Origin of the sequence: Propionibacterium freudenreichii subsp. freudenreichii (assembly GCF_000940845.1) — a bacterium.
Taxonomy (GTDB): Bacteria; Actinomycetota; Actinomycetes; order Propionibacteriales; family Propionibacteriaceae; genus Propionibacterium; species Propionibacterium freudenreichii.
Map to the genome: position 1 here is coordinate 1,264,114 of NZ_CP010341.1, position 115,343 is coordinate 1,379,456.

The following is a 115,343-nucleotide window of genomic DNA, read 5'->3' on the forward strand; positions in this document are numbered from 1 at the left end:
CGCCTGATCACCAGCCAGGCCACCACGAGCGCCGCAATGACCGCAGCGGGAATGAGTTCCTTGGGACCGACGATATTGCGCGCCATCAACCAATTGACAAAACTGCGCCACGTTCGCGACAACTGCGTCATGTATCTGATCCATTCTCGTCGGTTGATCCACGCCGACCCCGGAAGTACTTGATGATCCGGCTGATTCGAACTGTCGGTTCCGTGGTCACATACGCGGTCGTCAGCGCACGACCGATCTTCGGAAGATCAGTGGGGTCCTGGTACACCAGGTAGAGCGGATGGAACTCCGGTCCGAATTTCGCCTTGAAATGGTGCAGCGAGGTGAATCCATAATATCTTTCAAGCAGCCCCGAGACACTTCCGAGTCCCTGGTACAGGGTCCCTGAGACGGCATCGGTGACCGGTGGCTGATCGCGTGGCTCCATCGCCAGCGGCGAGCCCGACAGGCTCACCACCTCGAATCCCTCATCCTGGAACTGCAGGATCGCCTTCGAGATGAGCAACTCGATGGTGGAGTGGAAGACCCCGGTGGCCCCCTCGCGGCGTCGCATCACGTCGAGGAGCCAGCCGATGACCTTTTCGTCACGGTAGAGCGGCAACCAGGAGGCAACCCCATGGACATGTCCGCTCTCGTCGACGGCCAGCTCACAGCGGACCTCCGGATCCTCCATCTCGGCGAACCCGCCCAGGGTGAACCCGAGGGGCGGGAGGGTCTGTTGGCGTTGCCAGCCCTCGACCACTTCACGGATCTCGCGGCGCCGTTCCGGGGAGCACTGCGCCAGCCTGGTCCACACGATGCTGATGTCCTCGCGCTTTGCGCGATTCATGGCGGTGCGCAGGTCCTGGAAGCGCTTCCCCTTGAAGGCCACCTCACCCAACTCGATGCGTGATTCCTCGGCGATCTGGAGTGCCCGCCATCCGAAGCCACGCGCCTGGCGGGCGAAGTCGGCACCGACCGAATAGAAGCAGTAGGTCAGCCCACCCTCGTCCGACCGTCGGGCGAAGCTCAGGGCGGTGGCCATCGGGTCCTGACCGATCGGCTCCCCCAGGGTCACTGCCACTCCGTGGGCAAGGCGGTAGCCCACCACGCCCTCGAGCGCGGGGTCATACCAGTGGCGCACTCCGGTCCACTGGGTCATCCAGGCGAAGATGCCACCTCCGTAGCGGGTGATCAGCCCCCGCAGCCGCTTCGCATCGGCCCCGGCCAGCTCCCGCGGGTCCACCTGCATGTTGCGCGCCATGAGCACCAGTGCCACGAACATCACCAGCGGCCCCGTCAGATAGGCCAGGCTCTGCGTGGCGGTGCTGGCGGGCGACAGCGTTGACCCCAGCGACAGGAGCACTTCCAATCCGAACACCCGGGTGACCACATCGTGCAGCAGGGCCACGACGGAGGCCTGCGGGGACCATTGCGCAGCCAGCAACATGCCAACGACCACATAGACGATCGTGGCGACGCCGAACAGCGCGACGTAGCGCACGAGCTGGCCCACTGCGACCCGCCGGGGCAGGCGCACCGGGAACAGCCGCACCGTGAGGAGCAACAGGACGACCACGCCGACGGGGATCGCAGCCGGTAGGAAGGCCATGACCATGCGGACGAAGAAGATGAAGCCCGTGCTCGCGTGGGTCTGGCGCCATGCCAGCTCCGCCTTGGCCCGGACCACCGTGGCCGTCACGGTCGTGGCCGCCATGGCCGCCTCCACCAGGAGCGCGCAGAACCAGGCGGACCGGCGGGCCCGTACGAGTCCCAGGCAGAGCACCAGCATGATGACGGCGGGCAACACGCTCATGAGCAGGACGGGCCAGCCGAGGTTCTGGTGAAGGTGGGCCAGGGTGCAGGCATGTGAGCTGGCCAGTCGGCAGATCGCATGTGCCTCGCGTGACTCGAATTGCCCGGTTCGGACGTAGCCGGCGATCTCCTCCAACGGGCCGGCAGCACGCGTCGACCATGCGGCCAGAAGGGGCCCCAGTGACGCACAGGCGATCACCAGGGACACCAGGACGCGGCGCTCACGAAAGCGCGGCCACAGGTCGAAGCGTTCTGCGCCGCGCCACCAGAAGGCGCCGATGACCAGGCCGGCGACCATCGATCCGAGGGTCATGGCAGCGAAGGTCGAGGCGTCGTAGAAGCCCAGGGTGAGGGTGATCGCCAGACCGATCCATCGCGTGCGGACACGCCACAGGTGGTTGAACCCCCCCGACGCCGCCATGGCAACGCCCAGGAGCGCGGGAATGGCCCCATTGGACCAGCCATTGACCAACGCGTCTGACCAGCGCGGCCACTGGGATGCGATCAGCGATGCGAAGCCCAGGGTGAGCCCGGTCGCGACGACATGGCAGCACACCAGGGCGGCCACGAACCGCCACGCACCGAGCCGGCGTTCGATATAGGGAAACACCGAGACCATCAGCACCAGCAGCGCAACGGTCGCACCGATCGAGCCGGGGTCCACCAGCATGACCAGCCCACGCGCCACATTCGAGGCTCCGCCGATGTGGGCGGTTCCCCCGCCGGTGCGCACCCAGTGCCTGAGCCACTCCCCTGCCGGGGACAACTGCCATGCGATGGTCGCCACGCCGAGCACGGCGAGCACCATGCACACGGGCGCATGGATCAGTCGCCTCCACAAGCCCCGTGCAATGCTCCGGACGCCGGTCTCAGCGTGCGGGGTTCGTTGGCTCACGACAACCGATAATAGTCAGGCCCTTCCCGCCCAACGGCGGCGGCACCGTCCGGGCGACGACGGTTCGCGCCGGTCACACTGTGATCGGCGGGGGCGTCACGGGCCGGGCGCCGACGCGCCGCTACTGGAGGGCCTTGAGGATCAGCTCCCGCACGCGGGCGGCGTCAGCCTGTCCGTGCATCTGCTTCATCACGGCACCGATGAGGGCTCCGGCGGCCTGGACCTTCCCGCCACGGATCTTGTCCGCCACGCCCGGGTTGGCCGCAATGGCCTCGTCCACGGCGCGCGAGAGCGTGTCGTCATCGGAGACGACCTCCAGTCCGCGGGCCTTGACGATCTCGGCGGGTTCGCCCTCCCCCGCGAGCACGGCCTCGATGACCTGTCGGGCCATCTTGTCGGTGAGCTTGCCCGAGTCCACCAGTTTCCCGACCTGCGCCACCTGGACGGGGCTGATGGGCAATTCGGCCAGTTCGACCTCGGTCTCATTGGCCCGTCGCGACAGCTCTCCCAGCCACCACTTGCGTGCCGCAGCCTGATCGGCCCCGGCCACCACGGTGGCCTCGATCAGTGCCAGGGCACCCTCGTTCCCCTCGATGTCGCGCATCTCGAGGTCGGTCAATCCCCATTCCTTCTGCAGCCGCGCGGCCTTCACCGCGGGAAGCTCCGGCAGGGTCTTGCGCAGTTCGTCCACCCATTGCGCACTTGCCTCGACGGGCACGAGGTCTGGATCCGGTAGATAGCGGTAGTCCTCGGCTTCCTCCTTCGAACGTCCCGCGGTGGTGAAGCCCCCGGACTCATTCCACATCCGGGTCTCCTGCTTGACGCGTCCTCCGTCGGCCAGCACGGCTCCCTGCCGACAGATCTCGTAGCGCAGGGCCGCCTCGACGCTGCGCAGGGAGTTCACGTTCTTGGTCTCGGTTCGGGTGCCCAGTTCGGTCGATCCCTTGGGCATGAGCGACACATTGGCGTCGCAGCGCAACTGGCCCTGTTCCATGCGTCCCGCACTCACGTCGAGGGCACGCACCATGTCGCGCAGATAGCTCATATATGCCCGCGCCACCTCCGGGCCACGAGTGCCCGTGCCGTAGACCGGCTTCGTGACGATCTCAATGAGCGGAACGCCCGCACGGTTGTAGTCCATCAGGGAGTAGTCCGATCCCTGGATGCGCCCGGTGGCGCCACCGACATGCAGGGACTTCCCGGCGTCCTCCTCCATGTGGGCGCGCTCGATCGGCACCGTGTACTGCGTGCCTTCGACGTCCAGTCGGACCTCGCCCTCATAGGCAATGGGCTCGTCGTACTGGCTGATCTGGTAGTTCTTCGGCATGTCCGGGTAGAAATAGTGCTTGCGGGCGAACCGGCACCAGCTTGCGATGGAACAGCCCAGCGACAGGCCGATCCTGATGGCCGACTCAACTGCCTTGCCATTGACCACCGGCAGCGCACCGGGCAGACCCAAGCACACCGGGCAGGTATGGGTATTCGGTTCGGCGCCGAACTTCGTGGAGCAGCCGCACCACATCTTCGATTCGGTGTTGAGCTCGACATGCACCTCGAGGCCCAGCACCACGTCGAAGCGCGCCATGACCTCGTCGTAGTCCATCAACCTGTCATCGCTGTATTGCACGCTCACTTCGCGTCCTTCCCCATGCTCACCAGTGAGCCGGGCAGCGCTGCCGCCCGGTCGGACAATGCCGCGTCGTATCCCGGACCGACAAGGCGCTCGAGCGCGGCACCCACCCGGTAGACCTGATCATCGCCCAGGGCCGGCGCCATCACTTGGAATCCCACCGGCAGACCGTCGTCGGGTGACGCGCCACAGGGGAAGGAGCCGGCAGCGATGCCTGCCAGGTTGCTGGGAATCGTGCACAGGTCACCCATGTACATGGCCAGCGGATCGTCAACCTTCTCGCCGAGCTTGAACGCCGTCGTGGGAGCGACCGGGGACACCAGCGCATCGACCCGGTCAAAGGCGGCCGCAAAATCGCGGGCAATGAGGGTACGCATCTTCTGGGCGGAGCCGTAGTAGGCGTCGTAGTACCCGGCGGACAGGGCATAGGTGCCCAGGATGATCCGACGCTTCACCTCCGCGCCGAATCCCTGACCGCGACTGAGCCGCATCACCTGCTCAACGGAGTGATGGCCGTCGTCGCCCACCCGCAGCCCGTAGCGCATTGCGTCGTAGCGGGCGAGGTTGCTGGACAGCTCACTGGGCATGATCAGGTAGTAGGTGGCCAGCGCTTGTTCGAACCTCGGGCAGCTGACCTCGATCACCTCGGCGCCGGCCGCCTCGAGCTGGGCCACCGCCTCACCGAAGCGCGCCTCGACGCCGGGCGCATAGCCCTCACCACCGAGCTCACGCACCACGCCGATGCGCATTCCGGTCACGTCGGCGCGTTCCGCGGCCTGGCGGACGGGCGGCACCGGACGATCAAGCGACGTTGAGTCCTGGGGGTCATAGCCGGCGATCACCTGGTGGAGGGCCGCCGCATCGGCGGCGTTGCGGGCACAGGGCCCACACTGATCAAGGCTCGAGGCCATGGCGATGATCCCGAATCTGCTGACACCGCCATAGGTGGGCTTGACACCCACCGTGCCGGTCATTGCTGCGGGCTGACGAATCGATCCGCCGGTGTCGGTGCCGATCGCCAGGGGCGCCTCGCATGCCGCCAGTGCGGCCGCCGAGCCACCACCGGAACCACCGGGTATCCGCTCGAGGTCCCACGGGTTGTGGGTGGGGCCATAACCGGAGGACTCGGTGGACGATCCGCTGGCGAATTCATCCAGGTTGGTCTTCCCAAGGATCACCAGTCCGCCTGCCTGCAGGCGACGCACGACGGTGGCGTCATAGGGCGACATCCACCCCTCCAGGATGCGTGATGCGGCCGTCGTGGGAAGGCCCTGGTAACACAGGAGGTCCTTCACGGCGACCGGCACGCCCGCCAGCGGCGAGAGGCGCTCGCCGGCAGCGATCTGTGCGTCGACCTCGCCGGCACGGCGCAGGGCCAGATCACGATCGACGGCCAGGAAGGCGTGGACCGCGGGCTCGACAGCATCGATCTGGTCAAGGAAGGCCCCGGTGACTTCGGTGCTGGACTGTTCGCGGGCGGCGATCCGCCGACCGAGTTCCAGCGCCGGGGTGGTCAGGATGTCGTTGGTCACTGTGGCCTCACTGCTCATCGGAGTCATCAAGGATGCGAGGCACCCGGAAGCGTTGGTCCTGCTCGGCGGGCGCGCTGCGCAACATCTCGCCGGCGGGCCACGAGAGCTTCATCGCATCGGACCGGAAGGCGTTGGTGATCGGTACGGCATGTGATGTCGGGGGGATGTCCTCGTCGGCCACTTCGGCGACGCCGGCCACGGCGTTCAGGATGACGTCCAGCTGGGGTGCGAGTTCGGCCAACTCGTCGTCGGTCAATTCGATGCGCGCCAGGTCGGCCAACCGGCTGACGTCATGCGGCGTGAGAGCCACGTTCGTTACTCCTTCATGTGTCGATGCCGCGGCGCTGGCCGCAGGGGTGAGCGTTACGACTCCCCCGCCGAGGGAGGATGACCACCTCGGTGACGTGGCCATCCTAACGACAACCGGGTGCTGGGCGACGGCGCCTCCAGCGCATGCGGCGGACGCCGGCGAAACAAGACATTAACGCGGACGGGGTTCCAACCGGAGGATGATTTGAGACAATTGGGTCGTGTTGTTGCTGCGCGTAGAACTGCCCGGTCGACCCGGCGCCCTGGGTCAGGTTGCCACCGCCATGGGCGGTGTCGGCGCTGACATCAGCGCCATCGAGATCGTGGAGCGCCGTTCGGATGGTCACGTGATCGACGATTTCATCCTGGCCATGCCTCCGGGATCGCTCGCCGAGACGATCATCAATGCCTGTGCCGAGATGCCCGACGTGAAGGTGCTCTGGTTGTCGCGCTATCCCGACCAATGGAACCTCGAAAGCGACATCGAGGTGATCAACCGGATGTCGAAGCAGCGGGCCCGCGCAGCGGAGATCCTGACCGAGGACGCACCCACGGTCTTCCGTTGCGAATGGGCGAGTCTGGTCGACCGCAAGGGACTCAAGGTGTTGCACGCCACCGAGCGGGCGCCCGAGTTCACAGCCGACCAATTGCGCGAGCTCGGTGACTTGGCAAAGGCGGGTCGCCACGCAATGGGCGAGGACTGGATGCCCGACTGGGGCGATGTGGCGGTCGCGGCGGCGCCGGTTGATGAGGATCGCACACTGCTGGTCGGCCGTCAGGGCGGGCCCGAGTTCCTGGATTCAGAGTTGTTCCGCCTCGAGCACTTGGCGTCGGTCGCCCGAGCCTGACGCCGTCAGCCGCCGAGAATTCAGTAGCCGAGAAGTTTGTAGAACACGTACATCAGGACCCCGATGGCGGTGGTGGCCGCCACCAGCGCGATACTCACCCATATCCGCAACCTCTTCTTCTGGGCCGTCGTGGGCACTTGGTCAGGTCCCCACTCGCCGATGCTTGGACGCGCCCGCACCGGGGCACCGCCGGTCAGGTCGAGATCAGAGGAGAACCTGCGCATAAAGGTGATCCTAACCACCGTCCCTGAGCGCGCGGCATCCGCGCCGTATGGCGCAAGCACGCCGTGGGTCAGCCGCGGGCAACAGCGGCCAGGTCGGCCAGCGCGCGGAAGGCATCGACCGGGTCGGCGGACGCCAGGCCGCACGCGGGTGTGATCGCCAGGCGCCTGTCCGCGGGACCGCCGGGGTCGGCCTCCAGCTTCCTACGGCACTCGTCGAGTGCTCCCCTGATCGCATCAACTCCGAACCCGGGGGTGGATGTGGACAACAGGCCGAGCCACAGCGCGTGGTCCATGCCGGGCCCCGGTTCTGCGGAGAACCATTGTGCCAACGCGTCCCATGAGCCAGCGTCCAGGCGTTGGGTGTCGATGCTCAGTGCGTCCGGAACCGCGGCCGCCAGTTCCGTCAGGGGTGGGCGGTCAGCGCAGCAGTGAATCACCACGATGTCCTCGGCCGCCCCACGCGTGGCGTCAACGCAGGCACCCAAGGATTCCTGTACCTCCTGGGCCTCAACCGCCGGCAGGCGGCGACGGCCCGACTCGTCAGGGATCGCCCCGGCCAGCACGGCCGGCAACGCCGGCTCATCGATCTGCACCGCCAGGGGACGATCCAGCTGACTGCGAGTATGGGCGATGCGGTCCACGGCCCCCGCCAGCCACGCCTGGGCCAGGTCCCGACGCGCGCCGGCGTCACCCACGGCACGTCCGCCACGGACGAGGTCGAGACTGGCCAGCAGCGTCCAGGGACCGGCCATCGTGAGCGTAAGGGTCCCCTGCCAGTCCTCGATCACCTCAGCGGTCATGGTCACGTCGTCGTTGAACAGGGCGGCGGCCCTTCTGCCAACAAGGGAAGGTCCCGGGGCGAGGCGCCACCCCGAGGGTCGCCGATCGAACGGCATATCGGGCAATATGGCGGCCGTGCGGGCAATCATCGAGGCCTGCGGGCCCCGGTCGGGCAGCTCGACGATGGGAGCCCTGTCGGGCAGTTCCCCGAGGACTGCGTGCGCGGTGGCGCGCAGGTCCGTGCCGGCGAACGAGCCCAGGGCGGTGGCGATCATGGCTTGATCCTCGCATGTGAGGGGGAGGTCCCGTCCCCCGTGGCCCTATTCGTGCTCAGGGACCATGGATGGGCCGGGGGCATGACTGGCAACGATCTCGGCAGCGCCGCGCACCCGATCAGCGTCATAGAAGACGATGAACTGTCCGGGTGCAACCCCGGAGACGGGCTCAGCGAAGTGCACGCGCAGTTGCCCGTCCGCCTCCTCGAGGCGCGCCGGCACCGCCCGTCCATGTGCCCGGAACTGCACGAGTCCCCGCCAGTGCGGGCCGAGTGGCATGCCGGTGTCGGACAGGTCTTCGACATCCACCTGACCCACCAACAGCTCGCGACCCTGGCCGACGTGCACCGTGTTGGTCGCGGCGTCCAGGGCGGTGACATAGCGAGGCTTGCCATCGTCTGCGGGTCGACGCAGGCCGAGTCCCTTGCGCTGCCCCACGGTGAAGTGCTGGATTCCGTGGTGCGTGCCGAGCACCGTCCCCCGGGCGTCGACGATGTCTCCCTGCCGGTCCGCCAGCCGGTCAGCGAGGAACTCGGCAGCTCCTCCCTGGGTGACAAAGCAAATATCGGTGGAGTCCGGCTTGTGGGCCACGGGAAGGCCCCTGCGCTCGGCCTCCTCGCGCACCTCGTCTTTGGTGGTCACGGTTCCGAGCGGGAACAGGCAGTGGCGAAGGTCGTCCTGGCTGAGTACGCCCAGCACATAGGACTGATCCTTGCGGGTGTTCGCAGCCCGGTGCAGCCCGATGCTGCCGTCCGGGGCGGGCTCGAGACGGGCGTAGTGGCCAGTGGCGACCGCGTCGAAGCCCTCCGCGATCCCGCGACTCAGCAATCCCCTGAACTTGACCTCCCGGTTGCACCGCAGGCAGGGGTTGGGGGTGCGTCCGGCCGCATAGGAAGTCGTGAAATAGTCCAGGACACGGTCTTCGAAACGATCCCTCAGATCCCACACCACCAACCGGATACCCACGGCGTCAGCGACGGCCCGGGCATCGCGCGTCTCGGGGACCGAGCCGGCACCAAGCAGCAGGTGGACCCCCATGGCCTCATGCCCGGCCTCCACCACACGGGCCGCGGTGACTGCGGAATCCACTCCCCCCGACAGGGCAACTGCTACGCGCACGTACGCTCTCCTCTTCGCTTGGATGACGGCCCCGCAGGTGATGGGCTCCTTGACTCGTCGGTGCGAAGCACCTCCGCAGCCGGGCAACAAGCCGGACACTACGGAAGACGTCGCTCAGCCCATGGTCGCCGGGTAGTCGATAAACTGAATTCTAGGCGTGGGCCGCTCCCGTGGCACCACGCCGCGTTGCCGTGAAGACCGTGACGCACCTGAAGCACACGCCACCAACCGGGTGGCGCGTAGGAAGTACACCTGGATGACTGAGATCAACCGTTCCGATGCCGCACACGTGCTGGGAGCCCATCTGTCGGCAGATGGCTGCCATTTCGGGCTGTGGGCACCCCGAGCCGAGAGAGTTGAGCTCGCGCTGGTTGATGGCGATGGCTCCACCCAACGCAATGTCGACATGACCCCGGACGGAGGTGCCTGGTCGGTCTTCGTGCCCGATGTGGTGGCAGGCCAACGTTATGGCTTCCGCGTACATGCCCAGTGGGACCCGGATCAGGGGCTGCGAGCCAATCCCGCCAAGCTCCTCGTCGACCCCTATGCCCGTGCGATCACGGCGGGCGTCGACTACTCCGGGCCCATTTTCGATCACGTTCCCGGCTCGTACTTCGAACCCGATACCCGCGATTCGGCCGGCTCCGTTCCGTTGTCCGTGGTGGTCGCCGACAGTCCGGCCCCCGAGCCGATTGCCGAACGGCGTCCGCTTGAGGAGTGCGTGATCTACGAGACGCATGTCAAGGGACTCACCCAGCTGCATCCCACGGTTCCCGAGCACCTGCGGGGACGGTTCGCTGGCGTGGCCTATCCGGCCGTCACCGAGCATCTCAAGAGCCTGGGTGTCAACGCGGTGGAATTCCTGCCGGTGCACCACTTCATCTCCGAGCCATTCGTCATGGGCCGGGGATTGTCGAACTACTGGGGATACAACTCACTGGGATTCTTTGCCCCGCACGCCGCCTACTGTTCGGTCGGCACCGAGGGCGATCAGGTTGCCGAGTTCAAGGAAATGGTCACCGCGCTGCATCGTGCCGGTATCGAGGTCATCCTCGACGTCGTGTACAACCACACCTGCGAGGGCAACCATGAGGGTCCCACATTGAGCTTCCGGGGGATCGATCACCGCGGCTACTACCGCCTCACCGATGACCTGCGCAATGACTACGACATCACCGGCACCGGAAATTCGGTCAATACCGCGCACGCAGACGTCCTGGCGATGGTCGTCGATTCGATGCGCTATTGGGTGCAGGAGATGGGCGTTGACGGATTCCGCTTCGATCTGGCCACAGAGCTGATCCGCGACGGCGAACACCACGTTGACCAGAACCATGACTTCAAGAAGCTCATTGCCCAGGATCCGGCATTCAAGGGCGTGAAGATGATCGCCGAGCCGTGGGACCTGGGCCCCTATGGCTATCAGGTCGGGAACTGGGGACCGGGGTGGAGCGAGTGGAATGATCGCTTCCGCGGATATATGCGCGACTACTGGCGCGGTCAGGTTGATGGCGTTGACGAGCTCGCAACCCGCCTGAGCGGCTCCGCCGACCTGTTCGACCATGATGATCGACCGCCTTCCAGCTCGATCAACTTCTTTGATGCCCATGACGGCTTTCCGCTGCGCGACCTGGTCACGTACAACGAAAAGCACAATGAGGCCAACGGTGAGGACAACCGCGACGGCTCCGACGACAACCGCTCGTGGAACTGTGGCGTTGAGGGGGAAACCGCGGACGAGGTGATCAACGCCCTGCGCCATCGTCAGATCCGGAACATGGTCGCCACGCTGATGCTTTCTGACGGCGTTCCCATGTATTGCGCTGGCGACGAGATGGGGCGTACCCAACAGGGCAACAACAACGCATATTGCCAGGACGGCCCGATCAATTGGTTGCGGTGGGACCAGATGGAGGAATGGGGCGACGTGCTCGACACGGTGCGCACCTTCACCGATCTGCGCATGTCCACTCCCCTGCTCCACGCCAATGATTACCGTTACCGCACAGAGGTCACCGACCCCGCCGGTGCCGGTCTCGGTCGCTACGAGCTTGCCTGGATGAACGGCTCCAGTGGCGAGATGGGCGAGGCCGATTGGCATGACGGCTCCCGACGCCTGCTCGGGATGTACGTCTCGGACGCCTCCTCCGTGGCATATCTCAGCTGGTTCTACTCCGGCGATCAGCCCATCCAGGTGCAGATGCCACCCGCGCCCTGGGGAGAGAGCTTCCACATCGTGGCGTCGACCTGCGAAGACGGCGAGGTGCCCGATGCCGACCTGGCTCCCGGCGATTCGTTCACGATGCCGCCCCGAACCGTGGTGACGATGCGCGTCGCCGTGATGACCACGGCGCCGGTTCCCGACGATCAGCCAGTCACCGATCAGGAGATCGCTACCGGGGATCCGCATATCCCGGACACACCGGAGGCCGCGGCCCACACCAGCTAGTTTCCGCGGCCCAATCCCCCCGGGCCGACCCCGTGCAAGCACTTCGGACACGCCAACCACCGCGTTGTGGATAACTATTTTTCTCCGGTGGAAGTTTGGTGTGACTAGGCGGATTGCCCGCATGCCGAGTCGCGTGTTGCTTTGTGGTGGCGTTTTGGGGTGTTTTGCGTGCCATGATGTTCGCGAACTGCTCGTCGATCATGGGAGCTCGATGCGGATGTCCAGCCGATCAATGCGTGCCGGGGCCATTGCCCTGGCAGCGGTGATGATGTCGTCGATGGTGGCCTGTAGTGGCCCCTCGGCCTCGGAGAAGGCCTCCGCCTCGTTCCACAACTCGGTGAGTGCCGCACGGGACGCCCTGTTCGAAGAGGCCAAGGCCACCAACCAAGGATTCTTCGACCTCGAGGAGTCATTACTTCTCCAGGGTGGTACACAGACCCCGCCCCCCGATATGTCCAGGTTTGTGATGGGTGAATTCGCCGACGACGTATCTGAGCACAACGCGATCGTCCAACGGGAGGCGCTTGACCCCTGATCTTGGACACGCTGATTCCAGCACGGCGCTGGGGAAGCGAGAATTCAAGGGATGGCAAGGAAGAACTACACGGACGAGTTCCGGCAGCGGGCGGTGGACTTGTACGAGTCCACGCCCGGCGGGACGTTGAAGGGCATCGCAGCGGACCTGGGTATCTCCCGCGGCGCGCTGCGGGAGTGGGTCGAGAAGCATGGCTCGGGCACGACGACCGCCGACAGCATGTCGCCGCCCACGTCGGGTCGGTCAGAGTCCCAGGCAGCGCGGATCGCGCGGCTCGAGGCCGAGCTGGCCCAGTCGAGGGCGGAGAAGCTGAAGCTCGAGACGGAGCGGGACATCCTCCGTCAGGCGGCGAAGTATTTCGCCGGGGAGACGAACTGGTGAACCGCTTCCAGTTCGTCGAGGACCACAAGGACGCCTACGGCGTGAAGCGGTTGTGCGAGGTCATCGAGATCGCGAGGTCGTCGTTCTACGCCTGGCTCGCGGCGGCCCCGGGACGGGCGGCGAGAGCGGCCGAGGACGCGGCCCTCGCCGCGCGGATCCGGGTGCTGCAGGACCCCGCCCAGGGCGGCGACCGCGCCTACGGGGCACCGCGGATCACCGCCGACCTCAACGACGGCGTCACCGCTGCCGAGCGGGTGAACCACAAGCGGGTCGCCCGGGTGATGCGCGCGCATCAGCTCGCGGGGATCCGGCTACGCCGGCGGGTGAAGACCACGATCCCGGACCAGTCCGGACGCCGCTTCCCCGACCTGATCGGGAGGGATTTCTCCATCGGCGAGCCGAACCGCCGGTATGTCGGCGATATCACCTACCTTCCCATCGCCGACGGGTCGAACCTGTACCTCGCGACCTGCATCGACCTCGGCTCCCGGAAGCTCGCGGGTTGGCAGATCGCAGACCACATGCGCACCGAACTCGTCGAGGATGCACTCCGCGCCGCGGCCCGCGACCGCGGGACGCTGGCCGGCGCGATCTTCCACAGCGACCACGGCAGCGTCTACACCTCGAAGGCCTACGCAACCCTCTGCGAGCACCTGGGCGTGACCCAGTCCATGGGTGCGGTGGGCACGAGCGCCGACAACTCCCTTGCGGAGAGCGTCAACGCGACGCTCAAACGCGAGCTCCTCGAAGGCGCTTCAGCGTTCCCCGACCAGGCCACCGCCTACCGGGCCGTGTTCCGGTGGGCGAACCGCTACAACACCCGACGGCGCCACTCCGCGATCGGCCACATCAGCCCGAGCACCTACGAAGCCGCCTACGCGGCGACCGCGTCCGCTACCCTCACGGAAGCGGCATAACCCCGAACCGACACCGTGTCCACGATCGCGGGTCAAGGCCCGGAATCCCTGCGAACGCGACCCGGCACAAAGGCCGCTCTGATTGGACCCAGAATTTACACCGGGCCCGACAAGCCTGAGATGGCGGACGCACGAGAGCAGGCCTCAATCATCATCGAGAGCTGCACCGACAGCACTTCGAGTCCAATCGTTGATCGCAACAATCATGTCGTCGAGAACGGCGGCGGAATTGCGCATCATATCTTTTTCCTCAGGAAAGATGTTGACAACAACCTGAAGATATTTGTTTCCTGGACAGGAAAGGTCGAAACATGCCCAGTCACCGCATAGGAATTCGGACATTATTTGCCGCTCTTACCGCCGCGGGGCTTCTGATTCCCACAGCTGCTGCTGCGGATGGCAGGGGATTTGGCCGGACCACCGCATTTTCTGGTTCGGGGTCCACGATGCGCGTTGAGGCGTGGGCCGGTGGCACCACCGGAACCACCAACACCGCAGGCACCACCGCAACAGAATTCGACTCCACCGCATGGACCCGCTGGGCCCTGTCCCCCTGCAGCACCATCATGAACCCCGCCGCCAACACCGGAGCCCTGTTCACCCCCGAAACCAAGAAACAAGCCGCCACCCGCCAGGGCATCGACTGCACCACACCCAACACCACCACGATCGCCACCACCGCACACCACGCGATCGCCACCATGACCCTGCCCGACACCACCATCAAACTCGACCCCGACCCCACCACCAACCAATGGCACGCCGCCGCGGTGGGACAACAACTGTGGTTCACCCTCGACAACCCCGGCCCCCAACACACCACCACCACCAACACAGACATCACCATCACCCTGACCGCAACACCCGGCCCCGTCACCATCAACCCCGGCGGCCACACCACCCCCATCCACTGCACCACCGGACGCCCACGACCCGCCACCACCAACGGCAACCAACCCTCACCAGTCTGCGGCACCAGCTACCAACACCCCGGCCACTACACCATCACCGCCACCCGCACCTGGACCATCACCTGGACCGCCCAAGGACACACCGGCACCGAAACCATCACCCGCCCCGCCACCGCACCCACCCTCGACGTCATCGAACTCCACTCCCTCCTCGTCCCCAACAACTAACCCACACCCCCACCGCGCACCACCCCAACACCAGCGTTCGGGCAATTCCCCCCAACCCCCCACCCGAACCCACAACAAAGGCCGGGGACCGACCCCGCAATGCGGAACCGGCCCCCGGCCTTCGTTCAATCAATCAGTGAATCAGCGGTCCTGTTCGGCAACCGCAGCCGTGGCGACGGTGGCAAGACCGAGCTCAGCGGCATCGTGCAGCAAGGGGTGCTTGGGCACGACCCGCACGGTGTATCCGATCGAACCTGAGATGGCAGAGACCAGGTTGGCCCGGAAGAGCTGCCCCTGTTGGTCCACCTGATCGGTGGGCGCCAATTCGAAGATGCGCACATTGTGGATCTGGTCATCGGCGTCCACGTCGCCCGAAACAACCTGCACGCTGACGTCCGTGGGCTCCAGCGACCCGAGCTTCACCCATGCCGAGAACACATTGCGTGAACCCACGGCCACCGGGTTGGGAAGATCGCTTTCCACCCGGTCGATGGCCACGCCATCCCACGCCTGGCGCACCCGCTGCTTCCACGCGGCCAGATTGGCGGCCACATCGTTGTCCAGCAGCGCGCTGGCCGACTGGGCAGCCGGTGTGTACAGGTCGGTGACGTAGTCACGCACCATCCGGGTGGCGAGGATCTTGGGACCCAGTCCCTCCATCGTCTCGCGCATCATCGTGATCCACCCGGTCGGGAGTCCATTGGCGTCGCGGGCATAGAACTTCGGCACCACATCGCGCTCAATGATCTGGTAGAGCGACTCGGCCTCCATGCGGTCCCTCTCCTCCGGGGAGGCCGCATTGGTGGCCGAGGGAATGGCCCACCCGTACGCCGGGTCGTACCACTCGTCCCACCAGCCGTCGAGGATGGACAGGTTTGCGGCGCCGTTGAGCGCCGCCTTCATGCCGGAGGTGCCACACGCCTCCTGGGGGCGCAGTGGATTGTTCAGCCACACATCGCAGCCGGGGTACAGCGGGCGTGCCAACGAAATGTCGTAGTCAGGCAGGAACACCAGCTTTCCGCGGACCTCGGGGTCATCGGAGAACTGCACCATCTGCTGGATGAAGCCCTTGCCGATGTCATCGGCCGGATGTGCCTTGCCGGCGATGACGATCTGGACCGGGTGCTCCGGATCGTTGAGCAGCTTCTTGAGGCGCTCAGGCTGCTGGATCATCAGCGTCAAGCGCTTGTAGGAGGCGCCGCGGCGTGCAAAACCGATCGTCAGCACGTGGGGATTGAGTGCATTGCTGACCCACTCACTGCTCATGCCCCGGCTCTTGCAGCTGCGCACCAGGCGTTCCCTGGCCATCTTGATCATCTCGCCGCGCATCTGTCGCTTGAGTGACCACAAGGTGTTGTCGTCGACCCGGTCCAGGGCCGTGAGGTCCAGTCCGTCAACCACCGTCTCGGAGTCGCCGGTCTGTGCCTGCAGGAGCTCCAGCAGGTCGGGATGGATCCAGCTCTGGGCATGGACGCCGTTGGTGACCGACCCGATCGGCACCTCGCTGACATCGAAGTCGGGCCACAAGCCCTGGAACATCTCGCGGCTCACCTTGCCGTGCAGGCGCGACACGCCATTGGCGTGCTCACCCAGACGCAGACCCATCACGGCCATGTTGAAGCGGCTGGGGTCACCACCCTCATAGTCCTCAGCGCCCAGTGCCAGGACGCGATCGATGGGCAGGGGGGTGAAGTCACCGAACTCATTGGCGACCTGCTCGTTGCCGAAGCGGTCGATGCCGGCGGGCACTGGGGTATGGGTGGTGAAGACGTTCCCGGCGCGGGTCTTCTCCCACGCGGTATCAAAGTCATCACCCGAAGTCATGTACTCGCGGATCCGCTCGAGCCCGAGGAAACCGGCGTGGCCCTCGTTGCAGTGGTACACATCGGGATCGGGACGGCCCGTGACGCGGCAGAACGCACGAAGGGCCCGCACGCCGCCCACCCCGAGCAGGATCTCCTGGGCGAGGCGATGGTCGGCACTGCCGCCGTAGAGGCGATCCGTGATCGACCGTGCGGCCTCGTCATTGGCATCCACATTGGTGTCCATGAACAACAGTGGGACGCGTCCGACCTGGGCCACCCACAGCTGGGCAACGACGGGTCGGTGGTTGATGGTGAGCGTGATCGTGACGGGCTCGCCGTCCTCGCGCAGCATCTCAACGGGCAGCTCATTGGGGTCAAGCACCGGGTAGTGCTCCTGCTGCCAGCCGGCCGCGTTGAGGGACTGGCGGAAGTAGCCGTGGGTATAGAGCAGGCCGACGCCGATGATCGGCACCCCGAGGTCGGATGCCGACTTCAGGTGGTCACCGGCCAGTACGCCGAGTCCGCCGGAGTACTGGGGCAGCACGGAACTGACACCGAACTCCGCCGAGAAATAGCCGATCGCCTTGGGGGCCTCCGGGTGGCGGGAGACGAATCCCTGGTACCACCGATCCCCCGAGACGTAATCAGACAGGTCGGCGGCGGCAAGTTCCAGGTGGCGCAGATAACGGCGGTCGCCAGCCAGTGTGTCCAGGCGCTCGCGTGAAGCGCGGGACAGCAGCTTCTGGGGGTCATGGGATGTCTCTTCCCACAGGACCGGATCGATGGCCTCGAACAGGTCCTGGGTGTCCTGATGCCATGACCAGCGCAAATTGCGCGCTAGGACGGCCAAGGGCTTGAGGGACTCGGGTAGGACCGGCTGAACAATGAATCGTCGAATAGCTCGCACGTCCACAAGGCTAATGGGCACGCAAGCCGCGCGCCGATTCGCGCGAAGATGGACAGGACCCACCGCACGCTGCGGGCCAGCAATAATGGCCACGCCATTCGCGCCTGTCAGCCCCAGTTCGAGTCCGCCTTGGATAGCGTGGGGGCGTGGTCTCCAAGAAGAAGCGTCAGCGCAGTGCCCAGGCACGCGTCCGTTCACGGGTCACGGTGCAGGCGAGCGCTGACCCCAAGCCCACCGACGCCCAGGCCCGGCCCACCGAGGTGCCACCCCAGCCAGCGGCCTTGAGCGTGCCTCCCCCCATTCCCCCCGGATTCGGCAGGATCCCGGTACACAATGTGCAACCGGTCCTTGAAGGGGGCGACTACGCGGCGAAGGCCGTGGAGAACGGTGACCTCCCGGTGACCGCGAACATCTTCCGCGAGGGTCACGACGCCGTCGCGGCAGCAGTGGTCCTCACCGACCCCGCCGGAGCCACCCAGCGCTTTGAGATGGCCCAGATCGAGCCCATCGGCCTCGACATCTGGAAGGCATGGATCAGGGTGGGGCGTCCGGGCGACTACAGCTTCCACATCGAGGCCTACGACGACCGCTGGGGTACGTGGCGGCACAACGCGGGGATCAAGTTCTCGGTCGGGCAGGACATTGCACTGGTCTGCCTTGAGGGCCTCCAATTGCTTGATGAGGCGCGTGACGCCGCACGGGCCGCCGGCGACGATGCAGCGGTCACCCTGCTCGAGCAGGCAGCCTCCCAGCTGGACCCCGAACAGCCCATGACGGTGCTCGCATCATTGCCGACCCGCGAGGACCTGCACCAGGCGATGGTGCGGTGGTGCCCGCGCAGGTTGGCCACCCCCACCCGCGAATTCCCGCTCGTCGTGCACCGCAAGGCGGCACAGTTCTCCGCCTGGTATGAGTTCTTCCCCCGCTCCATCGGCGCCGAGCGCCATGAGGACGGCTCGTGGACCTCGGGCACTCTTGCCTCCAGCGAGGAAATGCTCGAGCACGTCGCCGCGATGGGCTTCGACGTCGCATACATCCCACCAATCCATCCGATCGGCCACAGCTTCCGCAAGGGACCCAACAATTCCCTGACCGCCGGCCCCAATGACCCCGGATCCCCATGGGCGATCGGTTCCGCCGACGGCGGCCACGACGCCGTGCATCCTGACTTGGGCACGCTGGAGGACTTTGACCACTTCGTGGCCAGGGCCCGCGAGCTCGGACTCGAGGTTGCCCTGGACTTCGCGCTGCAGGCAGCGCCTGACCATCCATGGGCCACGCAGCACCCGGAGTGGTTCACCACCCGGCCCGACGGGTCGATCGCGTACGCGGAGAATCCCCCGAAGAAATACCAGGACATCTACCCGCTGAACTTCGACAATGACCCGGCCGGCATCTACGCAGAGGTCCTGCGCCTCATGGAATTCTGGATCGGGCACGGGGTGACGATCTTCCGCGTCGACAATCCGCACACCAAGCCGGTCAGCTTCTGGGCCTGGCTCGCAGCAGAGTTGCACAGCCGCCACCCCGAGGTGCTCCTCCAGGCCGAGGCCTTCACGCGCCCCGAGATGATGCACGCCCTGGCCAAGGTGGGATTCCACCTGTCATATTGCTATTTCGTCTGGCGCACCACCAAGCAGGAACTATCCGACTATCTCAATGAGTTGGCCCACGAGACCGAGTCGTTCTTCCGGCCGAACTTCTTCACCAACACACCCGACATCAATCCGAAGTTCACCAGGTCGGGAAACCCGGCCGCATTTGCCATCAGAATGATTCTTGCCGCCACCATGTCCCCGGCATGGGGTGTGTATTCCGGATTCGAGTTGTTCGAGCACGCCGCGCTGGTGGACGGTGGCGAAGAATACCTCGACTCAGAAAAATATGAGTACCGGCCGCGGGACTTCACCGCGGAACCGAACCTCAACCAGTTGATGACGAAGCTCAACCGCGTACGCCACGACCATCCGGCATTGCAGCAGCTCAATCACACCACCGTGCTGGAAACCAGTTCCGATCAGCTCTTCGCCTTCGCCAAGCGCAGCGGCGACGACCGGGTGATCGTCGTGGTGAACCTGGACCCGGACAACACGGTGGAAGGCACGGTGTACACCGACCTCGGCGCCCTGGGGTTGCCCGCCGATGCCCGCCTGGTGGCACACGACGAGCTGACCGATACGGTGTTCGATTGGAATGCCGCCCACTACGTGCGGCTCTGGCCGGCACAGCCGGCGCATATCCTGACAATCAGCTGGGCCTAGTCATGCACCTTCGTGTCGTGATGACTCCCACCTCCCGCACCCTGACCGATGGAAGCCGATCTGCCCCGTGACATCTGACCAGAACATGACGTCTGACCAGCACTCCGAGACCCCGCCCATCCGGGCCCTGCTCGGCGAGGACGAGGAACGCACCGCCGACGCCAGGGCCAAACTGGAGATGGCGCTGAGCCTCACCCAGCCCACCGGCGCGGTGGACCCGCACGACACCAGTTGGTTCGAGACCGCCGTGTTCTACGAGGTGATGGTGCGCTCATTCGCCGACTCATCGGGCGATGGCATCGGTGACCTGGCCGGACTTACCGAGCACCTGGACTATCTGCAGTGGTTGGGCGTCGATTGCCTGTGGCTGCCACCGTTCTTCGCCTCACCGATGACCGACGGTGGCTATGACGTCGCCGACTACCGCGCGATCTCCCCCGACCTGGGCACACTGTCCGAATTCGGCGACTTCATTGACAAGGCCCATGATCGCGGCATCCGGATCATCATTGACTTCGTGATGAACCACACCTCGGACCACCATCCGTGGTTCGAGGAGTCACGCCGACACCCGGACGGCCCCTACGGCGATTTCTACGTGTGGCGCGACAACCCGGATGGATATCCCGACGCCCGCATCATCTTCATTGACACGGAGACATCGAATTGGACCTTTGATCCGGTGCGCGGCCAATATTTCTGGCACCGGTTCTATTCCCACCAACCCGACCTCAACTACGAGAACCCCAAGGTGCTCGCCGAGATGCTCGACGCGCTCAGGTTCTGGCTGGGCTTCGGGGTGGACGGATTCCGTCTCGACGCCGTGCCCTACCTCGTCGAGGAGGAGGGGACCAATTGCGAGAACCTGCCCGGCACCCACGACATCCTCAAGCAGGTGCGCAAGATGGTCGATGAGGAATTCCCCGGTCGCATCCTGTTGTGCGAGGCCAACCAGTGGCCCCACGACGTGGTGGAGTACTTCGGCGACAACGACGAGTGCCAGATGGCCTTCCACTTCCCGGTGATGCCCCGGCTCTACATGGGCGTGGCCCGGCACACGCGCGAGGCGATCACGACGATCCTGGCCTCAACTCCCCCGGTACCCCAGGGGTGCCAGTGGGCGACGTTCCTGCGCAACCACGACGAACTCACCCTCGAGATGGTCACCGAGGATGACCGTCAATACATGTGGCGTGAGTATGCGCCGGACCCCCGGATGCGCCTCAACCTGGGAATTCGGCGCCGCCTGGCGCCGCTGATGGGCAACGATCCCGACAAGATCCGGCTCATGAATGCCATGTTGCTCTCGCTGCCCGGTTCCCCGGTGCTCTATTACGGCGACGAGATCGGCATGGGGGACGACATCTGGCTCCACGACCGCGATGGCGTGCGCACGCCCATGCAATGGACCGCCGATCCCTCAGCCGGTTTCTCCACGGCAACGCCGGACAAGTTCTTCCTGCCACTGCTGGCCGACCCCTACAGTCCCCAGCAGGTCAATGTCACCGATCAGATGGCTGATCCCGGATCCCTGCTGGTGTGGATGCGTTCCATGCTCACCACCCGACGCCAGTTCCCGGTGTTTGGGCGCGGTGAGTTCATCGACATGGGTGGCCAGAACGATGCGGTGCTCAGCTTCCTGCGGGTGCTCGACGATGACAAGCACGGCTCACAACGCCTGCTGTGCCTCAACAACCTGTCGCCCGAGGAACAGGACGTCCTGCTCTACCTTCCCGATGATGCCGGCACGAAACCGGTGTCGCTGCTCACGTCGCAGGCCATGGCACCCATCGCGGCCAACGGTGAGTTTCACGACACCCTCCCCGCTTGGGGCTTTGCATGGTTGGATTTGAGCAAAGGCTCGGACGAGCACGAGCACGAGTCCGAGTGAACAGGAGGCCCACTGATGGTCGCGCCGAACGATGATCCGCGGTGGCGCTACGCATCGACCGCACGCTGGTTCGCCGGCAAGGGGCGCGGAGGTGTGGCACGACGCATTGAGGCCCTGGACTGGTACCGCGCCCCCGAACCGGGACACCTGGGCGTGCGCAGCGAGATCATCACGATTGCCTACCCCGATGGCGCCCACGACTACTACCACCTGCCGATCAGCTACCGCACGGCGCCACTTTCCGACGCCCTGATCGGGCCCGCCGACGACCCCCAGCTGGGCTATGCGCATGACGCCACCAGGGACCCTGAGGCCATGGAGCTGCTCATCGCCTCACTCGGCAGGCGCGTCAACAGTGGGGACTGGTCGGCGATGCTGCCCCGGGGCGATCGCCTCACCGGTCCGATGCCGGCACGTCCGTTCACCGGCGAGCAGTCGAATTCGACGGTCTTCCTGGGCAGCACCGCGCTGGTGAAGTTCTTCCGTCACCTCGAGGTCGGGAACAACGTCGACATCCCATTGCACGAGGCCCTGGGCCGTTACCGGGTACGTGACGTCGACGAGCTCTACGGCTGGGTCACCGCACATTTCCGGGCGATCTCCGGGCGCGCGGTGCATGCCGACCTGCTCATGATCACCGAACAGCTCAAGACCCTTGGCGAGGGATGGCCGATGGCGGTGGAGTCCGCCACCGCCGACACCGATTTCTCGGCACATGCGGCCGGGATCGGCCGCGCGCTGGCGCATGTGCACCTGGCGCTGGTGCAGGCATTTCCGCCCGTGATGCTCAAGGGCGACGATGTGGCTGACGGCATGGTGGCCAGGCTCGACAGGGCGATAGAGGCCGTGCCGGCGCTGTCGGACTACCGGTCCATGCTGGTGGTCGGCTTCAACCGCTTGCGGGGCCATCGCCTGCCGGCCCAACGCGTGCACGGTGACTTCCATCTGGGCCAGACGCTTCTCACCCCGGGCGGTTGGCGCATCATCGACTTCGAGGGCGAGCCCCTGCGACCCCTGGCCGACAGGACGCTGCCCGACTCGGTGTGGCGCGATGTCGCCGGCATGGTGCGCTCCCTGGGCTACGCGGCGGCACAGGACGGCTCCCCCGACGCCCCCGCGCGCCAGCACTGGTTGCAACGCAGCCAGGCCGCATTCATCGCCGCCTACCTGGAGATCACCGGGGTGCATGACCAGGTTGACCTGCTGGATGCCTATGTGGCGGACAAGGCCATCTACGAGGTGGTCTACGAGACGCGCAACAGGCCCGATTGGGTCCATATCCCGATGGCCGCCATCACGTCATGGCACGAGCACCAATTCCAAGCCCCCAGGGGAAGGACACATCATGCATGACAAGTTCGGGAACCTCACCGGCACGGACCTGGAGGGCTTCCACAGTGGTGGTGACACCGAGGCCTGGCGGCGATTGGGTTCCCACGTCGTCACCGTGCATGACGACGCGCGCGGTGACCTCAGCGGCACCAGGTTCGCCGTCTGGGCACCCAACGCCCAGCGGGTGCAGGTGATCGGCGACTTCAACTGGTGGCAGGGCGACGACATGGAGTTCGTGCCGGGCTCGGGCGTCTGGGGGCTGTGGAAGGAGGGCGTGGGTGCCGGCGCCCGCTACAAGTACAAGATCCAGCACCGCGACGGCAGCTGGCAGGAGAAGGCCGATCCCTTCGCCTTCAGCACCGAGGTGCCTCCGGCCAACGCGTCGGTCGTCTTCGAGCGGGAGCACGCATGGGCGCCGAGCGAGGAATCCTGGCTGGCGCATCGGGCGCAGGCCGACCCGTACCACTCGCAGATGAGCATCTACGAGCTCCACGTGGGCAGCTGGCGCAAGGGCCTCGACTACCGTCAGCTCGCCCAGGAGCTGCCCGCCTACCTCACCTGGATGGGTTACACCCATGTGGAGCTCATGCCCATCATGGCCCACCCGCTCGAGGCGAGCTGGGGCTATCAGGTCACCGGCTACTACGCGGTGGACCCGCGTCATGGCAGCCCGGACGACCTGCGCGTACTCATCGAGGCCCTCCACGCAGCCGGGATCGGCGTCATCCTCGACTGGGTCCCGGGACATTTCCCCAAGGACGACTGGGCCCTGGGCCGCTTCGATGGCACGGCGCTGTTCGAACATGCCGATCCCCGTCAGGGCGAGCAACTCGACTGGGGCACCTATGTGTTCAACTTCGGGCGCAACGAGGTCAAGAGCTTCCTCATCTCGAATGCACTGTTCTGGGTGAGCGAGTTCCACATCGATGCCCTGCGGGTGGACGCCGTGGCGTCCATGCTCTATCTCGACTACTCCAGGCCGCCGGGCGGGTGGGTGCCCAACAAGTACGGCGGCCGCGAGAATCTCGAGGCGATTGACCTGTTGCGCTACATCAACAGGCATCTCTACCGGCGCCAGCCGGGTGTCATGATGATCGCCGAGGAGTCCACGAGCTTCCCCAAGGTGAGCGCACCGGTGGACGTGGGGGGCCTGGGCTTCGGCTTCAAATGGAACATGGGCTGGATGAACGACTCGCTGGAGTACATCAAGCTCGACCCCATCTACCGGCAGTACCACCACAACGAGATGACCTTCGCCATGGTCTATGCCTACTCGGAGAACTACATCCTGCCGATCAGCCACGACGAGGTGGTGCATGGCAAGGGATCCATGGTCAACAAGATCCCCCAGGACGACTGGCGCAAGTTTGCGACCCTGCGCAGCTTCTACTCGTTCATGTGGGCCTTCCCGGGCAAGCAGCTCCTGTTCATGGGCCAGGAGTTCGGCCAACGCTCGGAGTGGAATGAGGCGGTGGGCCTGGAGTGGTGGGTCGACTCCCTGCAGTGGCACAAGGGCCTGCGCGACATGATGCGCGAGATCAACCATGTGCAGGCCCGGACACCGGCACTGTATGAACTGGACAGCGAGCCGGAGGGCTTCCGCTGGATCAACGACAACGACTGGATGGCCAATACCTTCAGCTGGCTGCGCTTCGACCGTCAGGGCGGCATGGTGGCGTGCGTGGCGAACTTCTCACCGGAGCCCTACCCCGAATATGGCCTGCGCGTGCCCAGGGCCGGGCGCTGGCGCGAAATCCTCAACACCGACGAACAACGTTGGGACGGCAGCGGCGAGGCGGCGAACGGCACCCGTATCGCACAACCCGTGGACGGCGAGGAGGGGGCCGAACTGGTCATCTCGATCCCGCCCATGGCTGGCGTGTGGCTACGCTTCGAACCGGAGGCCACCGACTCATAGGGACGGCGGGCGAGTGCGGATGATCAGGGAGTGCCGTGGATGACTTCAAGGTGAATGTGGTTGTCGATGCCGGCATCGGAACCCTGCACTGGCAGGGAACCGTTGACCAGAAGACGCTCGATGAGGCAGTCAGCCTCGCTGCGGACGACGCCCTGATCGGCCACGAACTGCACCGGGTCGAGGCGAGTATCACCGCCGATGACCTGATGGCGATGCGGGCGCTGCATCGCGCCGGTTTCCGCCGCGAGGGGCGTCGTCGTCAGGCGGTACGTGCCGAGGACGGCAGTTGGCACGACGCCCTGCTGTACGCCCGACTCATTGACGACCAGGTCTACGGTGCCGGTGGGTTTACCGCGGTGATGGATACCGTCATGGCCACCCACCGGCTGATCGGCCACGTGCTCATCCGTGATGAGCACGGGCGCGTGCTGTTCGTCGAGACCACCTACAAGGAGGACTGGGAGTTGCCCGGCGGCATCGTCGAGGCGGGCGAATCCCCCCGGGTCGGCGCCGAACGCGAGCTGCGCGAGGAACTGGGTGTCGACATCCGGCTCAACCAGCCCCTGGTCGCCGATTGGATGCCGCCCTACCTGGGCTGGCGCGACGCCATGGAGTTCATCTTCGACGGAGGCCAACTGCCGTCGAGCACCATGCAACGCTTCGAACGCCCCGCCCAGGAGATCCGCAGCTACCACTGGGTGGCGCCCGAGGAAATAGCCGAACACGTCACGCCACTGTCCGCCCGCCGGCTCGCGCTGCTCGTCGCCGGCACCGCACCTGCCTATACCGAGGCGGGCAGCGCGGTCACGCCCGACGCCTAGCATCGGGCGGGCCCGTGGCCCGACCCACTCCCCCCTCACATGCACAAGGGCTGTGTCCCACCGGTTCTGGTGGGACACAGCCCTTGTCGATGTTGGGCGGGACTCAGCGGCGGGCTCAGCCCTTGAGGGCGTCCGAGACCACCTCGCGGGCACCGTCCTGGAGCTCGCTGAGGTGCTGGGCACTGCGGTAGCTCTCGGCGTAGATCTTGTACTTGTCCTCGGTTCCCGAGGGACGTGCGGCGAACCATCCCCCCTCGGTGGTCACCTTGACCCCGCCGATCGGGGCGTCATTACCCGGCGCATTCGTATAGATGTGCGTGATCGGGTCGCCCGCCAGCACGGTCGCCGTCACATCCGAGGGCGACAATGCCTTGAGCCTGGCCTTCTGGGCCCGATCCGCCTCGGAATCGATGCGCGCGTAGTAGTAGGTGCCGAATCTGGCCTCGAGTTCGCGGTAGTGCTCGCTCGGCGTCTTCGCGGTCCTGGCAGTGATCTCGGAGGCCAGCAGGTCCATGATGAGGCCGTCCTTGTCGGTCGTCCAGGTCTTGCCACCCAGCTCGAGGAAGGACGCACCGGCCGATTCCTCACCACCGAACCCGAGCTCGCCACTGATCAGCCCGGGGACGAACCACTTGAATCCGACGGGAGTCTCGTAAAGGGAGCGCCCCAACAGCCCGGCTACGTTGTCGATCATGGTGCTCGACACCAGCGTCTTGCCGACGGCAGTGTTGGACGCCCACCGGGGACGATTGCCGAACAGGTACTGGATCGCCACGGCCAGGTAATGGTTGGGGTTCATCAGTCCCCCGTCGGGTGTCACGATGCCATGCCGATCGGAATCGGCATCATTGCCGGTGGCGATGTCGTACTGGTCGCGCTTGGCCACCAGGGAGGCCATCGCATCGGGCGAGGAGCAATCCATCCTGATCTGGCCATCGGTATCGAGCGTCATGAAATACCACGTCGGGTCAATGACCTTGTTGACCACGCTGAGGTTCGGCAGCATGTGCTCGCTGATGTATTCCCAGTACTGTTCGGAAGCCCCGCCCAGCGGGTCTGCACCGATATGCAGTCCCGAGGCCTTGATGGCCTCGATGTCAACCACACTCCGCAGATCCTCGCAATAGCGACTCCGGTAGTCGAAGTGCTCCACCTGGTCCTTGGCACGCTCATAGGGAATGCGCTTGATCCCCTCGAGGTTGCCGAGCAGCTCATTGGCGCGTCCGGCAATCCATCCCGTGGCATCGGTGTCGGCCGGTCCCCCGTTCGTCGGGTTGTACTTGAATCCGCCGTCCCTGGGCGGATTGTGCGATGGCGTCACGACGATGCCGTCGGCCAGATCGCGTTCGCGTCCGCGGTTGTGCAGGATCACCGCCCGCGACAACGCCGGTGTCGGGGTGTATTCGTCCTCGGCCTCTGCGAGCACGTGGACGCCAGCCGCGACGAGCACCTCGATGGCCGTCTTCCATGCCGGGAGCGACAGGCCGTGGGGGTCCTTGGCCAGGTAGAGGGGGCCGGTGGTCCCCTGTGACGCCCGGTATTCGACGATCGCCGCGGTAATGGCGGCGATATGGGCTTCGTTGAATGCCGTGTCGAATGCTGATCCGCGGTGGCCCGATGTGCCGAAGACGACCTGTTGGTCGGGGTTCGTGGGATCGGGGCGCTTGTCGTAATAGGCGGCGATGAGCGCATCGACGTCGATGAGATCGGAGGGCTGAGCCGGCTGTCCGGCGCGTGGATCTGCCATGTCTCCATCATGGCGCAGCCGGTGGCGCAATGGGCGTCATGGTGGTGATCGGTTCCTGTGAGCAGCCCGGGCTCCCGTGCCCCGCATCGCCCCGATCGCTCCCCGGGCCGGGGGTGGAAGAATAGGGAGACATGAGCCAACCTCTCACGCCTCGTCAACCGTCCGGTCCGCAGGGTCCCGCCCGCGGTCAGTCGTCCGCTGCCCCGCAGGGCCATGCCCCCTCGGCACATTCCGACTTCTCCCGACCCGGCGCCATCGACCTGTCCAAGATCGCCGCCACCTCCCCCGCTGCCCCGCAGCCCGGTCAGGCCGGCGCGTCCACGGGCAGCTACGTCGTCGACGTCACGGAGGCCGAACTCAATGACGTGATCCAGCAATCGGTCAACTATCCGGTGATCCTGGCGCTGTTGTCGGCCAATGACCCGGGCAGCAACCAGCTGCGCTCCATGCTCACCAGGCTGGCCGACGAGTCCGCCGGCCGCTGGCTGCTCGCCGTGGTCGATATCGACACCCAGCCGCGCATCGCGCAGGCGCTCCAGGTGACGGCCATCCCCACTGTGCTCGCCCTGCTGGCCGGTCAGGCGATCCCGCTGTTCCAGGGCACCGCCGACGGGGCCCAGGTGCGCGGCGTGCTCGAGCAGGTCATGGCCTCCGCCGTGGCAAATGGCGTGGCAGGCCATGTCAAGCCCGTCTCCCACGGGGAGGCCGGCCCCGATCCGCGCTTCGCCGCAGCCGACACGGCGATGGAGGCCGAGGACTACGACCGGGCGGCCGACGAGTTCGGCAAGCTTCTGGCGGCCAATCCCAAGGACAGCGAGGCCGCTGCCGGGCAGGCCACCGCACGGCTGATGTCGCGCGCCGCGAATGCCGATCCGGAAGCGACGCTTGCCGCCGCCAAGGCGGCACCCGACGACGTACCGGCGGCGATGGCCGCCTCCGACGTCGACATGATTGCCGGGCGTCCCAAGGACGCCTTCGGCCGCCTGATCGGCCTCATCCGCACCACTGCCGGCGACGAGCGCGACGCAGTCCGCACGCGGCTCCTGGAGCTGTTCGAGACCATGGACCAGGCCGATCCCGAACTGCTGGCCGCACGTCGCGCCCTCGGGGCGGCCCTGTACTAGGCCCCCGCTCCCGGCCGAGCGCCTTTTCGGCACTTCTCACCGCGGCCCTTTCTCCAGGGCCCGGATTTGAGACCGCGCGGCGTGTGGTTCCTCCGTTCCCGACGACCACCGGACCGGAGGAACCCCCGCCGCGGTGCCGGCGGCAATATCCGCGCGGTAACACCGACCCGGGACGGATGGATGCGAATACCATCTGGTCACATCGCGGCGGCATTGTGGGATGATGGCCCCATGAGTAATGAGGATCTTTTCATCTGTATCGATCACGTGGCATATGCGTGCCCCGACGCCGACGAGGCTTCCAAGTACTACCAGGAGACCTTCGGCTGGCATGAGCTCCACCGCGAGGAGAACCCGGAGCAGGGAGTCGTCGAGATCATGATGGCCCCGGCTGCGAAGCTGACCGAGCACATGACCCAGGTTCAGGTCATGGCCCCGCTCAACGACGAGTCGACCGTTGCCAAGTGGCTTGCCAAGCACAATGGTCGCGCCGGACTGCACCACATGGCATGGCGTGTCGATGACATCGACGCCGTCAGCGCCACCCTGCGCGAGCGCGGCGTGCAGCTGCTGTATGACGAGCCCAAGCTCGGCACCGGCGGCAACCGCATCAACTTCATGCATCCCAAGTCGGGCAAGGGCGTGCTCATCGAGCTCACCCAGTACCCGAAGAACTGACTGCGAGTAGTCGATTAGTCGCCCGCGGGTCCTGATCACCACCGACCCGGCGACATCTGCCTGTGGCGCATCCATCGTCGGATGCGCCACAGCTGCGTTCACGACCACTTTCACCCCACCGCCACCCACCAGCTTCCGAGAAGGGAACGCCGCCCATGATGCGAGTGCGCCAGGCCATCGCCAGGATCGGGTGGGCGATCAGTCCCTACCAGCTGGTCGGCCGGGAACTGACCAGCGAGCCGGGCGTGGTCCTGGGCGCGCCCCACACCAGTAACTGGGATTTCATCGCCTTCCTGGGCGTGTCCTGGTATTACCGGGTGCCACTCAAGGTGCTGGTGAAGAAGTCGTGGATGCGGGGGCCCCTGTGGGCCCTCGGAAAGGCCCTCGGCGCCGTGGCGGTGGATCGTGCCCATCCCGGACAGGTGGTGGAGCACCTGGTGGCGCAGGCAGAGCAGGGACACTCCTTCAAGCTCGTCATCGCCCCCAAGGGGACCCGGTCACCTCGCCAGTACTGGAAGTCCGGCTTCTACCGGATCGCACTGGGTGCCGGGCTGCCGGTGACGCTGGCGGGCATCGATGCCGGTCGCCGACAGGTCGAGGTCGGACCCACGATCCGCTTGACCGGCGATGTCCATGCCGACATGGATCGCATCCGTGCCTTCTACGACCGCTTCGATGGCGTCCACCCGCAACTGCGCTCCGACCCGCGGCTGCGCGAGGAGGACTCCTGACCGGGCCGTCGCGCGGTCACGGCGACATCCAGATCCGCATCCACCCGACAAGTACACCTGCCAGAGCCTGGTCGGATGCCCCCACGTCCGGGCGGTTCACAAGTTCAATCCCGCCCGGAATTGGTAGCCTCGATCCAGACCTGCCCGAGGAGCCTTCGATGAGCCAATACGACGACAGCCACACCGGTGATGACCAGAGCGAGGAGACCGGCCTAAACCTCTTCGACGACCGGGCCAGCGCGGCCGGGAGCTTTCCCCACGCGATGATGGGATACGACCGGAGCACGGTCGACAACTACGTACGTGACCTGGAGCAGCGTCTCTCAGCAGCCCGCCAGCTCAATCGCGATCGGCTGCGCGACCTCGAGTCACTGAAGTCCGAGCAGGGGACGACCGACTTCACCCGGTTGGGTGCACATGCCACCAACCTGCTGCGCGCCGCCGAGGCCCAGGCCGACGACCTGGTGACCAAGGCCGGGGTCGAGGCCGAGCGCATCAAGGAGGAAGGCCGCCGCGTTGCGGCCGACCTGCGCGCCAATGCCCAGACCGAAGCCGATGATGTGCGTGTCTCCGGGCTGACGAACCTGCGCAACCTGCGCAAGGAGACCGAGCAACAGACGCAATCGGTCATCGCGCACGCGAAGGAACAGGCCGCCACCGTGGTGGCCTCGGCCGAGCAGCAGGCGCAGGCCGTGATCCAGGAGGCCGAGCAGCAGGCCGAGATCTTGGCACACAAGGCCGACGACGCCGCGAAGGCCTCGGAGCAGCAGAACCAGCAGAAGGCGGCCCAGACCGCACTGGAGGCAAAGAACCGGGCCCAGGAGATCGAGGCCCAGGCCCACATCCAGGCAGAGCAGATCCTTGCCGGTGCACGTCGTGACGGGGAGGCCACGAAGGCCAAGGCCCAGCAGGCGCTCACCGATGCCCACGCGCAGGCCGACCAGGTGCTGGCCGACGCCAGGCGCGAGGCCGATGCCACCAGGGCAAAGGCGGAGGCCGCCCTAGCCGACGCGCACGCGAAGGCCGACGAGATCCTGGCCGATGCCCGCAACGAGGCACAGGCGACGAAGGCGAACGCTGAGTCGACCCTGGCTGACGCGCACACCAAGGGCGAGGAGATCCTTGCCGATACGCGCCGCGAGGCCGATGCCACCAAGGCCTCCGCCGAATCCCAGGCCAGCGAGCTGGTGGACAAGGGCAAGCAGGAAGCCGCGGACGCGCGAGCCCAGGGGCAGGCCCAGGCCAAGCAGATCCTGGACCAGGCCCGCGCCCAGGCCGATCAGATCCAGGCCGACGCACACGACGCAGCCCAGAAGGCGTTGGACGCCGCATCCGCCCAGGCGGACAAGGTGCGCAAGGACATCGATGCGCTCCTGGCGCAGAGCACCAAGACGGCCCAGGAATCGGCCGCCCGGGTGAAGGCCCAGGCCGATCAGGTGGCCGAGTTGAGCGCCAAGGCGCTGGCTACCGCCGAGCAGAGCAAGACCGACGGCGTGCGCGAAGCGGAATCGCAGGTCGCGGCCGCCCATCGCCAGTCCGCGATGATGAAGGATCGCCTCGAGGAGCAGTACGCCTGGCGCAAGGAACAGCTCGAACGCGAGACGCACGCCCTCGAGCTGCGCAAGGACGCCGTCCTGGCCCAGTTGTCGAATGTGCGGGCGCTTGCCCAGGAATCCGTGGCCGACTTCCCCAACACCGACTCGCTGACCAACGCCGCCCTGTCGCTGGCTGATGGCACCTCCACCGGACCCGACGCCACCATGGCCCTGAAGGCGACCGTGGGCCCCGAGGGACAGCAGTCGGGGGGGCACGAGGACGATCAGCAGTGGCTGGCGCACTCGGGCGACAATGGGGCGACGGATGCCTCACCCGACGAGGAAACCACCATGCTGAAGACCAAGGACCCCCAGGGGGAACCGCGCAGCTCGCGGCGGAACAAGAAGTCCCGCTGACCGTGCCGGGTCGGCGGCCAGAACCGCCGGCCCCGTCGGCTCAGAACAGGCGTTCCTCCGCGTTGTCGATGCCCCGCAATGCGTCATAGTCGACTGTCACGCAGTCGATGTGGCGGGTGCTTGCCAGCACCTTTGCCTGCGGCTTGATGAGTTGTGCGGCGAAGACACCCCGCACCGGTGCCAGCAGGGGGTCGGCATTCATCAGCTCGAGGTACCGCGTGAGCTGTTCCACTCCGTCGATCTCGCCGCGTCGCTTCACCTCAACCGCCACGTATCCCCCGTCGTCACTGCGCAGCAGGAGATCGACCGGACCGATGGCAGTGGGGAATTCTCGGCGCACCAATCGATAGCCCTTGCCGAAGGTCTGTGGGTTCTCCGCCAGCAGTGCCTGCAGATGGGCCTCGACTCCGTCCTTCTGCAGTCCCGGATCGATGCCCAGATCGTATTCATGATCGTCGATGATCTCGGCGATGGCGATCTGGAGGATGTCACCGCTGCGGGCCTTGACCATCCACACCTGGTCGATCTCGGCATCGAGGTCGGCCGTTGTGGCCGCAAGGTCCTGCGGCGCATCCAGGACGGTGAGAGTGCAGGGCGGGCTCATCCAGTTCAGGGGCTTGTAGGCGCGGTCATCGCTGTGCACGGCAACTGAGCCGTCGGATTTGATGATGATGAGCCGCTTCGCCATGGGTAGGTGGGCAGTCAATCTTCCGCCGTAGTCAACCTGGCAGCGGGCTATAACAACGCGCACGGCGTACACGGTAGCAGGGCGTTCCAGCCGATCGCCGGGCCGAGCGAGGCCGCTGCCACCACCTGTTCGGACGGGCCGATTAGTCTTGGACGCATGGGTCACCACCGTCCGAGCAAGCATCTTCGCGCCGCGCGCCCGTTGAACGTCGGCGCCATGCGCACGGCCGTGCAGAAGTACGACGGACGCTGGATCGTGCAGCAGATCGTGGCAGGACGCTCCGTCAAGGAGTACCGCTGTCCGGAATGCAACCGCATGATCCCGGCGGGCACCGCGCACGTGGTCGCGTGGCTCGAAACGCCCCCGATCGGCGCAATTTCGCCGGTTGAGTTCCGTCATCACTTTCACACCTCCTGCTGGAATAGGCGGCCATGAACCAGTCATCCGGGTCCCTTCACGTCACGACGATCGGCTCCGGGCCGGCCACTGCGGTGTTCCTGCACGGCCTGCTCGGCCAGGGCAAGAACCTGGCGGGTGCGGCCAAGGCCCTTGATGGCGTGGCGACCAGCCTGCTCATCGATGCCCCGAACCACGGGCTGTCACCCTGGACCGGGGAATTCGACTACCGGGCCATGGGCGACGCCGTGGCCGCCGAACTCAAACACCGCGGCGCCGCACGCAAACCGGTGGTCCTCATCGGGCACTCGATGGGTGGCAAGACCGCGATGTGCCTCACCCTGGACCACCCGGAGCTCGTCGAGAAGCTGTGCGTCGTGGACATTGCGCCGGTCAGGTACAGCCACTCAAAGTTCTTCACCGGCCTCATCTCCGCCATGCGCGGCCTTGACCTCGCCGCCCTGGGATCACGGCGCCAGGCTGACCAGTCCCTGACCCAGCAGATCCCCGACCCGGTCATTCGTGGCTTCGTGCTGCAGAACCTTCACCACGGGCCGTCCACGCCGGCGCTCGGGGACCGCGGACCCGAGACCTGGCATTGGCGCGCCAACCTGGCTCTTCTGGCCCGGGCGCTGCCCCAGATGGAGGCCTTTCCCGACTTCGCCGGGCGCCACTGGGACGGACCCACCCTGTGGGTCTCGGGTGGCAAGTCGGACTATGTGCAACCCGCCTACCACGCGGCCATGCAGGCGCTGTTCCCCCGGGTTGAGCTGGTGACCGTGCCGGGCGCCGCCCACTGGGTACACGCCGACGAACCCGCCGAGTTCGGGCAGCTGCTCCGCAACTTCGTCACGCACGGTGAGTGAGCGCCACGCACTGCGCCGCGGACAGATTCCCCGCTGCTCCCCACCGCCATTCCGCAACTGCCGATTAGGGTAAGAGACATGGTAAACATCACGCGCGTCTACACCCGCACCGGCGACGCCGGCACCACCCGCCTGTCCAACAACGAAGTTGCTCCCAAGACCGATCCCCGTGTGCAGGCATACGGGCAGGTGGACGAGACCAACTGCACGATCGGGGTGGCCCTGACGCTCGACCCCAGCGACGACATGCAGAAGGTGCTCGCGATCGTGCAGAATGAGCTGTTCGACGTCGGCGCCGACCTGTCGAGTCCCGTGGTGTCCGATCCCAAGTTCAGGCCGGTACGCGTGGACCAGACCTCGGTGGATCGCCTGGAGAAGTGGATCGACGAGTTCGGTGAGGACCTGCCGGCACTGCGCTCATTCATCCTGCCCGGGGGAAGTCCGCTGGCCGCACAGCTCCACGTGGCCCGATCAACCTGCCGCCGCGCCGAGCGGGCCGCCTGGGAGGCCGTCGAGGCCTTCGGCGGCGAGGACGGAAGCTCCGAGCCCAAGGGTGGGGTGAGCCTGATCGCGGTGAAGTACCTCAACCGGCTCTCGGACCTGCTGTTCAATCTGTCGCGCCATGCCAACTACGAGGCGGAACACGACGAGGTGCTCTGGGTGCCCGACGGCGAGCGTGAGGTCTGAGCGAGGCGTGGTGCCGCGCACTGCCGAACCCGCGTGACCCGGAGAGGCCCCGGCCGCCACTTGCACCCCCCAACGGCCTGCCCACAACCCAGCACCAACAGGTGGCGGGCAGGATCGGCAGGTGGGCGGCGTCAGCAGGTGGCGGGCAGGACGCCCGCCGGGAATGGTTCGGGCTCAGGGAACCCGATAGGTCCACTCAGGGGTGTTGAACTTGGTGTCGACCAGCTGTTGGGCCCGAGCCATCTCCTCGGGCGTGTAATCGGAATCGACGCAGTTGTAGCGATTCTTGAAGTACGCCAGGAACCTGGTGAAGATCTCGTCGCGGGGCAGCCCGGTCTGTGAGCGCATCGGGTCGACGCGCTTGTTGGCGCTCTTCGTCCCCTTGTCGGACAGCTTCTCCCGCCCGATGCGCAGCACCTCCATCATCTTGTCGGCGTCGATGTCGTAGCTCATCGTCACATGGTGGAGCACCGTGCCATCGACCAGCCGGCGCTGGGCGGCGCCTCCGATCTTCCCCTTGTCGCTGGCGATGTCGTTGAGCGGCTTGTAGGTGGCGTTCACACCCACCTCTGCCAGCGCACCGAGCACCCAGTCATCCAAGTAGGCGTAGGACTGTTCGTAGCTGAGTCCCTCGACGAGGGATCCGGGGACGACCATCGAGTAGGTGAGGCAGTTGCCCTGCTCCATGAACATCGCCCCGCCGCCGGTGATGCGACGCACCACCTTGATGCCGTACTTGCGCGCGTTGGCCTCATCCACCTCATTGCGCACCGACTGGAACGAGCCGATGACCACCAGGGGCCGGTCCCAGTCCCAGAAGCGGAAGACCGGTCCGCGCACGCCCTGCGACACCTCATCGGGGATTACCTGGTCCAGGGCCACGTGCAGCGTCGGATCCATCACCTTGGGTCCCATGACCTCGAAGGTCAGGTCGTTCCATCCGAGCGCGCCGCGCACTGCCCGACGAACCGCGATACCCACTGCCTCCGGATCGAAGCCGATCAGTCGCGCGTCGGGCGACAGCCGCGCCCGGATTGCCGCGGCGAGGTCAGCCACGCTGGCGTTGGCCGGCTGGCCTTCCAACGCCGCATTGATCTCGTCCAAGGCATCATCCGGTTCCAGGAAGAAGTCCCCCGATACGTGCACGCGTGCGAGCCGCCCGTCCACGATCTCCAGATCGACGGCCACCAGTTTTCCTCCACGCACCTTGTACTCGCCGCGCAACGCTGCCTCGGCCATGGTGTCTCCCCCTGTCAGCTGACCTAGTCGAATTCGCGATAGCTTTCGCCACCGGGGGGGCCCGCTTCGAGCCACGCCATGAGGCCCATGAGCGACTCCGGCGCGAGACCCAACTCCATCACATGCTCCGCCCCACCTGGAGTGTGCACCTCAAGGCGGACGATCCGGTGGCTGTTCACTGCCAGCAGACCGTCCTGGGGGCTCGGTGCCCGATGGTCCATGAGGCGGGCCCCCCGGCGGCGAATCACCAAGGTGGGTCGGAAGCTCGCCGACAGCATCTTGTACCACAGCAACGAATTGCCCGAGTAGCGGGCCACACCGGGAACCCACCGCGAACCATTCCTCGGCAGGCGCTGGCGCACCTCGCAGCTGAAGATCCCCTCACGGCTCAGGAGCCACTGCCGCCTGGCAATGAGCACGCCGAGGCCGGCCACGACGGCCAGCGCCAGCACCACAGCCACGATCTCGAGCGCGGCGATCATGAAGCGATCGCCCTGTGCTCGTTATCCATCGTCGCGGACCCCTAGTCCCCCGGCGCGATCTTTGCGGGCTGCGGGGTGATCTCCGAGTAGCTCTGGCCCTTCATCTTCGCCTGGTACTGGCCGGCGGCCCGCAGCTGTGCCAACGCACGGTTGTATTCGCGGGCCTCGTCGGTGGTGGCCTCCGAGCTGTCGATGCGCTCATGCAGGTTCGCGACCGTCACCCGCGCCTGTTCCACGGAGATCTCCTGCGCGAGCTCGGCAAACGAACTCAGGAGCGATACGCGATTACGGAAGACCGAGATGAACCCGTCGGACACCGCGATGATCTCGTCGATGCCCTCCGGGGTGGTCACCTGCACGGCGCTGGGAACCAGCGCCGCCATGAACGGCTCGTGGTCGGCGAGGATACCGATATCGCCTTCGGTCGTACGGGCGACGAGCGAGACGGCCTGGCCCTCCCAGACCTTGCCCTCCGCAGCCACCACCTCGACCTGGAGAAGATTCGGCATCAGCCCTCCTTCTTCAGCTGGTCCCACTTCTTGTTGACATCATCCATGTCACCGACGTTGAAGAAGGCCTGCTCGGGAATCTCGTCGCACTTGCCCTCGGCGATCATCTTGAAGCTCTCGACGGTCTGCGCCACCGGCACGGTGGAGCCCTCCACGCCGGTGAACTTCGTGGCCATGTAGGTGTTCTGCGACAGGAACTGCTGGATGCGACGGGCACGTCCAACGACGATCTTGTCCTCCTCCGACAGCTCGTCGATGCCGAGGATGGCGATGATGTCCTGCAACTCCTTGTTCCGCTGCAGGATCTGCTTCACCTCGGTGGCCACGTCGTAGTGTTCCTTGCCGACGTACTCGGGGGCCAGGATGCGGCTCGTCGAGCTCAGCGGATCCACGGCCGGGTACAGGCCTCGCGAGGCAATGTCGCGGCTGAGCTCCGTCGTGGCGTCCAGGTGGGCGAAGGTCGTTGCCGGAGCCGGGTCGGTGTAGTCATCGGCCGGCACGTAGATGGCCTGCATCGAGGTGATCGAATGACCTCGCGTCGAGGTGATCCGCTCCTGGAGCTGGCCCATCTCGTCGGCCAGGTTCGGCTGGTAGCCCACCGCCGAGGGCATCCGGCCCAGCAGCGTCGACACCTCAGAACCTGCCTGGGTGAACCGGAAGATGTTGTCGATGAACAACAACACGTCCTGGTTCTCGACGTCGCGGAAGTACTCCGCCATCGTCAGGGCCGACAGTGCCACGCGCAGGCGCGTTCCCGGCGGCTCGTCCATCTGGCCGAAGACCAGTGCGGTGTCCTTCAGCACATTGGCCTCCTCCATCTCATGGATGAGGTCATTGCCCTCGCGGGTGCGCTCCCCCACGCCGGCGAACACCGAGGTGCCACCGAAGTTGTGGGCAATGCGGTAGATCATCTCCTGGATCAGCACGGTCTTGCCGACGCCGGCGCCGCCGAACAGGCCGATCTTTCCGCCCTGTACGTAGGGGGTCAGCAGGTCCAGCACCTTGATGCCCGTCTCGAGCATCTGGGATTCGGGTTCCAGGGCGTCGAACGCCGGCGGCTCGCGGTGGATCGACCACCGCTCGTCGATCTTCACCGTGGCGGGGTCGGCGTTGAGCAGGTCGCCGGTCGCGTTCCAGACGTGACCCTTGGTCACATCGCCCACCGGGACCTTGATCGGTGCACCGGTGTCGACCACCTCGGTGCCACGGCGCAGGCCGTCGGTCGGCTTCAGCGAGATGCATCGCACCGTGTTGTCGCCGACCTGGAGGGCGACCTCCATGGTGATGGTCGTTGAACCATCGCCGCTGTCGAGCGAGACGTGCAGGGCATTGTCGATCTCGGGAAGGCGACCCGAGGGGAACTCGACGTCGACCACCGAACCAATCACGCGGACGACATGACCGGTGCCGGCCGTCCCGGCGTCCTCGGGAGCTGTCTGTGTGGCAGTCATTCACATCTCCTGTGTTGATTCGGACAACGCGCTCGCGCCGCCCACGATTTCGGTGATTTCCTGGGTGATCTCGGCCTGGCGCGCGGTATTGGCCTGACGCGTCAGGGTGTCGATCAGTTGCTGGGCATTGTCAGTGGCCGAGTGCATGGCCTGCTGGCGGGCCGCCAGCTCGGACGCCGCCGACTCACGCAGCATGTACTTGATCCGATCGATCACGTACAGCGGCAGGAGTGCGTCCAGGACCGTCTCGGCATCGGGCTCGAAGTTGTAGGGCGGTGCGATCTCCGCATTGTCGCTCACGACGTCGTCGCCGGCGTGGGCCGTCTCCTCCTGGTCGCGCACGACCTGCAGGGGAAGGAGCCGCACCAATTCGGTGCGCTGGGAGACCAGGGACAGGAACCGCGTGTACACCACGTGGATCTCATCGACTCCGCCGGCCTCGGTGTCCTTCATGATCTGATCGATCAGCACCCGCCCGATGTCATGGGCATTGGCGTAGTGCGGATCCTCGGAGAACCCCTGCCACGACTGCTTGATCGGCACATGGCGGAAGTTGAAGTAATCCAGGGCACGGCGCCCGACCGTGTAGATGTCGGTCTCCAGCCCACCCTCGGCCAGGTGCTTGAGCAGTCCCTCGGAGGCCCTCATCACATTGGCGGGATAACCGCCGGCCAGACCACGGTCGGAGTTGATCACCAGCACCGCGGCGCGCTTGGGATGCTCCTTGATCTGGGTCAGCCGGTGGTCCTCGCGCGTGTAGGCCGCCACGGTTGACACCGCACGCACGAGTTCACGGGTGTATTCGTCGGCGTTGCGGGCCCGCTGCTGGGCCTTGGTGACGCGCGAGGCGGCGATGAGCTCCATGGCCTTGGTGATCTTCATCGTCGTGGCAACGGAATTTCTCCGTTGCTTCAGCTCACGCAGGGATGTCGCCATGGTCAGGACCTCTTCGTGGCCACGATCTTGGCCTGGTTGATGTCCTCATTGCCGACCTTCTCCGAATCCCTGGCACCGGCCAGCAATTGGCCGTCGCTGGTGCGGAAGGTCTGCTTGAACGAGGCGATCCTGTCATCGAGGGAGGCCACGGTCTCGTCGCTCAGCGCACCGCTGGATGCGATGGTGGTGAGCAGGTCGGTGCTCTCGCGCAGGAATTCCAGGAACTCGGACTCGAAGCGCAGCACATCGTCCACGGGCACGTCGTCCAGCTTGCCGTTGACGCCGGCCCAGATCGAGACGGCCTGCTCCTCCATGCGCAGCGGCTGGGCCTGCTGCTGGCGCAGCAGCTCTGTGAGGCGTGCGCCCCGGTCGAGCTGGCGGCGACTGGTCGCGTCGAGGTCCGAGGCGAACATGGCGAAGGCCTGCATGTCGCGGTACTGGGCCAGGTCGATCTTGAGCGTTCCCGAGACCTTCTTCATGGCCTTGGTCTGGGCAGCGCCGCCGACGCGGCTCACCGAGTTGCCGACGTCGACAGCCGGCCGCTGGTTGGCGTTGAACAGATCGGAGAGCAGGAAGATCTGACCGTCGGTGATCGAGATCACGTTCGTCGGGATGTAGGCCGAGATGTCGTTGGCCTTCGTCTCGACGATCGGCAATCCGGTCATGGATCCCGCACCGAGCTCGTCCGACAGCTTCGCGCAACGTTCCAGCAGGCGGGAGTGCAGGTAGAACACATCGCCGGGGTAGGCCTCGCGGCCCGGCGGGCGGCGCAGCAGCAGCGACATTGCCCGATAGGCCTCCGCCTGCTTGGTCAGGTCGTCGAAGACGATGAGCACGTGCTTGCCCTCGTACATCCAGTGCTGTCCGATGGACGAGCCGGAGTAGGGGGCGATGTACTTGAAGCCGGCGGGGTCGGATGCCGGGGCATTCACGATCACCGTGTACTCCATGGCGCCGGCCTTGCGCAGATTCTCATGAACCTCGGCGACGGTGGTGTTCTTCTGGCCGACCGCGACGTAGATGCAGCGCACCTGCTTCTTCGGGTCACCGCTGCGCCAGTTGTCGAGCTGGTTGATGATCGTGTCGGTGGCGATGGCGGTCTTGCCGGTCTTGCGGTCACCAATGATCAACTCACGCTGACCGCGTCCGATCGGGATCATCGAGTCGACGGCCTTGAGGCCGGTCATCAGGGGCTCGGTGACCTCCTGGCGATCCATCACGCCGGGGGCCTGGAGCTCGAGGGCGCGACGCCCCGCGATGCCGTCAATGGCACCCTTGCCGTCGATCGGATTGCCCATCGCGTCCACGACACGACCGAGATAGCCGTCGCCGACCGGCACGGACAGGATCTCACCGGTGCCCCGCACGATCGAGCCCTCGTCGATGCCCTCGGACTCCCCGAGGACCACGACGCCGATCTCCCGCTCGTCAAGGTTCAGTGCAATGCCCATCGTGCCGTTGTCAAAGCGCAACAGCTCGTTGGCCATGACATTGGGCAGGCCCTCGACGCGCGCGATGCCGTCGCCGGAAGTGGTGACGTGGCCGACCTCTTCGGGGGCCGCCTGTGTGGGCGTGAAATTGTGGACGAAGGTGTCCAGCGCGTCGCGGATCTCATCCGAGCTGATGCTCAGTTCAGCCATGGCGTTTGCCTTCCTGGTTGTCGCATGTTGTCCCGGTACGGGAGTGGTCGTGGGTAACTTGTCGGCCATGGGGCTCAGGCCAGCTCACGTTGGGCTTCGGACAGCTTCGAGGCCACCGTGCCGTCGATCACGTCATCGCCCAGCTCGACGCGGACCCCGCCAAGAACCGACGGGTCGACGTGTTCGGCCATGTCCACCGGCTGTCCATACAATCGGCGCAGTTGTTCACCGAGTTCGGCCATTTGGTAGGCGGGCAGGGGCCTTGCCACGGTGACACGTGCCAGGATCCGGCCAAGGACCTGGCTGGCCAGCTCCATGCACGACCACAGCGCGTCCTGCACGTGCTCGCCGTCACGTACCGCCCGGCCGACCAACATCGCGGTCACGGGGTCGACCTTGTCGCCGAGCAGTTGGTCGACGAGCTTGGCCCGGGCCTCCTCACCGGCGGTGTGCCCGGCCATGGCAACCCGTAGCTCGTCATGTGTCGCCAGGGTCTCACGCACCACGTTCAGCTCGGTGCGCACCTGATCGGCGTCTGTGCTGCGCAGGGCGATGCGAATCGCCTGGCGGCCCAGCCCCGAGGTGAATTCCCGACCGCTGGCCCAATCAAGGGCCAGTGCCTGGACCACGAAGTCGACCGTGGGCCCGCTGAGGCGCTTGCCCAGGAGGGCTCCCGCAAGCTTGCCCCGACCCTCGGCCTCCAACGCCGGGTCGGTCAGAGCGCGCCCCAGGTCAGGCTGAGCATTCAGCTCATCCACCAGGGCGAAGAGTTCCGTACTCAGGGACGAGGTGGCCACGATCTTGTCGGCTGCCTCGTCCAGGCGCTCAATGCGGGTGCCGTTCACGTTGGTCACTTTCCGATGGTCTGGTTTCGTGCGGGCTGGTTTTCCAGCTCCTTCAGGAAGCGTTCGACGGTGCGCTTGGCACGCTCGTCGTCGTCGAGGGACTCCCCGACGATGCGTCCGGCCAGGGTGGTTGCCAGTCCGCCGACCTGGGTGGTCAACTGGCCGGCGGCGATCTCACGCTCGCTGGCGATCTGGGCACGGGCCTCCGCGATCATGCGGGCCTGTTCCTGCGCGGCCTCGTTCTTGGCATCGCGCAGGATCTCGGCACTGCGGGTCTTCGCATCCTCGCGGGCCTTTGCCGCCGACTCACGAACCTCAGACAGCTGCGCCTGGTACTGTTCGCGGGCCTTTGCCGCCTCAGCCTGCACCTGCTCGGCATGCTGGATGCCGCCCTCGATCTCGCTGCTGCGCTTTTCATACAGCTGCTCGAAGCGGGGCGCCACGGCCTTGGCCACGATGATCCACATGAGCCCCAGGAGCAACAGTCCCGCCAGGAACTCAGGCAGCTCCGGGAGCAGCGGCCCCAAATCGATATGGGGCACCAATCCGTTGGGTGTCATCGGCCGAGGCTCACTTGATGAATGCCAAGACGAAGCCCAGAATGGCGAGGGCCTCAACAATGGCGAAGCCGATGTACACCGGCGTCATGATGTAGCCGCGGGCCTCGGGCTGACGAGCGATGCCCTGAATGGCCGCGGCGAAGATCAGCGCCACGCCGATGCCGGGTCCGAGGGTCGCCAGACCGTAGCCGATGACGTTGAGCGAACCGGAGATCTCCAACGGTGTCATTGCATTTCCTTTCGGATGGTTATCTTCGAATGAAGATGACTTTGGTCAGTGGGCTGCGCCCACCGAGGAACCGATGTACTGCGCAGCCAGGATCGTGAAGATATAGGCCTGCAGGAACCCGATGAACAACTCCAGGCACAGCATCGCCACTCCGAAGAGGAGGGCAAAGACGCCGGTGACATTGTAGAAGCTGTTGTGCACCCAACCGAGCAGCGCGGCACCGCCACCAACGAACACCATGATGGACATATGTCCGGCGAACATATTGGCGAAGAGTCGCACCGACAGGGTGAGCGGTCGGGTGATGAATGAGGACAGGAATTCCAGCGGGATGATCACCGGGTACAGCCACGGCGGCACCCCACTGGGAATGAGGGCGACGCGCAGATAGCCCAGGCCGTGCTTGGCGAAGCCGGAGATCACATAGGCCAGAAAGGTCAGGATCGCACCGGCATAGGCGTAGCTGACGCGCGAGAAGGTCGGGAACATGAACACGAAGGTCTCGCCGAACCAGTTGCTGACCAGGATGAACGAGAACAAGGTGAGCAGGTACGGGGTGAAGCGGCGGTAGCCGGGGCCGATCATGTCGCGCCCGATGTTGCGGACGAAGTCATAGACGTACTCGGCGAAGAACTGGGCCTTCGAGGGAATCACCTTGAGGCGACGCGAGGCAATCAGCCAGTAGGCGAGAACACCCACGAATCCGATAATTGCCAGCAGCATCGGCTTGTTGAACCATGTGGTTCCGAACCAGCCGGAGAACTCGAAATCCTCCTGGCTGGGCGCGTGCCAACTGCTCACTCCCCCGCCGATGCGCTCGGCCAGGAAGGTCAGTGCGATCCAGACCACCAGCATCGTCACCACAATGGCAACGGGATGGCCCTTTGAGGTCTCGGGAGCGTCCACCACGGTCGCTTCATTACTCATGACGGCCCCCGAATCGCTTGACAATGAGATACACGGCCGCTGCAGTCCCGATCAGCAAACCGGCCGGCAGGAACCATACCGTGTTGAATAGCTTGTCTGCCAGCCAGCCGAGCCCGCCATACAGCGCAATTCCGGCCAGGAGATAGGAAACGCTTTGTAGTCCGCTGCCGGGCTGGGCCTGGTCAGGATGCTCGTCATGCTCGACCGGTTCGCTCATGGCGTCTCCCTTCCCACCGATGCGTAGATCGGCAAACGAGCGCGACGGTGGGCATCCACCAGTCCCGCAGTCCAACCAATGACCATCGCCAGGACGGTCCACACGAATCCATTGCCCCGGTTTGCCCCGGCCAGCAGCCCATGACTCGCCAGGAGCCACAGCACCAGTGCGACCGCTGCCGCGCGCACCAGGAACCCGGCGAGCAGCATGGTCATCCCGAAGGCATCGGCACGCCGCACCGCCAGGGCGTCACCCACGACTCCGGCAATGAAGTACAGCCCCACCAATCCCACTGCGAGCAACCAGCCGATGACCGACTCGAGGCCGCCGACGATGCCGTTGACCACTCCTGCGGGCACAGCGCAGACCATCGCGAACAGCAGGCCACGACGCGTCATCGAGCGCAGCCATGCACTGTTGACAGAGGGGTTCAACGGTGGGGCCCTTCAGAGCAGTTGGGTGCAACCATGAGTACTTTGAAGTTACCACGCATTGGGCCGCAAGAAACAATTCAGCGTTCAACCGGTTTGGGCTCGACGAGCCGCCGTGCGGGCGACTTCGGTTGGCGCATGGGAACCACGGTCAACACGATCGCGACCGCAATGGCCACTGCCACCGCCAGGATCACCGGCCAGTACCAAGCCAGCCCCAGGGCGATGACGCCGAAGGCGATGATCGCGGTCCACATGTACATGATGAGCACCACCTTGATCTGCGAGTGTCCACGCTGGAGGAGCCGGTGGTGGAGGTGCTTCTTGTCGGCGACGAACCACCAGTTCCCGTTCCAGGTGCGGCGGATGTAGGCCATTGTCATATCGATCAGGGGCAGGGCCATGATCGCTATCGGCAGAACGATCGGGAGCAGGGCCGGCAGTGCGTCACCCCGACTCGGCGTCAGTGCCGACGAGTCGATCTGCCCGGTCAACGACAAGGTGCTGCACGCCAGGAGAAGTCCCAGCAACATGGCGCCGGAGTCGCCCATGAACATCTTGGCGCGGAAGAAATTGTGGGGCAGGAAACCGGCACAGATACCCGCGATCGTCGCCGTGACCAGGCTGGCCGTGGTGGCGACGACGAATTGTTGTTGATAGGCGAGCAGATAGGTGTAGACGAACATCGCCAGCGAGCCGATGCCCACCACCCCCGCCGCGAGGCCATCGAGCCCGTCGATCAGGTTGATCGCATTCACGCAGACGAAGATGTAGAGCACCGTGATGAGGATCGAGGTCGGCTCGTCGAGCGCGAAGATCTGGTGCGGCAGGCTCACCCAGTACATGCGCACCCCGTTGAGCACGGCGACGCCCGCAGCAAGCACCTGACCCGCGATCTTGGCCATCCACGGCAGGTCGATCGCGTCGTCGATCGCCCCGATCACGCAGATCACCAGCGCTGCCAGGAAGATGCCCAGGGCATCGCGCGAGACCGTGGGATGACGCCCCAGGAAGGGCATGTGGGCAGCCAGGAGGAAGGCCGCGCCCACCCCGACCAACATGGCAACCCCGCCCAGATAGGGCGTCGGGGTGGCGTGGACGTCGCGTTCGCGCACAGGGGCCAGCGCACCGGTCCGGATGGCGACCCGTCGACACAGGCCCGCGAACAGATAGGTCGCGGCGAATGCGGTCAGCATCACCAGGAGGTACTCGCGCATGGGGCTGCTCAGTCCTGCCCGGAGCCTGATCCGGCCCCCGCATCGGCGGAGCTGTCGGGCGTCCCGGAGGGCCCGGACCCGGATGGGGCATCAGGTGACGACGAGGGCGGGGTGGCCGCGGCCGCCTGATCGGCCTGCACCTGTTCGGTCACCAGGTCCTCCAGCCCGGGGGAAAGCCCCTCCAGCTGGTCGAAGCCGATGACGCCCTGACGCAGGATGCGCCCGGCGGGGCTGACCGTGAAATCAACGATGGTGGACGCGACCGGACCCGGGGTCCGGCCACCATCCAGGTAGACGGCCACCGAATCGCCCAGCATCGCGATGGCGGCCCCCACGTCGGTGGCTGAGGGCTGCCCCGAGATATTGGCGCTGGACACTGCCAGGGGGCCCGTGTGCAGGAGCAGCGCCCGGGCGTCGTCATTGTCCGGGACGCGGACCGCAATCGTGCCCGCGGTCTCCCCCAGGTCCATGTGCAGGGCGGTGGCCGCATTGAGGATCAGCGTCAACGCGCCGGGCCAGCACTCCTTGATCATGCGCTCGGCACCCAGGGGGATCGAACTGACCAGGGCGGGCAGCATGGCGGGCTCGGCGATCAGCACCGGTGGTGGCATATCGCGCCCGCGATGCTTGGCATTGAGCAGGCCCTGGACGGCATCGGCCGAAAAGGCATCGGCCCCGATCCCGTACACGGTGTCGGTCGGCAGCACGATGTTCTGGCCGGCACCCACCGCGGCCTGGGCCGCCCGCAGCGCCTCATCCCTCTGCGTGGCCAGGTCAAAGCGTCGGAAGGACTCTTCCCCGGAGCCGCCCTCCTGCGGCGATGCGGCGGACGTGCCCTGCCCCATCTGGTCGGTCTTGTTGGTTTGCGCACCACTCACGTGCGTCATTGTCCCACGTCGTCGCGCCGGATCGCCGTGACGAACCGTGGCCGTCCGGTGAGATCGGGATGGTCCTCGACGTGTTCGAACCGACCCGCCGCCGAGATGATGCCCGCCGCGGAATGGCCCTGCGTGTCGTCATGTTCGACGATGAGCCATCCCCCGGGGCGCAGCAGTCGCGTCGCCACCGGCACGATCCCACGGATCGTCTCGAGCCCGTCGTCACCCCCGAACAGGGCCTCGTGCGGGTCGTAGTCGAGCACGTCAGCGGGAAGCTCATCGGCATGTGCGGCCGGCAGATAGGGCGGATTGGAGATGACCAGGTCGACCTTTCCCTCCAGCTGCGGCAGCGCATCGGCCATATCACCGGCCACGACGGTGGCCGGTGTGTCGGCAAGGTTGCGCCGGGCCCACTCCAGGGCCTGCGGGGAGCGTTCCACGGCATACATGCGTGGCGTGCCCGGGTATTCACTGAGGATCGACTTGGCGATGACCCCGGACCCGGTGCCCAGGTCGACGATCACCGGTGAGGGGCCCGTGTCGGCCCTGAGGTTGAGCAACTGGTCGAGCGCGAAGTGCACGACGGCCTCGGTCTCGGGCCGGGGAATGAACACGCCGGGACCCACCTGGACATCGATCTTGCGGAACCAGGCACGCCCCGTGAGGTACTGCACCGGCTCTCCTGCGGCGCGACGCCTGATCAGGTCCGCGTAGCGGTCGGCCACCGCGTCGTCGACCTCCCGCGTGGTGGCCAGACCGGCAGGATCAAGGTCGGCGGCGGCCGCCAGCAGGTGGCGTGCCTCGGCGCGGGGCGACTGGGCGCCTGCCGAGGTGAGTTCATTGATGCCCTGCTTGATGAGGGCTGCGGGACGGTGAGTGCTCACTGCTTTTCGCTTTCTGTCGCCTGACCCAGGCGCTCGGCCAGGTCTGCGGCCTGTAGCGCCTCGATGAGGGGTTCCAATTCACCGCCCAGGACGGCGTCAAGGTTGTGCGCCTTGAAGCCGATCCGGTGGTCGGTGATGCGGTTCTCCGGGAAGTTGTAGGTGCGGATGCGCTCGGAACGATCGACCGTGCGCACCTGCGATTTGCGGGCCTGTTCGGCCTGCTGGGCTGCCTGTTCCTCTGCGGCGGCCACCAGGCGCGCCCGCAGGACGCGCAGGGCCTGCTCCTTGTTCTGGAGTTGGCTTCGCTGGTCCTGGCTGGTCACCACCACGCCGGTGGGCAGGTGGGTGATGCGAACCGCCGAGTCGGTGGTGTTCACTCCCTGGCCACCCTTGCCGGTGGAGCGGTACACATCGATGCGCAGGTCGTCGGGATTGATCTCGATCTCGCTCTCCTCGACGTCGGGCATGACGAGCACTCCCGCCGCCGAGGTGTGGATGCGTCCCTGGGATTCGGTCACCGGGACGCGCTGCACGCGGTGGACGCCACCCTCGAACTTCAGGGCGCCGTAGGGGGCCTGGGCGTCATGCCCGGTGGCACGGAAGGCGAGGGTGACCGACTTGAAGCCACCCAGGTCGGTGGGCTCGGCGTCGATGATCTCGGTTGACCAGCCCTCGCGCTCGGCGAAGTGCTGGTACATGTTCAGCAGGTCGCCGGCGAACAACGCGGACTCCTCACCGCCCTCACCGGACTTGATCTCCATGATGGCGTCGTTGGAGTCCAGGGGGTCGCGCGGGGCGAGCAGTGCGGTGAGCTTGTCGGTGACCTCGTCCAGCCGTGCCGAGATCTGGTCGGCCTCCGCTGCGAAGGCGGGATCGTCGTCTGCCAGTTCCCTGGCGGCCGACAGGTCCTCGGTGAGTTGCTGATGCTCGTCGAGGGCGTGCACGACCCCGGTGAGTTCGGAATATCGCCGCCCCACCTTGCGGGAGCGGGCCTGATCGGAGACCACGGCCGGATCGGCCAGCTGCTTCTCCAGATCGGCAAACTCCTGGCGCAGCCCCTGGGCGGACTCGAACATCAGGTCACTCCTATTGGTCGGTTCCCACGTCCGGGCACCGGCATCTGTTGGTGAACATGAAACAGGCGTCGAGTGCCAGATGACACCCGACGCCTGTTTGGACAGACTTACTTGGTTGCAGCGGCCTTTGCCTTGCCGTAGCGACGCTCGAAGCGGGCCACGCGACCACCGGTGTCCAGAATCTTCTGCTTGCCGGTGTAGAAGGGGTGACAGTTGCTGCACACGTCGGCAGACATCACATCACCGGGGAAAGTGCTGCGCGTGGTGAACTCATTGCCACAGGTGCACACGACCTTGACGTCGTGGTACTCGGGATGCGTGCTGTTCTTCATCTGGATTGCTCCTCTAGTCGCGGACCGGGTCGCTACCGTGCTGCACAGACGGTGTCGCATTGGACGACGCGCGTGAACCGGGCCATTGGGTGACTTTACCCGATCGAACGTTCAGTGCCACTCTCGTGGCCCCCTGTCAGTCCGATCCGGGCGTTGTCGAAGATATCAACACCAGGAACTCTGAATTATTCCGGGTCTTCTTCATGCGGCTCAGCAGGGTCTCAAGGGCCTGCTGCTCCTTCTGCCCGGACAGGGCCCGGCGCAGCTTCCAGATGATGTCGAGCTCCTGGCGGCTCATCAGGAGTTCCTCGCGACGGGTGCTGGATGCCTCGACGTCGACGGCCGGGAAGATCCGCTTGTCGGCCAGCTGGCGCGACAACTTGAGCTCCATGTTGCCGGTGCCCTTGAACTCCTCGAAGATCACCTCATCCATCTTCGACCCGGTCTCGACCAGTGCCGTGGCCAGGATGGTCAGCGAGCCACCGTTCTCGATGTTGCGGGCGGCGCCGAAGAAGCGCTTGGGCGGATACAGCGCCGCCGAGTCCACGCCGCCGGACAGGATGCGGCCCGATGTGGGGGCGGCGAGGTTGTAGGCGCGCCCGAGTCGGGTGATGCCGTCGAGCAGCACCACGACGTCGCGCCCCAGCTCCACCAGGCGCTTGGCGCGGGCAATGGCCAGCTCGGCGATCGTCGTGTGGTCATCTGCCGGGCGGTCAAAGGTCGAGGCGATCACCTCCGCGGTGGTCGTCCGCTTGAAGTCGGTGACCTCCTCGGGACGTTCATCGACGAGCACGACCATCAGGTGCACCTCGGGATTGTTCACCGTGATGGCATTGGCGATGTTCTGCATCACCATGGTCTTGCCGGCCTTCGGCGGGGACACGATCAGGCCTCGCTGGCCCTTGCCGATGGGTGACACGAGGTCGATGATGCGCCCGGTCATGTTGGTGGAGACCGTCTCCATGCGCAGGCGTTCCTGGGGGTACAGCGGGGTGAGCTTGCCGAAATCGGGACGCTCGCGCATGGCCTCGGGGCCGGCGCCGTTCACCGTGTCGAGGCGCACCAGCGGGTTGTACTTGGAGTGGCGCTCCCCCTCGCGCGGCTGGCGCACGGCACCGGTGATCACATCGCCCTTACGCAGTCCGTTCTTGCGCACCATTCCCATGGCGACGAAGGCGTCATTGGGCCCCGGGAGGTAGCCCGAGGTGCGCACGAACGCGTAGTTGTCCAGAACATCCAGGATGCCGGAGACATCGACCAGGACATCGTCCTCCTGGACCGTGGGGGTCTCCATCTCGTTCATGGGACTGTTGCGGTTGCTGCGCCGACCCTGACGATCACGCTGGCGACGACGCCGGGAGCGCCGACCGCCGCTGTACTCATCGTCGTCACGACGACCTGAGTCATTGCGACCCGAGTCATTGCGATTCGAGTCGTTGCGGTTCGAGTCGTTGCGCGTGGACTCGCTGTGGTTGCGATTTGACTGGTTGTGGTGGCGCTCGGGGCGCTCGTCGCGGTTGCGCTCGTTCTTCTCGGAACGATTCCCGCGGCCGCTCAGCTGCTCCAGGCGGGCACCCACCTCATCGTCGACGCCCTGGTTGCTCGTGCGGGAGCCCTCGTTACGGGCACCGTCACTGCGGGAATTGTTCGTACGGGTCGAGTTGCGTTCGCTGCGGCCGCCACGGTCATTGTCCGTGGTCCGCTCGGTGGCGGTGCCCGACTCGCTGTCGGTGTTCCGCTCGCGGCGGCTGCGTCCCGAACTGTGTTCGGCGGCCTCAAGGCGGGCAGCGATCGCGTCGGCCGTCGACACATCCCGTGCCGGGCCCTCCTCGATCGTCGCCTCACGCGGTGCGCGTGACACTGAGCGGGTCCGGCGCTCGGCGGGCCCCTCCTCATGGCGTGTGGCCTGCTGCTGTGCGGGCTGGGCACCGGAACCGCCGCGACGCGAGTCAATGGCATTGATCAGATCGCCCTTGCGCATGGCGCTGACGCCCCTGATCCCCAACTGCGCGGCGACCTGCTTCAGTTCGGTAAGCCTCATGGCACTCAGCGTGCTCATGGGATCTGCGGGCCCGTTCTCTGCGACGGCCTGCGTGGTTTCGCTCACGAATGTCCTTTCGGCGTCGCCCGGGGAAGACCCACTGGGCGAAAGAATGTCATCTGGGGCCAAGGCACGACGCGCCCATCGGCGACCGCACGGGATCCGCATGGCAAAGCATCGGAACCGAGGCGGGACTACGAGAGGATCTGGCGAACGAAGGACCGGAAACCGACGACCGCACTGCCAGCTGTGGCAAGACGGTCAGAGTCGACTCGTGATGGGGAACAGCCGCTTGGTGGGCTCGTTTCCGGTCTGATCGGACAAGGCCGTTGACCCGGATGAGATACGGCTGCTTGAGCAGCAGCTCGTGCTTCTAGGCTAGCAGGCGTCGGGCCCCGAGCAAAGCGGATCACGCAGGCGCCGCCCCGGCGTCATCGGACGCGGGACGGCGCGGGGCGTTCAGGCCTGCAGCCCTGACTCCAGTTGCTCGGACGCGGCGAGGAACTGCTCTTTCAGCTCCTCGTAGTCGTGGGCAACCGGCAAATGGGGGAACTCGGCGATCACATTGGCCGGTGGGTTGAACAGTGCCCCGTAGTCGGCCTGGTTCAACATCGCGGTGTCGTTGTACGAATCACCCGTGGACAAGGTGGTGAAGTTCAGCGACTGGAAGGCGCGCACCGCCTCATATTTCCCGTTGGGCTGGCGCAGCTGGTAGCCCACGACCATGTCGTCACGCACCACCAGGCTGTGGCAGAACAGCGTGGGTCGACCGAGCTGGTCCATCAGCGGATCGGCAAAGTCGTAGAAGGTGTCGGACAGGATGACCACCTGCCAACGCGCCCGCAGCCAGTCAAGGAACTCCTTGGCGCCGGGCAGCGGGCCCATGTCCGCGATGACCTTCTTGATGGCGCTCAGGGTGAGCCCATGCTTGGCCATGACGGCCAGGCGATGGTCCATGAGCTCGTTGTAGTCCGAGATGTCGCGAGTGGTGAGCTTCAGCTCGTCGATGCCGGTGCGCTCGGCGACATTGATCCAGACTTCGGGCACCAATACGCCCTCGAGGTCAAGGCAGGCGATGTGCATATTCTCTCCTAGGCTCCTTCTGCGCGCATGAGTCGAACCGACCCCAGCACATAATCAGACTTCTCAAGTTCTTCCAGGCAAACCATCATGTCGGATTCCTGGGCCTCGTGCGTCATCATTGACACGCGCGCCGAAGCGGCCTCGCGGCCGTCCTCGATCGGCGTCTGGCGGATGGAATGCACCGAGACGTGATGCTTGGCCAGCAGGCTTGCCACCGACGCCAGCACCCCCGACTGGTCAGCCACCCGGAAGCGGACGTAGTAGCGGGTGCGGGTCTCCCCCATCGGTGCGAGCTGGTGGGCCTGATAGACCGAATGGGCCGGTCCCACCACGCCCCGCATCCGGTTGCGCGCCACGGTGACGAGGTCACCGGTCACCGCGCTGGCCGTCGGCGAGCCCCCCGCACCGGGACCCATGAACATCAGGCGCCCGGCATTCGCCGCTTCCACGAAGATTGCGTTGTAGGGGCCATTGACCATGGCCAGGGGATGCGAATACGGCACCATGGCCGGGTGCACGCGCACGCTGATGCGATCGTGCTCGTCGATCTTGGCGATCGCCAGGAGCTTGACCACGCAGTCGCTGGCGCGGGCGGCCTCGATGTCTGCGGTGGAGACGCTGGTGATCCCCTCGCGGAACACATCTGAACCCGAGACCGGCGAGTGGAAGGCCAGTCCGGCCAGGATCGCTGCCTTGGCGGCAGCGTCATAGCCCTCGACATCGGCGGTGGGATCCTGCTCGGCGTAGCCGAGTTGCTGTGCGGTCGCCAGTGCCTCTTCAAAGTCCTGATGGTCGTTGGTCATCTTGTCGAGGATGTAGTTGGTGGTGCCGTTCACGATGCCCATCACGCTGCGGATCTCATCGCCCACCAGCGATTCCCGCAGGGGTCGCACGATGGGGATGGCGCCCGCGACGGCCGCCTCGAAGTAGATGTCCACCCGGTTCTTCTCGGCCGCGGCATAGATCTCCTCGCCGTGGGCGGCCAGCAGGGCCTTGTTGGCCGTGACCACCGAGGCGCCGTGGGTGATCGCCGAGACGATGAGTTCCCGGGGCGGATCGATGCCCCCGATGAGCTCGATCACGATGTCGGCGCCACCGTTGGCCACCAGGCCGGCCGCATCATCGGTGAGCAGCTCGGGGGGAATGCCCTCGCGCGGCTTGTTCACATTGCGTACGGCGATGCCGATGAGCTCGAGATGACAGCCCGCCTTGGCGGCGAGGTCCTCGGCCTTGTCCAGCAGGGTGCCCGCAACCTGTCGGCCGACGGTGCCACAGCCCAGCAGAGCCACTCGCAGCACCCTGGTCGGCGCGGTCACCTTCGCGTCCTGATTCATTGCCACCCTTTCAGCGTCCCACGTCGAGACTGAGGAGGTCGTCCATGGTCTCACGGCGAATCATCGCCGAGAGCTCTCCGTTGTGCACGCGCACCACCGGAGGGCGAAGCGCATGATTGTAGTTACTGGCCATTTCGCGGCTGTAGGCCCCCATATCGGGCACGGCAATGAGGTCGCCGGGCTCAATGTCGGACGGCAGGAAGACATCGCGCACCAGAATGTCGCCGCCCTCACAGTGCTTGCCGACCACCCGGCTCAGCACGCCGGGTTCGGAGGACGTGCGATTTGCCAGGACCGCAGAGTATTCGGCGCCGTACAGGGCCGGGCGGATGTTGTCGCTCATGCCGCCGTCGACACTCACGTACACGCGCTGGCCACCGCCGTCCAGGTCGACGACCTTGACGGTGCCGACCGTGTAAATGGCCATGGTGGTGGGTCCCACGATGGCCCTGCCCGGCTCAATGGACATCTTCGGCACGGCCATCGAATGTGCCCGCGCCTCGTGCTCCACGATCTCGCGCAGCCCGGTGGCCAGCGCATCGGGGGTGGAGGGCGAATCGGCGCTGGTGTAGGCAATGCCGAAACCGCCCCCCAGGTTCAGCTCGGGCAGGTGCACGCCGGTCGCGTCGGTGAACTGGCTCGACAGCTTCATGGTGCGCAGGGCGGCCACCTCGAAGCCCCCGGTGTCGAAGATCTGCGACCCGATGTGGCTGTGGATCCCCAACAGGTCCATATAGGGGCTGTAGTGGCAGCGCACCATGGCGACCATGGCCTGCCCGTTCGCAATCGAGAAGCCGAACTTCTGGTCCTCGTGGGCGGTGGCGATGTACTCATGGGTGTGCGCCTCAACCCCGGGGGTCACCCGCACCATCACACGCGCATGCCAGTCATTGTCGCGGCACAGCTGTTCGATGCGTCCGATCTCGTCCAGGGAATCAACCACGATGTGGCCCACGCCGTTGCTCAGGGCCAGCGCCAGCTCGTCACTGGTCTTGTTGTTGCCGTGCATCCCGATCCGTGCCGGGTCCATGCCGCCGGCGAGGGCGACCTGGAGTTCCCCACCTGAGCACACGTCCATGCCCAGGCCCTCCTCCATCACGAGACGGGCAATCGTCCGGGTGAGCATCGCCTTGCCCGCGTAATAGACATTCCATCCGTCGAAGGCGCTCTTGAAGTCACGGGCCCGGTGGCGGAAGTCGTCCTCGTCGAACAAGTACAGCGGGGAGCCCTCACGCTCGATCGCATCAACCACGTCGATTCCGGCCACACCGACACGCCCGTGCTCGTCCCGGGAGACATTGCGGCTCCACAGGGCAGGGTCGAGTTCGTTGAGGTCGGCCGGCTTCGTGAGCCACTGGGGCCCCGGGGTTGAGACGTCGGCGTGAATCGCGCCCGCAACATGCATATGGGTCACGGTCCACCATTCTTCCAGAAAGCCGCCACGCCGGAGTGCAGGCGTTCGCCCGCGGACGACCGTGTGACGCGCTGGCCGTAGTGCAACCCGGGGCGCTAAGCTGTCGGACGGCCACCCCAAGGCGGCCATGCTCCCGTAGCTCAGGGGATAGAGCACCGCCCTCCGGAGGCGGGTGCGAGGGTTCGAATCCCTCCGGGAGCGCCGTGCCGGACCCGGGACGTGCAGCAAGTCCGGGCGACCCGGATCCCAGCCCGGAACCGAAGGGCTCCCCGCATGGTCCCCTGCTCGCCATGGGGCCCTGCCCGATCAGCACGAGCGCCCACCCGATCAGCCTGGGCCGCCCGGTGAGGCTCATGCCCCCCGGCAGCTCATCGCGCACACCCGTGGCACGAGCCACCTCGTCGGGATGATCACGTGCCCAGTCGCGGGCCTTCGCCGACAGCGCCGAACCCGAGACGTGGCCAACGACCAGACCCACCAGGATGACCGCCACCAACAGGATCCAGCCAACCCGTGACATCCAATGGCTTGCCACCGAGCCGAGTGCCCACATGAGCGCGGTGGTGCCGCCCGCCCACGCCACTGCCCCGCAGATGTTGGCGATCAGGAACCGTCGATAGCTCATCCGTAGGCTCCCAGCGAGGGGGCCCGCGAACATCCGCAGCAGGGCGATGAACCGTCCGAAGAACACGGCCGTGACACCGAAGCGGTTGATCAGGTGTTCGGCGTAGGCAAGGCGCACCGCGGAGGCCTGTGCCGGAAAGCGACGACCCAACCAGCCGAACAGTCGCGGGCCGAGGCGCCGGCCCAGGGTGTACCCGATGGAGTCGCCGATGATCGCCCCAACACTCGCGGCGATCCCGATGCCCCATGCGGAGAAGCCCGCGTCGGGATGGTGGGTGAGCAGGACCACCGAGATCAGGATCGTCTCACCGGGCAGCGGGACCCCAAGGCTCTCCAGTCCGACGACCAACCCGACGAGCACATAGGCCCAGCCGGCCGGAAGCCCGAAGAAGAATCCTGACAGGTCCATCGCCCACCCCTCATCGCTGGCCAACCGCCAGTTGCCATCATGTCCCCACCGGTCGGAAAGCTGCCATCATGTCCCCACTGCCCGGCAAGTTGCCATCATGGCAACCGGGAACCGACATCGCACGCCTGTCCGCGGGCTGTGAGTGTGCGTGCCGAACCCACAGGGCGTGCGGTGGGATCCACTGGATGCTTTGATAGCCTTCTCGTCGCCGAAGGTCGGTGCATGGGACCAAGTGGGGCGGACATGGCGGAATTGCCCGTGACGAGCGCGGGCGCGACCGCCGCCACACCAGCACGCTTCTCCACGCGGATGTCGCGACAGTTCACCCTGTCATTCACCCGCGAAAGGCTGCGCTCGGCCAAGTTCTTGTTGTTCTTCTGGTTCGCCGCGCGATTCCTCATCCTGGCAACCTGGGCGTTCATCACCCCGGCCACCCAGGGCGACGTCGTGTACTACTACCAGAAGATCCAGGTGTTGTTCAGCGATGGTCCGGCCAACACCCTGCAGGAATATCCGACCCCTGTGATCTGGGTGTTGCTGATCCCCTATCTGATCGGCTTCGGCAATGAACACGGCTATGTCATTGCGTTCGTCTGCATGATGTTGGCCCTCGATGCACTGTTCTCGTGGTCGCTGTGGCACTCAGGTGGCTCCATGGGCGGGCAGGCGGTCGTCTTCTGGACACTGTTCCTGGCCATGGTGGGACCCACCGCCTTCCTGCGCTTCGACCTGATCACCTCGGTGTTGGCGGGCTGGTCGATCATCTTCCTGTTGCGACGCCACAGCGCAGTTGCCGGGGGCCTGACTGCGCTGGGGGCTTCGGTGAAACTCTGGCCGGCCCTGTTGTGGCCGGCGCTCCTACCGGGCCCGGCCAGGCAGAAGTTCCGGGCCACGGCGGGCTTCCTGCTGACCGGGCTGGCCATGGTGGGGCTGTCGCTGCTGTACGCGGGGTGGGACCGACTGCTGTCGCCCCTCACCTGGCAGCAGGGCCGTGGACTGCAGATCGAATCGGTGTGGGCGACCCTTCCGATGTTGGCCCGCACCGTCAACTCCGACAACTACGCCGTCACCCTGTCGCGGTACCAGGCCTTCGAGATCTGGGGCCCGGGGGTGAACACCCTGCTCAGCGCCTCGGACATCTTCTTCGCCGGCGGGCTTGCCGTGGCGGTCCTGGCCTATCTCGTGTGGCTGTGGCGCGGACACGGCCGCCTGATCGAGGCGGTCGTGCTGGTGCAGTTCGTGATCATCGTCATGATCGTGACGAACAAGACCTTTTCGCCCCAGTACATGATGTGGCTCGGCGGCCCGCAGGCGGCGGCATTCGCCGTCCTTGGCACACGCAGCCACCATGTGGAGGAGTTCTACGTCGACCGCTCCCGGCTCAACACGCTGTCGATGTGGATCCTGGTGGCCACCTTCCTCACGCTGTTGGTCTATCCGATCAGCTATGACTTCCTGGTCAATGACTGGAATGTGCGCGACAGCCTGCTGAGGTTCCCGGCCACCCTGTTACTCGCCGCCCGCAACATCGTGGTGGTGATCGTCCTGATCGATGTCATCAGGTGGGTGTGGAGCTTCCTGAGGCCCCGGGCCGTGAAGGCCGTGCGACAACGCCGCCGTGGGGTCGAGGCCCCTCAGTGAGTCGCCAAGCACTTGACCGACGACCCGACTCCCGTCCACCCGCCAGCATTCCGGTGACCCGGCCGGTGACAGCGAGTCGCCCGGAGACGGCGAGCGCCGGCGTCCGCCGGGGATGGCATCGCCGGTCCGGCATAGCGACCATGCCACGTGTCCGCCCGAACGGCTGGTGGGCCGTGGTCGCCTGGATCGTGTCGCGATCCCTGATGGCGTGCCTGTTCATCAACCTGGGCAGTTACCTGCGCTCCGATGTCATCTACTACTTCACCTCCGTGCAGGGCGCCAGTCCCATGCACCTGGCCGGGGTGCTGTCCGAGTATCCGGTACCGATCGTGTGGCTCATCCAGCTGCTGGCAGCGATCTCGGGGCCATCCGCCGATGTCTTCGTCTTCGTCTTCGCCGCAACGATGGGTGGGCTCGATGCCGCCTGTTGCCGATGGTTGTGGCGGCACTCACCACGCGCCTGCAGCTTGTGGATCGCCTTCACCTTCCTGATCGGCCCGCTCATCTGGTTCCGCATCGACCTGGTGCCGGCCGCGTTGGTCCTGGCCGCGCTGACCATGACAACGCGGCGCCCGGCATGGTCCGGGGCGGCCGTCGCGCTGGGCGCGGCGACGAAGCTGTGGCCGGCACTGCTGATCGTTCCCCTGGCCGGCACGCGACGCAGCGCACGACGCCGCGCAGGCGGATTCCTGCTCGTGGGCGCACTGATCGGCACGGCCGTCGTGGTCAGTCAGGGTTTGGCCCGTTCGGCCTCTCCCCTCACCTGGCAGGCGACCCGGGGCCTGCAGATCGAGTCGGTGTGGGCGACGCTGCCGATGGTGCAACGGCTGGTGTCGCCCGATGACAGCTGGTCAGTGGCCGTCAGCAGTTTCCACGCCTACGAGATCTCCGGCCCGGGCGTGGCGGGATGGCTGCAGGTCTCTTCCGCCGCCACAGCCGCCCTGCTGGCGCTGACGGCGCTGCTCGGCTGGCTGATCGCCCTGGACGGCATGGGACTTCCGGGCCACCGACGCGCGCTGCCGGCCGATCCCGACCGTGACGCCCAGCGGCACGAAGCCATGCTGTGGGCATTGCTCGCAATCATCGTCGGCGTGATCGTGGCCAACAAGGCCTTCAGCCCCCAGTACATGATGTGGCTGGCGGGACCCCTGGCGATGTTGTGGGCCGAGGGCACCCGGGCCGGTTCCCGCAGGCCCGCACGGCGCGTGACCATCATGGCCCTCGCAGCGGCCGGCCTCACGCAGCTTGTCTTCCCGCTCAACTACACGGCCCTGGTCGGCGATCATCCCGGCGGGTTCGTGACCACGGTGCTGGTGGCCCGCAACCTGGTCATGGTCGGCCTGGCCCTGCACTGCACCCGACACGCCCTGCGGGCCGCGTGGCGGGTGGGCCTACGCAGCGATCCCGCCCCTGATTCCGGGAGAGAACTTGTCTGAGTCGAACACACCATCCGGGTCGAACGCCCCCAGGCCCACCGCAGCGTCCGCCGACAACGGGTCCACGACGGGTGTGACCGTCACGATCGGCCCACCCGCCATCGCGGACGCCCGTACCGGGAGCTGGGTGGCACGCTTCCCCCTGCTGGTGGCCTTCTGGGCGCTGTCCCGCGTGGTCATGGCCTGCATCTTCATGACCGACCTGTGCAGCTACATCCGCAACGACGTGCTCTACTACGGCACGGCGGTCGCCAGCTCACCGGTCCCCCTGCTCGACCGCATGACCAATGTGCTCGACGAGTACCCGACGCCGATCGTCGGGTTCCTCCAGGTGATCAACGCGTTGGCGGGCGGCTCCACGTCCACCTTCGTCTCCGTTTTCGTCCTCGTGCTCTGCCTGGCAGACGGTTTCGCCGTCGCTGCCCTGTTCTTCCGTGAATCGCCGCGAGCCGGCTGGGTCTGGGCGGCCGCGGGCCTGCTACTGGGGCCGCTGCTGTGGTTCCGCCTAGACCTGTTGCCGGCGCTGGCCGTGCTCGGGGCACTGCACTGGATGGATCGTCGCCCCAGGCTGGCCGGGGTGATGATCGCCCTTGGTGCCGCCCTGAAACTGTGGCCGGCCCTGCTGATCATTCCCATGATGGGCCGGGGCCGGCTGGCCCGCTCCCGAACGCTGGGCTTCGTGGTGGCCGGGCTGGTGCTCGGTCTCGGGTCGCTGCTGACGCAGGGCTGGGCACGCTCCGCCTCGCCACTGACCTACCAGGGGGATCGTGGCCTCCAGATCGAATCGGTGTGGGCCACGGTGCCGATGGTGCGGCGCGTCATCTCCGGTGATTCGGGGCTCACGGTCTTCTTCAGCCAGTACAAGGCCTATGAGGTGTCGGGCCCGGGCGTGGCCGGCTGGATCCAGGTCAGCGACCTGCTGCTCGTGGTGATGATCGTCGCCACCGTGGCGCTGGGATGGTTGATCGGCCTGCGCGGTGTCGGCCTGCGCGGGCATCGATGGGCTGCACCCGGTGAGAAGGACCTGGGGGCCATCGACTGGGCGATCCAGTTGTCGCTGCTGGCCATCATCTGCGGGGTCATCGTGGCGAACAAGACGCTCAGCCCGCAGTACCTGATGTGGCTGTTCCCCTCGTTGGCGATCATCACGGCCCGCGCCCGTGGCGAGCGCCAACGCCGGGTCGTGCGGCGCATCCTGGCGTTCGCGGCGACGTCGCTGGCCCTGACGCCCTGGGTGTTCCCGCTGGGCTACTCCGGGTTGATCTCCTCCACACCGAATGCAGGGGTTACCTGGCTGCTCGTGCTGCGCAATCTCGGACTCGTTACGCTGACCGCATATTCATGGTTTGAGGCGTGGAGGGCGGCTGTTCGCAGCGGGGTTTTCGAACCCGAACTGTAGAGTCGGAGAGGTAAGCCGCCCGCCCAGAAATCACATGGAAGTGAGGGACGTGGCTCAGCCACGAACATCATGGGTACTGACAAATTTGGGGCCAATGACTGGCTCATTGCCGATATGCGCCAGCGCTATCTGGCAGATCCCACTTCTGTTGATGAGAGGTGGCGCGCATACTTCCAGGCACTGGGAGTCACGCCCGATCCGTCAACGCCGGTGGCAAGCCCGGCCCCGGTGACCCCGGCGCCAACGCAGGCCCCCACCCCGCAGGCCCCCACCCCGCAAGCACCGACCTCGAGCGCACCGGGGCCCAATGAACCTGCCCAACCACCGTCCAGCCGCGTTCAGGCCCCCGTCCCCACCCTCGAGCCCCGCGAGATCCGGCGGAACGCCCCCGAGCAGCCCGGCATGGGTGGCGGCCTGTCCGCCGACGTGCCCAACCCGGCAGTCCGTCCCGCCAAGAAGGCGGAGGGCCAGGCCACCCGCACCGTGCTGCGCGGCATTCCGAAGACCACCGCCGTCAACATGAACGAATCGCTGTCGGTGCCCACGGCCACGTCCGTTCGCCAGGTGCCGATGAAGCTCGTCATCGACAACCGGGCGCTGGTCAACAGCTTCATGGCCCGCACCCGCGGCGGGAAGGTGAGCTTCACCCACATCATCGCCTTCGCCATGGTGCAGGCCATCCGTGACGTCCCGGAGATGAACCACTCGTTCGACATGACCGACGGCAAGCCGACGCTCGTGGAGAACCCGGCGATCAACCTGGGGATCGCGATCGACACGACGGCGAAGAACGGCACCCGGGAGCTGTTGGTGCCCAACATCAAGGACGCCGGCAACTTGGACTTTGCGCAGTTCTGGTCGGCCTACGAGGATCTCGTGGACCGCACCCGGTCGGGCAAGCTGACGTTGGAGGACTACGCCGGCACCACGGTGTCGATCACCAACCCGGGCGGCATCGGCACCAACATGTCGGTGCCGCGCCTGATGAGCGGCCAGGCCATGATCATGGGCGTCGGAAGCATCGACTATCCGGCCGCCTTCCAGGGAACCAGCACGCAGCGCACCAACGACGCCGCGATCTCCAAGGTCTGCACCCTGACGTCCACCTATGACCACCGCATCATCCAGGGGGCCGTCTCCGGGGAATTCCTGCGTCGCATCCACCAATTGCTCCTGGGCGCCGACGGCTTCTACGAGCACATCTATGAGGCACTTCGGATCCCCTATCCCCCGCTGCACTGGGACCGCGATTTCACCGCGAACTCGCAGTCGGAGATCTCCAAGGGCGCCCGCGTCACCGAACTGATCCAGGCCTACCGGGCCGAGGGCCACCTGCTGGCCGACCTCGATCCGGTGGAGTACCGGATGCGCACCCACCCCGACCTCGACCTGGCCACACATGGCCTGTCCATCTGGGACCTTGACCGTGAGTTCCCTGTGGGCCGCTTCGGTGGCGAGGAGGGGCGCCACATCGTGCTGCGCCAGATGCTCGACATCCTGCGCGAGTCGTACTGCTACACGCTGGCCATCGAGTACATGCACATCGACGATCCCGAGGAACGGGCATGGGTGCAGGAACGCTTCGAGCGTCCGCGTAAGCCCCGCCCCCGGGAGGAACACCTGCTGATCCTTGACCGGCTCAGTGAGGCGGAGGTCTTCGAGACCTTCCTGCAGACGAAGTACGTCGGGCAGACGCGGTTCAGCATGGAGGGCGCGGAGTCGTCCATCGTCATCCTGTCGGAACTGTGTGCGGCCGCCGCCGATGGTGGAATGGCCGAGGTGAGCATCGGGATGCCCCACCGTGGGCGGCTCAATGTGCTGACCAATGTGGTGGGCAAGCTCTACAGCCAGGTGTTCCGCGAGTTCGACAACAAGGTGCCCACCGAGGAGGACATCACCGGCGATGTGAAATACCACCTCGGCGCGACCGGCCAGTTCACGGCCATGTCGGGGGAGAAGATCAAGGTCTCGTTGGCCGCGAATCCCAGCCACCTGGAGGCCGTCGATCCGGTGCTGGAGGGCATTGCGCGGGCCAAGCGTGATCGTCAGCCGGTTCCCGCCGACTACCCCGTGTTGCCGATCCTCATGCACGGCGACGCGTCGTTCTCGGCGCAGGGCATCGTCTACGAGGTGCTGCAGATGAGCCAGCTGCGCCCCTACCGGGTGGGCGGCACCGTGCACCTGGTGGTCAACAACCAGCTGGGCTTCACCACCTCACCCAGCGACGGGCGTTCCTCGAAGTACTGCACCGATGTGGCCAAGGCCCTCGGGGCACCGGTGATCCACGTGAACGGCGACGATCCCGATGCCTGTGCCCGGGCCGCCGAACTCGCCTTCGACTTCCGGGCCCGCTTCCACAAGGACGTCGTCATCGACATGGTCTGCTACCGCCTGCGCGGTCACAATGAGGGTGACGATCCCAGCTTCACCCAACCGCAGATGTATGACCTGGTGGCCCGCAAGGGTTCGGTGCGCAAAATCTACACCGACGCCCTGATCGGGCGCGGCGACATCTCGGTGGAGGATGCCGAGCAGGCGGTCAACCGCTTCCGGGCCCGTCTCGAGGAAGTGTTCTCGATGGTCCGCAATCCCGAGATCCCCCGCGACGAGGTGGACCATCAGGTTGCGTACCGCCTGGCGCCCCAGTACCCGGCCAAGGAACGGGCCGCCAGCGCCCCGCCCACTCCCACCCGGGAGCAGTTCGAGCGGGTGGCCGACGTCTATGAGAACCTGCCCGAGGGGTTCACCCCGCATCCGAAGGTGGGTCCCCAGCTCAAGCGGCGCGCTGATTCCATCCACAATGGTCCGGTCGATTGGGCGACCGCGGAGCTGTTGGCCTTCGGCACGCTGCTGCAGGATCGTCGCCACGTGCGCCTCGTCGGACAGGACACCCGTCGGGGAACCTTCAGCCAGCGCTTCGGTGCCGTGGTCGATCGGGTGACCAACGAGGCCTGGGTGCCGTTGAAGCACCTGTCGGACGATCAGGCCCCCTTCGACATCTATGACTCGAACCTCACCGAATATGCCGGGATGGGCTTTGAGTACGGGTACTCGACGGCCGCTCCGGACGCCCTGGTGCTGTGGGAGGCCCAGTACGGCGACTTCGCCAATGGCGCCCAGACCATTGCCGACGAGTTCATCTCCTCGGGCTTCGCCAAGTGGCAGCAACGCTCCGGCGTCGTCCTGCTGCTTCCGCACGGCTATGAGGGTGCGGGACCCGATCATTCGTCGTGCCGCATCGAACGCTGGTTGCAGACCGCCGACGAGGGGAACATCGCCGTGACGATGCCCAGCACGGCGGCAAGCTACTTCCACCTGCTGCGCCAGCACGCCTATGTGAACTGGCACCGTCCGCTGGTGGTGGCCACACCGAAGTCGATGTTGCGCAACAAGGCGGCGGCCAGCCCACTGAGTGACCTGCTGGACGAGCCCTGGCGGCCCGCGCTGGCCGATCCCACCATCACCGATCCCGGAGCCGTGCGGCGCGTCCTGCTGTGCGCCGGCAAGATCCGCTGGGACCTGGTGGCCGAGCGCCGCAAGCTCGGTCTGGACGGGCAGATCGCCATCGTCTCCCTGGAGCGGTTGTTCCCGCTGCCGACCGCCGAGCTCGCCGAGATCCTCCGGGCGTTCCCGCAGGTCAACGACTTCCGCTACGTGCAGGAGGAGCCCGAGAACCAGGGGGCCTGGGAATTCATGGACCGCTTCCTGACCCCCGCGCTCTCGGAGGCGCTGAATAGGCCCTTCCGGATGCGTCCGGTCACCCGGCCCCGTTCGTCGGCGCCCTCGGTCGGCTCCCACACCGTGCACCTGGCGCAGCAGCGCTCGTTGCTGGCGGAATCGCTCGGCCAGGACTGATCCCATCGTGCCCGGCCCGCCCGTCACGGTCCGGGCCGGGCACGATGCACGTCCGCCCGCGAGTTAATCGGTCGTGCGGGATTCTTGTCATGCCGGGACCCTGTTGAAAACTCTGCGAACATGGCAGAGTAGTCAGGCGGGGATTCTTTGCGTTACTGACGTTCTTCCCCATCCCGCTTGATCATTCGCACCCGGCGCCCAGTGTCATCGGACGCTTGTGCTTTGCAGAAGGAGTCACACCCAGATGGACTGGCGCCACAAGGCTGCCTGCCTCAATGAGGATCCGGAGCTGTTTTTCCCCATCGGAAACACTGGTCCGGCTTTGGCGCAGATCGAAGAGGCCAAGAAGGTCTGCCAGCGATGCGAGGTGCGCGAAGAGTGCCTGGCCTGGGCCCTGGAGGCCGGTCAGGACCACGGCGTATGGGGCGGGATGTCGGAGGACGAGCGCCGCGCGATGAAGCGCCGGGCCGCGCGGTCACGTCGTAGCGCCTGAACAGCCTGCTGATACAGAAAGGTCGTGCCCGCGAAGCCTGCGGGCACGACCTTCTGCTTGCCGACGCCACCGGCGGGCAGGACCCGCCAGCTGCCGTTGCTGGCTCAGACGCTGAGCGTCGACGCCGGCACCACGATGCGTGAGGTGGCTCCCGGACCGTCGGCATTGTTGAACAGGGTGAACTCTCCCCCCAGATCGGCCACCAGGGTGGTGACGATGGAGGTACCGAGGCTGTTGGTGGCACCCATCTGGAAGCCCTCGGGCAGCCCCTCCCCCTCATCGACGACGTCGAGCACCAGGTCGCCGGCGGCATTGCGCTGGGGACGCACGAAGACATTTCCCGAATGGGTTGCCAGCCCGTGCTCGATGGCGTTCTGGCACAGCTCTGTGAGTATCAGGGACAGGGACGTGGCCACCTTGGCCGGCACGAGTCCGAAGCTTCCCTCACGCTTGGCGCGCACGGTGCCCGACGCCGCCGCAACGTCGCCGACCATCTGCAACAGCTTGTCGGCCACCTGGTCGAATTCTGCCTCCTCGTCGTAGCTCTGCGAGAGGATCTCGTGCACCACGGCGATGGACTGGACCCGATTCGTGGCGTCGGTGAGTGCATTCTTGGCCTCGTCGGAGTGGGTACGGCGCGCCTGGAGGCGCAGCAGCGCGGCCACTGTCTGGAGGTTGTTCTTCACCCGGTGGTGGATCTCACGGATCGTGGCGTCCTTGGTGACCAGCTCGCGTTCGCGGTCGCGCAGCTCGGTGATGTCGCGGCACAGCATCAGTACCCCGACCTGTCGCCCGTCCTTGCGCAGTTGCAGGACGCGGGCGCGGATGCACCCGGCATCGTTCTCCAGGTCGTACTCCCCGGCGATGTCGGTGCGGAAGACTGACTGGCTGGGCTCCGATTCATGGTCGGCGAAGGTGCCCTCGCCGTGGGGGGACACCGCAAAGATGGACACCCGCAGGCTGTCGGGCGCCGGATGATGGACATCTTCGCCCACCAGGTCCCCCACCATCCCCAGTCGGCGATAGGCGGACACCGCGTTGGGACTGGCGTACTTGATGGCGCCGTCCATGCCCGCATAGATCAACCCATCGCCCACCCGCGGACTCATCGAGGGATCGCTGGCGGGGCTCACGGGATAGTCGGCGTGATGCACCATGTCGGTGAGGATGTCGGCGATTTCGAGGTAGTAGTCCTCCATCGCCCCCGGCGCACGCACGCCCATCCGGTTGGTGTGGCGTTCGACGACACCGATCACATCGCCGTGGCGCAGGATCGGGATGGCCCACACGTCCACCGGGATACCGGCCCGCAGCCGGTTGTTGCTCGTCTCGCTGACCTCGCGCGACATGAAGGCCTCGGTCACCAGCGAGTCGGGCTCGTAGCGGATCTCATCACCGACGACGTCATCCTCGAGCGCCGTCGGCCCGGTCACCGGACGCTGCTGGGCTGCGGCCCAGAAGACGTTCTCGTCCTCATCGGGGACCCACAGCACCAGGTCGGAGAACCTCATATCGGCCAGCAGGTGCCATTCACGGACCAGGGAGGTGAGCCACTCGCGATCATCCTCGTCGAGGACCGTGTGATCAGCCAGGACCCGGTTCATTGACACCATGGGACCAACTTTATGCGGTGGACAGCTCCCTGCCCTGCCCCCGGGCCCGGGCTGGTCGTGGTGGGCCGGTCGCCCACCATGTGCCTGCGCTGGCGGCCCCGGGGCGCGGGTTTTCGCGGCGATGGCCTGTTTGGGGCAGGGACTTGCCACGTGGCAGAATTGGAATCCACGCCCGTAGACCTCGGTATGCGGGGATACTTGAATTGCGCCGAACCCCCGGTTCGGCTGCGGGATGGAGGGCCTATGGGAAAGACCGGACGCAAGCGTCGTGCTCGCCGAAAGAATGCCGCCAACCACGGCAAGCGACCCAACGCCTAATTTCTGACCACTACTACCGATGATGCCGGCACCCCCAGTGGGGATGCCGGCATCATCGTCTGTCAACTGCATTGTCTGTCAGCCACATCTCCCTGGCGCGACACCCGGGGACGAAACCGCGAGGATCATCGTCGCGGACCCACCGGAGCCTGACGCCCGGGCGGGGTTCAGGCGGATTCGGTGGTGACGTCGCCGCCCGACATGGAACGACGATGCTCCACGCTCAATGCGGTGATGCGGGTGCGCAGGGCCGGCGACGCACAGGGTGTGCCGGTGCAGCGCTTGACCATCGATGAGATCATCTCCTCGATGTCGAAGTCGTTCATACAGCTCTCGCAGATCATGAGGTGATGGCGGATCTCGTCCGCGTTGGCCTCGGGCAGCTCGCCGTGCAGGAATGCCTGCAGGCTACCCAATGCCATCTCACAGGCATGCTCGTCAGTGGCTGACACGAAGTCGCCATGGCCCATTTCACTCATGAGTCCGGTCTCCCCCGATTCCATTCTCACGTGCATAGTCGGCCAGCAGCTTGCGCAGTTGCGCACGTCCCCTGTTGAGCCGTGACATCACCGTGCCGATGGGCGTGCCCATGATCTCGGCGATCTCCTTGTAGGAGAAGCCCTCGACATCGGCGAGCAGGACTGCCTCACGGAATTCGTCGGACAGCTGCTCGAGTGCATTGGTCACTGCCGCATCCGGCATCTCACGCAGCGCCTCCATCTCCGCCGACCGCAGCCCGGTGGCCTCATGGGACGCCGCCTTGGCCAACTGCCAGTCCTCGACATCGTCCGACCCGGTCTGGGGCTGACGCTGCGCCTTGCGGTAGGTGTTGATGTAGGTGTTGGTGAGAATGCGATACAACCAGGCCTTCAGGTTCGTGCCCGGCCTGAACTGCTTGAACGAGCTGAACGCCTTGGCGTAGGTCTCCTGGACCACGTCCTCGGCGTCGCTCGGGTTGCGCGTCATGCGCAACGCCGCGCCGTAGAGCTGGTCGATGTAGACCATGGCATCGCGTTCGAAGCGCTCCGCCCGTTCGGCATCCGTCTCGGTATCGCGCACGTCGCCAACCGGCTCGGCGGATGCGCCGCGAGCCGATGAATTAGTCGCAGGGGTTGGAATCGTCATCGCATATGACAGTACCGAACTCCGCGGTTGGGTGATCGTCTGCACGCCATGAAGAACGTAGCCAACGAGGTCTCTTATTCCCCCGCCATGATCGGCTCGGTCAATCCGGGGTCATCGGTGCGGGGAGAATTCACCCGCCGACTCACCGGGTGGGCGCTGAGCAGGCCGGCCGCCAGGGGTGCGATGAGGCCCAGTGCCTCCCGGCTGTCGGTGCAGCTGGGGTCGAGCCAGTCGCCCCACGCGTCGGGCTGGAGCAGTACCGGGCGGCGGTTGTGGATGGCGGCCATCTCGCCGGTCGCCTCCGTGGTGATGATGGTGCACGAGGACAGCCAGCTGCCCTGTGGCGAACGCCAGAAGTCGTAGAGGCCGGCCAGGGCGAGGAGGCCGCCGTCGGCGGGCTCGATGTAGAATGGTCGGGCCGGCACGGACTTGTCCGCCGGGTGCTGCCACTCGTAGTAGCCACTCGCCGGCAGGATGCACCGACGCCGCGCCAGGGCCGTGCGGTACACCGGCTTCTCGTCGAGGGTCTCGACCCGTGCGTTGATCATGCGTCGGGTGCTGCCGGGCCCCTTCGACCATGACGGGACCAGCCCCCAGTACATGCCCGCGACCTTCCGCACCGGATGGTCCTGTCCGCGCGTGACGACCACCGGGATCGTCTGGGTCGGGGCGATGTTGAACCGCGGCCGCATCCACTGCGGGTAGTCGGCCTGCGGCTGGCCGGGGGTCAGCGCCAGCGACTCACCCGAGTCCTCGGCGATCTCACTGATGTCGAAGACCTCGACCAATTCATCGGGATCGGCGCTCAGCGCATATCTTCCACACACGCCATCAGGGTACGCGCGGGCCCCACGGACCCGGGGCGAACGCCCACCGCCCTGTCCCCTGACGTCCCACCTCGTTGGTCCACCCCGTTGGCCTCCCGAATGGCCCGCACGCCGCGACCATCCGGGAGGACTCGGTAGCCTGAACACATGACTGAGCACGTTGCCGGAGACCGCCAGACCGCTGCCGATCCCCGCGTCACCACCTCGCAGGGCTGGCCGGCGCCCCGGGCACGCGTCCCCCTCCATGCGACGGTGCACGTGCCCGGCTCGAAGTCCGAGGGGAACCGGGCCCTGGTGCTGGCCGCGCTGGGCGACGGCCCCAGCACCATCACCGGCCTGCCGGACGCCCGCGACATCCGACTGATGATCGCCGCACTGCGTGGCCTGGGCACAACGATCGCCCCCGGCGACGCCCACGAGGTCACGGTGCACCCGGGTCCGCTGCACGCCGCCACCGCACCCATTGATTGCGGGCTGGCCGGCACGGTGATGCGCTTCGTGCCTCCCCTGGCCGCGCTGGTGGCGGGCACCACCCGGTTCGTGGGCGATGACCGGGCTGCCGAGCGTCCGATCGCCCCGCTGCTCGAGGGTTTGCGCCAGCTGGGGGCCGCCACCAGTTCAGACGCGATCCCCTTCGACCTCACGGCACCCGACGAACTCACCGGACATGAGGTGAGCATCGATGCCTCGGCGTCCAGCCAGTTCATCTCCGGCCTGCTGTTGGCTGCGGCCGCCTTCCCGCAGGGCATCGATCTGATGCACACCGGCGCCAACGTGCCTTCGGCGCCACATATCGACATGACGATCGCCATGTTGGCTCGTCACGGCGTGAGGGTCGCACAACCGGAGCGGGGACGCCGCTGGGTGGTGGAGTCGGGAATGATCCGTGCCGCCGATGAGCGGATCGAGCCTGACCTGACGAATGCGGCGGTGTTCCTGATCGCCGGCGTGATCACCGGTGGCTCGGTGGCCGTGGCCGACTGGCCCCGACGCAGCACCCAGCCCGGGGCACTCATCGGGCCCGTCCTGGCAAGGATGGGTGCCGCCTTCGCCACCGGGGCGGGCCGGGCCACCGCCACACACCGCGACGACCTGCAGGGCGCGGAGCTTGACCTGCGCCCCGCCAGCGAACTCACCTGCTCGGTCGCCGCCCTGGCCGTCGCCGCCAGGGGGACGACCACCATCCGCGGGGTGGGCCACATCCGCGGCCACGAGACGGACCGCATCGCGGCCATCGCCACGGAGCTGACCCGCGTCGGCGTGGACGTCGCCGAACTGCCCGACGGCCTGCGCATCGAGGGCATGGCGGGGCGCCTTGACCAGCTGCACCCAAGCACCGGCGATGGCCTCTTCCGGTGCTACGCAGATCACCGGATGGCCCACCTGGGCGCGCTGATCGGACTGATGGTGCCGGGCATCAGGCTGGACGACGTGGGTTCGACCACGAAGACGATGCCCGATTTCCCCGGCGAATGGGACAGGCTGGTGAACGCACGGTGAGCCCCCGCCAGACCCGCGGCGTGATCGGACGCGGAACCGATTTCGACAGCCACGACTTCGGGCGTCCCGCGAAGCGCACCCGCCCCCGCACCAAGCGTCGCCCCGATTACTCCGAGGCCCCCACGGCGCGGGTCATCACGGTCGATCGGGGCCGGTACCACCTCCTGCTGGACGCACCGGATTCCCCGCGCCACCTGGTGGCGGCCAAGGCCCGCCAGCTCGGCCGCGGTGCGGTGATCGTCGGTGACGTGGTGCGCGTGGTGGGCGACACCAGCGGGGAGGAGGGAACCCTGGCGCGCATCGTGCAGGTGGAGCCGCGTCGCACCGAGCTCAACCGCACCGCCGACGACACCGATCCCTATGAACGCCCGATCGTGGCCAACGCCGATCAACTCGTGGTGGTGACCGCACTGGCGGATCCCCAGCCCAGCGCCGGCATGATCGACCGCGTGCTCGTCGCCGGCTACGACGCCGGCGTGAAGCCCCTCATCTGCCTGACCAAGGCCGACCTGGCCGACCCGACGGAGCTGGTCGACCTCTATGAGCCGCTTGACGTGCCGATCTTCGTCTCCATGCCGGACAGCAACCTCGATGAACTGCGTGCCGCCCTAGCCCACCATGTGACGGTGTTCGTCGGACATTCCGGCGTCGGGAAGTCGACCCTGATCAATCGACTCGTCCCCGATGCGGATCGGGCCACGGGCGTGGTGAACGATGTCACCGGCAAGGGACGACACACCTCCACCTCGGCCATCGCCCTGCAGCTGCCGCCCTTCGCGGGCGACCCGGAGGCGGGCTGGGTGATCGACACACCGGGCGTGCGCAGCTTCGGGCTCAGCCATGTGAGCGCGGAGACCATCCTTGAGGCCTTCCCCGACCTGATGCGTTTCACCGCTGACTGCCCCCGTGGATGCAACCACCACGCGGGAGCCCCCGAGTGCGGACTGGACGCGGCGTTGGCCCGTGGCGACCTGTCCGCCCAGCGCCTGACCTCCTTCCGCCGCATTCTGGAGGCGGTGGACGGGGCCAGGGCGGACTACAGCTCGGTGCAGGAGCGCAACCACTAGTCCCACCCGGACGGGCGGCGAGCGCGCTCACCCACACCACTAGAGTCTGGGCCATGGCTGACCGAATTGATTCCACACGCTCTGATCTCACGGCCGATCTGCTGCTGGCCCAGCGCATGGCATCCGAGGCGGACACCATCACCACTGGCCGTTTCCGGGCCAGTGACCTGCGGGTGCAGACCAAGCCGGACCACACGCCGGTTTCCGAGGCCGACAAGGGCGTCGAGGGCATGGTGCGGGCCACGCTGGCCACCGAACGTCCCGATGATGCGGTCCATGGCGAGGAGATGCCCGACACCGGATGGGGATCACGTCGCTGGATCGTCGATCCGATCGATGGCACCGCGAACTATGTGCGGGGCGTCCCGGTGTGGGCCACCCTCATCGGCCTGATGGTCGACGGCGAGATGACCGTGGGCGTGGTCAGCGCTCCCGCCCTGGGCCGACGCTGGTGGGCCTCGAAGGGCCATGGTGCCTTCGCCGGCCCCGATTTCTCGCGGGGAACGCGCCTTGCCGTGTCGGCCGTCGGCACCGTGCACGACGCATTCCTGTCCTATTCGTCGCTCGGCGGCTGGTCGCGCGACCATCGCGGGCAGGCCTTTGCCGAGCTGCTGGCCAGTTGCGGGCGAACGCGCGGTTTCGGCGACTTCTTCAGCTACATGCTGGTGGCGGAGGGAGCTGTCGACCTGGCCTGCGAGCCCGACCTGGAACTGTACGACATGGCTGCGCTCGTGCCGATCGTCACCGAGGCGGGCGGCCGGTTCACCAATCTCGAGGGTGCGCCGGGACCGGTGGGGCGGGGTGCCCTGGCAAGCAATGGCCTCCTGCACGACGAGGTGCTGAACCGGCTCCAGCGCGACGACCACTGACCCGGGAGCCCCGATCGGGACCGGTGCCCGCCGGCTCTCGGCCGTCATCGGTCTCAGCGGGGCCCGGGCGCTCCCATGGCGCCACCCATCGTGTTGCCGGTCGACTGATTCGCCGTGACCGTGGTGGCGGAGCCACCATTGACGCTCACCAGGTAGCTTGAGCCGGCGCTGATCGCCGAGGAGCTGAAGACGATGTTCCCGGTTGCCTTGGCCACGGTGTAGCTGGCGATCTGGGTGCCGTCGGTGGTGGAGATCGTCACGCTCTGCCCGGCACTGGCCGTGAGTTCGCTCTGGAGCCAGGCCTGTGACGAATCCGTGTCGGGGCTCTCGGCCATGCCCGAGCTCCCTGCTGCGAACAGCGTTCCGCCGCTGATCCTCAGCGTGCCACCGGTGTCCAGGGCACCATTGCCCGAGTCGGTCGGTCCGTTCACGACGATGGTGCCGCCGCTGATCGTCATGGCGCCATTGGAATCCAGTCCATCGCCGCCCGCGTCGACCGTGATCGCCCCGCCGGTGATCACCATCGTGGAGTTCGACGCCGACCCGGCGCCGGGATCGTCGGCCTCGCCGGAGCCGTCGGAGGCATTGATGCCATCATCGGAGCTCGTGATGTTGATCGTCGCGGCGTTGAGGGTGATGGCGTTGGACTCCAGGCCCTCATAGCTCGCGGTCACGTCGATGGTGCCGCCGTTGGTGGTCAGGGCGTTGTCGGCGTGGATGGCGTCATCGCCGGTGGACAGCTTGAGCGTGCCGCCGTCGATCTGCACGGTGTCGTTGCTGTGCACCGCGTCGTCGGACGAGGTGATGGTGTCGGTCCCATCGCTGATGACCAGCTGCGCCCCGGCCTTGATGCCCTTGGTGGACGCGGCATCGGTGCTGTCGCTGGGCCTGCTGGACGAACCGCCGGCGGTCGTGATCGTCAAGGAGGCGCCCGTCTGGACGAAATCGCTGGTGACGTCCACGCCGTCACCCGCGGTCGCATTGACCGCGATGGTGCCGTTCTCGATGTCCACATAGCCACGCGTGGAGTCCTGCGAGTTGTCCGACTTGATGCCGTCCCCGCCGCTGGTCACGTTGATGGTGCCATCCTCCACGATCACATAGTCCTTGCCCCTGATGCCGTCATCAATGGCCTGGACCCGAATCGTGCCCGAGACGATCACCAGGCCGTCGGTGGAGGCGATGCCGTCGTTGGTCCTCCCGTCGACGCTCAGGGAACCCGTGCCGGCGATCGTCAGGTCGGCACGCGAATACAGCGCCGCGTTGGCCGCGCCGTCGGCGCTCGTGTCATAGCCGGATCCGTCGGTCAGCGTGTTCTGCGATCCGTCGGCAAGGATCACGTTCACCTCGTCGGCAGCCTGGATGTCGATCGCCGGGCCGCTGCTCGACGTGATGTCGGCGCCGTCGAGGATGATGCGGGTCTCGCCGGAGGCTGTTGAGTTCACCACGAGCCGTCCGTCGGTGAGCTGCCCCGAGACCTTGTAGGTGCCCGGCTCGGTGATGGTGACGGTTGAACCATCGATGCCCACGCCCGGGCCGCTGGCGGACGCGGAGCTCCCCGACAGGGTCACCGTCACCACCGAGGATGCCTCATAGTCAAGGTCGCTCGCCTTGTAGTGCGAGTCCTTGTTGTCGGCCAACACCGATTGCGCACTCGACGAGACGCTGGTGGCCGCGGCCTGCGCGGAGGCGGTCGTGGTGGGGCTGGACGCGGTGGTCGCGCCGCAGCCGGTCAGCGTGGCCGCGACGGCGAGCGCGGCCAGTCTCTTCTGCCATGACAAGTTCATGATGATTCGCTCCTCATTGTGGCGGCCGCGGTCTCAGGGCGGCCTTCGCGTAGTCGTGACCGGAGATGTCCGATGGTCGAATGCCACCGGTTGTGGGGCAGCCCGGGCTCAAGGATGGCCAGGCCGGTGGCGAACTTGCTGAAACGGTGGGGCCGAACCCCGATCGACCACAGCAGGTGGTCCACCCGGCCCGGTGCCATGCCCGCCGACTTCGTCTCCACCACCGTCAGCTCACCCAGCCGCACCGCGCGGACATCATCGGCCGAGGTCCAGATGAGTCTGCGGTCGAGGGTGACCCGCGTCCCGCTGCCCGGTTCGACCAGGGTGGTCCGCAGATAGGACGTGTTGAGCCGGGGCGCCAGGGCATCCAGCGGGACAGACGGCATGCCGCACACGGACAATGCCCGGTGCATCTCGTGGCGGTCCCCGGCGCTCCACCGGCCACGCTCGGCGACGTCGATCTGCAGGCGTTGCTTGACGGTCCGTTCCCCACGACAGGTCTTCACCTCGAGCCACCGCATGCCGCTGTCGAGGTAGTCGCGCTCGCGGATCTTCCATCGTCGCCGGCGTCCCCGCGCCGAGGCGAGGTAGCTGTCCTGGCCGGGGGTGTCGAAGTAGACCGACACATAGCGGAACTCCCGGATGCCTGCGATCGTGAGGACCCTGCTGTCAGCGGGCAGGGCCCGAGGAAGGTCCGCACCTCGGCCGGGGTCGCCAGGTATTTCCTGTCCACCCGCGTCTGCAGGGCGGCGGTGCGGTTCAGCTCGTCGAGTCCGATATCCGCCAGATCGGTGATCGTCCTGCTCATGCGACGGCCTCACGCGCACCGGGAACCTCACGCTCCGCACAGGGCACCGGGGCACGACCATCCACCGCGATGTCCGGGGCGCCGCCAGCCCGTGATCCGGGCCGGAAGCGCACCTCCACCAATGTCGTGTCGTTGACGAAGTCGAGGCGCTGCACGGACACCGACAGGATCCGCCCGCCCAGGCGCTCCCCCAGCGCCGCGCGCAGCTGCGCCGCATCGGGATACGCCCGATCAAGGGCCACCACCTGGCGCTGCATCCCGCGCCCGATCCACCGGGAGTCGCTGATGCAGGTGACCGCCACGATCAACGCCATGAGGGGCACCGAATACCCCAGTGGCACGTCCACTCCGCCGAGCAGGCCCAGCGCCAGCGCGCTGAAATAGTAGGCGGTCTCGATCTGGCTCAGCTCCTCCGAACGGAGCCGGATGATCGACAACACCCCGAACAGGCCCAGGCCGAGCCCGGCTGCAACACTGCTCACCGACAAGGCCGTGGAAACTGCCAGCACGCCGACGTTGACGCTCAGATAGGCCACGACCATGTCGCGTCGGTGGTGGCGCGGCAGGTAGACGGCGAAGGTCAGGATGACGATCATCAAGGCGTCGGCGCCAAGGGCAACAAGGTCGGTCATGGGTGGCTCCTGATTCGGAATGGATGACGTTGAATCAACCCGCCGCCGCTGTCGGTTCTCTGTGCTGGAATCGGCATGTGCCTATGCACCTGACGTGCCAGAGGAAACCCAGCGAATCCCCTGCCGGTGCACATTTGTCGCGGGAAGTGTGTGGCCATGACTCACTTACCCAGCAGGTTCTCCCGGCGCGCGGTCCTCACCGGGGCAGGCGTCGCCGTCGCCGGTGGCGGCGCGGCATGGGCCGCGGAGAGATTCCTCATTCCCCATGTGGAGAACTCGGACGTCGCGGCTGCCGAGGCCGCAGCCAGCGCCTCCAATTCATCCAGCACCGGACAGATGGCGGCCGACCGGCGCGAGATCGGCACCAACTACTACCGCAACGGACAGACCCAGCTGACCATCGCCAACCACAGCTCCGGCAACGGCTCCGATGCGCTGGCCTGGTTCGTCGCCGATCTGCGCATGGGCGATGCCACGGTGCTTCGATCGGCCTTCGCCAACAACCAGTTCGGTGAGAACATCACCCAGGACCCCTCCACGATCGCCACGGCGCATGATGCCGTCTTCGCCGTGAACGGGGACTACTACGGATTCCGTGATGACGGCATTGAGGTGCGCAATGGCGTCGCCTGGCGCGACAAGGGCACCCGGCAGGGTCTGTCGCTGTACCGCGACGGCGCGGTACGCCTGTATGACGAGACCGCGACGAACGCGGCACAGTTGGTGTCCGAGGGTGTCTGGAACACCCTGTCGTTCGGTCCCGGCGTGGTCGCCGACTCGCAGGTCGTCGCGGGAATCGACCAGGTGGAGGTCGATACCAATGTCGGCAACCACTCCATCCAGGGGGACCAGCCCCGCACGGGGATCGGATACCTGGCCGATGGTCACCTCGCGCTGCTGGTCGTGGACGGGCGCAGCGAGGGATACTCGCGCGGCGTCACGCTGCCCGAATTCGCGCAGATGTTCGTGGACCTCGGTGCCCGGACCGCCTACAACCTGGACGGCGGTGGCTCGTCGGTCATGTACTTCAACGGGTCGCTGGTCAACAACCCATTGGGCACAGGCCGGGAACGCGGCGTATCCGACATCCTCTACCTGGCGTGAGGGAGCGTCATGCCCGTTCTCGTACCCAGCTTCCAGCCGGATCGCCGGCTTGTAGAACTCGTGGGTGACCTGCAGGCACATCCCGACACGAGCGACATCCTGATCGTCAACGACGGCTCCGGACCGGACTACTCCGCGCTGTTCGCCGCGGCTGCGGCGGCCGACGCCACCGTCATCGGCTATCCCGACAACCGGGGTAAGGGACACGCGCTGCGGGCGGGCTTCGCCTGGGCGATCGCCAACCGCCCCGGGGAGCCCGTGGTGTGCGCCGACTCGGACGGGCAGCACGCCGCGGCGGACATCAGGGCCGTGGCCAGGGCCACGGCCCTGATGTCCGCAGGCCTGGTCCTCGGCACGAGGAACTTCGGCTCTCCCCGCGCCCAGCCGGATGCCGAGGGGATCCCGTGGCGCAGCCGCCTGGGTAACAGGGCGACGGCCCGGCTCTTCGCGTGGGTGACCGGCCTCCACCTGGGCGACACCCAAACGGGCCTTCGGGGGTTGCCCCGCGCCCATGCTCGGCTGGCTGTGCACCGTCCCCGGCGAGCGCTTCGACTATGAGTTCAGGGTGCTGCTCGAGGCCCACCAAGCGGGCTGGCCCATTGTCGAGATCCCGATCACCACCGTCTATTCGCAGCACAATGAATCGTCGCATTTCAGACCAATTCGTGACTCGGCACGCATCTATGCCCCGTTGGTCGGCCACATTGCGCGCTCGGGGTCCGGGCGTCTGCTGGTCTTTGGCGCCTCCAGCTTCGGGGCCTTCCTGGTGGACCTGGTGCTCCTGCTCCATGCGACCCTCGGGAACCTCCTGGTGTCCGTGGTGGGCGCCAGACTGGTCAGCTCCGCCGCTAACTACCTGGTGAACGATCGGATCGTCTTCGCCCACGGTGTGGGACGACGCACAACCCGAACCTCCCTGCCCCGATATGCGCTACTGGCGGGCGTACTGCTGGGTGCCAACTACGGCCTCATGTGGCTTGGCACGGTGCCGCTGCACCTACCGTTGGTGCTCACTAAATTAGCCACAGAGCTGGGCCTGTTCGCCGTCAGCTACGTGGTGCAGCGCACGCTGGTCTTCATGGGACGCCGAGCACGCACCACGCCCCCCACCTCTGGACCGGTGAAGGACGTGGTCGCTCGGCGAACCGACGTGCGCGTCAGCGAATGACGCGGCAGCTGATGGTGTTGGGCACCTCGGCGAGGTCTTCCTCCCAGCCGGAGGTGGCAGCGGTCACGTCAGTGACGGCGTAGCCCACATCCCCCCGCGTGCTCAGCGCCTGGAAGGCGATGTTCGCGTCATGGCCCGACAACACGGAGTTCAGCTGGGCCATCACGCCGGGCACATTGCGGTGGATGTGGAGCACCCGTACGCCGTGGCGCGGAGGCGTGTTGACTTCGGGCAGGTTGACGCTCATGGAGGTTGAACCGGTGTCCATGTATTCCTGCAGCTTGTTGGCGACATAGCGGCCGATGTCCACCTGTGCTTCCTGGGTGGAACCACCGACGTGCGGGGTGAGGGTCACATTGGGGATCCCCTGCAGCGGCGACACGAAGCGCTCCCCCGCGGACTTCGGCTCGGTGGGGAACACATCAACCGCAGCACCGGCCAGGTGCCCGGACTTCAGGTTCTCGGCCAGGGCCTGGTCGTCGAAGACAAAGCCACGGGACAGGTTGAGGAACAAGGAGCGGGGACGCATCGCCGCGAACTGGTCGGCTCCGAAGAACCCGGCGTTCGACTTGCGCCCGTCGACGTGCAGGGTGACGGTCTCGGCCTTGCTCAGCAGTTCGTCGAGGCTGTCGCACCGCTGCGCGTTGCCCATGGCCAGCCGATCCTGGATGTCGTAGAAGTAGACGCGCATACCGAAGGCCTCGGCGAGCACGGACAGCTGGGAGCCGATGTTGCCGTAGCCGACGATGCCCAGGCGGCGTCCACGGACCTCGTGCGAACCGGTGGCGGACTTGCTCCAGATGCCCTCATGCATCTGGGCGTTGCGATCGGTGAGGTGGCGCGCCATCGCGACGATCTCGGCCATGGCCAGCTCGACCACTGAGCGGGTATTGGAATAGGGCGCGTTGAACACCGCCACGCCCTTGGTGGCGCACTGCGGTAGGGCAATCTGGTTCGTGCCGATGCAGAAGGCACCGATCGCATTGAGGCCGGCGGGGATCCTGCGCAGCACATTGTCCGTCACGTGGGTGCGGGATCGGATGCCCAGCAGGTTCACCCCGTCCAGAGCCGAGACCAGCTCTTCCTCACTCAGGGCACCGGCGCGTGTCTCGACGTCATAACCGGCGGCGGTGAGGATGCGGGTGGCTTCGGGGTGGATGTTCTCGAGCAGGAGTGCCTTCACGCGGCAATAGTAGGGGGCCGCACCCAATCCTCAAGGCCCCATCTCAGTAGGCGTCGGATGTCAGGATCCGCGCGGACCCGTGGCACGCAATCGCGGGATGCTCGCCAGCAGGGTGCGGGTGTATTCCTGCGAGGGATGTTCGTACACCTGTTCGATGTTTCCGTGCTCCACGATGCGGCCTGATTTCATGACCACGACCGAGTCGCAGACATGTCGGACCACCTCGAGGTCGTGGCTGACGAACAGCAAGGTGAGCTCGTGGCGGCTGACCAGGTCGGCGAACAGGTTGAGCACATGGGCCCGCACCGACACGTCCAATGCCGACACCGCCTCGTCGGCGATGAGCACATCGGGACTCGGGGCAATGGCACGGGCGATCGCGATGCGCTGTCGCTGGCCCCCACTGAACTCGTGGGGATAGTGCTCGGCCGCGTCGGCCTCCAGCTGAACCTGTTCGAGCACCTCGGCAAGTCGCGCACGATGGTCGCGCGGCACATCGGGACGCCCCCGCAACAGGCGGGAACGCAGGGGCTCAGTGATGATCTGGCCCACCTTCATGCGGGGGTCCAGGGAACTGCGTGGGTCCTGGAAGACCATCTGCACGCTCGACCTGAGCTCGCCGAGCTGACGCTCCCTGGCGCCGTCGATGCGTTGCCCGCGAAACCTGATCTCCCCTGAGCTGGGCGCGATGATCGCGTCGAGCATCCGCACCAACGTCGACTTCCCCGAACCGGACTCCCCCACGATGCCCAACCGCTGGCCGGCCATCACGTCGAGGTCGATCCCGTCAACGGCCTGCACGTGTCGGTAGCCGCTGCGCGCACCCTGCTCAAAGCCCTTGCGCAGGCCGCGGACGCGGAATTCCGGAGTTGCAGGGGCGTCACTCATGGTGGTTCCATCCATCGTCGGGGTTCCAGAAGTCCTCGATCTCGGGCAGCCGCTGCCCCGGTGGCACCGCGCTGATGGCGGCGGTGGCGATCAGGCCCCTGGTGTAGGGGTGCTGGGGATTGCCGAGCACCTGCGCCAGCGGTCCTGCCTCGACCAGCTCACCGCGATACATCACGATCAGGTCGTCGCACACCTGGGAGACGACGGCCAGGTCATGGCTGATGAACAGGCAGGCGGCATTCACGGCACGCAGTTCGGCGTTGAGCACCTCCAGGACGCGAGCCTGCACAGTGACGTCGAGGGCCGTGGTCGGCTCGTCGCAGATCACCAGGCGCGGTCGGTTGATCAGCGCCATGGCGGTCAGGCTGCGTTGGCGTTGCCCTCCGGACAATTGGTGGGGGAAACTGTCCGCCACCCGACGGGCATCGGGCAGCCCGACCTCGCCGAGCATCTCAAGCACCCGTTCGCGGGCCTTGCCGGCCGGGGCCCCGCCGTGCAGGCGCAGGGCCTCGGCCACCTGGCGCCCCACGCGCATGGTCGGGTCGAGCGCGGTCATCGGTTCCTGGAAGATCATCGACATCGCGTCGCCTCGCAGCTTGGTGTATTCGCCGTCCGACATCCCGACGAGCTCGAGGCCCTCCCAGCGGATGGAACCCTCGACATGGGCGGTCTCCGGCAGCAGTCCCATCAGGGCCAGGGCGGTGACCGATTTGCCCGAGCCCGACTCACCGATGAGGCCGAGCCGTTGTCCGGCCCGCAGGTCGAAGTCGATACCACGCAGGGCCGGGGCACGACGGCGTCCGAAGTCGACCCTCAGGTCACGCACCGCCAGCAGGGGTTCGCCAGCCATCTCAGGAGTCCTCCCTCAGGCGGGGATCGATGATCTCGCGAAGGCCATCCCCGGTCAGGTTGAACCCGAGCACGGCAATCGCGATGAACAATGCCGGCCACAGTACCTGCAGCCAGTCGGCGTACATGTACGGCTGGGCGTCGTACAGCATGCGTCCCCAGGTCGGCGTGGTGGGCGGTGTGCCCAGCCCCAGGTAACTCAATGCGGCTTCGGCGAGCACGGCCATGCCCAGGCTCGACGAGGACTGGACCAGGACCACGGGGGCGATATTGGGCAACACATGTGACCTGGCGACCTCCACCCATCCGATGCCCGATGACCGCGATGCGGCGATGCAGTCGTGGCTCATCACCCCGCGGGTGGCGGAGTTCGCGACGCGCGCGAAGGCGGGAACGGCCGCGATGCCGATGGCGCTCATCGCGGTCAGGGTGGTGCCCGAGCCGTTCGCAGCCGCCAGCAGGATGGCCAGGAGGATCGCGGGGAAGGCGTACAGGATGTCGCTGCCCTGCATGATGCGCCGCCCCACCTTGGGACGACTCATGCCCGACCAGATGCCCACCGGAACGCCCACGATCGCCCCGATGGCCACCGAGACGACGCCGACCAGCAGGCAACTGCGGGCCCCGACCATGAGGCGCGCAAGGATGTCGCGGCCGTAGCCATCGGTGCCCAGGAGGTGGTCACCGCCGGCTCGCAGCAGGGCCTGCTGGGCCTGGACCTTGACCGGATCGTCAGGCAGCCAGAACAGTCCGACGAGCGCGAACACCACCACGACCGTGAGCAGGCCGACACCCACCACCAGGCTCGCGCGCCTCACAGCGTGCGCTCCTGGTCGGGATCACGCAGGCGTGGATCAAGCAGGCGGTAGGCCAGGTCGGCCAGTCCGTTGATCACCAACACCAATGCCACCTGCAACATGACGATGCCCTGCACAACCGGCAGGTCGCGTTGGTTGACCGTGCTCACCAGCAGGGACCCCATGCCCGGCAGCACGAAGACGTTCTCCACCACGATGCCGCCGGCGAACAACGAGGCCAGCTCGAGGCCCAGCACCGTGATCACCTGCAGCGCCGCATTGCGCAGTCCGTGGCGCGCGACCGCTGCGCGGAAGGGCCATCCGATGGAGCGCGCGGTGCGGAAATAGTCCTCGTTGAGCACATCGATGAAGGCGGACCGCACATAGCGCCCCAAGACGGCTGACTGGACGATCGCCAGGGAGACGACGGGCAGCACCATGTGGCGCGCCCATTCCACCGGGTCCGCCGTCAGCTTGGTGTAGCCATTGGCCGGCAGCCAGTGCAGCTTCACCGCGAACAACACCGACAGCAGCAGTCCCGCGAGGAAAGCCGGAACGGCCATCCCGACCTGCGACATCCCGGCGACCAGTAGTCCGTCGAGATGGCGCCGCCGCAGGGCGGAGATCACCCCCACCGGGATGGCAATCACGATCGACAGGGTCATCCCCAGCAGCACGAGCCAACCGGTCACGGCCAGCTTGGGGGTGATCATCGCCGCGACGCTCACCCCGGACAGGGCGGACGTGCCCAGGTTGCCCGTGACCAGCCCACCCATCCAGTCCAGGTAGCGCAGCGGCCAGGGCCGGTCCAGCCCCAGCCGCCTCCGCAGCTCGGCAATCGACTGGGCGTCCGCGTTGGTCCCCAGAATGGTGCCCGCCACATCGCCGGGCAGCAGGTTGACCAACATGAAGATGATCAGCGAGGCAACCAGGAGCGCCACCACATAGGTGACGACCTGGCGGCCGATCATGCGCGCTACACGCACAGAGCCTCAGAAGTTCTTCGATGAGATCGACGTGATGTCGAAGCTGCTGGACGTCAAGTTCTTGGGCACTCCCTCAAGATCGGCCCGCGTCACCACGAGGTTCGCCAACAGATAGAGGAAATCGGCGACGGCGTCGGTGGCCAGGATCCTGGCCGCCTGCTTCATGAGGCCCACCTGTTCATCGGACGGACCGGTCTCTGCCTCGGCGATGAGCTTCTGGAAGTCCGGATTGTTGTAGTGCCAGTAGTAGCCCGGCTCGGCCCACTTGATGATGTCGCGACCCTCGGCATGCCCAACGATCGTGAGGTCGTAGTTGCTCTTGGTCATCACCTCGTCGATCCACCGGGTGAAGTCGAGCTGGTCGACATTGACGGTGATTCCGACATCCTTCAGGGCGCTGGCCACGAAGGTCGCCGAGGCCGTCGCATAGGGCAGCGTGGGCACGCGCAGCGCCAACGTCAGGTTGTTTTCGTGGCCGGCGTCCTTCAGCAGCTGGCGGGCCTTATCGGGGTCGTAGCCGTAGGTATTGGACAAGTCCTCGTACCAGGGATCGGTGGGAGGGACCATCGACCCGATCAGCGTGCCATGGCCGGCCGCCACCGTCTTCAATAGGTCACCACGGTTGATCGCATAGTTGATCGCCTGGCGCACCCGGATGTCCTGGAAGGCATCCTTCTGGTGGTTGAAGCCCATCACCACCTCGGAATTGGTGGTGCCGTCCAGGATCGTGTACTTGCTCGTGTCGTTGAACTGGCTCAGTGCCTGGGGGGCCTGCACATTCGAGATGATGTCCAGGTCCCCGCTGCTCATCGCGGCATTCTCCGCGTTGGGGTCGGTGAAGCTCTTGAAGGTCACCTCGTCGAACTTCGTGGGGGTGCCCCAATATGACCCGGCCCGCTTGAGGGTAACCAACTCGTTCTGGTGCCACTCCTTCATCTCGAAGGGACCCGAACCGGCCGGCTGCTTGTCGATGTCGTTGATCTTGGTGGGGTCGTAGACGATGCCGGCTGCCTGGGCCATGTAGTAGAGCCAGTTGTTCGACCGCTGCGACAGCACCACCTCCACCGTCGTGGGGTCCTTGACGTTGACGGCTGCCATCGGGGCAATCTGCTGCTTGATGGCCGAGGTGATCTTGGGCTCGGTCATCACCCGGTCGAAGGAGGTCTTGACGGCGTTGGCATCGACTGCGGCGCCGCTGGCGAACTTTGCCTGGGGCTGCAGGTTGAAGGTGTAGGTGAGCCCGTCATCAGACTGTTCCCATTTCGTGGCCAGCAGCGGCTTGATAGCGCCGTTGTTGTCGAGCTTCACGAGCGTCTCGTAGACGTTGTAGAGCAGCGCCTGCGGAATGGCGGCCGCGCTGTTGGTCGACGGATCCAGTGCATTGGGAGCCACCGACGTGCCGATCACCAGATTGTGGGCCTGGCTGGAGGCTCCACTGCCGCTACCCGAGGTGGAACAGCCCACGAGTGTTGCCATCGACCCGGCGAGAACTGCCCCTATGAGGGGACGACGGCCAACCCTGAATCCCATGTGTCTTCTCCTAGTGGATCGGCCCGCCCCACGGTGGGGCAGGCTGTGCGAAAGACGGCATGAATGCTACCGCCTGTGCGTACTCGGCGCGCCGAGCAGGGCCCGGTGGCACAAGTGCCGCGGCCACACCCTCCCGGCATCCCTGTGGACCGGGAAGGAAGCGCCCATTTGGTTTTCCTGAAGCTTGTCTGTAATGTTGAACAGGCGACGCGGGGTGGAGCAGCTCGGTAGCTCGCTGGGCTCATAACCCAGAGGTCACAGGTTCAAATCCTGTCCCCGCTACGAATAATGGTCCTGGTCATAATTGACCAGGACCATTTTGCATGTCCCGGACATCCTCCGTGCCGGTGTCCCAGTCGTGCCGGTGTCCCAGTACTCATCGACTCACACGTTCGGCACCCGGGCGGTACCGGCCCCGCGCAACCGGATCGGGACCCCGTCCCCATCCAACCTGTCATGGGACTGCGCCGCGCGCAGCCCGTCCAGTTCCTCTTCCACTGCCTGGCGGGCCCGCTCGTGGTTGCCCCGGCCGAAGCAGATCCCGCCGTCCCCATCACTGGCGTCGACGATGTGGAAGCCCGCGTCGCGAATCATCGACAGGTCGTCATTGCCGGTCTGCCCCTCGCTGGTCAAGTAGTCACCCAGGAAGATGGAATTGCACACCTCCAGCACCAACGGCTGCAGGGTGCGAACGTGGTATTCCCGTCCGGCCGCCGAGCGGAGCTCACTGTCGGGGTGGACCAAGCGCATCATCGACAGGATGCGCAGGCACCGCTGCGGGGTGAGCTCCCGGTGGGAATGCAGCGGCGTGCCCTCGAAGGGAAGCAGGAAGTTCACCGGCACCGACTCGGCGCCGAGCTCCCGCAGTGCGAAGGCCACCTCCACGAGTTCCTCGTCGGTCTCCCCCATCCCCGCAATGAGGCCGGAGCAGGCGCTGATGCCGGCCCGCTGGGCGGTCTGCACCGTGTTGACCCGATCGGCATAGCTGTGGGTGGAGCAGATGTCGGAATAGTGCTCCTCGGCGGTGTTGAGGTTGTGGTTGTAGCGATCAGACCCGGCCGCAGCCAGCTGCTCGGCCTTGTCGTCATCGAGGAAGCCCAGGCAGGTGCAGATGTGCAGCCCCGGATGTTCGGCGTGGATGCGGGCGACAATGCCCGCCACCTTGGCCACCTCGCGACGTGACGGCCCCCTCCCCGAGGCGACCAAGCAGACGGTGGAGGCACCATGCGACACACCCATCTCGACCGCCTCGTGCACCTGGTCATCGGTGAGCCAGGTGTAGCGCAGGATGTCGGCATCCGAACCCAACGACTGGGAACAATAGGAGCAATTCTCCGGGCACATGCCCGACTTCAGGCTGACCAGGTAATTCAGCCGCACGCCACGGCCGAAGAAACGACGACGCACCTTCCCGGCAGCGGCGACGATCGACAGCGTCTCGGCGTCATCGGCCGCCAACACCTCCAGTGCCTCGTCGCGGGTGATCGACGTCCCACGCATGGCGGTGGCGGTCATCTGTTCCAGATCCATTGGACTTCCTCATCTCATGGGCGCATACGCCCGCGATGAGGGCCACGGAGCACCGTGCGCCCGTGGAATGACCCTCTTCGCGCATTCGCGAGAAGCCTACAATGAATCACTTAACACTGTTCAATGAAGTCCGGGAACAAGACGTCCGCCACCTGCCGGGTGCTACTTCACGTAGCCCGCGAACTCCGGGTGCTTGTCGATCCAGCCGCGGACGAACCAGCAGGCCGGGATCATCGACAGGCCCTTGTCCGCCGCCTCACGCACCGCCCGGGACGCGAGCTGCGCGCCGATCCCCCGCCCGCCGAACTGCGGATGCACCTCGGTGTGCGGGAACAGGACGATGCCCTCGCCCAGCTGGTATTCAAGGATCCCCGCCAGCTCGCCGTCCACCCGGGCCTCGTAGCGACCCTGGGCCTCGTTGTTGGTGATCGTCACACTCGTGTCATCACTCATGATGGTGTCTCCCCCCAGTCGGCGCACCCACGGTGGGTCGCCCTTCGAATCGGCGGACCCACCCATGGTGGATGGATTCGTCAAACGCAACGACGTTGTCTGTGCAACACCCGGGCGGGCCTGCGGATTCCGGACCCGTGGGAGCGCACCGGGCAGACGTCGGCACTCACCTGGCGATCTCGCCCCTGGCGAGCCTGATGAGTCGATCAAGTACCGCCCCGCCGGAGGCATTTGAGCCGTTGTGCTCATACTGGCTGGTCGCCCAGGGGTGCATCGTGGGGATCAGGGCCGCCGTTTGCATCGAGAACTCGAAGGGCACATAGGCATCATTCACGTAGATCGCTGCGGCGCACGGAGCCTCCACGGCCTGCAGCGCCCGCGCGTCGTACAGTCGCGGCCAGGCCCGGTCGGCGATGATACCCGCACACTCACGCCAGGGGCGCAGCGACGAATCCTCGTCGAACCACTCGGGAAAGACGTGTTCACCGGTCAACAGGCTGGTGTCCTGGCGGAACTGATCGGGCAGGACGCGAGCCGCCGACCAGCCGGTGACGCCCCCGTCCGCGAATGACGACTCGTGGATCACCGTATAGAGAGGATTGCGTCCCCCGAAGCTCAGTGCGTCGGCCAGGTCGTAGCGGAAGACCCGAGATCCCGGATCGTTCTCCAGCAGGTAGTGCAACCGCTCGGCGCCCCCTGAGGCTCCGAGCAGGTGGCCCAGGGAGCGGATCCGTGAGGGCCCCACGACATCGCCGTTGGGCGTGTGGATGGCCTCCTGCTCGGCCAGTCCGACCAGCCGGCGCATGCGGTCCCGATCGGAGGGGAAACGTTGGTAGAACGCCCGGGACTTCGCGGCGAGCTCGCGGTAGGTGGCTGTGTACACGTCGTCGGCGGAACGACCCACCGGCGGTAGCCCACCGGTGAAATAGGCGGCCGAGATCGCATCGGGATGGGTCGACAGATAGTGCAGTGCCGTGAACCCGCCGAAGGACTGGCCGAGCACCGCCCAGGACTCGACGCCCAACTCCTCGCGCAGGTCCTCGCAATCGGCGACGATCTCATCGGCCCGCATGTGGCTCAGGTACTCCGCCTGGTCCTGCGGGGCACCGATGGGCTCGCTCACCGGATCGGACAACCCCGTGCCGCGCTGGTCGAGGAAGACCAGCTGGTAGTCCTCCAGAGCCCGGGGCAACCAGGCCGGGGTGGGTGGATCGAGGCTTGGCCGGGGGGACTCATGGCCGGGCCCGCCCTGCAGGAACAGCAGATAGGGCCGGCCGGTGCCCCCGGGTAGTGCCACGACGCGGGCGAAGATCGACAGCCGTCGTCCGTCGAGCACGTTGATGTGGTCCAGTGGCACGTCGACGCGAATCGAACGGGTCATCAAGCCGGGGATACTGTGCTGCCATGTCATGCCCCAAGGCTAGGGGCCGGACCGCGCCCACGACAGGGCCCCGGAGAAATAGGCGCGTCCCGACGCGTCACCGGCGACCTGCCACGAACTTGTCGCACTCATAGACTGACTAGCGTGTCGCCCATTGAGCTTGATTACCGCCTGTCACGTCACACCCTTGACAACGGCATGCACGTGGTCATCAACCACGACCCCACTGCGCCGGGAGAGGCGCTGAACATCTGGTACCGCGTCGGATCAGCCGATGAACAACCCGGCGCCACCGGTTTCGCCCACCTGTTCGAGCACCTCATGTTCACCGGATCCGCGCAGGTGGCCGCCAGTGAGCACCTGTCACTGCTCGAGTCGATCGGCGGCTCGGCGAATGCCACGACGTCATTCGACCGCACCAACTACTTCGAGACGGTGCCCCCGGGTGCACTTGACCTGGCGTTGTGGCTGGAGGGCGATCGGCTGGGCAGTCTCACCATCAGCGATGAGAGCTTCGCAACCCAGCGTGAGGTGGTCAAGGAGGAGAAGCGCCAGCGCTACGACAATGTGCCCTACGGCGATCTGCAAGACCTGATGATCGAGTTGAACTTCCCGCAGGACCATCCCTACGGGCACCTGCCGATCGGATCCATGGCCGACCTTGACGCAGCCACCCCCGATCAGGCACGGGCCTTCTTCGCGCGCTTCTACCGACCAAACAACGCCTTCCTCACGCTGAGCGGGCCGGTCGACCCGCAGCAGGCCCTGGCCTCGGTCCGCCGTTACCTGGGGGACCTGGACCCGGGTCCGGTGGATCGCCAACCCTCCCGCGGGCTGCCGCGCCATGAGGGCGTCCCGACGCTGGAGGTGACGCGCCCCGCGCCCAGCTCGATGGTGCACCTGTGCTGGCGGACGCCGGCCTATGCCGAGCGTGACCACCTGGTGGTTGAGCAGGCGCTGGCGGTGTTGGCATCCGGTCAGTCGAGCAGGCTGCCCGACCTGCTGGTGCGCCAGACGCAGATCGCCGATTCGGTGGGCGCCGGCGACTTCAGCCTGTCGCGCGGTGTCTCCCTGGCGGTGCTCTCTGCACGGGTGGCTCCGGGGCACAGCACCGAGGAGGTCTCCGAGGCCCTGGTCAGCGAAGTCGCCCGACTGTGCGACGAGGGACCCGACCAGGCCGAGATCGACCGCATCAATGCGGGCTTCGACCGATCGTGGCTCAGCCGCCTGGCGAGCGTGGACGAACGGGCCGACGAGATCAGCTCGATGGGCTGCCTGCTCGACGATCCCGGCCAGATCAACACCCTGCTGGGAACCATCCATGCGATCACGGCCGAGGACATCACCGCCGCTGCACGCCACTGGTTGGCTCCCGAGCACCGGTCGGTGCTCATCTACAACGCACAGGAGGCTCGATGAGCTACCACCAGATCTCCCGACCCGAACTCGGTATCCGGCGGGAATGGCAGTTCCCCCTGCCCCAGATGCGCACCCTCGACAACGGGATGACGATCTGGGCCTACCAGCTCCCCGGGCAGTACGTGTTGAGCATGGAACTCGTCTTCGATGTCGCCCTGAGCGACGAACCGACCGGGCACGAGGGCGTCGCCACGCTCGCCCTGCGTTGTTCCGACGAGGGCACGGTGGCCCACCCGGGCAATGCACTGGCCGAGCGCATTGAGTCGATCGGCGCCGAATACGACGGCGGTGCGGCCCGTTGGGCCACACGCTGTGGCATTGACGTGGCGGCACCCTACGCCGATCAGGCCGTCGACCTGCTGTCGGAGATCGTGCGCACCCCCGCCTATGAGGAACGCGACGTCGAACGCCATCGCACCCTGGCGCTCACCGAGATCGAGCAGATGCGCGCCAGCTCGGGATCCATGGCCTCGGTGGGCATGCGACAGGCCCTGTGGACGGCCGGCACCCGGCATGCCCTGCCGAGCACCGGAACGGCGCAGAGCATCGCCGGGCTGGACGCGACACAGGTCCGGGCCTTCCATGACCGGTGGTGGCGCCCTGACGGAAGCACGCTGATCCTGGCCGGTGACCTACCCGACGGACTCGTGGACCGGACCGCGGAGGTCTTCTCGCGGTGGCCGTCCATCGGCTCGCGCAGCAACGCCGGGGCACCACGGGCCCGCGCCGGCGGAGCCCCGGTACGCGTCATCGATCGTCCGGGCTCGGTGGCCGCCGATGTGAGCTTCGGACTGGTCGGCCCCGCACACGACGACCCCCAGTGGTCCGCCCTGCAGGTGGCCACCGAAGCCGTCGGTGGGGCCTTCGGCAGCCGACTCAACCTGAGCCTGCGCGAACGGCTCGGATACACCTACGGCGTGTCGGCGTCGCTGTCGGCAAGCCGCTTCAACAGCGCCTTCGGGTCGTCGGCGAGCATCCGCAACGAGGTGGTCGCCGCAGCCTGTCGCGAGGCCCTCGACCAGTTGGACCTGGACGGCCATCCGCTCCGCGACGAGGAGGTCAGTTCTGCCATCGACTCCCTCATTGCGATCGCCCCACTGCGTTACGACACCGCCGGCGCGATCGTCGGGCAGGCGGGAGCCCTGGCGGCTCGCGGGTTCTCCCCTGATTGGATCAATCAGGTCAATCGCGGTATCGCGGCCACCACCACCGACCAGGCCAACGAGGCCTTCGATGCGCTCGTCTCGCGGTCAGTCCGCGAGCACACCCTGCGCATGGTGATCTGCGGTGATGCCGGGCAGCTGGTCGGCCCGCTGGAGGCCGATGGCTTCCGGGTGGAGCCGTTCGCCCCGATCCTGTGACCGACCGCGGGCCGCGCCCGCACGTGAAATCCCCCGGCAGCGTTGGCTACCGGGGGATTTCACGTTGACGCGATGCTGGCGGATCAGCCGCCGGCGGCCGCCATGGCCTCGCTCACCTTGGCCTGGGCAACCTGCATCTGGGACTGGTAGGTGGCCAGGTCCCCCGCCTTGAGCGCCTTGTCGGCCGCGGAGAAGGCGTCATTGGCCGCCTGGAGATTCGCCTTCACGGCCTCCTCACCGGTGGCCGGGACCTGCTGGGTTGCCCCGGCCTGCCCGGGCTGGGCGTTCTCACCGGTGCTTGCTCCGGCATTTCCACCGAAGACGGTGTCCAGCGCCTCCTGCAGCGTTGTCCCGATACCGATGTGGGTCCCGTAGCGGGCCACGACGAAGCGCAACACCGGGTAGCTGCCGGCCGAGGAATCCTTGCGCTGGGTGTAGATCGGCTCGATGTAGATCAGTCCATCACCGAGCGGCAGAGTCAGCAGGTTTCCGTACAACGCGTCGGCAGAACCACTGCCACCCTGTCCCACGAAGGGCAGCAGGTGGTCGGCAACGGACTGGTCGGAGGAAATGGCGTTGTAGGTCTGGTTCGGCCCCGGAACCTGCTGGGTGTCCGACAGCCTCAGCACGCGGATCTTGCCGTAATCAGGATTGGACGTATCGGCGACCACCGACATGTAGGCGCCCATGTTCTCGCGCTTGTTGGGCACATAGACAGCGGTCTGGCTGAACACCGGGGCCGCATCCCCCGGCCACTTGATGGACAGGTAGTAGGGAGGTTCGGCCTTGCCGCTCTTGTCACGCGGATCGGCCGGCACCACCCACAGGTCCGACTGGTTGTACCAGTTGCCCGGATCAGTCATGTGGTAGCGCCCGAGGATCTGACGCTGCACCTTGAACAGGTCCTGCGGATAGCGCAGGTGCGACAGCAGCTCGGGCGATGCCTGGCTCTTGTCCGTCAGCACTCCCGGGAAGGCCTTCTCCCAGGTCTTCAGGATCGGGTCAGAGGTGTCCCACGCGTACAGCTTCACGCTGCCGTCATAGGCGTCGACCACTGCCTTCACCGAGTTGCGCACGTAGTTGACCTGCTTGGTGTCGGTGCCCTGGCGCCAGCTGCTCGCCGAGTCGGAGATGGTGTCCTGCATGTTGATGTGCTGGCTGTTCGGGTAGTTGGCGGTGCTGGTGTAGGCGTCCGCGATCCACACGATGCGCCCGTCCACGACGGCCGGGTACGGGTCCTGGTCGACCGTCAGCCAGGGGGCCACGGCCTTGACCCGCTCCTGGGGCGTGCGGTTGTACAGGATCTGCGAGTTCTGGTTCACCCTGCCCGACAGCAGCAGGTTCATGTCGCCGAACTTCGTCGCGTACATGGCACGCGTGATGGGATTGCCGATCGGCACGCCACCGGTCCCGGTGTAGGTGGAGTGCTGCTCGCCACCGGCGGTGTTGCCGCCCGGGGTGTCCAGCTCCACCGGATCGGCGCCCTCGACGTTTCCGGCAATCACATACTGGTTCTGCTTCTCACCGAAGTAGATGCGTGGCTGTTGCTCGTTGAGCTTGCCCTGGGGAGGAATGTCCCACTCGATCCACTCCGGTTCGCCGTTGGCCTGGGCACGTGATCCGTAGGAGGCCACCATGCCGAAGCCATGGGTGTAGACCGTGTGGATGTTGTTCCAGCTCTGGTCGGGCAGGCCGTTGATGTCAATCTCGCGCGCCGCGACGACGGTGTCGGTCTTCTTGCCGTCGATCTCATAGCGATCAACATCGAGCACATTGGGGAAGGTGTAGAAGCCGCGCACCTGCTGCAGTTGCTCGAAGGTCGGCGCAATGATCGCCGGGTCCATCAGGCGAATGGCCGGCAACGCCTCGGCATCAGACTTGAGCTGGCCCTGGCTGACGTCGGTCTTCGCCGAATAGTCCGTGATGGACACATCGTCGATGTCGTAGGCCTGCCGGGTGGCGGCGATCTGGTTCTGGATATAGGGGCGCTCACGGTCGGGCTCGCTCGGGCGCACGTCGAAGCGTTGGATGACCGCCGGATAGATGCCCTGGATGAGCAGGCTCGACACGACCATGAGGATGATCGCCGTGCCGGGGACGCGCCACGCGCGCAGCCTGGCGTTGGCGAAGAACATCGCGGCGCAGATGAAGGCGATGATCGCCACGATCAGCCGTGCAGTGATCCGGGCGTGGTCATCGGTGTAGCCGATGCCGGTGAACAGGGTGTCGTTGTCGGAGATGGCGAATTCATAGCGCGCGAAGAGCTGTTGCACTCCGTAGACGACCAGAATCAGACCAAACATGATCGACAGGTGCACCTGCGCTGCCATCCCGAAGGGATTGTGCACCTCCACGCGGGGCGGCTCGCCGCCAGGCGTGCCCGGCAGGGGACCACGGAAGCGCACGGGTGAGGCGTGCAGGGACCCGGTGATCAGGTGCACGATCGCCGCGACGATCGTGCCCACGATCAACGTGGCGAGCACCATGCCGAGCACGAACTGCAGGAAGGGGAGGGTGAACGTGTAGAACGAGACGTCCTTGTTGAAATAGGCGTCACGCTGGCCGAACGGCGTGCGGTTGATGAACAGCAGGACGTCGTCCACGTGCGTGGTGGCGACGGCGCCCGCGATGACGCCGATCACGATCGAGGGAAGGGCGATCACCAGCCGGGTGCGCCGTGCCAGCGCCTGCCGGTAGTGGTCGAGCACATCGGATTCCAGCGGTGCCGGCTTGTCGGGCCGTCGTCGCCAGGCGATCGCCATGGTGACCGCGCAGACCACGGCCATCAGCACCGCGCTGGCCAGGAACAGGGCCACCGCAGTGATCATCCGCGTGGTGAAGACCTGCTGGAAGGACAGCCGACGGAACCACAGCCAGTCGGTCACCACCTCGGTGACCAGCCACCACGCGGCGATGATCGCCACCAGCACCACGAGTGTGATGCCAAGGGCGCTCCTGCGGCGCGTGGACTTCTGCTGTGGGTTGCGCGCCCTATTGGCCGCGGACCTGTGTGAGCGATTCACGATTCCTCGTTCTCCCCCCAGTGGAAGGTTCGTGCCAGTGCGCTGGTCAGCGCCGGAACAAGATTGTCCCCGGCAAGTAAGTCATCCGGCTTGCTCGCCAACCGTGCCACACCGTAGTGGGTGCCGTCACGCATGACGCCAACGACCACCCGGATCTCCTCGTGGCGGGGGTGCGTTGCGACGAATTCCGCGGCCTTGTCAGGATCATCGGGAATCTGGTCCTCCACGTCCGCGGGCAGGAAGGTGCGCTCGGTGGTGATCGCGGCCCCCGCAACGGTGTCGGGCCACCCGATCGTGGCCAGCCCCTCGAGCAGGTCGGAGCCGGGATGGAAGTCATCCTGTTCGACCGAGGAGAGCTGGTCAGCGGTGTTGACCACCAGCTGGTCTCCCAGTGCCGGCTCGGCGGCAAGCAGTTCAGCGGTGGGAACCAGGGCGAACAATCGAGAGGGTTGGTCCCACCCGGAACGTGCCACGAAGCGCTCGATCTCCACCAGTGCGGCGCTCAGCCTGTCCAGAGCATCGTGCTGGTCATCGCGGGCCTCGGCCCGCTCCTCACCGTCGGACAACTCGCCCGCCGCATCACGTGGTTGGTTCATCCTCGTCCTGTTCGTTGGTTGTGCTGTGTCGACATTGCTGTCGCATCGCTTCTGTCTGGTTGCTGCCGGGGGCCCGACGCGGCGGATCTGGGGTGCCGTCACGGCTGCGGGCTTCATCAACAGCGCGGCACGCCGTTCATATCGCCCCGGGCCAGCGACTCGAGTGAGGTGATGGCATCGTCGAGCTTGTTCACCTTCACCAGGTCGAGGCTGGTCTTCACCTGCTGGGTTTCCGAACAGTTCCCGGCCGGGACGAGGAAGACAGTGGCCCCACCCCGCTCGGCGCTGCGCAGCTTCTCCTCAACCCCGGAAGTGGCCCCCACGGTGCCCGAGGGATCGATCGTGCCGGTTGCCGCGATCGTGCGGCCCTGGGCGAGGTCGGTGGGTGAGACGAGCTCGTACACCGCCAGTGCCAGCACCAGGCCGTCGCGCGGCTGGTCGATGTCGGGGTCGATCGTGAACTGCACCTGAGGGAGATATTGGTATCCGTCGCGCAGGGTCATGCCCGCGCGCGGCACGCTGCGGTCCGAGGCGCTGGCCTGGGTGGTCACCTGCACCTTCATGACCGCTCCATTGCGGGTGATCCCGAATTCGATGGTGTCGCCGATGCTGACGTCCTTGATGATGTTGGTCACATCGGAGGCAGCCGAGACGATCTTGCCGTTGACGGTGTCGATGACGTCGCCGGCCTGCAGCAGTTCGTAGGCGGGTCCCCCGCTGGACACCGAATCGATCACCGCATTCTCCTGCACCGGTATGTGGGCGGCACGCAGCGCAGCAACCGTCGCATTGCGCTGCGAGGTGTCCATCTCGTCGGCGGATTGCTGGGTCAGCTCAGAGGCACTCATCCCCACCGGGTAGATCCAGTCGCGGGGCATCACATTGTGGAAGGGCAGCAGGTAATTGGCCAGGGCCTCGGGCAGGGTGAGATGTGAGTCGGACTTGGTGGCGGCCACGGTGGACAACAGCAGCTGACCATCGGTGGGGCTCGTCTCGGCACCGCTGACCTGCACGGCCGGCTCGCCGCCCTGCGCACCCAAAAGGTTGTAGGTGACCCCGGGACTCCAGGCCACGAAGGGAATCGGGATCAGGGTGACGGCGCCTGCCAACAACACGAAGCACAGTGCTGCGACGATCGCCGTGCGGGTGTTACGGGTCATGCGGACATCACGGCACCATCGCCGGTTGTGCCCCTGGGACCTGACATGGCGATGAGTTTAGCTGAGCGGGGAGCGTCGATGCGTGACCAATTCCCCCGCACGGGGCGATTCCGGATGAATCCCCCGCCATGGTCGGGTTGATCCCGGCCGTGTGTAACGGGCTTGGGTGGGTGCGCTTGAATGGGGACAAGAGCAGTGGGAGTGCCCGCGGGCGCGCTGCGCACGATCGAGGAGCCTGTCATGAGTGATGAGAACACGATGCGACCCGGCGATGACGATCCCGGCCAGGATCCGCTCAGCGAATTGCTGCGGCGCATGGGACTGAATGTGCCCGCGCAGGGGCTGGACCTCAACGCCATGATGGGCCAGTTCCAACAGGCCATGTCGCAGGCCGCGGCGCATACTGATTCATCAACGGGCATCGACTGGGATGCGACCAAGCAGGCGGCACGCCACGTGGTCGCATCGCTGGGGCCCGATCCGAGTCCCACCCAGACGCAGAGGGCACAGCTGGCCGACGCCGACCGGCTGGCCGAATCGTGGCTTGATCCGGTGACGACCTTTGCCCCAGCCGACGCCCCGGCGGAACCCTGGAGCAGGGCGCAGTGGGTCGACGACACCATGGATTCCTGGCGAGCGATCGTTGAGCCGATCGTGACGGCGATCGCCGACGCGATGTCGAAGGCGATGGGCGGTCAGGCGATGGCCGATGCCCCCGAGCTGGCCCAGTTGTCGGGCATGCTCGGCCCGATCCTTCGTGGCGCGGCCGGGCAGATGTATGCCGCCCAGCTGTCCGAGGCGATCGGCAAGGTCGCGGCCGATGTGCTCACCGGTGCCGAGTTGGGCGTCCAACTGCTGAGCAAGCCCCGCGTGGTGGTGCTGCCCACCAACGCCAATGCCTTCGTGCGTGGCCTTGAGCTGCCCGACGAGGACGTGCTCATGTACCTGACGCTGCGCGAGGCCGCCCGTCAGCGCCTGTTCGCCCGCGTCACGTGGCTCGGCCCGCAGCTCCTGGCGTTGATCGAGCACTATGCGCGCGGCATCACGATTGACATGGCGGCACTGGGCGAGGTGATCGATCCCGATTCGATGGCCGGGCTGACTCCCGACAAGTTGCAGGAGTTGTCCAAGCAGCTCCAGGGACGCCTGTTCACCCCCACCCGCACTCCGGAGCAGGAGGAGGTGCTGGGACGGCTGGAGACGCTCCTGGCACTGGTTGAGGGCTGGGTCGACACGGTCGCCCATGAGGCTGCCGCGAGCTGGCTCAGCCACGAGGAAGCACTCATGGAGGTCATCCGCCGACGCCGGGCAACCGGCGGGCCGACGGAGAAGATGTTCGGCTCCCTGGTCGGCCTGGAACTGCGTCCGCGCCGGGTGCGCGATGCCCAGCGGCTGTGGCAGGCCGTGCAGGCGGCCCGCGGCCCCGAGGGTCGCGACGCGGTGTGGGCCCACCCTGACCTGATTCCCACGACAGCCGACCTGGACGATCCGATCGGGTTCAGCAGCGGGGAGCGCGACGAGGACCAGACCCGCGACTGGGATGACGATCTGGCCCGCCTGCTCGAGCAGGACAGGCATGACGACGGCCCGGCTGATCCGGATTCCCGGGGAAGCGGCGATACGCCGGGCCCGACCGACCACTAGGTGTACTTCCCCGTGACGTTGTGAACGCGGGCTGAGGGAGTCTGGCCGCCGATCCCGGTGTGGGGTCTGTGGTGATTGTAGTGATGGAGCCAGGTCTCGTAGGCTGCGGCGCGCTCGGCTTCGCTGGCGTAGGGCTTCGCGTAGGCCCACTCGACGGCGAGGGTTCGGTTGAACCGCTCGACCTTGCCGTTGGTCTGCGGCCGGTATGGCCGGGTCCACTTGTGCTTCACCTCGTCGCCGAGCGCGTCAGCGAAGGCGCCTGACCGGTAGCAGGAACCGTTGTCGGTCATCACCGCGGTGACTGTGACGCCCAGGCCTGCGAAGAACGCGTTCGCGCGGGTCCAGAACCCCGCTGCGGTCTCTTTGCGCTCGTCGTCAAGGATCTCTGAGTACGCGATCCGGGAGTGGTCGTCCACGGCGTGGTGCAGATACCGGTAGCCGCGAGAGCCGGCTGCCCCGGCACGGGCTGCCTTGTCGCGGGCCACTCCCGCGTGACGGTCCTGCATGGATCCGCGACCGTGGGCACGCCACCCGCCGCCGTCGGGGATCCGGCCTTGTTTCTTGATATCTACGTGCACGAGCTGGCCCGGCGCGGCGACCTCGTACCGTGTCGGCTTCGGGCGGCGAACCGGCAGCCCGGTGGCCTGGTCGATGTTGATCAGCTTCGGCATCTTGTATCGGGCGAGCACCCGACCGACCGTGGAACGGTGCAACCGCAGGTGATACGCGATCCGGTGCGGACCCCACCGGCGAGTGAACCGCAACGCGACGATCCGATGCTCCGTCTTACGCGAAAGCCGGTTCGGTGACGAGGTGGGCCTCGAACTACGGTCGATCAACGGCAGCCCTGCCCGGTACCTGTCGGCCCACCGCTTCACCGTCGCGGGCGAGCACTGGAACCGTTCCGCCGCCCGCCGCAACGACCAGCCCTGTTCCACGACGAGAACAGCAAGACGACGACGCCCTTCCGGTGTCAAGGGTGCGTTAGCGTGAGTCACGAAGACCTCCGTGGTCAGGAGAGTGAGTGTGGTAACCCACATCCTGCCCGGAGGTCTTCGCTACCTCACCCGTTCACAACCTCCCGGGGAAGTACAACTAGGCCAGAACTCGCCACCGGGTGCGCCCGGGGTTCAGTCTCCGGATGTCTGCGACATCTCGGAGGCGCTCCACCCCTCGAGGAAGCCACGTGCCCGCTCAGCCCGCTCGTAGTGCGCCAGGAGCTCATGGAACGCCGACGAGTGGTCCGGGTGCAGCAGGTGCACGAGCTCGTGGAGCAGCACATAGTCGATCACCCACGTTGGCATCGCCCGTAACCGGTCCGACAGCCGGATGGTGCCGTCGGCCGGGGTGCAGGATCCCCACCGGGAGCGCTGATTGGAGACCCACCGCACCGAGCTCGGGCGGGCACGGCCCTGCAGGTAACGCACCGACAGGGTGTCGGCACGGCGCGCCAGGTCGTCGTCACCGGCAAGCGGACCACGCGACGGTGTCCGGGCGGCCACCTTCGTCACCATCTGCGCGACCCAGTGCTCCTGCTCGGCATGGTTCATGCGGGCCGGGAGCATCACGACGATGCGATCACCCTCTCGCCGGGCTGCCACGGTCCGGCGCCGGCGTTCGCTACGACGCACCACCACCTGGTGGACGCCCTCGGGCAGCTCCACGCCGGCCGGCGGCGGTACCACCATGTCTGCGCGGCACCCGGTGCCATGGACGGACTGGGTGCCATGGGCGGACTGGGTGCCATGGGCAGCGGGCACGGCCTTGCTGGGATGCACCGCTCAAGAGTAGCCACGCCCGGCGCACCAACTCCATGGCCTGCCGGCTCGACACCACGTCGAGCCGTGGCACGCACCGGGGCCCCACCCGGGGACCAACTGCCGGCTGACAAGGCGCGCAGGGCAGGTTGACGATCGTCGCACCACACCGTTAGATTGTTGGTGAAGCCCCCGGTTTCAGCCATATGCAGGGGAAGGCATTTGGCGGATCCGGGGGTTTCCTCTGTCCTGGGGGCGTGTGGCCCGGGTGTCAACGCGGACGACGCATACCGCGTTCCCGAACCGTTATCAGCCGACCTGATCGGCCCGCCGGGGGCCTTCCCCGGGTGCCGTGAACCCGATCCGCTTCCCCCGTGTGACTAGAGTTGTGCTGAACGCAGGCCTCAATGTTCCTCGGAGCATGACGGCCCCAGTCAACTTTTTGGGAGGAACAACTGTGGCAGAAGAGACTTATGAAGGTGAGTTCTACTGTGTGAAGTGCAAGGCCAAGCGTGAGGCCAAGGGCAATGTCGTGGTGAACGCCAAGGGCACCCGCATGGCCAAGGCCAAGTGCCCGGTGTGTGGCACCAACCTGAACCGAATCCTCGGCAAGGCCTGATTCACACTTCCCTACTTCGAACGGGCCTCCCGGCATCAAGATGCCGGGAGGCCCGTTCTCTTGTTCCCCGTGTGGTCCGGGGATCGTGCGGGCCCGCATGGCGGTTGTGCGGTCGGCATGCGGTGTTGTCCCGGGCCCGGCTGAGGTCGGCATGCGGTGTTGTCCCGGACCGGCATCGTGTCGTCCCGACACCCGTCGGTGTGGTCCGTTCCCGCCACATGGCTGATCGGCCCTCCCCCGGCTGCCATAGTCCATGCCATGACCCCCGCACCCGACCGTCGGACCGCTCCACCGCCCCGTCAGGACTCGGCTCCCACACTGCGACTCGTCACCGCCCCCGTCGCACCGCCGCCTCCCGCCGGGCTGCGACTGGTGGGCTGCCGGGTGGAGGAGCTGGCCGGCGATCACTACGTGCTGGTGGGCGACGCCGACGCGGCCGTCGAGCTGCGGGGGCCCGGAGCAGTCGTCCTGGCAGGGGCGGTCAGCACACTGGCCGGCACCGGCGATATGTCGGCAGCGCGAGCAGGGCTCTCCGCCGACGACGATCGAGCCTTCCGGGCGCTGTTGGACGAGCTGCGAGCTCACGGCCTGGCAACCGTGGACCCCTGTGGGCCCGGTCGGGGCATCCGCGTGGGCCTGGTCGGGGAAGGACCACTTGCCAAGGCATTGACGCCCGTCGTGGCCGCCCTGGGTGACCTCACACTGTTCGGTGAGTGCCTGCCACCCGTTGCCAGCAGGCAGCCGCTCAGCACCCGTCGGAAGCGGGCCAAGGAGCCGCGACCCCTCCACTGGACGCAGTCCGGTGAGCAGGGACTGGATCTCGTGATCATCGCCACCACGCGACGTGAACCCGATCCGGCGTTGGGCTGGCTGCTCGCACGGGCCGCCACCCCGCACCTGTCGGTCACCGCGCACCGGGGACAGACCATCGTCTCGGGCATCTCTGTCCCGGGGGTGACCGCCTGCATGCTCTGCGCCGGGTCAGCGGGCGGCTCGAGGCCGCTGAAGGCCTGGCGGGCGGCGGCACCCGCCGAACCGGACGACTCCGACCTCGCGTGGGCCGCCAGTCAGGTCCGCCGGGCGGTCGACACCTTCCGCACCACCCGCACGATCTGGCCGACGCTGCACTCCGACGGTGCTGTCGAGCAGCCCCACATGCCCGATCCCGAGTGCCCGGCCTGCGGGGCGATGGCTGCCGCTCACCGCCGGCGGCGCCGTGACGGAACGCCAGTCATGGCCCCGGGGTCGTCGTCCTGCCGGAGCACGCGCACAGCGGCCGCCTGACGGGTCGACCTCCACGAAGTGCGGAGGCTCCGCGCTGGTTCAGTCGCCGGATTCACTCACGATGCGGACGGCGCATCCGAGGTGGCATCGGCGCCGACGATCTCTGCGCCCGCCCCGTCAATGATCCGCAGCAATTGCGCCCCATAGCGGCGCAGCTTGGCGGCACCCAGTCCACGGATCTTCATCAGCGATTCGTCGTCACGGGGCTGGTACTGGGCGATCGCCATGAGCGTCGTATCGGTGAACACGACGTAGGCCGGCAGCGAATGCTGCTTCGACTCGGCCAGGCGCCACGCCTTCAGTCGGGCGAGCAGGTCCTCGTCGTAATCGACCTCACACCCCTCGTGGTGGCCCAACTTCACCTCGACCGCATTGGTCATCGGTCGACGGCAGACGATGCACCGGGCAACCCTCTTGGTCCGGGGCCCACGTGCCGCTCGGGGATCCACCGTGGGCGATCCCGTCGACTCGCCCAGCAGTCCACCCAGGAAGCGCGAGGGGTTCCGGCGCCCCCGTCCATTCGGTCCGGAGGTCGCCCAACTGATCCGCAGGGCCTGACGTGCGCGGGTGATGCCCACATAGAACAACCTGCGCTCCTCGGCGACCTGGGCCGGCGTCTTGGCCAGGGAGAAGGGCAGGAGCCCCTCCTGCACGCCCACCAGGGCCACGGCCTCCCATTCGAGTCCCTTGGCCGAATGCAGCGTTGACAGCGTCACTCCCTCACCGACCGGTGCATGCTGCATGGAGGCGCGCTCGGCGATCTGGGCGACCAGCCGATCGAGGCTGTCGGCGCCGTCGGACACGAGTTGCTGGCCCATCTCGCGCAGGGCACCCCACGATTCCCAGCGTTCGCGTACCCGACCCTGCCCTTCGGGTGCCTGCGGCGTCCATCCCAGTCCCGTCAGCACCTCATCGAGGGATTCGCCGGGATCTGCCTGCGGGTCGGAATGCGCCACATTGGTCAGGCGTCCCAGCGCCGTGCGCACCTCGGCGCGTTCGAAGAAGCGCTCCGAACCCCGCACGTGGTAGGGAATGTGTTCGCCGTCCAGGGCTGACTCAAGGGCAGGCGATTGGGCCGACACCCGGAACAACACCGCCATGTCCGACCAGGCGATGCCTGCCCGATGCCGCGCGGCAAGCCAACCCGCCAGGTGCTCCGCCTCCGCGACAGGGTCCTGGGCCGCGGCGAGGTCCACCGGACGCCCCGCATCCAGGACCGGCCTGAGGATCACTCCGCGTCCCACGGCGGGCCGGCCCGGCGGATGCAGGAGTTCATTGGCGGCCTTCAGGATCTGCGGCGTTGAACGATAGTTGGCATTCAGGTGGAGCACGTGCGCATCCGGGAATTCGCGCGAGAAGTTCGTCAGGAAACGCGCATCGGCACCGGCGAACGAGTGAATGGCCTGATCCGGATCGCCCACCACGCACAGATCGTCACAATCCCCCAGCCATTGCAGGAGAAGGCTGTGCTGCAGCGGACTGACGTCCTGGTACTCGTCGACGACAAAGTGCCGATAGACCGAGCGGAACTCCTGGGCCACCTCCGGATGCTCGTGCATGAGGGACACCGCACACAGCAGGATGTCGTCATAGTCCATCACCTGGCGTTCGGCCTTGACCCGCTCATAGTCGGCGGCCACCTTGGCCACGGTTGCGGGGGTCACACCGGAGACCTGGTGTCCGGCGCGCTCGGCCATTGCGGCGTACTCGGCCGGCAGGACGTTGGTGGACTTGGCCCAGGAGATCTCACTGCTGAGATCACGGATCACGGCCGTATCGGTGCGTACATGGTGACGCCTGGCGGCCTCGGCCACCAGACCGAATGTCGAGCCAGCGATCTCCGGCAACTCCCGGCCGGTCGCCCTCGGCCAGAAATAGCGGATCTGGCGCAGCGCGGCCGAGTGGAAGGTGCGCGCCTGGACCCGGGGCACCCCCAGCGCCGCCAACCGGGCCCGCATCTCCCCCGCAGCGCGCGTCGTGAAGGTCACGGCGAGAATCGAATCGGGTGCCTGGGCGCCGCTCAGCACCGCATGGGCGATCCGGTGGGTGATGGCGCGCGTCTTGCCCGTGCCGGCCCCCGCGAGCACCGCAAGCGGCCCGGCCACATCAACCGCGACGGCCCGCTGGTCCTTGTCCAATCCGGACAACACCGATTCGTCGGTCATCGGGGGCGGGGAATTGCGCGCGGGATCACTCATCACGCCTGCCACCATAGGCGGGGCCTGTGACACTTCCGATCTGCGTGTCCACCAGGTACATTCCGGATCCCCATCGCGGCAATGTCGTCCCCACGGCGCAGGGCTGAGGGGCCGGCCGTGTCGGTGGCAGGCCCTACAGTGGCGTGCATGGCGTTGCTCGACCCCTCACCCGCGGCGATCCGCATGGTGCGCTGCCCCGACTGGGCCTCGGTGTGCGCCGGCGTCGACGCCTATCTCGATTCCTTCGTGCACGACCCCTTCGTGCTGCCCACCGTGGTGGTGCCGGGAGCAGCACACAGGCGTGCCCTGTCACAGCACCTCGCCTCACGCCCCACCGACCCGCAGCACAAGATCCGGGCAGGGATCGACATGGTGACCCTGGGCCAACTGCGCCGTCGTTGTGAACAGGCGTGCCTGGGAGTTGACCCCGACGATGATCCGTGGCGCCTTCCGGCAATGACCATGCACATCGCCCAGCTGGCGCAGGCCCACCTGGATTCCGGGGAGGATTCCGCGACCGACTGGTTCGCGCTGGCCAGGCATTACCTCCAGGGCGCCTCGGGAACGGAAACTGACCGCCCCGGACGGGTCATCGCCTTCGCCGACAGCTTCGCCTCCCTGATCAGCGGATACCGTCGGCACCGACCCGATCTGCTGTTGGACTGGGACGAGCACCGCGATGTCGATGCCCTGGGCCGACCGTTGAGCGACCAGGACCGTTGGCAGGCCAACCTGTGGCGTGAGCTGACCCATTCGTTACGGCCGTGGATCCATCCGGCAGCCCGCGAGGACAGGCTCCGCGAGGCGCTCGACGACCCTGATCCGTCCGCACGCCAGCACCTGCCCTCGCGGCTCGGTGTCGTGGGCCTGGACGGATTCGTCCCCGACGAACGCCGATTCCTGACGACGATGTCCGCCCGGATTCCCCTCACCATCTGGCAATTGGGGTTTGGATCCGATGGTCCGGGTGAGTCGGCCCTGCGCGCCCGGTACGGGTCGGTTCGCGATGAGCTGTGGCACCGCGCACAGGCCCTTCCCGATGTCCGGATTGACCGTCCGGGGACAGGTCCCTCCGGTCGCCCCGCGACGGTCCTGGCGGCCCTGCAGGACGATATCCGCTCCGGACACGGCCCCGGTGATCCACGGGCTGCCGACGAATCCCTGCAGATCCACCTGTCACACGGAGTTGACCGGCAGGTTGAAGTACTTCGGGAGCTGTTGTGCGATCTGTTCGACACCCACCGGGACCTGCAGCCCCGTGACGTGGCGGTGGTCTGCACCGATATCCGCCGCTATGCACCGCTGCTGGAAGCCGACTTCCAGCCTGCTGACACGCCCGACGCCCACCCGGGACACGCCCTGCGGGCCAGGGTCGCCGGGCCGGCAGCCGAACAGCCGAACCAGGTGCTCGAACTCCTCGTGGGGTTGTTCGGCCTGCCGGTGAGTCGGGCCACGGGTCAGGACTTGGTCGACCTGTGCTCGCTGCCGCCCGTGGCGGCGCGCTTCGGCTTCGACGAGGACGGCCTGGCGGGCCTGCCCGAACTCCTGGCCCGCGCGGAGGTGCGTTGGGGGGTCGACGGCTCACAACGGGCCCGGCGGGGACTGTCCGGCGTGCGCCAGAGCACGTGGGTGGCCGGCGTTGATCGCCTGCTGGCCGGCCTCGTCATGGCCGACGAGCCGCCCGCGCGGCTGGACACGGTGGTTCCCGTGGAGCACCTCGATGCCGGTGACGCCGACCTCATCGGCGGACTGGCCGAGTTCGTGTCACGCATGCGCATGCACCTCCTTGAGTTCGCCCAGCCCTGTGGGATGGCCCAGTGGCGTACCCGCATTCTCGATGCCATCGCAGATCTCACCGACCCGGACGTGGCGGAGCAGTGGCAGGTCAACCACATCGCCCAGGAGCTTGATCGCCTCAGCGCGGGCGCAGGCACCGGGTCCACCGCCCTGTCGGCCGCCGACATCTCAGCCATGCTGCGACGCTTGTTGCGCCCAAGCCTCGGGCGAGCCGACTTCGGTACCGGGTCCCTGGTGATGTGTGGCCTGGGCGACATCCAGGCGCTGGGGCACCGGGTCATCGTGCTGCTCGGAATCGACGATGAGCACTTCCCCCCGCGGGTCGCCCATGATCACGACGACCTCCTGGCGCGCCCCACGGTTTCATCGGGACGTGTCGATGCCGACGCCCGGGCACGCCAGCAATTCCTCGACGCGGTTCTGTCCGCCGGCGAGCAGCTCATCGTCATCGGGCGGGGAGCTGACCAGCTCACCGGTGAGCGGCTCCCCCTCCCCGTGGTGCTTGCCGACCTGATCGGCGCTGCCCCCGTACGCGATGAATCGGGCGACGATTCGGGCGATGGCGCCCACCGTGGCTCCCCCTCCGACAGTGCCCTCATTCGCCGACACAGCCTGCAGCCCCATGACGCGACGAACTTCCTGGGCAGCGGCAGGCATCAGCCGTTCAGCTTCGACCGGCAGGCCCTGGCCGGGGCAGAGTCGCTGGCCGGGCCCCACCCGAAGGCCCCGGCCCGCTGGTGGCAGGTGACGGCCCGGGTTCCGGTTTCCGGCGGGCCCGACCCGGACGAGGCACTCGACGTGGACCAGCTCACGGCCTTCTACCGCGATCCGGTGGGGGCCTGGTTCGGTGCCACCTTCGGATTCACCCCGCGGAACCAGGACCCTGTCCTGTCACCCGCCCTGCCGCTCGCCGCGGATGGATTGACCGACTATGTGGTGGGATCGAGGATGCTGGAGGCAACCCTGTCGGGCCAGCCCCGTGAGCGCATCGATTCAGCTGTCCTGCTGTCCGGCGCGGTTCCCCCCGGCACGCTCGGCGCAACGCAATTGATGAATCTGTGGCCCACCGTGCAGGCGATGGCTGCACGCATCGGTGACTTCCGGGCGTCCTCCGAGGGCGCCGCCCGGCACGCCGAGATCGAGGTGGCCCTGCCGCATTCGCTGGTCAGCGGCCAGTTCCAGCTGTTCGACGATCGGCTGCTGGACCATCACTTCGCCACCGTCAAGGCCAAGTACCTCGTGCCGGCCTGGATTCGCCTGGTGGCGGCCACCGCCGGTGGCCTGCCGGTGCGCGAGTTCGTCCTGGTGACACGCGACAAGGAGGTGCACCTGGCGCCTCCCCCGCAGCAGGTCGCGACGCGCATCCTGCGCCAACTCGTGGAGATGCGTCGGCGCGGGCTGCGCGAGTTCCTTCCCCTGCCGCTGGCCACCGCGTGGACCTATGCGCGGGCACAGCATGCCCACACCTCGGGCAGTGACCGGATCACCAGCAACGCCTACCGACGGGAAGGACGCTATTCAGCGCTGTGGGGCGACTATCTCGACCTCGACTGGCGCGCACTGACGGCACTTCCCGCCGACCCGGACGACCCCATCACAGCCTCCGAGTCCCGCTTCAAGAACCTGGCGCGGTGGCTGATGGATCCCCTCCTCGATGCCATGGCGGCCGACGACCAGGCAGGCGCGTGGCGATGATCGACCGCATGAATCCCCGTCCCTTCGACCCCGTGGCCGCCCTCCCGCCGCACACGACGGTGCTTGAGGCCGGCGCCGGCACGGGCAAGACCTACACCATCGCGGCACTCACCGCCCAGGCCCTGGCCCGGGGACAGGTGACCATCGAACGCGTCATGTTGGTGACCTTTGCCCGGGCAGCCAGCTATGAGCTGCGTTCGCGGGTGCACGAACGGCTGCGGAACACCGCCACCGCGATCGACGCCACGCTGGCAGGCATCCCGCCCACCGACCCGGACGCCGTGGACGCTGACCTGTGTGCCGGGGAGGCCGACGTGCTCACGGCACGCCTCGCGCGTCTGCGCGCAGCACTGGCGGACTTCGACCGCGCCACCATCGCGACCACCCACGAGTTCTGTGCACGGTTGCTCGACCAGCTCGGAATCCTCGTTGACCACGACCGCTTCTCGAGCTTCCTGGATGATCCCGACCAGCTCCGCGCACAGGTCATCGACGATGGCTACCTGGCGTGGATGTCCTCGGGGCGGCCGCCCCTCCCGCTCCCGGGGGCGCAGCTCATCGGCGAGATGTCCCTGTCACATCCGGACCTTCCCCTCCTGGACGCTCCGGCGGGCGCCAGCCCCGACGCAGTCAGTCGCGTCGAGTTCGCCACCAACCTGCGGCGCGAGTTCGAGGCCCGCAAGCGCAGCAGCTCGGTGTACGGCTACCACGACATGGTGCAACGAGTACTCATGGCCCTGACCGATCCCGTCACCGGGGAGCTCGCCGCGCGCGTCCTGGCGGCACGCTACGACCTGGTGATGGTTGATGAATTCCAGGACACCAGTCCCGCCCAGTGGCAGATCCTCGAGCACGCCTTCCACGGGCGCACCCGGCTCGTCGTGATCGGGGACCCACGCCAGGCGATCTACGGGTTCCGCGGCGCCGACCTGTACGCATACCTTGCGGCCACCCGGCGTGCGGACGACTACTTCACGTTGAACCGCAACTATCGCTCCGACGCAGGGGTGGTGCAGGGGATCACCGCCCTGTTCGGGCAGGCCAACCTGGGGACCGAGGCCGCCCGTGTGGCCCTTGGTGACATGCACGCCCAGCACGTCGAACCACGCCTGGCCGGGGCGTCACCCAAACAGGCTGCAGTGCAGATCCGCGCCGTGGAACCACAGTCCATGCTCACCGCACCCGCCGGCCGCAAGGCAATCATGGCCGACCTGGTCGCCGAATTTGACCGCCTCCTCAACCGCGCCGAGGTGAACGACGGGGAACACTGGCGACACCTGCGGCCCAGTGACATCGCCGTCCTCGTGCGGCGCCGCGCCACGGGACAGGAGATCCAGCGCGCACTCATCGCCGCGGGAATCCCGGCGGTGTTCACCGGCGGTGAGGGCGTGTTCGCGTCGTCGGCGGCACAGGCCTGGCTCGTTCTGCTCTCCGCGCTGGCCGATCCGCGGCCGTCGGTGTTGCTGCACCTGGCCAGCACGCCATTGATCGGCTGGTCCCCCCGGGAACTGGCCGACGCGGATGAGGACCAACGCACCGAACTGGTCACCGGTGTCAGGGCCCTGCAGGCGACGATGCATGATCACGGGGTTGCCGCGGTCTATGAGGAGCTGTCGGCCCGCTATCGGCTTCCTCCCCGGCTGTTGGCACAGCCCGACGGCGAGCGGATGCTCACCGACCTGCGCCATCTGGCGGAGCGACTCAATTCTGCCGAGCGCCGACACCATCTGGACCTTCCCGCGCTCACCGCGTGGCTGGCACAACGGATAGACCAGGCCCGCACCAGCCAGGACGACGATTCGGTGCGCCGTCTCGAAACCGAGCGGCGGGCCGTGTCCATCATGACGATCCACAAGGCCAAGGGACTCCAGTTCCCGGTGGTTGCCCTGCCCGATCTGGCCGATCGGTACTCCGGCTCACGCTACGACCGCGGGTGGACCACCTCGATGCTCCATGTCGACGGACAATTGTCGATCGATCTCTACACCGACATGTCCTCCGACCGTGAGGCGATCAAGCAGGCCGAGGAACAGGCCGAGGACCTGCGACTTGTCTACGTGGCCGCGACGCGTGCCCAGAGCCGTCTCATTGCGTGGTGGGCCAACACCAAGTTCAACACCTCCACCTCACCGCTGCACCGGCTGTTGAACGCGGACAAGGACTCGGCGCTGCCGCCGGCCCTGAATATCGCCGGGGGTCGCCATCCGGACCAGTGGCCACTGGACCGTCAAGTGGTTGACGTGGTGTCGGTGCCGCGCCCGTCCGGAATTGCCTCGGTGCCGCGCTCCGCCGATCTGGTTGCCGGGTTGGCGGCACGCAAGTTCCATGACCACATCGATCGTGACTGGACGCGCACTTCCTACAGTGGGCTGACTGCTGGCCTGCACGGGGAGAGCCTTCCGCCGGGATCTGTCAGCCCGCGCGACGACGAGCCCGATCTCGATGGCATCCTGGCTGATCCCGGCGAGGTTGACGGGCCGGTATCCCCGTCCGCGTTGCAGCCGAACGGCCTCGCCGAGCTTCCCGGGGGCACCCAGTTCGGATCCCTGGTCCACTCGGTTCTGGAGATCACCGACCCCGCCTCGTCCTCGCTGGACTCGGACCTGCTGGAGGCCAGTGCCAGGATGCTTCGTCGGTGGCCGGTCGCCCAGGTACCCGCCCAGGGGCTGGCCACAGGCCTTGCCAGCGTCCTGCGCGCACCGCTGGGCGACCTCACCAATGGTCGCTCCCTGACCGACCTGGGCGCCGTCAACCGGCTGGCGGAGCTCGAATTCGAAATGCCGCTGGGCCGGGCTTCGCGGCACCGTGCGGTGTCAGACCTGGCCGGATTGTGGGCCGACCGTGCACTGATACCCGAGGACGACCCGCTCGTTGACTACGGTGCTGCCCTGGCAGGCTCCGCGGCCGCCGATCGCACGCTGTCGGGCTTCCTCACCGGTTCGATTGATGCCGTACTGAGGGTTGCCCCGGCCGGGCACGCCGGGGCCGCCGACTCCGCCACGGCCCAGTTCTGCCTGATTGACTACAAGACCAATCGCATCCCCGTGCGCCCCGGGGACCACCTCGGCCCCCACTCCTATACCCGCAGGGCAATGACCGACGCCATGATCGGCGCCCACTACCCCTTGCAGGCGCTCATCTACAGTGTCGCCCTGCACCGATACCTGGGCCAGCGGCTGCCGGGGTACTCCCCCGCGATACATCTCGGAGGAGTGGGCTATCTGTTCGTGCGCGGGATGACGGACGATCCGTCGGCCGGGGATCGCCTGCCCGGTGTGTTCCTGTGGCATCCGCGACCTGCGCTCGTCGCGGCCGCCTCGTCCGTCCTGGCAGGGGGTGACCCACGTGATTCCCAGTGATGGCCGCGTCGTGTCGGCCACCGGCGTTCTCGCGCAGTTCGCTGCCGCGGGAGTGCTGGAGGCAGCGGACGTGCATGTGGCCAAGATGGTGACGCGTACCGGTGGGGAGAACGATCCGTCCGTCGCCCTGGCGGTGGCCCTGACCGTGCGGGCGTTGCGGGCCGGTTCGGTGTGCCTGCCGCTGGACCAGGCACGTCCGATGGCGCACTTCTTCGTCCGTGAGGACGACGATCAGGCCGCTCGCACTGACATTGACGCCTTGCCGTGGCCGGATCCGCTGGATTGGTTGGCCACCGTGGTGGACTCGCCCCTGGTCGGCGATGAGGACGCCACGATCAATTCCCGGCCGCTGCGCTGCGTGGACGGTGCGGTCTACCTGGAACGCTATTGGTGCGATCAGGAGTCGATCAGGGTCATCCTGGCCCACCGCGCCGAACCGCTGCCCGCCGTTGATGAGTCCGCCCTGACCGCGGCGCTGGATGAGTTCTTCCCCGGCGGGGACCAGGAGGCCGACCAACGCCGTGCCGTGGCAGCTGCCGTGCTGGGACGCACGACGGTGATCGCCGGCGGCCCGGGCACGGGCAAGACCCGGACCATTTCCTGGGTGGTCGAGGCCATGCGCCGCCAGTGGATGGCCCAGGGCGAGACCGGGCGGATCGCGCTCGCCGCACCCACCGGCAAGGCCGCTGCCCGTCTCACCGAGTCGCTCCGGGAGAACACGGCCGGCCCCTCCTCCCCTGCCGGGACGCAGGGGGCGGGTGAGGACGCGATGGCAGTCCCGGGCCAACTCCACGCGGTGACCCTGCATCGGCTCCTGGGAGCACGTCCGGGACGCGGCGTCAGCTTCGGACCCGCTCGCCGGCTCCCCTACGACCTGGTGGTGGTCGATGAGATGTCGATGGTCTCGTTGAGCCTGATGGCACGACTGCTGGAGGCCCTTTCCCCCTCGACCAGGTTGGTGATGGTTGGCGACGCGGATCAGTTGACGCCTGTCGATGCCGGCGCCGTGCTGGCCGACATCACGGCCGCGGGGCTCGCCGGCCCCGATCCTCTCGGGGGCGGCATCGTGGAGCTCCGGCACGGATTTCGCTTCGATTCCGCGATCGCCCAGTTGGCCGATGCCGTGCGTCGCGGTGATGCCGATGCCACGCTGGAATTGCTCCGGGCCTCGCCCGAGGGCCTGCAGTTCGACGAGCTCGACCCGGGCATCGTCGAACTGGATGCATTGCCCGCGCTGCGCCGCGAACTCGAGGTGCAGGCCCGGGGCATTGGTCACGCCGCGACATCCGGGGATGGCAACGGCGCGGTGCGGGCGCTCGAGGGCCACCGCCTGCTGTGTGCCCACCGTACCGGCGTGTACGGGGTGAGCCGCTGGTCGGCAATGGTCCAGCAGGTGCAGCGCCCGGCGCTGGCCTCCGGCTCGGATGCCGATCCTGACTGGTTCACCGGACGGCCGCTGCTGGCCACCCGGAACATGGCGGAACTGGGTATCAGCAATGGCGATACCGGGGTGGTGATCGCGACCCCCGAGGGGCCGCGGGCAGCCATGAGCAATGGACGCAGCTATGCACCGTTCGTGCTCGAGGGCATCGAGACGATGTTCGCCATGACAATCCACAAGTCCCAGGGCAGCCAGTTCGACCGGGTCACGGTCGTCCTGCCCGGGGCCGACTCGCCGTTGCTCACCCGTGAGCTCCTGTACACCGCCATCACCAGGGCCCGCCGGGGAGTGCGGATCATCGGATTGCGCGAGGCCATCGTCACGGCGGTTCGGACGCCCGCGCGCCGTGCGTCCGGGTTGACCGATCGGCTACAACGCACGAGTGTCCGACCCCACTGAGGCTCGCGACCACCCGGGAGTGGCCGGGGGCGGCGCTGCCGATGCGGGTGTTCAGCCCTCCGGGCTCGGCAGTGTCCCCTGGAGCCACGAGTTGACCAGGCGACGTCCCACCGAGGCCCCGGGAGGCAGGGTCAGCTGCTGGTCGTGCAGGCCACTGACCACCTGCTCGCGGCTGTACCAGCCGCCCCAGGCCAGTTCCTCGCCATCCACCTGGCCCCCGCCCGTGCTGCGGGCCACGAAACTCAGCATGAGCGAGCGTGGCAGCGGCCAGGGCTGGCTCCCCAGATAGCGCATGGCGGTCAGCCTGAGATCGGCCTCCTCACCGATCTCACGGGCCACGGCCTGCTCGACGCTCTCACCCGCCTCGATGAACCCGGCGAGCACCGATACCCGCCCGTCGAGCCAGCTGTTCTGGTGCGCCAGGTAGATCCGGTCACCGGGATCGAGCACGGCACAGATGATGGCGGGATCGGTGCGCGGAAAGGTCTCGGTGTCGCAGTCTCGACAGACCGCCGCGAAACCGCCCAGGGTGCGTACGAGGGGGCCTCCACAGACAACGCAATGCCGGCTGCGCCGATACCAGTTCAGGGACGCCAGGGCGGCGGAGGCGATCTCGCGCTGGCCGGCGCTCAGGGGGGCGTGACGCATGGTCGTGCTCAATGCCGCATCCACCCGGCGCGCGAACCAGGCGGTGCCGTCCAGCAGGCCCACGAAGATGGTTGATTCCGTGGGCACCGCGCCATCGGCGTCGATGAGGGCACGACCGAAGGGGTCGATGTCGAAGCGTCCCTGTTGGTCCACCAGGAGGAGTTGGCTCCCCGCAGACTTCCACAGCCGAACCAGGTTCTCGGGGTCATGGCGCAGCTCCGACGCATGGTCGAGCAGCGCCGGATCGTCCCAACCGCTCAGCGACCAACCAACCCGTTCATTGTTGCTTGCCACATCCTCAGGCTAGCCGGATCGGTGACGCGGTATGCCCCCACTGTCCGCGGCACGCCGGCCGGGCCCATCGGGAGCCCCGGGCATCCGATCGTTGAGGCCCGGCAGGTGCTCGACCAGCCGGGTCAGCTCGTCACGTCCGGGCAGCCCCGTCGGACGCTCCACGCGTCCGCTCATCACGTGGCAGAACACGGCGTCAACCTCGTCAGGCTCCACGCCCGAGACATCTGCCCACGCAAGCCGGTACAGGGCCAACTGCAAGGGATCGGCCGGGCCGTCAAAGGTCTTCCAATCCACCACCTGGAAGCGATGGGGACCCGACCCGGGCAATCTGTACACCGCGTCGATACGCCCGCGGACCTGACGTGATCCCAGCACCAGGATGAAGGGCGCCTCGACACGGTATGGCGTGAGGTCGGCGTAGGGACCCTCCTCAAAGCGGCGCTGCAGGATTTCCAGACGTCGCTGGGAGGATGCGTCCATCCGCGCGGGCAACTCATCGGACGATTCGTCGTCGCCAACGAGCAGCCCCGATCCGGCGCGGAATCGTTGTTCCAGCCAATCGTGGAAGCGCGTGCCCACACCGGCTCCACCGCTGGCCCGACGCGGCATCGGGCGCACCAGATTCGCCGCGAACTGTTCCGGTTCGGCCTGCGACAGGATGAGGGCGCTCGCGGACAACGATTCCACGGGCACCACGCGGTGGGCGTCCCGGGCCTGCTCGCGGGCCGCCCTCACCAGCAGCTGCGCTTCTGCCTGCCATTCCTGGTACGCCTGTTGCTCGTCGAGTGACAATTCCCCGGCAAGCTGCGCAGGCAGTTCACCGATGCCGGGGTCGCCACCCGCACCGGGACCGAGCCGTCTGATCAGGCCCTGAACGGTCCCCGCAGCGGTTTCCACGAGCTCCTCGCGGTCGGGATCAGCAGGCCTCGGCCATACCGCCGTGGCGGGGACCGCCGCCACCGGGTTGTCGGCATCGGGGGCCGGTTGCTCCGGCAGGTCGCCCCCGGAGATCTGTGCCAGTACGCGGAAGTACTCGGAGGTGTGCGAGGCGGTCTTGCGCTGCGGCTCCCACACGTGCGTGGTGGCCACCAGATGACGCCGGGCCCGGGTGATCGCCACATAGGCGAGCCGGTCCTCGGCGAATTGTCCGGCGCTGCGCAGGTCGGTACCGAAGGCCTGCAGGCCAGCCTTCGTGGTCTCGCCAAGCTGCGGGATGCTTCCCGCGTCACCGCGCAATGGGGAGGGCAGGAGTCGGGCAAGGGTGGTCCAGTTGTCCCCCCGCACAGTGGCCGGGAAGGTGCCCTCCACCAGGGTTGGAAGGTAGACGGTGTCCCATTCCAGGCCCTTTGCGCGGTGGACGGACAGCAATGACACGGAGTCGTCGGCAGTGGGCAGCGCCTGCTCCATGCCATCCTCCTCGTCGAGGACCGACTCGACGTACGACAGGAAGCCGCTCAATCGCGCCGTGCCGTCAAGGTCGGTGAAGTCGCCGACCACCTCGAGGAAGCGCGCCACCTGGGCACCCATGTGCTGCGAATAGGTCCCCGGATCCGCAAGCAGCTCAACGCCCAGGTTCATCGCTGCCACGATGCGCCGAACCAGTCCCGGCAGGGGCTCACTGACGTGACGACGCAGTTCCCGGAATTCGGCAACGAACCGGCCCAGGCGGCTGCTTCCCAGCTGGGACAGTCCCGGGCATGGCAGATCGAGCACATCCATCAGGCAGGCCATGGGTCTGCCTGCCTGTTCCTGCTGTCGGGCCAATTCCGCACGCAGGGAGGCCGGCGGATCCGCCGCTGGGGTGGCTCCGCCCTGGTCGCGGGATGGGTCGGATCGCACCGCATTCAGCCGGTTCACGGCCTCACCGAGCGCCGCCAGGTCCGGGGGTCCGATCTGCCATCTGCGGGAGGACAGCAATTGGACCAGTGCGGGGTTGTCGGTGTCATCGTCCAACAGCCTGAGCGTGGCAACGATCTCGCTGATCACGGCGAGCCGGAACAGGCCTGCCAGCCCGACGATCTCCGTCGGCACGTCCCGTGCACTGAGGCGACGGAAGAGCGGTTCGATGGTGGCGTTGCGACGCACCAGGACCGCGATGCCGGCATATCCCTCCAGGGCACCACGTGCGGCGATGTCGTCGGCGATCCAGTCCAGTTCCTCGTCGCTGCTGGTGAAATGGCGGGTCGTCACCGTTGCCGGTTCCTGGCCCGGTGCAGCATGCAGTGTGAAGTCCACGCCGGGCAGGTGGGGCATGGCGGGATCGGACTGGAGACCCTGTGCCACCACGTTGGCGCCATCGAGGATCTCCGGGCCGCTGCGCCGGTTGACGCGCAACGAGTAGGCATTCGCAGCAGTGCCGTCGGCCTTCGGGAAGCTGGTGGGGAATTCCGCAATATTGCTCGCCGCCGCTCCCCGCCACCCGTAGATGCTCTGGTAGGGATCACCGACCGCTGTCACCGGATGGCCCCGCCCCTCGGCCACCGTGGGGCCACTGAACAAGGTTGTCAGCAGGGTGGCCTGTGCGCTGGAGGTGTCCTGGTACTCGTCCAGCAGTAGTACCCGGTACTGCTCGCGCAGCATCGTCGACACCTCGGGTGCCCGTTCGGCGATCGTTGCTGCCTGGGCCATCAGATCGGCGAACTCAACCCATCCGAGGCGATCCTTGGCGCGGCGATATGACTCCACGAGTCCCAGTAGCTCCAGCCGCTCGGCCGCGACCCGTTCGGCGTCCACGACCGCGCGATAGGGAGCTCCCCGCCACAGGGGCGCCTCATCGAGTCCGCCGACATAGTCCGCCGTGAACTCCTCGATGCGTTGGCCGGTGACCATGTGCTGGGTCATCATCGTGTCGAGTCCGAGCAGGGCTCCGATCAATCTGCGGTCATTCCACTCCCCCAGTGCGACGAGGGGGAATTCGTTGGCTGCCACCACCTGGGCGGCCAGTCGGTAACGCGTGGCATCCGTGAGCCTGTGCTCAGCGGGATCAATGCTGATGCGGGGCGCGTGCTCCGAGACCAGTTGCCCGGCAAAGGAGTCGTAGGTCGTGACGGTCTGGGCCTCGGAGTTCTCCAGCGCGGCGGCGTCGATGATGCCGGACCCGCTCAGCGCGGTGGTCACCCGGTTGGACAACTCTGCGGCGGCCTTGCGCGTGAAGGTCAGTCCCAGCACCTGATCGGCACGCACCTGGCCGGTACCCACCAGCCACACGACACGCGCTGCCATCACCGTCGTCTTGCCCGACCCGGCTGCAGCGATCACCACACCGGGCTCCAGCGGAGCCGCGATCACTGCCAGCTGCTCGTCAGAGAAGGGGATCGACAAGATCTCCCGAAGGTCCTCTGGTCGCTCGACCGTGCGTCCGCTCATCGTGAACTCGCCTCCCGGGCCCAGATCGGGCAGTCGGCACGGTGGTCGCAGTAGCTGCAGGGCGGCCCCTCGACTGCCGGGTAGTCCTCCTCGACCACGCAGTGGACGGCGAAGGCCAGTGCATCGTCCACCATGGTCGGCCCCTGGATGTCCACGTCACCGCGCACCAGCCAGGTGTTCGCCAGCTGTTCGGCGGCCGGGTAGGGATGGTCGTCAAGGCCGGGTTGTCCCACCACCTTGGGCAGCAGCGGGTCGCGTGCGCCCGCCGGCAGCCGCAGAAACACCAGCAGGGCGCCATCCATGGCGGGGGTCGAGCCGGTCAGTTCGCGGCACGCGCCGCGCATTACTGCCAGCTGGTAGGCGGCGAGCTGCAGATTGGATGCCGCCTCGGTGCGACTGGGTGCCCGGCTCCCGGTCTTGAAGTCGATGATCCGGATGCGGCCCGAGGTCCGGTCGCGCTCGAGCCGATCGATCGATCCCACCAGTTCGAGTGGCTGTCCGCCGATGACGAATGTGTGCCTGACCGGCACCTCGACGCCGAGTACCTCGGTGGGTTGGCCGCCCTGCCATCGTTCGAACCGGGTGATCATCTCGTGCGCCCGGGAACGCTCAATGAGCGTGCGCCAACCCTGCTGGTGGACGTCGA

General features: G+C 66.7%; 95 protein-coding genes, 2 tRNA genes and 1 pseudogene (2 of these 98 only partly in view). 39 read left to right on the forward strand and 59 right to left on the reverse strand.

Annotation, left to right across the window (positions count from 1 at the left end):
- From RM25_RS05405 to gatC, 5 genes are all read right to left on the reverse strand, one after another.
- Positions 1–131, reverse strand: the start of a protein-coding gene (locus RM25_RS05405) for an alpha/beta hydrolase (RefSeq protein WP_060759078.1). Its footprint begins 1,186 nt before the window's first position; only the first 131 of its 1,317 coding nucleotides appear in the window; the start codon lies at positions 129–131; the stop codon falls past the left edge of the window.
- The gene (locus RM25_RS05410) at positions 128–2,611 is read right to left on the reverse strand and encodes a bifunctional lysylphosphatidylglycerol flippase/synthetase MprF (RefSeq protein WP_044636155.1); all 2,484 of its coding nucleotides are present in this window, start codon (positions 2,609–2,611) and stop codon (positions 128–130) included. Before RM25_RS05410 ends, RM25_RS05405 begins: the two co-directional genes overlap by 4 nt.
- 208 nt (positions 2,612–2,819) lie before the next feature.
- On the reverse strand, positions 2,820–4,301 hold the full coding sequence (gatB, locus tag RM25_RS05415) for an Asp-tRNA(Asn)/Glu-tRNA(Gln) amidotransferase subunit GatB (RefSeq protein WP_044636722.1): 1,482 nt from the start codon (positions 4,299–4,301) through the stop codon (positions 2,820–2,822).
- Between the two features lie 26 nt (positions 4,302–4,327).
- A complete protein-coding gene (gene gatA, locus RM25_RS05420; protein ID WP_044636156.1) occupies positions 4,328–5,878 on the reverse strand; it encodes an Asp-tRNA(Asn)/Glu-tRNA(Gln) amidotransferase subunit GatA in 1,551 nt (516 codons plus the stop codon).
- Positions 5,868–6,170: an Asp-tRNA(Asn)/Glu-tRNA(Gln) amidotransferase subunit GatC gene (gatC, locus tag RM25_RS05425; RefSeq protein WP_044636157.1), complete on the reverse strand. Its 303-nt coding sequence runs from the start codon at positions 6,168–6,170 to the stop codon at positions 5,868–5,870. The genes gatA and gatC overlap by 11 nt, the downstream gene beginning before the upstream one ends.
- Positions 6,171–6,390: 220 nt before the next feature.
- On the opposite strand from gatC, the gene RM25_RS05430 reads away from it, so the two are divergent.
- Positions 6,391–7,017, forward strand: coding sequence for an ACT domain-containing protein (locus tag RM25_RS05430; protein WP_052809121.1), 627 nt, complete (start codon positions 6,391–6,393; stop codon positions 7,015–7,017).
- Between the two features lie 20 nt (positions 7,018–7,037).
- Here the strand turns inward: RM25_RS05430 and RM25_RS05435 are convergent, their stop codons facing one another.
- The 3 genes from RM25_RS05435 to mnmA form a co-directional block, all read right to left on the reverse strand.
- Positions 7,038–7,241: a hypothetical protein gene (locus RM25_RS05435; protein ID WP_013160976.1), complete on the reverse strand. Its 204-nt coding sequence runs from the start codon at positions 7,239–7,241 to the stop codon at positions 7,038–7,040.
- A 68-nt stretch (positions 7,242–7,309) separates the two neighbouring features.
- Complete coding sequence (locus RM25_RS05440) at positions 7,310–8,296, reverse strand: uroporphyrinogen decarboxylase/cobalamine-independent methonine synthase family protein (RefSeq protein WP_044636158.1); 987 nt, start codon at positions 8,294–8,296, stop codon at positions 7,310–7,312.
- A 45-nt stretch (positions 8,297–8,341) separates the two neighbouring features.
- On the reverse strand, positions 8,342–9,415 hold the full coding sequence (gene mnmA, locus RM25_RS05445; RefSeq protein ID WP_097775852.1) for a tRNA 2-thiouridine(34) synthase MnmA: 1,074 nt from the start codon (positions 9,413–9,415) through the stop codon (positions 8,342–8,344).
- A gap of 256 nt (positions 9,416–9,671) precedes the next feature.
- Between mnmA and glgX the strand changes: the two genes are divergently transcribed.
- From glgX to RM25_RS05465, 3 genes are all read left to right on the forward strand, one after another.
- Positions 9,672–11,864 carry a glycogen debranching protein GlgX gene (gene glgX / locus RM25_RS05450; RefSeq protein ID WP_081015760.1) on the forward strand — a complete coding sequence of 731 codons (2,193 nt, stop codon included), beginning with the start codon at positions 9,672–9,674 and terminating at the stop codon, positions 11,862–11,864.
- 217 nt (positions 11,865–12,081) lie between these two features.
- Entirely contained in the window at positions 12,082–12,399 is a 318-nt protein-coding gene (locus RM25_RS05455) for a hypothetical protein (protein ID WP_257009057.1), read from the forward strand.
- A gap of 51 nt (positions 12,400–12,450) precedes the next feature.
- Positions 12,451–13,697, forward strand: a protein-coding gene (locus RM25_RS05465; protein ID WP_413540870.1) for an IS3 family transposase whose coding sequence is annotated in 2 segments (ribosomal slippage) — positions 12,451–12,766 and positions 12,766–13,697 — 1,248 coding nt in all. Because the reading frame shifts where the segments join, the coding sequence is not laid out codon by codon here.
- 144 nt (positions 13,698–13,841) lie between these two features.
- Here RM25_RS05465 and RM25_RS12590 read toward each other — a convergent pair.
- A complete protein-coding gene (locus RM25_RS12590; protein ID WP_144406045.1) occupies positions 13,842–14,039 on the reverse strand; it encodes a hypothetical protein in 198 nt (65 codons plus the stop codon).
- Positions 14,040–14,143: 104 nt separating this feature from the next.
- Between RM25_RS12590 and RM25_RS05470 the strand changes: the two genes are divergently transcribed.
- A complete protein-coding gene (locus RM25_RS05470; RefSeq protein WP_044636163.1) occupies positions 14,144–14,836 on the forward strand; it encodes a hypothetical protein in 693 nt (230 codons plus the stop codon).
- 141 nt (positions 14,837–14,977) lie between these two features.
- Here the strand turns inward: RM25_RS05470 and glgP are convergent, their stop codons facing one another.
- Positions 14,978–17,569 (reverse strand): alpha-glucan family phosphorylase, encoded by a 2,592-nt coding sequence (gene glgP, locus RM25_RS05475; protein WP_414099968.1) that lies wholly within the window; start codon positions 17,567–17,569, stop codon positions 14,978–14,980.
- A 125-nt stretch (positions 17,570–17,694) separates the two neighbouring features.
- Between glgP and RM25_RS05480 the strand changes: the two genes are divergently transcribed.
- The 5 genes from RM25_RS05480 (at position 17,695) to RM25_RS05500 (ending at position 25,771) form a co-directional block, all read left to right on the forward strand.
- Positions 17,695–19,809: an alpha-1,4-glucan--maltose-1-phosphate maltosyltransferase gene (locus tag RM25_RS05480; RefSeq protein WP_044636164.1), complete on the forward strand. Its 2,115-nt coding sequence runs from the start codon at positions 17,695–17,697 to the stop codon at positions 19,807–19,809.
- A 178-nt stretch (positions 19,810–19,987) separates the two neighbouring features.
- Positions 19,988–21,700 carry a maltose alpha-D-glucosyltransferase gene (treS, locus tag RM25_RS05485; protein WP_230843929.1) on the forward strand — a complete coding sequence of 571 codons (1,713 nt, stop codon included), beginning with the start codon at positions 19,988–19,990 and terminating at the stop codon, positions 21,698–21,700.
- Positions 21,701–21,715: 15 nt separating this feature from the next.
- Entirely contained in the window at positions 21,716–23,053 is a 1,338-nt protein-coding gene (locus RM25_RS05490) for a maltokinase N-terminal cap-like domain-containing protein (protein ID WP_013160967.1), read from the forward strand.
- Positions 23,043–24,950 (forward strand): 1,4-alpha-glucan branching protein GlgB, encoded by a 1,908-nt coding sequence (gene glgB, locus RM25_RS05495; protein WP_036941459.1) that lies wholly within the window; start codon positions 23,043–23,045, stop codon positions 24,948–24,950. Before RM25_RS05490 ends, glgB begins: the two co-directional genes overlap by 11 nt.
- Positions 24,951–24,985: 35 nt before the next feature.
- On the forward strand, positions 24,986–25,771 hold the full coding sequence (locus tag RM25_RS05500) for an NUDIX hydrolase (RefSeq protein ID WP_052809124.1): 786 nt from the start codon (positions 24,986–24,988) through the stop codon (positions 25,769–25,771).
- Between the two features lie 115 nt (positions 25,772–25,886).
- On the opposite strand, the gene pgm is transcribed toward RM25_RS05500, so the two are convergent.
- Positions 25,887–27,518, reverse strand: a complete 1,632-nt coding sequence (gene pgm, locus RM25_RS05505) for a phosphoglucomutase (alpha-D-glucose-1,6-bisphosphate-dependent) (RefSeq protein ID WP_044636165.1) — start codon at positions 27,516–27,518, stop codon at positions 25,887–25,889.
- A gap of 131 nt (positions 27,519–27,649) precedes the next feature.
- Here pgm and RM25_RS05510 point away from each other — a divergent pair, with 131 nt between their 5' ends.
- The 4 genes from RM25_RS05510 (at position 27,650) to RM25_RS12740 (ending at position 32,003) form a co-directional block, all read left to right on the forward strand.
- Entirely contained in the window at positions 27,650–28,642 is a 993-nt protein-coding gene (locus RM25_RS05510) for a tetratricopeptide repeat protein (protein WP_052809125.1), read from the forward strand.
- Positions 28,643–28,873: 231 nt separating this feature from the next.
- A complete protein-coding gene (gene mce, locus RM25_RS05515; RefSeq protein WP_013160962.1) occupies positions 28,874–29,320 on the forward strand; it encodes a methylmalonyl-CoA epimerase in 447 nt (148 codons plus the stop codon).
- Positions 29,321–29,475: 155 nt separating this feature from the next.
- Positions 29,476–30,051, forward strand: coding sequence for a 1-acyl-sn-glycerol-3-phosphate acyltransferase (locus RM25_RS05520; RefSeq protein ID WP_044636166.1), 576 nt, complete (start codon positions 29,476–29,478; stop codon positions 30,049–30,051).
- 158 nt (positions 30,052–30,209) lie between these two features.
- On the forward strand, positions 30,210–32,003 hold the full coding sequence (locus RM25_RS12740) for a hypothetical protein (protein WP_052809126.1): 1,794 nt from the start codon (positions 30,210–30,212) through the stop codon (positions 32,001–32,003).
- A gap of 40 nt (positions 32,004–32,043) precedes the next feature.
- On the opposite strand, the gene nucS is transcribed toward RM25_RS12740, so the two are convergent.
- Positions 32,044–32,754, reverse strand: a complete 711-nt coding sequence (gene nucS / locus RM25_RS05530; RefSeq protein WP_013160959.1) for an endonuclease NucS — start codon at positions 32,752–32,754, stop codon at positions 32,044–32,046.
- Positions 32,755–32,847: 93 nt separating this feature from the next.
- Between nucS and RM25_RS13230 the strand changes: the two genes are divergently transcribed.
- The 3 genes from RM25_RS13230 (at position 32,848) to RM25_RS05545 (ending at position 34,640) form a co-directional block, all read left to right on the forward strand.
- Positions 32,848–33,126: an Rv1322 family protein gene (locus RM25_RS13230; protein WP_013160958.1), complete on the forward strand. Its 279-nt coding sequence runs from the start codon at positions 32,848–32,850 to the stop codon at positions 33,124–33,126.
- A complete protein-coding gene (locus RM25_RS05540) occupies positions 33,123–33,953 on the forward strand; it encodes an alpha/beta fold hydrolase (protein ID WP_044636167.1) in 831 nt (276 codons plus the stop codon). Before RM25_RS13230 ends, RM25_RS05540 begins: the two co-directional genes overlap by 4 nt.
- Positions 33,954–34,031: 78 nt before the next feature.
- A complete protein-coding gene (locus RM25_RS05545; RefSeq protein WP_013160956.1) occupies positions 34,032–34,640 on the forward strand; it encodes a cob(I)yrinic acid a,c-diamide adenosyltransferase in 609 nt (202 codons plus the stop codon).
- A 174-nt stretch (positions 34,641–34,814) separates the two neighbouring features.
- On the opposite strand, the gene RM25_RS05550 is transcribed toward RM25_RS05545, so the two are convergent.
- The 21 genes from RM25_RS05550 to lysA all read right to left on the reverse strand — a co-directional run bounded on the left by RM25_RS05550 (position 34,815) and on the right by lysA (position 54,365).
- On the reverse strand, positions 34,815–35,879 hold the full coding sequence (locus RM25_RS05550) for a lipoate-protein ligase LplAB (protein WP_144406047.1): 1,065 nt from the start codon (positions 35,877–35,879) through the stop codon (positions 34,815–34,817).
- Positions 35,880–35,902: 23 nt separating this feature from the next.
- On the reverse strand, positions 35,903–36,361 hold the full coding sequence (locus RM25_RS05555) for a DUF2550 domain-containing protein (RefSeq protein ID WP_013160954.1): 459 nt from the start codon (positions 36,359–36,361) through the stop codon (positions 35,903–35,905).
- A 41-nt stretch (positions 36,362–36,402) separates the two neighbouring features.
- Entirely contained in the window at positions 36,403–36,870 is a 468-nt protein-coding gene (locus RM25_RS05560; RefSeq protein WP_052809127.1) for a F0F1 ATP synthase subunit epsilon, read from the reverse strand.
- Positions 36,870–38,321 carry a F0F1 ATP synthase subunit beta gene (gene atpD / locus RM25_RS05565; protein WP_013160952.1) on the reverse strand — a complete coding sequence of 484 codons (1,452 nt, stop codon included), beginning with the start codon at positions 38,319–38,321 and terminating at the stop codon, positions 36,870–36,872. Before atpD ends, RM25_RS05560 begins: the two co-directional genes overlap by 1 nt.
- Complete coding sequence (locus tag RM25_RS05570; RefSeq protein ID WP_013160951.1) at positions 38,322–39,257, reverse strand: F0F1 ATP synthase subunit gamma; 936 nt, start codon at positions 39,255–39,257, stop codon at positions 38,322–38,324.
- Between the two features lie 2 nt (positions 39,258–39,259).
- The gene (atpA, locus tag RM25_RS05575; RefSeq protein ID WP_041704150.1) at positions 39,260–40,897 is read right to left on the reverse strand and encodes a F0F1 ATP synthase subunit alpha; all 1,638 of its coding nucleotides are present in this window, start codon (positions 40,895–40,897) and stop codon (positions 39,260–39,262) included.
- 74 nt (positions 40,898–40,971) lie between these two features.
- A complete protein-coding gene (locus RM25_RS05580; RefSeq protein WP_044636168.1) occupies positions 40,972–41,751 on the reverse strand; it encodes a F0F1 ATP synthase subunit delta in 780 nt (259 codons plus the stop codon).
- Positions 41,748–42,302, reverse strand: coding sequence for a F0F1 ATP synthase subunit B (locus tag RM25_RS05585; RefSeq protein ID WP_036941293.1), 555 nt, complete (start codon positions 42,300–42,302; stop codon positions 41,748–41,750). The genes RM25_RS05580 and RM25_RS05585 overlap by 4 nt, the downstream gene beginning before the upstream one ends.
- A 10-nt stretch (positions 42,303–42,312) precedes the next feature.
- Entirely contained in the window at positions 42,313–42,531 is a 219-nt protein-coding gene (gene atpE, locus RM25_RS05590) for an ATP synthase F0 subunit C (RefSeq protein ID WP_013160947.1), read from the reverse strand.
- Positions 42,532–42,576: 45 nt separating this feature from the next.
- Complete coding sequence (gene atpB / locus RM25_RS05595) at positions 42,577–43,344, reverse strand: F0F1 ATP synthase subunit A (protein WP_036941473.1); 768 nt, start codon at positions 43,342–43,344, stop codon at positions 42,577–42,579.
- 106 nt (positions 43,345–43,450) lie between these two features.
- Positions 43,451–43,675, reverse strand: a complete 225-nt coding sequence (locus RM25_RS05600) for an AtpZ/AtpI family protein (RefSeq protein ID WP_013160945.1) — start codon at positions 43,673–43,675, stop codon at positions 43,451–43,453.
- Positions 43,672–44,073: a hypothetical protein gene (locus RM25_RS05605; protein WP_044636169.1), complete on the reverse strand. Its 402-nt coding sequence runs from the start codon at positions 44,071–44,073 to the stop codon at positions 43,672–43,674. Before RM25_RS05605 ends, RM25_RS05600 begins: the two co-directional genes overlap by 4 nt.
- Before the next feature lie 113 nt (positions 44,074–44,186).
- The gene (locus tag RM25_RS05610) at positions 44,187–45,323 is read right to left on the reverse strand and encodes an MraY family glycosyltransferase (protein ID WP_044636170.1); all 1,137 of its coding nucleotides are present in this window, start codon (positions 45,321–45,323) and stop codon (positions 44,187–44,189) included.
- 8 nt (positions 45,324–45,331) lie between these two features.
- Positions 45,332–46,201 carry an L-threonylcarbamoyladenylate synthase gene (locus tag RM25_RS05615; RefSeq protein ID WP_230954623.1) on the reverse strand — a complete coding sequence of 290 codons (870 nt, stop codon included), beginning with the start codon at positions 46,199–46,201 and terminating at the stop codon, positions 45,332–45,334.
- A gap of 5 nt (positions 46,202–46,206) precedes the next feature.
- Positions 46,207–47,085 carry a peptide chain release factor N(5)-glutamine methyltransferase gene (gene prmC, locus RM25_RS05620; protein WP_013160940.1) on the reverse strand — a complete coding sequence of 293 codons (879 nt, stop codon included), beginning with the start codon at positions 47,083–47,085 and terminating at the stop codon, positions 46,207–46,209.
- Positions 47,082–48,161, reverse strand: a complete 1,080-nt coding sequence (gene prfA / locus RM25_RS05625; RefSeq protein WP_013160939.1) for a peptide chain release factor 1 — start codon at positions 48,159–48,161, stop codon at positions 47,082–47,084. The genes prmC and prfA overlap by 4 nt, the downstream gene beginning before the upstream one ends.
- A 107-nt stretch (positions 48,162–48,268) precedes the next feature.
- Entirely contained in the window at positions 48,269–48,493 is a 225-nt protein-coding gene (gene rpmE, locus RM25_RS05630; protein WP_013160938.1) for a 50S ribosomal protein L31, read from the reverse strand.
- Positions 48,494–48,629: 136 nt separating this feature from the next.
- A complete protein-coding gene (rho, locus tag RM25_RS05635; protein ID WP_013160937.1) occupies positions 48,630–50,600 on the reverse strand; it encodes a transcription termination factor Rho in 1,971 nt (656 codons plus the stop codon).
- A 393-nt stretch (positions 50,601–50,993) separates the two neighbouring features.
- Positions 50,994–51,617, reverse strand: a complete 624-nt coding sequence (gene thrH, locus RM25_RS05640; protein WP_013160936.1) for a bifunctional phosphoserine phosphatase/homoserine phosphotransferase ThrH — start codon at positions 51,615–51,617, stop codon at positions 50,994–50,996.
- 8 nt (positions 51,618–51,625) lie between these two features.
- The gene (locus RM25_RS05645; protein WP_013160935.1) at positions 51,626–52,951 is read right to left on the reverse strand and encodes a homoserine dehydrogenase; all 1,326 of its coding nucleotides are present in this window, start codon (positions 52,949–52,951) and stop codon (positions 51,626–51,628) included.
- A 10-nt stretch (positions 52,952–52,961) separates the two neighbouring features.
- The gene (gene lysA / locus RM25_RS05650) at positions 52,962–54,365 is read right to left on the reverse strand and encodes a diaminopimelate decarboxylase (RefSeq protein WP_036940653.1); all 1,404 of its coding nucleotides are present in this window, start codon (positions 54,363–54,365) and stop codon (positions 52,962–52,964) included.
- 129 nt (positions 54,366–54,494) lie between these two features.
- Here lysA and RM25_RS05655 point away from each other — a divergent pair.
- A tRNA-Arg gene (locus tag RM25_RS05655) sits at positions 54,495–54,566 on the forward strand.
- 367 nt (positions 54,567–54,933) lie between these two features.
- Here the strand turns inward: RM25_RS05655 and RM25_RS13505 are convergent.
- Positions 54,934–55,398: pseudogene (locus RM25_RS13505) on the reverse strand (DedA family protein); the annotation flags it as partial.
- A gap of 243 nt (positions 55,399–55,641) precedes the next feature.
- Between RM25_RS13505 and RM25_RS05660 the strand changes: the two are divergent.
- The 5 genes from RM25_RS05660 (at position 55,642) to RM25_RS05680 (ending at position 64,222) form a co-directional block, all read left to right on the forward strand.
- Positions 55,642–57,039 (forward strand): glycosyltransferase 87 family protein, encoded by a 1,398-nt coding sequence (locus tag RM25_RS05660; RefSeq protein ID WP_013160932.1) that lies wholly within the window; start codon positions 55,642–55,644, stop codon positions 57,037–57,039.
- Between the two features lie 140 nt (positions 57,040–57,179).
- The gene (locus tag RM25_RS05665; protein ID WP_013160931.1) at positions 57,180–58,475 is read left to right on the forward strand and encodes a glycosyltransferase 87 family protein; all 1,296 of its coding nucleotides are present in this window, start codon (positions 57,180–57,182) and stop codon (positions 58,473–58,475) included.
- The gene (locus RM25_RS05670; protein WP_013160930.1) at positions 58,468–59,874 is read left to right on the forward strand and encodes a glycosyltransferase family protein; all 1,407 of its coding nucleotides are present in this window, start codon (positions 58,468–58,470) and stop codon (positions 59,872–59,874) included. Before RM25_RS05665 ends, RM25_RS05670 begins: the two co-directional genes overlap by 8 nt.
- 69 nt (positions 59,875–59,943) lie before the next feature.
- Complete coding sequence (locus tag RM25_RS05675) at positions 59,944–63,729, forward strand: multifunctional oxoglutarate decarboxylase/oxoglutarate dehydrogenase thiamine pyrophosphate-binding subunit/dihydrolipoyllysine-residue succinyltransferase subunit (protein ID WP_013160929.1); 3,786 nt, start codon at positions 59,944–59,946, stop codon at positions 63,727–63,729.
- A gap of 244 nt (positions 63,730–63,973) precedes the next feature.
- Positions 63,974–64,222 carry a WhiB family transcriptional regulator gene (locus RM25_RS05680; protein WP_013160928.1) on the forward strand — a complete coding sequence of 83 codons (249 nt, stop codon included), beginning with the start codon at positions 63,974–63,976 and terminating at the stop codon, positions 64,220–64,222.
- Between the two features lie 104 nt (positions 64,223–64,326).
- Here RM25_RS05680 and RM25_RS05685 read toward each other — a convergent pair whose 3' ends face one another.
- A complete protein-coding gene (locus RM25_RS05685; protein ID WP_044636171.1) occupies positions 64,327–65,835 on the reverse strand; it encodes a sensor histidine kinase in 1,509 nt (502 codons plus the stop codon).
- A gap of 243 nt (positions 65,836–66,078) precedes the next feature.
- Between RM25_RS05685 and RM25_RS13510 the strand changes: the two genes are divergently transcribed.
- On the forward strand, positions 66,079–66,153 hold the full coding sequence (locus tag RM25_RS13510) for a 50S ribosomal protein bL37 (RefSeq protein ID WP_013160926.1): 75 nt from the start codon (positions 66,079–66,081) through the stop codon (positions 66,151–66,153).
- Positions 66,154–66,320: 167 nt separating this feature from the next.
- On the opposite strand, the gene RM25_RS05690 is transcribed toward RM25_RS13510, so the two are convergent.
- The 3 genes from RM25_RS05690 to RM25_RS05700 form a co-directional block, all read right to left on the reverse strand.
- Positions 66,321–66,632 carry a zf-HC2 domain-containing protein gene (locus RM25_RS05690; protein ID WP_157761568.1) on the reverse strand — a complete coding sequence of 104 codons (312 nt, stop codon included), beginning with the start codon at positions 66,630–66,632 and terminating at the stop codon, positions 66,321–66,323.
- A complete protein-coding gene (locus RM25_RS05695) occupies positions 66,625–67,278 on the reverse strand; it encodes a sigma-70 family RNA polymerase sigma factor (RefSeq protein ID WP_013160924.1) in 654 nt (217 codons plus the stop codon). Before RM25_RS05695 ends, RM25_RS05690 begins: the two co-directional genes overlap by 8 nt.
- A gap of 74 nt (positions 67,279–67,352) precedes the next feature.
- Complete coding sequence (locus tag RM25_RS05700) at positions 67,353–68,105, reverse strand: SOS response-associated peptidase (protein ID WP_013160923.1); 753 nt, start codon at positions 68,103–68,105, stop codon at positions 67,353–67,355.
- A 147-nt stretch (positions 68,106–68,252) separates the two neighbouring features.
- Here RM25_RS05700 and aroA point away from each other — a divergent pair, with 147 nt between their 5' ends.
- The 3 genes from aroA to RM25_RS05715 are packed head-to-tail and all read left to right on the forward strand — an operon-like array spanning position 68,253 to position 71,541.
- Complete coding sequence (gene aroA / locus RM25_RS05705; RefSeq protein WP_036940671.1) at positions 68,253–69,605, forward strand: 3-phosphoshikimate 1-carboxyvinyltransferase; 1,353 nt, start codon at positions 68,253–68,255, stop codon at positions 69,603–69,605.
- Entirely contained in the window at positions 69,602–70,672 is a 1,071-nt protein-coding gene (gene rsgA / locus RM25_RS05710; protein WP_013160921.1) for a ribosome small subunit-dependent GTPase A, read from the forward strand. The genes aroA and rsgA overlap by 4 nt, the downstream gene beginning before the upstream one ends.
- 53 nt (positions 70,673–70,725) lie before the next feature.
- A complete protein-coding gene (locus tag RM25_RS05715) occupies positions 70,726–71,541 on the forward strand; it encodes an inositol monophosphatase family protein (RefSeq protein WP_013160920.1) in 816 nt (271 codons plus the stop codon).
- A gap of 53 nt (positions 71,542–71,594) precedes the next feature.
- Here the strand turns inward: RM25_RS05715 and RM25_RS05720 are convergent, their stop codons facing one another.
- From RM25_RS05720 to RM25_RS05730, 3 genes are read right to left on the reverse strand one after another with little or no spacing between them, the layout of a single operon-like run.
- A complete protein-coding gene (locus RM25_RS05720; protein WP_044636172.1) occupies positions 71,595–73,328 on the reverse strand; it encodes a carbohydrate-binding domain-containing protein in 1,734 nt (577 codons plus the stop codon).
- Positions 73,325–74,197, reverse strand: a complete 873-nt coding sequence (locus RM25_RS05725; RefSeq protein ID WP_330986036.1) for a VTC domain-containing protein — start codon at positions 74,195–74,197, stop codon at positions 73,325–73,327. Before RM25_RS05725 ends, RM25_RS05720 begins: the two co-directional genes overlap by 4 nt.
- Positions 74,133–74,768 carry a DUF4956 domain-containing protein gene (locus RM25_RS05730; protein WP_036940677.1) on the reverse strand — a complete coding sequence of 212 codons (636 nt, stop codon included), beginning with the start codon at positions 74,766–74,768 and terminating at the stop codon, positions 74,133–74,135. The genes RM25_RS05725 and RM25_RS05730 overlap by 65 nt, the downstream gene beginning before the upstream one ends.
- Before the next feature lie 156 nt (positions 74,769–74,924).
- Between RM25_RS05730 and RM25_RS05735 the strand changes: the two genes are divergently transcribed.
- From RM25_RS05735 to RM25_RS11880, 3 genes are read left to right on the forward strand one after another with little or no spacing between them, the layout of a single operon-like run.
- Positions 74,925–75,872 (forward strand): phosphodiester glycosidase family protein, encoded by a 948-nt coding sequence (locus RM25_RS05735; RefSeq protein ID WP_052809129.1) that lies wholly within the window; start codon positions 74,925–74,927, stop codon positions 75,870–75,872.
- A 9-nt stretch (positions 75,873–75,881) separates the two neighbouring features.
- Complete coding sequence (locus tag RM25_RS11875; RefSeq protein ID WP_052809130.1) at positions 75,882–76,430, forward strand: glycosyltransferase family 2 protein; 549 nt, start codon at positions 75,882–75,884, stop codon at positions 76,428–76,430.
- Entirely contained in the window at positions 76,384–77,040 is a 657-nt protein-coding gene (locus RM25_RS11880; RefSeq protein WP_052809131.1) for a GtrA family protein, read from the forward strand. Before RM25_RS11875 ends, RM25_RS11880 begins: the two co-directional genes overlap by 47 nt.
- On the opposite strand, the gene serA is transcribed toward RM25_RS11880, so the two are convergent.
- The 6 genes from serA to RM25_RS05770 are packed head-to-tail and all read right to left on the reverse strand — an operon-like array spanning position 77,030 to position 83,219.
- The gene (gene serA / locus RM25_RS05745; RefSeq protein WP_044636734.1) at positions 77,030–78,223 is read right to left on the reverse strand and encodes a phosphoglycerate dehydrogenase; all 1,194 of its coding nucleotides are present in this window, start codon (positions 78,221–78,223) and stop codon (positions 77,030–77,032) included. The two genes, RM25_RS11880 and serA, sit on opposite strands and share 11 nt — an antisense overlap.
- Positions 78,224–78,283: 60 nt before the next feature.
- Positions 78,284–79,111: an ABC transporter ATP-binding protein gene (locus RM25_RS05750; RefSeq protein WP_013160913.1), complete on the reverse strand. Its 828-nt coding sequence runs from the start codon at positions 79,109–79,111 to the stop codon at positions 78,284–78,286.
- Positions 79,104–79,961, reverse strand: coding sequence for an ABC transporter ATP-binding protein (locus RM25_RS05755; protein ID WP_013160912.1), 858 nt, complete (start codon positions 79,959–79,961; stop codon positions 79,104–79,106). Before RM25_RS05755 ends, RM25_RS05750 begins: the two co-directional genes overlap by 8 nt.
- Position 79,962: 1 nt before the next feature.
- Positions 79,963–80,778: an ABC transporter permease gene (locus tag RM25_RS05760; protein ID WP_044636174.1), complete on the reverse strand. Its 816-nt coding sequence runs from the start codon at positions 80,776–80,778 to the stop codon at positions 79,963–79,965.
- On the reverse strand, positions 80,775–81,728 hold the full coding sequence (locus tag RM25_RS05765) for an ABC transporter permease (RefSeq protein ID WP_013160910.1): 954 nt from the start codon (positions 81,726–81,728) through the stop codon (positions 80,775–80,777). The genes RM25_RS05760 and RM25_RS05765 overlap by 4 nt, the downstream gene beginning before the upstream one ends.
- 21 nt (positions 81,729–81,749) lie before the next feature.
- The gene (locus RM25_RS05770; RefSeq protein ID WP_044636175.1) at positions 81,750–83,219 is read right to left on the reverse strand and encodes an ABC transporter substrate-binding protein; all 1,470 of its coding nucleotides are present in this window, start codon (positions 83,217–83,219) and stop codon (positions 81,750–81,752) included.
- Between the two features lie 262 nt (positions 83,220–83,481).
- Here RM25_RS05770 and RM25_RS05775 point away from each other — a divergent pair.
- Positions 83,482–83,555 (forward strand) — tRNA-Met (locus RM25_RS05775).
- Between the two features lie 102 nt (positions 83,556–83,657).
- On the opposite strand, the gene bioB is transcribed toward RM25_RS05775, so the two are convergent.
- The 3 genes from bioB to RM25_RS05790 all read right to left on the reverse strand — a co-directional run bounded on the left by bioB (position 83,658) and on the right by RM25_RS05790 (position 86,667).
- Complete coding sequence (gene bioB / locus RM25_RS05780) at positions 83,658–84,803, reverse strand: biotin synthase BioB (protein ID WP_044636176.1); 1,146 nt, start codon at positions 84,801–84,803, stop codon at positions 83,658–83,660.
- Between the two features lie 162 nt (positions 84,804–84,965).
- Positions 84,966–85,256: a GNAT family N-acetyltransferase gene (locus RM25_RS05785; RefSeq protein WP_013160907.1), complete on the reverse strand. Its 291-nt coding sequence runs from the start codon at positions 85,254–85,256 to the stop codon at positions 84,966–84,968.
- A gap of 166 nt (positions 85,257–85,422) precedes the next feature.
- Positions 85,423–86,667, reverse strand: a complete 1,245-nt coding sequence (locus tag RM25_RS05790) for an alpha/beta fold hydrolase (RefSeq protein ID WP_013160906.1) — start codon at positions 86,665–86,667, stop codon at positions 85,423–85,425.
- Positions 86,668–86,835: 168 nt separating this feature from the next.
- Between RM25_RS05790 and RM25_RS05795 the strand changes: the two genes are divergently transcribed.
- Together RM25_RS05795 and RM25_RS05800 are read left to right on the forward strand one after the other, a co-directional pair.
- Positions 86,836–88,056 (forward strand): M16 family metallopeptidase, encoded by a 1,221-nt coding sequence (locus tag RM25_RS05795; protein ID WP_044636177.1) that lies wholly within the window; start codon positions 86,836–86,838, stop codon positions 88,054–88,056.
- Positions 88,053–89,417, forward strand: coding sequence for a M16 family metallopeptidase (locus tag RM25_RS05800; RefSeq protein WP_013160904.1), 1,365 nt, complete (start codon positions 88,053–88,055; stop codon positions 89,415–89,417). The genes RM25_RS05795 and RM25_RS05800 overlap by 4 nt, the downstream gene beginning before the upstream one ends.
- 83 nt (positions 89,418–89,500) lie before the next feature.
- Here RM25_RS05800 and RM25_RS05805 read toward each other — a convergent pair whose 3' ends face one another.
- The 3 genes from RM25_RS05805 to RM25_RS05815 all read right to left on the reverse strand — a co-directional run bounded on the left by RM25_RS05805 (position 89,501) and on the right by RM25_RS05815 (position 94,196).
- Positions 89,501–92,440 (reverse strand): UPF0182 family membrane protein, encoded by a 2,940-nt coding sequence (locus RM25_RS05805; protein WP_044636178.1) that lies wholly within the window; start codon positions 92,438–92,440, stop codon positions 89,501–89,503.
- Positions 92,437–93,036 (reverse strand): PPA1309 family protein, encoded by a 600-nt coding sequence (locus tag RM25_RS05810; protein ID WP_013160902.1) that lies wholly within the window; start codon positions 93,034–93,036, stop codon positions 92,437–92,439. Before RM25_RS05810 ends, RM25_RS05805 begins: the two co-directional genes overlap by 4 nt.
- 116 nt (positions 93,037–93,152) lie before the next feature.
- Positions 93,153–94,196, reverse strand: coding sequence for a YlbL family protein (locus RM25_RS05815; RefSeq protein ID WP_013160901.1), 1,044 nt, complete (start codon positions 94,194–94,196; stop codon positions 93,153–93,155).
- Positions 94,197–94,454: 258 nt separating this feature from the next.
- Between RM25_RS05815 and RM25_RS05820 the strand changes: the two genes are divergently transcribed.
- Complete coding sequence (locus RM25_RS05820) at positions 94,455–95,840, forward strand: zinc-dependent metalloprotease (protein ID WP_041704564.1); 1,386 nt, start codon at positions 94,455–94,457, stop codon at positions 95,838–95,840.
- On the opposite strand, the gene RM25_RS05825 is transcribed toward RM25_RS05820, so the two are convergent.
- Positions 95,837–96,838: an IS481-like element ISPfr17 family transposase gene (locus tag RM25_RS05825; RefSeq protein WP_044636658.1), complete on the reverse strand. Its 1,002-nt coding sequence runs from the start codon at positions 96,836–96,838 to the stop codon at positions 95,837–95,839. The genes RM25_RS05820 and RM25_RS05825 overlap by 4 nt on opposite strands.
- A gap of 132 nt (positions 96,839–96,970) precedes the next feature.
- Entirely contained in the window at positions 96,971–97,618 is a 648-nt protein-coding gene (locus tag RM25_RS05830) for a M48 metallopeptidase family protein (protein ID WP_013160898.1), read from the reverse strand.
- 436 nt (positions 97,619–98,054) lie between these two features.
- On the opposite strand from RM25_RS05830, the gene RM25_RS05835 reads away from it, so the two are divergent.
- Positions 98,055–98,216: a DUF5679 domain-containing protein gene (locus tag RM25_RS05835; RefSeq protein WP_013160897.1), complete on the forward strand. Its 162-nt coding sequence runs from the start codon at positions 98,055–98,057 to the stop codon at positions 98,214–98,216.
- 258 nt (positions 98,217–98,474) lie between these two features.
- Entirely contained in the window at positions 98,475–99,500 is a 1,026-nt protein-coding gene (locus RM25_RS05840; RefSeq protein WP_013160896.1) for a hypothetical protein, read from the forward strand.
- Positions 99,501–99,556: 56 nt separating this feature from the next.
- On the opposite strand, the gene RM25_RS05845 is transcribed toward RM25_RS05840, so the two are convergent.
- Complete coding sequence (locus RM25_RS05845; RefSeq protein WP_044636739.1) at positions 99,557–101,698, reverse strand: ATP-dependent DNA helicase UvrD2; 2,142 nt, start codon at positions 101,696–101,698, stop codon at positions 99,557–99,559.
- A 147-nt stretch (positions 101,699–101,845) separates the two neighbouring features.
- On the opposite strand from RM25_RS05845, the gene RM25_RS05850 reads away from it, so the two are divergent.
- The 3 genes from RM25_RS05850 to recD are packed head-to-tail and all read left to right on the forward strand — an operon-like array spanning position 101,846 to position 110,389.
- Positions 101,846–105,190, forward strand: a complete 3,345-nt coding sequence (locus RM25_RS05850; protein WP_044636180.1) for an exodeoxyribonuclease V subunit gamma — start codon at positions 101,846–101,848, stop codon at positions 105,188–105,190.
- Complete coding sequence (locus RM25_RS05855) at positions 105,187–108,549, forward strand: UvrD-helicase domain-containing protein (protein WP_044636740.1); 3,363 nt, start codon at positions 105,187–105,189, stop codon at positions 108,547–108,549. The genes RM25_RS05850 and RM25_RS05855 overlap by 4 nt, the downstream gene beginning before the upstream one ends.
- Complete coding sequence (gene recD, locus RM25_RS05860) at positions 108,536–110,389, forward strand: exodeoxyribonuclease V subunit alpha (RefSeq protein WP_230579869.1); 1,854 nt, start codon at positions 108,536–108,538, stop codon at positions 110,387–110,389. Before RM25_RS05855 ends, recD begins: the two co-directional genes overlap by 14 nt.
- 51 nt (positions 110,390–110,440) lie before the next feature.
- Here recD and nudC read toward each other — a convergent pair whose 3' ends face one another.
- The 3 genes in view from nudC to RM25_RS05875 are tightly spaced (at most 9 nt apart) and all read right to left on the reverse strand, a layout consistent with a single transcriptional unit that may run on beyond the window.
- Positions 110,441–111,331: an NAD(+) diphosphatase gene (gene nudC / locus RM25_RS05865; RefSeq protein ID WP_048769223.1), complete on the reverse strand. Its 891-nt coding sequence runs from the start codon at positions 111,329–111,331 to the stop codon at positions 110,441–110,443.
- Positions 111,332–111,340: 9 nt separating this feature from the next.
- Entirely contained in the window at positions 111,341–114,697 is a 3,357-nt protein-coding gene (locus RM25_RS05870; RefSeq protein ID WP_044636181.1) for an ATP-dependent helicase, read from the reverse strand.
- Positions 114,694–115,343 carry the end of an ATP-dependent helicase gene (locus tag RM25_RS05875; protein ID WP_036940707.1) on the reverse strand. It continues 2,722 nt past the right edge of the window, so the window shows 650 of its 3,372 coding nt (coding positions 2,723–3,372); its start codon lies beyond the right edge, outside the window; it ends in the stop codon at positions 114,694–114,696. Before RM25_RS05875 ends, RM25_RS05870 begins: the two co-directional genes overlap by 4 nt.

Bases quoted from the DNA above. Each gene is read 5' to 3' on its own strand.
- RM25_RS05410 (WP_044636155.1), bottom strand. From the start codon at position 2,611: ATGGTGCTCGCCGTGCTCGGCGTGGCGACCATCGCATGGCAGTTGTCC.
- RM25_RS05820 (WP_041704564.1), top strand. From the start codon at position 94,455: ATGCGACCCGGCGATGACGATCCCGGCCAGGATCCGCTCAGCGAATTG.
- RM25_RS05785 (WP_013160907.1), bottom strand. From the start codon at position 85,256: ATGAGTGATGACACGAGTGTGACGATCACCAACAACGAGGCCCAGGGT.
- RM25_RS12740 (WP_052809126.1), top strand. From the start codon at position 30,210: ATGAGCCAATACGACGACAGCCACACCGGTGATGACCAGAGCGAGGAG.
- RM25_RS05440 (WP_044636158.1), bottom strand. From the start codon at position 8,296: ATGATCGCCACCGCCCTGGGCTCGTTCGCCGGCACGGACCTGCGCGCC.
- bioB (WP_044636176.1), bottom strand. From the start codon at position 84,803: ATGGATCTGGAACAGATGACCGCCACCGCCATGCGTGGGACGTCGATC.
- RM25_RS05680 (WP_013160928.1), top strand. From the start codon at position 63,974: ATGGACTGGCGCCACAAGGCTGCCTGCCTCAATGAGGATCCGGAGCTG.
- prfA (WP_013160939.1), bottom strand. From the start codon at position 48,161: ATGTTCGAGTCCGCCCAGGGGCTGCGCCAGGAGTTTGCCGATCTGGAG.
- RM25_RS05675 (WP_013160929.1), top strand. From the start codon at position 59,944: ATGGGTACTGACAAATTTGGGGCCAATGACTGGCTCATTGCCGATATG.
- RM25_RS05690 (WP_157761568.1), bottom strand. From the start codon at position 66,632: ATGAGTGAAATGGGCCATGGCGACTTCGTGTCAGCCACTGACGAGCAT.
- RM25_RS05795 (WP_044636177.1), top strand. From the start codon at position 86,836: ATGCACGTGGTCATCAACCACGACCCCACTGCGCCGGGAGAGGCGCTG.
- RM25_RS05725 (WP_330986036.1), bottom strand. From the start codon at position 74,197: ATGGTCGTGCCCCGGTGCCCTGTGCGGAGCGTGAGGTTCCCGGTGCGC.
- RM25_RS05840 (WP_013160896.1), top strand. From the start codon at position 98,475: ATGACCCCCGCACCCGACCGTCGGACCGCTCCACCGCCCCGTCAGGAC.
- thrH (WP_013160936.1), bottom strand. From the start codon at position 51,617: ATGCACATCGCCTGCCTTGACCTCGAGGGCGTATTGGTGCCCGAAGTC.
- RM25_RS05520 (WP_044636166.1), top strand. From the start codon at position 29,476: ATGATGCGAGTGCGCCAGGCCATCGCCAGGATCGGGTGGGCGATCAGT.
- RM25_RS05550 (WP_144406047.1), bottom strand. From the start codon at position 35,879: ATGGCCGAGGCAGCGTTGCGCGGCGAGTACAAGGTGCGTGGAGGAAAA.
- RM25_RS05545 (WP_013160956.1), top strand. From the start codon at position 34,032: ATGGTAAACATCACGCGCGTCTACACCCGCACCGGCGACGCCGGCACC.
- rpmE (WP_013160938.1), bottom strand. From the start codon at position 48,493: ATGAAGAACAGCACGCATCCCGAGTACCACGACGTCAAGGTCGTGTGC.
- RM25_RS05685 (WP_044636171.1), bottom strand. From the start codon at position 65,835: ATGGTGTCAATGAACCGGGTCCTGGCTGATCACACGGTCCTCGACGAG.
- RM25_RS05715 (WP_013160920.1), top strand. From the start codon at position 70,726: ATGGCTGACCGAATTGATTCCACACGCTCTGATCTCACGGCCGATCTG.
- atpA (WP_041704150.1), bottom strand. From the start codon at position 40,897: ATGGCTGAACTGAGCATCAGCTCGGATGAGATCCGCGACGCGCTGGAC.
- RM25_RS05560 (WP_052809127.1), bottom strand. From the start codon at position 36,870: ATGCCGAATCTTCTCCAGGTCGAGGTGGTGGCTGCGGAGGGCAAGGTC.
- RM25_RS05815 (WP_013160901.1), bottom strand. From the start codon at position 94,196: ATGACCCGTAACACCCGCACGGCGATCGTCGCAGCACTGTGCTTCGTG.
- RM25_RS05855 (WP_044636740.1), top strand. From the start codon at position 105,187: ATGATCGACCGCATGAATCCCCGTCCCTTCGACCCCGTGGCCGCCCTC.
- RM25_RS05770 (WP_044636175.1), bottom strand. From the start codon at position 83,219: ATGGCAACACTCGTGGGCTGTTCCACCTCGGGTAGCGGCAGTGGAGCC.
- pgm (WP_044636165.1), bottom strand. From the start codon at position 27,518: ATGGCAGATCCACGCGCCGGACAGCCGGCTCAGCCCTCCGATCTCATC.
- RM25_RS05610 (WP_044636170.1), bottom strand. From the start codon at position 45,323: ATGCGCGAGTACCTCCTGGTGATGCTGACCGCATTCGCCGCGACCTAT.
- RM25_RS05790 (WP_013160906.1), bottom strand. From the start codon at position 86,667: ATGACATGGCAGCACAGTATCCCCGGCTTGATGACCCGTTCGATTCGC.
- treS (WP_230843929.1), top strand. From the start codon at position 19,988: ATGGCGCTGAGCCTCACCCAGCCCACCGGCGCGGTGGACCCGCACGAC.
- RM25_RS05540 (WP_044636167.1), top strand. From the start codon at position 33,123: ATGAACCAGTCATCCGGGTCCCTTCACGTCACGACGATCGGCTCCGGG.
- RM25_RS12590 (WP_144406045.1), bottom strand. From the start codon at position 14,039: ATGTCCGAATTCCTATGCGGTGACTGGGCATGTTTCGACCTTTCCTGT.
- RM25_RS05510 (WP_052809125.1), top strand. From the start codon at position 27,650: ATGAGCCAACCTCTCACGCCTCGTCAACCGTCCGGTCCGCAGGGTCCC.
- RM25_RS05605 (WP_044636169.1), bottom strand. From the start codon at position 44,073: ATGACGCGTCGTGGCCTGCTGTTCGCGATGGTCTGCGCTGTGCCCGCA.
- RM25_RS11880 (WP_052809131.1), top strand. From the start codon at position 76,384: ATGCTCGGCTGGCTGTGCACCGTCCCCGGCGAGCGCTTCGACTATGAG.
- gatA (WP_044636156.1), bottom strand. From the start codon at position 5,878: ATGAGCAGTGAGGCCACAGTGACCAACGACATCCTGACCACCCCGGCG.
- RM25_RS05470 (WP_044636163.1), top strand. From the start codon at position 14,144: ATGCGCGTTGAGGCGTGGGCCGGTGGCACCACCGGAACCACCAACACC.
- RM25_RS05720 (WP_044636172.1), bottom strand. From the start codon at position 73,328: ATGAACTTGTCATGGCAGAAGAGACTGGCCGCGCTCGCCGTCGCGGCC.
- RM25_RS05645 (WP_013160935.1), bottom strand. From the start codon at position 52,951: ATGAATCAGGACGCGAAGGTGACCGCGCCGACCAGGGTGCTGCGAGTG.
- aroA (WP_036940671.1), top strand. From the start codon at position 68,253: ATGACTGAGCACGTTGCCGGAGACCGCCAGACCGCTGCCGATCCCCGC.
- RM25_RS05755 (WP_013160912.1), bottom strand. From the start codon at position 79,961: ATGGCTGGCGAACCCCTGCTGGCGGTGCGTGACCTGAGGGTCGACTTC.
- RM25_RS05765 (WP_013160910.1), bottom strand. From the start codon at position 81,728: ATGATCGGCCGCCAGGTCGTCACCTATGTGGTGGCGCTCCTGGTTGCC.
- RM25_RS05750 (WP_013160913.1), bottom strand. From the start codon at position 79,111: ATGAGTGACGCCCCTGCAACTCCGGAATTCCGCGTCCGCGGCCTGCGC.
- RM25_RS05810 (WP_013160902.1), bottom strand. From the start codon at position 93,036: ATGAACCAACCACGTGATGCGGCGGGCGAGTTGTCCGACGGTGAGGAG.
- RM25_RS05695 (WP_013160924.1), bottom strand. From the start codon at position 67,278: ATGACGATTCCAACCCCTGCGACTAATTCATCGGCTCGCGGCGCATCC.
- glgX (WP_081015760.1), top strand. From the start codon at position 9,672: ATGACTGAGATCAACCGTTCCGATGCCGCACACGTGCTGGGAGCCCAT.
- RM25_RS05490 (WP_013160967.1), top strand. From the start codon at position 21,716: ATGGTCGCGCCGAACGATGATCCGCGGTGGCGCTACGCATCGACCGCA.
- RM25_RS05850 (WP_044636180.1), top strand. From the start codon at position 101,846: ATGGCGTTGCTCGACCCCTCACCCGCGGCGATCCGCATGGTGCGCTGC.
- RM25_RS05435 (WP_013160976.1), bottom strand. From the start codon at position 7,241: ATGCGCAGGTTCTCCTCTGATCTCGACCTGACCGGCGGTGCCCCGGTG.
- atpD (WP_013160952.1), bottom strand. From the start codon at position 38,321: ATGACTGCCACACAGACAGCTCCCGAGGACGCCGGGACGGCCGGCACC.
- RM25_RS05845 (WP_044636739.1), bottom strand. From the start codon at position 101,698: ATGAGTGATCCCGCGCGCAATTCCCCGCCCCCGATGACCGACGAATCG.
- RM25_RS05735 (WP_052809129.1), top strand. From the start codon at position 74,925: ATGACTCACTTACCCAGCAGGTTCTCCCGGCGCGCGGTCCTCACCGGG.
- RM25_RS05665 (WP_013160931.1), top strand. From the start codon at position 57,180: ATGCCACGTGTCCGCCCGAACGGCTGGTGGGCCGTGGTCGCCTGGATC.
- RM25_RS05570 (WP_013160951.1), bottom strand. From the start codon at position 39,257: ATGGCGACATCCCTGCGTGAGCTGAAGCAACGGAGAAATTCCGTTGCC.
- mce (WP_013160962.1), top strand. From the start codon at position 28,874: ATGAGTAATGAGGATCTTTTCATCTGTATCGATCACGTGGCATATGCG.
- RM25_RS05870 (WP_044636181.1), bottom strand. From the start codon at position 114,697: ATGAGCGGACGCACGGTCGAGCGACCAGAGGACCTTCGGGAGATCTTG.
- RM25_RS05555 (WP_013160954.1), bottom strand. From the start codon at position 36,361: ATGATCGCCGCGCTCGAGATCGTGGCTGTGGTGCTGGCGCTGGCCGTC.
- RM25_RS05600 (WP_013160945.1), bottom strand. From the start codon at position 43,675: ATGAGCGAACCGGTCGAGCATGACGAGCATCCTGACCAGGCCCAGCCC.
- RM25_RS05585 (WP_036941293.1), bottom strand. From the start codon at position 42,302: ATGACACCCAACGGATTGGTGCCCCATATCGATTTGGGGCCGCTGCTC.
- RM25_RS05660 (WP_013160932.1), top strand. From the start codon at position 55,642: ATGGCGGAATTGCCCGTGACGAGCGCGGGCGCGACCGCCGCCACACCA.
- RM25_RS05455 (WP_257009057.1), top strand. From the start codon at position 12,082: ATGTCCAGCCGATCAATGCGTGCCGGGGCCATTGCCCTGGCAGCGGTG.
- gatB (WP_044636722.1), bottom strand. From the start codon at position 4,301: ATGGACTACGACGAGGTCATGGCGCGCTTCGACGTGGTGCTGGGCCTC.
- RM25_RS05730 (WP_036940677.1), bottom strand. From the start codon at position 74,768: ATGACCGACCTTGTTGCCCTTGGCGCCGACGCCTTGATGATCGTCATC.
- RM25_RS05800 (WP_013160904.1), top strand. From the start codon at position 88,053: ATGAGCTACCACCAGATCTCCCGACCCGAACTCGGTATCCGGCGGGAA.
- atpE (WP_013160947.1), bottom strand. From the start codon at position 42,531: ATGACACCGTTGGAGATCTCCGGTTCGCTCAACGTCATCGGCTACGGT.
- RM25_RS13230 (WP_013160958.1), top strand. From the start codon at position 32,848: ATGGGTCACCACCGTCCGAGCAAGCATCTTCGCGCCGCGCGCCCGTTG.
- RM25_RS11875 (WP_052809130.1), top strand. From the start codon at position 75,882: ATGCCCGTTCTCGTACCCAGCTTCCAGCCGGATCGCCGGCTTGTAGAA.